Source organism: Kumtagia sp., from assembly GCF_059502445.1.
This window is the reverse complement of record NZ_JCACER010000076.1, coordinates 226703-335525: the sequence shown is the minus strand read 5'-3', so window position 1 is coordinate 335525 and position 108823 is coordinate 226703. Positions and strand designations below refer to the sequence as shown.

Genomic DNA, 108823 nt, shown 5'->3' with positions numbered 1-108823 from the left:
CGACGAGCTCGAACTGTCGGTGCGTTCGGCCAACTGCCTGAAGAACGACAACATCGTCTACATCGGCGACCTGATCCAGAAGACGGAAGCCGAGATGCTGCGCACGCCGAATTTCGGCCGCAAGTCACTCAACGAGATCAAGGAAGTTCTCGCCGCGATGGGTCTCCATCTCGGCATGGAGGTGGCCGACTGGCCGCCGGAGAACATCGAAGACCTCGCCAAGCGTTACGAAGACCAGTACTGAAACAGCGAATAGGGAAGTAGCGAATAGGAAAATAGCAGGCGTACTACTATTCGCTATTCGCTATTCGCTACTCCCTCGATAAGACACCGGGCTCCGGCCCATAGAACCCACGGAGAAGAGCCATGCGCCATGGATTTGCCGGCCGCCGCTTCGCCCGCAGCGCAAGCCACCGCAAGGCGATGTTCGCAAACCTCGCCGTCTCGCTCATCGAGCATGAGCAGATCGTCACCACCCTGCCGAAGGCGAAGGACCTGCGTCCGATCGTCGAGAAGCTGATCACGCTGGGCAAGCGCGGCGACCTGCACGCCCGCCGCCAGGTGATCGCCCAGATCGGCAACGAGAAGGTCGTCAAGCGCCTGTTCGACACGATCGCGCCGCGCTACGCCACCCGCAACGGCGGCTACCTGCGCATCATGAAGGCGGGCTTCCGCCACGGCGACAACGCCCCGCTGGCGGTGATCGAGTTCGTCGACCGCGATACCTCGGCCAAGGGCGCAGGCGACCGCGCCCGCGTCGAGGCGGAGACCGCCGAGACGGCCGAAGCCGCATAAGCGTCGCATTTTTCTGAAACGCTCAAGGGGCCTGCGGGCCCCTTTTGCATGTCCGGCGCGGCGGCGCGCCAGAATTCGGGAGATGCTGCGCATGCTGGTTCTGACACGGCTGTTGACGATGGTGCTGGTGGCGATGGTTTCGGCAGCATCGCTGGCGCCGGCCGAAAGCGGGGAAGAGGTCATGCTGCACGAGGCGGCCGCGGACGGCGATGTCGAGCGGACGCGGCAATTGCTGGCGTCGGGCGCTGCCGTCGACATGCGCGACGGGGCGCGGCGGACGCCGCTTCTCATCGCGGTTCAGGCCGATCAGGCGGAAGTGGCGCGACTGCTGATCGAGGCGGGTGCGGACGTCAACGCCAAGGATGCCATCGAGGACACGCCCTTCCTCTATGCCGGCGCGGAAGGGCGGAACGGAATTCTCCGTCACATCCTTGCGACCGGCAAGGCCGATCTGAAGGACACCAACCGTTATGGCGGCGTCGCGCTGATCCCGGCGGCGCATCACGGCCATCCCGAGACGGTGCGTATCCTGCTGGAGACGGCGATCGACATCGACCACGTCAACGATCTCGGCTGGACGGCGCTGCTGGAAGCCGTGATCCTGGGCGACGGCGGGCCGGTCTACCAGGAAATCGTGCGGCTGCTCACCGACGCCGGCGCGAAGCCGATCGCCGATCGCGGCGGGAGGACGCCGCTCGACCACGCACGGTCGCTCGGTTTCGGCGAGATCGCCGCCATCCTCGAAGGGCAGGGAAGGGGCTGAGCGCGGCGACCGGCTTGCGCTGCGACGTTTTGCGCAGCATTCTTGGCGGTCTCTTGAATGGGGGGAGCCATGCCGGAATATCGTCTGCTGGAGGTGGGAGACCCCGCGCCATGGTTCACGCAGCGCACTGCCTCGAACCCGAGTTTCCATTTCGACACGGTAGCGGGACGCTATCTGGTCCTGTGCTTCTTCGGCTCCGCAGCCGACCAGGCCGGGCGCGCCATGCTCGGCTTCGCGGATGAGCACCGGCGCTTCTTTGACGACCGGAAGCTCGCCTTCTTCGGCATCAGCCACGACCGCAGCGACGAGGAGCAGGGACGCCTGCCGGAGGCGCTTCCGGGCGTGCGGCATTTCTACGATTTCGACGGCAAGATCGGCCAGCTCTATGGAAGCCTGCCGCTCAATTCGACCGGACAGGTGTCGATCCGCCGCTTCTGGATGGTCGTCGACCCGACCATGCGGGTGCGCGCCATCTTCAACGCAAAACCCGACGGCAGCGAGCGCCGGGAGCTCGCCGCCTATCTGGAGGCGCTGCCGGCGGTCGATGCCTATGCCGGCTTTGCCGTGCAGGCGCCGATCATCGTCCTGCCCAACGTCTTCGATCAGGCCTTCTGCCGTCACCTTATCGATCTCTACGATGCCGATGGCGGTACCGATTCCGGTTTCATGCGGGAGGTCGACGGCAAGACGGTCGAGGTCGTCGATGCCCGGCACAAGCGCCGGTCCGACTTCACCATCGAGGACGAGAAGCTGCGGCTCACCATCCGCCAGAAGATCATCCGCCGGGTGGTTCCGGAGATCCAGAAGGTGCATCAGTATACGGTGACCCGCATGGAGCGCTATATCGTCGCCTGCTACGACAGCGCCAATGGCGGGCACTTCCGCGCGCATCGCGACAACACCACCAAGGGTACGGCGCACCGCCGCTTTGCCGTGTCGATCAACCTCAATGCCGAGTTCGACGGCGGCGAGGTGAGTTTTCCCGAATACGGTCCGCGCTCGTTCAAGCCGACGCCGGGCGGTGCCGTTGTCTTTTCCTGTTCGCTGCTGCATGCCGTCTCGCCGGTGACACGCGGCAAGCGCTACGCCTTTCTGCCGTTCCTCTACGACGATGCTGCCGCAGCGCTGCGGGAAGCCAACAACAAATATCTCGACGAGAACGTCGGCAACTACGTGAAGACAGGCTGAACCCAGACCTTCGGGGAAAGGTGGCGCGAAGAGCCGGTGAGGGTGTTTCATCGGTCAAAACTTGCGACCGGTGGCATGATTCCGCGCCGGCGGAGCACGGGATGTGGCTCGTCGGTCACGCACGCCTTCCAATTTGCACAATCATCGCATCTATAGGCGGATGTCCCGCTGGAGGATTCGCATGTTGCCGAACGGCTTGCTGGCCCTTCTGGTCTCCCTGTCGCTGACGCTCGCCGGCCCTGCCTTCGCGCAGGAGAAGCCGGCCGGCGCGCAGCCCGCGCCTACCGAAAAGCCGGCCGCCGAGCAGCCGGCGGAGCCCGGCCTGAAGGATGTGCTCAACGACCTGATGAAGAGCATGGAGGAGCCGCCGCCTCCGCCGGCGCCGCCCGGCCGGCGGCTGCCGTTCGGGCGTGCCGAAATCCAGCTCTCCTTCGCGCCGCTGGTCAAGGAGACGGCGCCGGCCGTGGTCAACGTCTACGCCTCGCAGCAGGTCCGGGTGCGCTCGCCCTTCGAGGGCGACCCGTTCTTCGAGCGCTTCTTCGGCGGCGGCGGCGGCGGACCGCTGCGCCGCTCCCAGTCGCTCGGCTCCGGCGTGCTCGTCGACAAGAGCGGCATTGTCGTCACCAACTTCCACGTCATCCGCGATGCCGACGAGGTGAAGGTCGCCACTTCCGACGGGCGCGAATTCGAGAGCAAGGTGCTGCTCAAGGACGAGACCATCGACCTCGCCGTGCTCAAGATCGAAGGCGATGCAGACTTCCCGGTGGTGCAGATCGGCGATTCCGACGCGCTGGAGATCGGCGACCTGGTGCTGGCGATCGGCAACCCGTTCGGCGTCGGCCAGACCACCACCAGCGGCATCGTCTCTGCGCTCGCCCGTTCGCATATCGGCGTCTCCGACTTCGGCTTCTTCATCCAGACGGATGCGGCGATCAACCCCGGCAATTCCGGCGGCGGGCTGATCAACATGACCGGCCAGCTGGTCGGCATCAACACCGCCATCTACAGCCGCAGCGGCGGCTCGATCGGCATCGGCTTCGCCATCCCGTCGAACATCGTGCGCGCCGTGGTGAACGCGGCCAAGAACGGCCAGGACTTCTTCGAGCGACCCTTCATCGGGGCAAGCTTCGAACCGGTCACGGCGCAGGTGGCGGAGGCGCTCGGCATGAAGACGCCGACCGGCGCGCTGGTCGCCAACGTGGCCGAAAACGGTCCGGCGGCGAAGGCCGGACTGAAACCCGGCGACGTGGTGCTGTCGATGAACGGCGTCGCCATCGAGCATGTGGATGCGCTCGGCTACCGCCTGTCGACGCAGCCGATCGGCGCCAAGGCCAGCCTGCAGCTGCTCAGCAACGGCGAGGAGAAGACTGTCGAGGTCGGCCTGGAGCGTGCTCCGGAAGGCACCACCACCGGGCCGGTCACCATCCGCGGACGCAGCCCGTTCGCCGGCGCCAAGGTGGCCGAACTGTCGCCCCGGCTGGCGCAGCGGCTGCGCATGCCGGCCGACGTCACCGGCGTGACGGTGGTCGACATCGACCGCAATTCGCCGGCCGCCGGCTTCGGGCTGCGGCCGCGCGACATCGTGCGCGAGGTCAATGGCGAGGCGATCAGCACGACCGCCCAGCTCGAGGAGGTGGCCGCCCAGGATACGCGCTGGTGGCGCTTCACCGTCGAGCGCGACGGGCAACTGATGCGGCAGATGCTGCGTTACTGAAGGCGATGGCCGATCTCTTCTCAAAGGACGAGCCGCAAAAGGTCGAAACCGGCCGGCCGCTAGCCGACCGGCTGAGGCCGAAAAGCCTCGGCGAGGTCGTCGGCCAGGAGCATCTGACCGGCGAGGATGGCGTGCTGTCGCGCATGATCCGCTCCGGATCGCTCGGTTCGATGATCTTCTGGGGACCGCCGGGCACCGGCAAGACGACGGTGGCGCGGCTGCTCGCCGGCGAGACCAATCTGGCTTTCGAGCAGATATCGGCGATCTTCTCCGGCGTCGCCGACCTGAAGAAGGTATTCGAAACGGCGCGGCTGCGCCGAACCAACGGCCGCCAGACGCTGCTGTTCGTCGACGAGATCCATCGCTTCAACCGCGCCCAGCAGGATTCTTTCCTGCCGGTGATGGAGGACGGCACCGTCATACTGGTCGGCGCCACGACCGAAAATCCCTCCTTCGAGCTCAACGCCGCGCTCTTGTCGCGCGCCCGTGTGCTCGTCTTCCAGACCCTTGCCGAGGACAGCCTGTCGCGGCTCCTGGAGCGCGCCGAGGCGGTCGAAGGCAAGCCGCTGCCGCTCGACGAGGATGCGAGGGCGGTGCTGCTGCGCATGGCCGACGGCGACGGCCGCGCCGCGCTGACACTTGCCGAGGAGATTTGGCGCGCCGCCAAGCCGGGCGAGGTGTTCGACGCGGAAGGAATTCAGCGCGTCGTGCAGCGCCGGGCGCCCGTCTATGACAAGGGCCAGGACGGCCACTACAATCTGATCTCGGCCCTGCACAAATCGGTGCGCGGCTCCGATCCAGATGCGGCGCTCTATTATCTCGCGCGCATGTTCGATGCCGGCGAGGATCCGCTCTATCTCGGCCGCCGCCTTGTGCGCATGGCGGTCGAGGACATCGGCATGGCCGACCCGCAGGCGCTGGTGATCGCCAACGCCGCCAAGGACGCCTACGACTATCTCGGCTCGCCCGAAGGGGAATTGGCGTTCGCCGAGGCGGCCGTCTATCTGGCAACCGCGCCGAAATCCAACGCCGTCTACACCGCGTTCAAGGCGGCGACGCGCGCGGCCAAGGAGTTCGGCTCGCTGCTGCCGCCAAAACACATTCTCAACGCACCGACCAAGCTGATGAAGGACGAGAGCTACGGCTCCGGCTATCGCTACGACCATGACGAGCCGGAAGCTTTTTCCGGGCAGGACTATTTTCCGGAGAAGATGGGCCGGCAAAGTTTTTACGATCCGCCGGAACGGGGTTTCGAGCGCGAGATCCGCAAGCGTCTCGACTACTGGGCGAAGCTCAGGGCGGAGCGATCGGGCGGCGACTGAGCCGATTGCCGGTGACCGGGCGAAAGATCGGCCGGCCAACTGCCTCCGCGCTCAATCGCGCTTGTACAGCATCCAGCTCTTCAGCGGGCGGTCGCGCACGGTCGAGAAGGCCGTTACCCGGTTGCGGCCGCTGATCTTGGAGCGGTAGAGCGCCCGGTCCGCCTTGGCGTAGAGGTCTTCCGGCCCGTCCGCTTCGGACGCCATGCAGACGCCCATCGACACGGTTACGGGTCCGCAGGCGGCGCTGGAAGGCGACAGGAAATGGGTCTGCTCGATCGCCGCGCGTAATCCGTCGGCGAGATCGAAGGTGGCGTGCTCGGAGACGCCTTCGATGATGATCGCGAATTCCTCGCCGCCGGTGCGGGCGACGAACATGCCGGTGCCGAGACTGCCGCGCAGTATGTCGGCGACCTGGCGGATGATCTTGTCGCCGGCGGGGTGGCCGAAACGATCGTTGATCGCCTTGAAGCGGTCGATGTCGGCAAGCACGAGCGCGCCGAACAGGATGCCCGTCCTGTCGTTGTAGATTTCGGCGATGCGGCGGTCGAAGGCGCGGCGGTTCCAGATGTGGGTCAAGGGGTCGGTCTCGGCGAGGATCTTGTATTCCTCGAGCGCCGACTTGACGCTTTCGAGCTCGGCCGACTTCTCGTCCAGCGTCTCGGCCACCTGCCGGCCGTGGTCGATGGTCGAGCTCGTGGCGCTCGACATGACCCCGACAATCTTCTGCAGCAGCTCGCGGCTCAGGGCGTGACGGTTCTTCAATCCGTCCGACGTCTCGTTGAGGATCGCCCCATATTTCTCGATATGGACGCGCTCGGCCCTGAGCAGGCGGGCGACGCTCTCCAACTCGCGCGCCAGCGTCTCGCGCGCCGTCTCGACGATCGTCTGCTCATGATTGTGCGCGAAGTATTTCCGGCCGATCCGGTCCAGTTCCTGCTGCGACGGCCGGTTGCCGAGCGCCACGACCTCCAGCGTCAGCTCGGGCCTGGAGCCGGTCAGCGCCTCGTAGAAAATCTCGTAGTTGCGGGGCAGGCCGACCACACCCATCTGCCGCATGGTGGTTACGACACTAAGGGCGATGTCGTTCGCGCGTTCCGCGGGAGCCACCGCTGGTTGCATCTGCAAAACACTCCCGCACTGGCGATAACGGTGCTCGCCGCCGTCACCCGACGTGGGTGCTCGATCGGGGAGGCCTTGTTTCGTCCGTTGACGGCTCGACAATGCAACACTTGACTCTAAAGTTTCCTTAAATCATCGGCGCCATCGCAAAAACTTTACTTGCAAACCTTGCTCGCGGCCTTGCGATGGGTTTTCCGGGAGCGCGTCGAGTTTCGCGAAGGCGGCATCCGATGCCGTATCCGGGGCGGCGCCATCCCGAGCAGCCTGTCACCCTCGTGGGCAGATGCGAAGGGAGATGGCGAGCCAATGAGCGAAGTCCACACCGGATCCTGCAACTGTGGCGCGATCAGGTTCCGAACCACCGGCAGGCTGCGCGATGTCATCTACTGCCACTGCTCGCAATGCCGGAAGCAGACCGGGCATTTCTATGCGGCGACCAATGTCACCGATGCCGATCTTCTGGTTGAGGGGACGGACAACATCACCTGGTTCCAGTCTTCTTCCGCCGCCAAACGCGGATTCTGCCGGACCTGTGGCTCGGCGCTGTTCTGGAAGCTGGACGGCGATCCGACAATCTCGGTGATGGCCGGGCTCTTCGACCACCCCACCGGCCTCTCCGGAACGTGTCACATCTTCGTCTCCGACAAGGGCGACTATTACGAGCTGACGGACGGGCTGCCGCGGTTCGAACAGTCGACGCCGTCGATCAAGGTCGCGGGCGATTGAGCCTGCCGGCGCGGCAGGCGCATTCCACAAGCCCGCATCGCACCGTCTCGTCGGCGGCGACTGCTGCCTGTTCCCGCAGGCGCGGCTTTTCGCTAGAGAATTTCCGGTTCTCCTCGATCATCGGAACTGCTCTAACTCCTTGTTTTTTCGCAATTCCGAACGCAAAACCGCTCACACTTTTGCTGGAATTGCTCTAAACGATCTGCCTGCACAAGCCAGCAAGCGGATTCTCGTCGTCCATGGACCGTATCGTCAGCGCCTTCTGGAATTCCATGCGGGCGCTTCGGCGCCTGACCCTGACCGAAAAGGCTTTCCAGCAGGAACTCGCCCTTCTGGTTCTGGCGATCCCCGCCGGCTGGTTCCTCGCCACCACATGGTCGGGCTATGCGCTCTTGATCGGCGCCATTCTGGTGCTGATCATGGTGGAGGTGCTGAACACCGGGATCGAGGCGGCTTGCGACGCCTTCTCGCGCGAGTTCAACGTCGAGATCCAGCTCGCCAAGGATTGCGGCTCGCTTGCCGTGCTGATCGCCATCATCCTGGTCCTCGGCGTCTGGGGTTTCGCCATCGTCGAGCGCCTTGGCGGCATGCCGGCCTGAGCGGTTGCTTATGCGCCGTCGGCAGGCTCGCCGTCCTTCCGGCGGCGGGACAGCCGGCGCGCCGCGAAATGGCCGAGCAGCAGCACGACGACGCCGATCCCCAAGGCGATCAGCAGCCTGTGGTGCTTGTGCAGGGTCTCCCCGAGCAGCTGTTCGGCGCCGAGCCCGAAGAAGTAGCCGAGGCCCGTGAACAAGGCGGCCCAGCTCAGCGACGAAAGCGCATTCAGCAGCAGAAAGCGCAGCGGCGGAATGTCGGACAGCCCGGCGACGACGCCTCCGAGCAGCCGCATGCCGTAGACGTAGCGGTTGGTGAGCACGAACAGGTTGGGATGCGCCCGCACCAGCTCATAGGCATGGCTGAAACCGGGCTTTTTGCGCAGGCGCCGCACCAGACGGTGTTCGGCGAAGCGGCGGCCGGCGAGGAAGAAGCTGGCGTCGCCAAGGAAGGCTCCGGCGGAGGCGGCGGCGAAGGCCTGCCACGGCACGAACACGCCCTGGTGGCCGAAGAAGCCGCCGAGGATGGCGGCCGTCTCGCCTTCGAACAGGCAGCCGGCGAAGACGGCGACGAGGCCGTATTGTTCGATCAGCGCGTGGATCGTTTCGCTCATGCCGGGCGGCCGGTCTCTGCAAGCCGGCTTTCGATGCGGGCCAGCATCGCCCGCAGTTCCGCCATCTCGTCGCGCAGCTTCAAAATGTCCATGTGGCGGATTTCGTCGAATTTCTCGTGCAGCGCCATGATCTCGATCTCCGCCTTGAGATTGACCGCGTAGTCATGCGCGGCGTCGACGCGATCGCGCTCGGTCTGGCGGTTCTGCGACATCATGATGATCGGTGCCTGGATGGCGGCGAGCATGGACAGCACCAGGTTGAGGAAGATGAAGGGATAGGGATCGAACGCCTCCCTGGTCAGCAGCAGCGTGTTGGCGACGGCCCACAGCACCAGGAAGACCAGGAAGGATATGATGAAGCTCCACGAGCCGCCGACCCGCGCCATGCCGTCGGCTATGCGGTCGCCGCGTGACTGGCGGCTCGCATGGACGTCATTGACGTCGCGCGATATCGTGCTGTGGTCGAGCGCGCTTTGCAGCACACGGCTCTCCGTTTCGGTCAGGTGCTCCGGCTTGCGCGTCAGCCACCGCTTGGCGAGGTCGGGGAGGGTCTTGTGCATGGGAAGCGCTCCGGCTTCTGGGTTGGGGGCACTGCGGCGCCGCTGAAAGGGCCGCGGCCAGGGAAGGAATAGCAGAATGGCCAATTTCGCCGCAATTCGCGCCCGCGCGGCCGAACGCAAGGGCGGCGAGCGGGTGCTGGTCTCGCTGCTCGGCCTGGCGCCCGACAATCGCGACGTGGCGAAGCTTTCCGACGACCGTCTGCTGTCGACCATCGCCGAGCGGGTTTTTGCCGCCGGTTTCGTCTGGCGGGTGATCGAGCAGAAATGGCCAGGCTTCGAGGCCGCCTTTCTCGGCTTCGAGCCGAAGCGCCTGCTGTTCCAGCCCGACGACTTCTGGCACGAGCTCGCCTCCGACAGCCGCATCGTGCGCAACCCGCAGAAGATACGCTCGATGCGCGACAATGCCGCCTTCGTCGAGCGCATGTCGCAGGAGCATGGCGGCTTCGGAAAGTTCCTCGCCGCCTGGCCGGCCGGCGATCAGGTCGGCCTCATGGCCTTTCTCGGCAAGCATGGCAGCCGGCTCGGCGGCAATACGGGGCAGTATTTCCTGCGCTGGATCGGCTGGGACACCTTCATCGTCTCCAGCGACATGACGGCGGCGCTGCGCGACGCCGGGCTCGACATTCCGGACAACCCGACCTCGAAGAAAGATCTGCAGAAAATCCAGGATCGCATCAACGGATGGGTCGAGGAGACCGGCCTGCCGCGCAAGCACATCTCACGCATCCTCGCGATGTCGACCGGGGTCAACAACACGCCGGCACAGATCAGGGAATATACCGGCGAGTAGGGCGATCACTCCGGCGGGATGAAGGGCTGCTGGATTTCCTGGAAGACCGGCAGCGCCTCGAGCTTCGCCGCATGCGCGGCAAGTGCCGGATAGGCGTCGAGCGCGATCATGCCGGGATGCGAGTCCATGACGTGGCGCAGCGCCGCCGCCACGGCGATGTCGGCATGGCCGATCGCCTCGCCGAACCAGTAAGGCGTCGGCCGGCCGGCCCGGTCCTTCTCCAACACGTCGAGGACGGTGCCGATCTGGGTGCCGCAGCGCTCCACCCACAGGTCGGAGACCTCGCCGTGCAGCCGCTTCTCGTAGAACAGGCTCACCCCCTTGTCGGCGAGCCCGGTGGCGAGCGCGGCGACCTTCATCGCCCGGTGCCGCTCCGGCTCGGTGGTAGGGTACATGCGTCGCTCGGGCGCAACGAGGCTGTCGACGTAGTCGAGGATGACGTGGCTCTCGACCAGCACGTCACCGTCATCGAGCACCAGCGTCGGCACGCGGGTGAGCGGGTTGTAGGGGCGGATCTTGTCCGCCTCACCGAAAGTTGACCACGGCCGGTGCTCGAAGGGCAGGCCGTAAAGCCTGAGCGCAATGCCGACGCGGCGGACGAAGGAGGAGTCGTACTGGCCGATGAGGATCATGAAGAAAGTCTCCGGAAGCGCGCCAGAATGCGCTTCGGCGGGATCGGCCTGCAAGTCCTGCCTGCTGGTCCACGGAGGGTCTGCTGACACCGGACGCCAGCACGATGCGACATGGGCGAATCGGTCGAATGCGAATCGGATTCAAACTTTGTTGGTAATTTCTCGTTAGGAACTTTCCCAGGCTCTGGCGGGTGGCGCTGGGTTGCCGACGGTCTGTGTTGTTTTGCGTACAGGTGCCAATGCGGTCGCCAAGCGTCGTCCTCGCTCTCATTGCGTGTCTTGCCCTGAGCGGCTGCACGTCGCGCTCCGGCATCGACGTTCTGCAAGTGCCGGGCCCTTCGGCCGAAACGACGAGTTCGGTCGCCGGCATGCCGCGACCGGTGCCGCCGGCCGATGTCGAAACGATCATCCGGCAGGAGGAGACGGTCGCGATGGTCGTTCCCGAGTCCGCCGAACCTCTGGGGGCGCCGGTCGAGCCCGCCGCCCTGGTCGCTCCGGCGAAACCGGCGGTGGCGATGATCCCGCAGGCGAGGCCGCGGGCGCGCTCCGCGCCGAGCTTCGACGGCGCCGTGACGCGCCACCGCTTCCGCGACGCGAAACCGATCAATTTCGGCTCGGCCTCACCGAGCAGGCTCGCCGTGCACGGCGTCGACGTGTCGCGCTGGCAGGGCGAGATCGACTGGCCGCGGCTGCGCAGCCAGGGCGCCAACTTCGCCTACATCAAGGCGACCGACGGCGGCGACCATCTCGACCCGATGTTCCGCAAGAACTGGCGCGGGGCGGGCGAGGCGGGGCTGCGGCGCGGCGCCTACCATTTCTTCTACTGGTGCCGCGTCGCCAGCGAGCAGGCCGACTGGTTCATCCGCAACGTGCCGAAGGTCCCCGGTGCGCTGCCGCCGGTGATCGACGTCGAATACAATGCCGAATCCCGCTGCAAGCGCCGGCTGTCGCCGGAGCGCTACCGCGAGAAGATGCAGGTGTTCATGGACAAGCTCGAGGCGCATTACGGCCAGCGCCCGGTCATCTACACGCCGCCGGATTTTTATCGCGACAACCTCAAGGGCCACTTCCGCGACTATCCCTTCTGGCTGCGCTCGGTGGCGGCGCATCCGTCAAAGGTCTATCCCGGCCGCGAATGGGTGTTCTGGCAATATTCCGGCTCCGGCCTGTCGCACGGAGTCAGGGGCCAGATCGACCTCAACGTCTTCCATGGCAGCGAGCGCGAATGGCGCCGCTGGCTGGGCGACAATGCCGGGTGATGCGGTCGCGCGTCGCAGGGACGAGCCAGCCGGAGCGGCAGGCCCCTGGAGCTGAAGGCCGCAAATGATCCGGGCCGTGCCGCCGAGGCGGCCGGCCATGGATCGCAGGGTCCTGAGCCTCGCCCTCAGCGGGCGAGGCCGAAGAACCGCATGACCGCCCCGGACCAGCGGGCCCGGCGCTCGCTCCAGCGTGCATGGTGGCGCAGCCGTTTGGCAAGTCCGGCGCCGGTCATCGTGCCGACATGGTGGCAGTCGCAGAGCAGCCAGTGGGCGTCGCGGTCGCTGAGCGCGAAGAAGTCCATCGCGTCGCCCAGGCTGTCGCCCTTGAGCCCATGCGCACGCAGCACCGGGTCGCTGAAGGCGACGGTGAGCGGCGTGTTGCCGCCGCGGTAGGCGCGAAGCTCGTCGGAGGACAGGTGCTCGAGGCGCCTGAGCGCGCTGAGCGGCCCGCCGTGGCGTTCGAGCGCCTTCGCCCACAGCTCGATACGCTCGCCGGCGGAGAGCTTCGCCGGGTTGCCGATCAGCGGGATGAGTTCGGCGGTCGAAATGATCTCGTCAGGGATCTGGTGCTTCATGGCAACCTCCAACTTTGATGAGATCAATGGAAAGGTAGCGCAGGCAGCGCGCGCGGACAGGAGGTCCGGGCAAGGTTTTTTTCAGATTTGCGGGACGGGGTCGGGAACGGCAGGACACTACGAAAGACCCGCCCGGCGACCGGCCGGACGGGGTCTTTTGCGATATCGTGCGCTCACGCGGCGCGGCGCTCGTGCCGGCCCTCGCGGATCTCCTCGACCAGCTTGCCGCAGAAGGCGTCGAGGTCGCCGGGATTGCGGCTGGTGACCAGCCCCTGGTCGGTGACCACCTTAGAATCCTCCCACTTGCCGCCGGCATTGACGACGTCGGTCCTGATCGACTTGTAGGAGGTGACGCGGCGGCCTTTGAGGATGCCGACCTCGACCAGCAGCCAGGGCGCGTGGCAGATGGCGCCGATCACCTTGCGCTCGGTCCAGAAGCCCTTGATGAAGTCCAGCGCCTGGTCTTCGATGCGCAAGAGGTCAGGATTGATCTGGCCGCCGGGCAGCACCAGGGCGTCGTAATCCTGCGGGCTAGCCGCGTCCAGCGTCCGGTCGACCGGCACCGGCCGGCCCCAGTCCTTCTTCTCCCAGCCCTTGATCTCGCCCGGCTCAAGCGACACGACATCGACCTTTGCGCCGGCCTCGCGCAGCTTCTTCAGCGGCACCTCCAGCTCGGACTGCTCGAAACCGTGGGTGGCGAGGATGGCGACGCGCTTTCCTGAAATCTCCGGCATTGTTCTCTCCTTGCTTTCGGGGGACATCGGCCCAACGGAGAGGGGCGGGAGGTGTTCCATGCGCGCCGCGGCTAGTCGCTGCCTGGCCGCACCGTCTCCACCGACAGGAAGCCAGCGGCAAGCGGCGTGAGCAGCTCGGCTTCCGGACGGGTGAGATGCAGCCAATGCGCCCAGTCCTGCGGTGCCAGCACCGCCACCTGGCGGTCGTGATAGGGTTTGATGTCGGGTCCGGGCGCGGTGGTGAGCATGGCGAAGGCCGGCGGCTGGTTGCCGGCACCTTCCCGCCAGAGAGCGGCGATCGCGGTGACGGCGCAGCCCGCCAGCCGGAAGCGATGTTTCGCTTTCGGCGATCTTTTTCCGGTGAACTCGAAGAAGCCGGAGGTCGGCACGAGGCAGCGCCGGCTTCCGGCAAAGCCGCGGCCTTCCGAGCGGAAGTTGAACACCGGCCCGCCCTTGCCTTTGGGCGGCAGGCCGAAGGCCATCGGCGCCAGCTCGACGGCCTCGCCGGCGGTGCGCATCACCGGCCCGACATCCCTGATGCGGATGTCGGCCGCCTGCGGCAGGTCCGACGGGCCCTGATGCTCCGGGATTTTGAGCGCCGCCTGCGCCATGGCTTTGCGATATTCGTCCCAGTCGACATATTGCTCGTAGTCGTTGCACATGGCGGCGGCCTCAGCGCAGGATGCGGAAGCCGCCCGGAGCCGGCTCGTCGGCCGGATCGTGCGCGATCCCGGTGACCTCCGCGCCGGGCGGGCCGACGCGCAGCCTTTTCAGCATCTTGTCCACCTCCTCCTCCGGCCCGGCGATCAGGGCGGAGACGGAGCCGTCCGGCTCGTTGCGCACCCAGCCGTCGAGGCCGAGCGCCTGCGCCTCCTCCTGCGTCCAGTAGCGGAAGCCGACGCCTTGCACGCGGCCGCGGATGCGGAGTTTTACCGCCCGCCTGCTCATGGCGTGCCGCCCCCCGCGCCGCGCTTGCCGCCCTGCGGATAGATCGTCTCGCCGCGCTTCAGCATGGCGACGAAGGTTTCGATCTTCTTCAGGCGTGCCGCCTCGGTTTTCAGATTGTGCAGGCGGAAGGCGAGCGCGAAGCGGTTCTGCGCGCTGAGTTTTTCCAGCATCGCCTTGGCCCGCGGCTCGGCGTCGATGGCCGCCTGCAGGTCGGCGGGGATGGTCATCTCGCTGGCCGGACCATAGGCGCGCTGCCAGCGCCCGTCGGCCTTGGCCATATCCACCTGCCTCAGCCCGTGCCCGGTCATGCGGCCCTCGCCGATCAGCCGGGCGACGTTGTCGACGTTGATCTTGCTCCAGCTGCTCCTTTTCCCGCGCGGCGTGTAGCGCTGCAAAAAGCTGCGCTCGTCGAACCCTTTGCGGATGGCGTCGATCCAGCCCCAGCACAGGCAGACGTCGATCGCCTCCTTGGGCGTGATCGAGGGCAGGCCCGAGCCGACCTTGTGGATCTTTATCCAGACCTCGTCGGCGCTGTCGTGGTGCCTGCCGAGCCAGGCGTGGAAGGCGTCGGCATCGGCGAATTCATGCACCTTGGCGGGATCGACGGGGACGGGGGCCATTTTCTCAACCGGGCAGTTTTCGGGACGTGGTGCTTGCGCGAGGCCCGATATCTACCGCGCCCGGGCGCGCCGGCGCAAATCTCCCCCTCTCCGTCTCGGGCCCCGCCCTCGACACCTCTCCCCCACATGCGTGGGGGCGAGGAACCCAGGCTGGAGGAGCGCCGGCATCGCGGCAGCGGTTCCTCGCCCCCGCAGGGGGAGAGGTGTTCGAGGGCGAAGGGCGAGACGGAGAGGGGGAAGCGCCGGGAGAGGAAGCGCCGGGGACAGTTTACTTTTTTCGGCCCGCGCGACCTCTGAACTGCTGCGGCCTTTCTGCCGAAAGAAAGTAAACTGTCCCCTGAGCATACGTCATCCTCGCCACGCCCTGCATCGCAGTCTGGCCATTGAAGAAGTCGGGAAGACGGGCGGCCGCAGGATCGCTCATCTAAATTTTATATGCGACCTTTCGGCCGCCCGTCCGGTGCTTCTTCGCCGCTTCATTTCCGGGTCATGGGATCGTACTCGCTACTCCGGCTTAAGTGACGCCGGCGATATCCCGCTCATGACGGCTCCTGAGGCCATACCGGAGCCCCGTCCCGCTCAAAGGCGGGATCGTTGGAAACTCTGAAGCAGCGCCGGCCCTCGCGGCCACGTTAGCCGCTACCTTCCGGACACCGGCCCCTCCCCGCAGACCACCGTCATGATCGGCGTTCCCGCAGGAGAGGCTGGGTGGAAGTATAAGGGAGGCCGAAGGGAGGGGATAAGAATCGGTGGGAGACGCCGCAATTTCTCCGCAACGCCTTCCGAAGAGGACGGGTAAGAACCGGAAAGATTGGCTTTTTCGTTCGCGTCAGCCTTGGAGTGCCGCCGCTTCTCCGCGGAAGGAAAATAAAACTGTCCCCTGAGGCCGCAGCCGTTGCGCTCCGTCCAACACCCCTCATCCGTCGCCTGATCTCGGCCTTGGCTGTAGCCAAGGCCGATGGCGACACCTTCTCCCACAAGGGGAGAAGGGGCGCGCTGCTTTTGCGGCTCCGCCAATCATCGACGTCGGCGATTGGCGACGAGGCCGACGCGAAACGCCCCTTCTTGTGGGAGAAGGGGCCAGATCCTGAGCCGCGAGCGCAGCGAGCGAGGCAAAAGAAAGGTCGAATGGGAGGTGTTGGACGAAACGGGACCTATAAGGGTGTTGGAAGGATCGCGACGCGGGCATAGTCTGACGTCATGCCGCACCAGCCCGTGCCACCGACCAAACGTCGTTTCGCCAAAACCCTGCGCCGCGACATGACCGAGGCCGAGGACAGGCTGTGGCGCGAATTGCGCGGCCGGCGGCTCGACCACATCAAGTTCCGCCGGCAGGTGCCGATCGGCCGATACGTGGCCGACTTCGCCTGCCTCGAGGCAAAACTGATCGTCGAGATCGACGGCAGCCAGCATGCCGAATCCGCTCACGACGATCTTCGCAAGGCCGACCTGCAGGCGAGGGGATTTCGGGTGCTGCGGTTCTGGAACGACGAGGTGCTTAGGGAATTGGACTCCGTCTGCGACACGATCATCGCCTATGTGCGGGATCAGAGTTTGCAGCCGTGGCGGTGAGCGCCACCTTCTCCCCTTGTGGGAGAAGGTGGATCGGCCGAAGGCCGAGACGGATGAGGGGTGCTGGACGGAGTGAGTCGTTGGCGATCCTTCCAACACCCCTCATCCGACCAAGCGATCCTACTCGCGTGCTGCTTGGTCTAAAAAAGATAAAGTTTGTATTTTACGCTTCGACAATATTCAGCATGAATGTCGATGCGCAGCCCAAATTTCACGGCTTCAACACGATGCTACATGACTTTTGTTTATTTTGGAACAAGAGCTTCAATAGTTTTTGCAAAACCATTAAATACCTCTCCAAAATTATCTCTGCTCTTTTGCATCGTTTCTAGGATAACTCCCACCCTATTAATCTGAGCGTCTGTAAGGGCAAATATAGGGGTGCTGTGGCTTTGTGATTGAGCAATAAGAGTGTTGAAGTCAGCAATGTTGACGAGATTGTATGCTGAATCCTGTGCGCCAGCACTGTCAAATTCTGATTTCTTTATAACCATGTCAATTTTTTCTAATTCGGGGACGAGTTTATCATCAACATTCTTCTTTATTCTGTCGATCCATTCCTGAAAGCTGGATGCCGGATTGCCGCTTCTGGGCCGATATCGTTGAGAGATCATGCCCAGCATTCTGGGTGGGTCTTTTGGAAGCGCATAGACCAAGCTAGATTGCCGAAACATTGCTAATTGCTGGTTCCAGCGCGGAAGTACACGTGATAACGATTCGATCGCCTGAAAGCAAAAATAATCTGGCGAAGTTGGAACAATAAAGTTGTCGCTGGCCATTAAGAGGCAGGCGTTAAGTGCGCCAACGCTAGGGCTCATATCAACTAAAACATAGTCTACTCCGTTCTCTTCTGCTGTCTTTCTTAGGAGAGAACCAGGTGCGCCGGGAAGGTTTTGTAGTGCCGGAAGGGCTGTCGCAGTAGTCATTGCCACAGAAAGTTGAGTTTCAGCTTCGGCTAGATCTATGTTCCCTGCCAAAATCTTCAGGCGGCCATTCTGAGTATTAGTAAGTTGGACTGATTTGATCGCAGCTCCGGTACCCTGCAGTGCCGGGGCGAGCCCTGCGCTAAAGTTTGCAGCGGGATTGTCAGTATAGAATTTATCGAGGTCGGCTTGTCCCGTGAACCCTAGAGTCATTCCTGTCAAATTGCATTGAGGATCTGCATCGACAATCATGACGCGATGGCCTCGATCAGCGAGTGCCCAACCCAAATTAAATGTCGTTGTCGTCTTACTTACACCGCCCTTGTGGTTGAAGAGCGATATTACTTTTGGCATCTAAGTCTCCCCTTGGTTCCCCATATGTTCCTAAGCAGAAATTGCGTGCAAGGGCAAGCCCTTGCACGCACGAGTTATTATCGTCTTCTTCTGCTGCTAAGCGAATCTCAACTACACCCGCTGGTCGCCCCGCAGGTATCGCACTTCTCGCACGTGCCATTGCGCACCATCGTGAAATTCTGGCACTCCGAGCACATGTTGCCGGTGTAGCCGCGCATGATGGCCTGGCTGCGCCGCTCGGCGGCGATCGCCTTGGCGTCGGACGCTTCGCGCGCCGCCGCGTCGGTGAAGAGGTCGGCCGTCGCCGAAGCGCCGGACGAGGCGGCGGCGCGGGAGGTCGGCGCGGCGGAGGCGGCGGGCGTGGGGGAGGCGTCGGCCTCGGGTGCCCATTCCTCGTCGAAGGCGATGTCTTCCGCCAGCTCCTTCGCCCGCTCCTCGTAGTCGCGCTTGAAGGCGGTGACCTCGTCGCGCAGTTCGGAGGCGAGCGGCTTCAGCGCGGTCACGGTGCTGCCGGTGAAGGCGCGCACGTTGGAACCGCCGGAAGCGGTCGGCGCGGCGCGGACGGGAGCGGCGGCGGGGGAGGGGCTGGAGCCACCTGCACCGGCGCCGGCAAACCCCTTGGCCTCGTTCGACTTGCCGACCAGCGTCGGCTTGTGGCCGCGCGTCCAGCCGGTCGAGACCAGATTGGTCTTGCCCTCCTGGATGCCTTTTCCCAGCGAGGTGTTGGAAAAATCCGACACGTCGACATGGGCGAGGTCGTGGCGGCCGAGATAGGAGACGGCGAGCTCGCGGAAGACGTAGTCGAGGATCGAGGTGGCGTTCTTGATGGCATCGTTGCCGATGACCACGCCCGCCGGCTCGAACTTGGTGAAGGTGAAGGCCTCCACATATTCCTCGAGCGGCACGCCGTATTGCAGGCCGAGCGAAATGGCGATGGCGAAATTGTTCATCATGGCGCGGAAGGCCGCGCCTTCTTTGTGCATGTCGATGAAAATCTCGCCGATCCGCCCGTCGCCGAACTCGCCGGTGCGCAGGTACACCTTGTGGCCGCCGACGACCGCCTTCTGCGTATAACCCTGGCGGCGGTTCGGCAGCTTTTCGCGGTCGCGGTAGAGGCGCTCGACCACGCGCTCGACGATCTTTTCCGTCACCTGCACGGCCTTGGCGGCTGCGGGGGCCGCGACCAGCGCCTCGACCGCGTCGTCCTCGTCCTCATCCTCGTCGGCGATGAGGGAGGCGTTCAGCGGCTGCGACAGCTTCGAGCCGTCGCGGTAGAGCGCGTTGGCCTTCAGCGCCAGCTTCCACGACAGCATGTAGGCGTTCTTGCAGTCCTCGACGGTCGCCTCGTTCGGCATGTTGATGGTTTTGGAGATGGCGCCGGAGATGAAGGGCTGCGCCGCCGCCATCATGCGGATGTGGCTCTCGACCGACAGGTAGCGCTTGCCGATCTTGCCGCAGGGATTGGCGCAGTCGAACACCGGCAGGTGTTCGGCTTTCAGGAAGGGCGCGCCCTCCAGCGTCATGGCGCCGCAGACATGGATGTTGGCGGCCTCGATCTCCTTCCTGGTGAAGCCGAGCGACGGCAGCATCTCGAAGGAGAAATCGTTGAGCTGCTCGTCGGTGAAGCCGAACGTCTGCTTCAGCCAGTCGGCGCCGAGCGTCCACTGGTTGAAGACGAACTTTATGTCGAAGGCCGACTTCAGCGCGGCGTTGAGCGCCTCGATCTTGTCGTCGGTGAATCCCTTCGTCCTGAGCGTGGTCAGGTTGACGCCGGGCGCCTGGTTCAAATTGCCGTGGCCGACCGCATAGGCCTCGATCTCGGCGATCTGGCTTTCCGAATAGCCGAGCGTGCGCAGCGCCTCGGGCACGGCGCGGTTGATGATCTTGAAGTAGCCGCCGCCGGCCAGCTTCTTGAACTTCACCAGGGCGAAGTCGGGCTCGATGCCGGTGGTGTCGCAGTCCATGACCAGGCCGATCGTGCCGGTCGGCGCGATCACCGTCGCCTGGGCGTTGCGAAAACCGTGCTCCTCGCCGAGCTCGATGGCGCGGTCCCATGCGGTTTTCGCATGCTCGCCGAGCTCGCTCTGGACGAGGTCGGCATGCACCAGCGGCACCGGGTTGACCGCCAGCTTCTCGTAGCCGTCCTTCTCGCCATAGGCGGCGCGGCGATGGTTGCGCATGACGCGCAGCATGTGGACGCTGTTGCGGTCGTAGTCGGGGAAGGCGCCGAGCTCGGCCGCCATCTCGGCCGAGGTGGCATAGGCGACGCCGGTCATGATGGCGGTGAGCGCGGCGCAGATGGCGCGGCCCTCGGCCGAATCATAGGGGATGCCGGAGGTCATCAACAGGCCGCCGATATTGGCGTAGCCGAGGCCGAGCGTGCGGTAGTCGTAGGAGAGCTTTGCGATCTCCCTGGACGGGAACTGCGCCATCATGACGGAGATTTCCAGCACGATGGTCCACAGGCGCACGGTGTGCTCGTAGGCGGCGATGTCGATGCTGCCGTCGGCGTTGCGGTAGGGCAGCAGGTTGATGGACGCCAGGTTGCAGGCCGTGTCGTCCAAAAACATGTATTCCGAGCACGGATTGGAGGCGCGGATGGCGCCGGCCGACACACAGGTGTGCCAGTCGTTCATGGTGGTGTTGAAATGCAGGCCCGGATCGGCCGAGGCCCAGGCGGCGTAGCCGATCTTCTCCCAAAGGTCGCGGGCGGGGAGGGTCTTGTGGACCTTTCCGTCCATGCGGCGGATCAGGTTCCACACTCCGTCGGTCTCGACGGCGCGCAGGAAATCGTCCCTGAGCGAGATCGAGTTGTTGGAGTTCTGGCCGGAGACGGTGAGATAGGCCTCGGAATCCCAGTCGGTGTCGTAGGTCCTGAAGTCGAGCGCGGTGTAGCCCTGGCGCGCGAACTGGATGACGCGCTTGACGTAGTTCTCCGGCACGGCGCTCTTCTTGGCGTCCTTGATGGCGCGCTTCAGCGCGGTGTTGACCGACGGGTCGAAACAGTCGTCGTCGCTGCCTTCGCAGTTGACGCAGGCCTTCATGATCGCGGCGAGGTGTTTTTTCACGATCTTGGAGCCGGTGACGAGCGAGGCGACCTTTTCCTCCTCCTTCACCTTCCAGTCGATGAAGGCCTCGATGTCGGGATGGTCGGCGTCGACGATCACCATCTTGGCGGCGCGGCGCGTCGTGCCGCCCGACTTGATGGCGCCGGCGGCGCGGTCGCCGATCTTCAGAAAGCTCATCAGGCCCGACGATTTTCCGCCGCCGGAAAGCTTTTCGCCCTCGCCGCGCAGCATGGAAAAATTGGAGCCGGTGCCGGAGCCGTATTTGAACAGGCGCGCCTCGCGCACCCACAGGTCCATGATGCCGCCCTCGTTGACGAGGTCGTCCTGCACGCCCTGGATGAAGCAGGCATGCGGCTGCGGATGCTCGTAGGCGGATTTCGACTTGGTGAGTTTGCCGGTGAACGGGTCGACGTAGAAATGGCCCTGGCCGGGGCCGTCGATCCCGTAGGCCCAGTGCAGGCCGGTGTTGAACCATTGCGGCGAGTTGGGGGCGACGCGCTGGGTGGCGAGCATGTAGGCGAGCTCGTCGCGGAACGTCCTCGCATCCTCTTCCGATGCGAAGTAGCCGCCCTTCCAGCCCCAATAGGCCCAGGTGCCGGCCAGCCGGTCGAAGACCTGGCGGGCGTCGGTCTCGGAGCCGTAGCGCTCGGCCTCGGGCAGCGCGGCGAGCGCCTCGGTGTCGGGCACCGAGCGCCACAGGAAGGACGGGACGGAGGTCTCCTCGACCTTCTTCAGCCGCGCCGGCACGCCGGCCTTGCGGAAGTACTTTTGCGCCAGAATGTCGGCGGCGACCTGCGAGAACTGCTGGGGCACGTCGATGTCGGCCAGCCGGAAGACGACGGAGCCGTCCGGGTTCTTGATCTCGCTCACCGCCTTGCGGAACTCGATCTCCGCATAGGGGCTCTGTCCGGACTTGGTGAAACGCCGCTCGATCCGCATGATGCTCAGTCCTTCATGTCTATATATAGCGCCTGCCCGCCGGCTGCCACCGGCTCTCATCGGCAGGGCTAGATCCACCGTCCGCCGCCGCCGTCATGGCCGCGGCACCTTTGCCCCGAAACCTTCCGCCTCGTCCGGGAAGGCCGCCCCGTGGAGCACTGCGTCGACGCCTCGGATCGAGCCCTCGAGGCGGCCCCTGCGTTCCGGCCGCCGCTTGATCCCGAAGTCGACTAACCACTTCATCTAGCGTCCATCGTCGTCGGTAAACACTAAATATAGGTTAACCACACCTTTCTCGCCACCCTTTCGACGCTTTCCGGCGCGAAAAAAGCCACGCGTGACGCAACAGGCCTCCGCCCGCCCGGAAGGGGCGGCGAAATGCCCGAAAACACTTGAAGGTTCACTTCACAGGGCCTGCGGGAAGGCCCGCCGGCCGCGCCCGCAACAGAGGCGCGTCATCCATAAAAGGCGACTCGTCCGGGGCCGTCAAGGATTCGTTTGCGGCAATCCCGCAGCCTCAACATCTTGTGGGTGGGCATGTGGATAGCGGGGATGGGGAACGCATCATGCCGGCATGGATGCGAGTGGGGGGGACGGGCAGAGGAGCCTCGCGCATCGTCGGTCGTTCGACTTCGATCCAGGTCGAAGTCGAGTGGATTTGACCTTCGTTCCGCAGCTTCCGAGCACAATGCGAGATCAGCTCCGGCTAACTACATGCCGATCGGTGATCATGTTTCGGTTGTCGATGTCTTTGCGGGCCTTGGAAGAAGCCAAAGAATACTCGCAAGTTGACAGTTGATTATTTCCTTAAGAAAATCTACAAATCAGGCGGGGCCGGGTGACCTGCGAAGGCGCTCAAGCATATCGACATCTTTGGCGGGGGGAATCCGGATGGCTACCATCTTCGGAACGAATGGCGCTGACACCAAGAACGGCACGGTGGACGGGGATTTCATCTATGGCTATCCCGACGGCGGCGACCCTCTTCTCGACACCGGCAACGACACGCTGAACGGTCTCGAAGGCAACGACGAAATCCGTGGCGGCGGCGGCAACGACACGCTCGACGGCGGCAATGACAACGACGTTCTCTATGGCGACACCGGCGACGACACGCTGAACGGCGGCGCCGGAGACGACATCTTCTACATCGGCGGCACCGATGCGGGCTCCGACACGTTCAACGGCGGAGCCAATTACGACGTTCTCGCGCTCTTCGCCGACACATCGCTGTCCAGCCTCCTGCTCAAGGCCGGCAGCGTCGAGGATTTCAACTCCCAAGGCTATTCGCTGTCGGGAACCGGCGGCAACGACACGTTCGACCTGAGCGGGCTGACCAATTTCTATGGCGGTGCCATCAATCTCGGCAACGGCGTCGACAGCTTTACCGGCCATGCCGGCACCGACATCGTCGACGGCGGCGACGGCAACGACACGCTGTCGGGCGGCGGTGGCTACGACCAGCTGACCGGCGGCAAGGGCGACGACGTGCTCAACGGCGGAAGCGGCGACGACGTTTTTTATATCGGCGGCAACGACGTCGGCAAGGACAGCTATGTCGGCGGAGCCGACTACGACTACGTCCAGCTCACGGCCGATACGTCGTTGTCGAGCCTGACGCTCAAGGCCGGCAGCGTCGAGCAGCTGAGCTTCAACGGCTGGGCGCTGTCGGGAACGAGCGGCAAGGACGTCTTCGACGTCAGCGGCCTGGCGGCGCTCGACGCGGTCACGATCAATCTCGGCGCCGAAGCCGACAGCTATGTCGGCCATGTCGGAACGGACATGGTCGACGGCGGCGACGGCAACGACACGCTGTCGGGCGGCGACGGCCACGACCAACTCACCGGCGGCAAGGGCGACGACAGCCTCAATGGCGGCGGCGGCGACGACTATTTCTTTATCGGCGGAACCGATAGCGGAAAGGACAGCTTCGTCGGGGGTGCCGGAAACGACTATCTGTTCCTGACCGCCGATACCGTTCTGTCGAGCCTGACGCTCAAGGCCGGCAGCGTCGACTATCTGAGCCTCAACGGCTGGACGCTGTCGGGAACGGGCGGCAACGACGCCTTCGACGTCAGCGGCGTCTTGTCCATCGACTATGTCACCATCAATCTCAACGCCGGCGCCGACGGCTATGTGGGCCATGTCGGCAGCGACCTCGTCGACGGCGGCGACGGCAACGACAAGCTTTCCGGCGGCAAGGGCAACGACCTGCTCACCGGCGGCAAGGGCGACGACACGCTGGAAGGTGGCGAGGGGGACGACACCTTCTATATCGGCGGCAGCGAAGTGGGCAAGGACAGTTATGTCGGTGGCGCGGGTTTCGACTACCTGTCGCTCACCGCCGATACCGCGCTGTCGAGCCTGACCCTCAAGGCCGGCAGCGTCGAACATCTGAGCCTCAACGGCTGGACGCTGTCGGGAACCAGCGGAGACGATGTCTTCGACGTCAGCGGCCTGTCTTCCATCGATTATGCGACGATCAATCTCAACGGCGGCGCCGACAGCTATGCCGGGCACATCGGCACGGACCTGGTCGACGGCGGCGACGGCAACGACACCCTGTCGGGCGGCGACGGCAATGACGAACTCACCGGCGGCAAGGGCGACGACAATCTTAACGGCGGCGCCGGCGACGACTATTTCTACATAGGCGGCAACGAGACCGGCAAGGACAGCTTCGTCGGCGGCGACGACTATGACCGCGTCTATCTCATCGCCGACGTCTCGGTATCCTATCTTTCGCTCAAGGCCGGCAGCGTCGAGGAACTGACCCTCAACGGCTGGACGCTTTCCGGGACGGATGGGGCCGACGTCTTCGACCTCAGCGGCCTGACGTCGCTCCCCTATTCCCTCATCCAGCTCGGCCTCGGCGTCGACAGTTATACCGGCCATGTCGGCACGGATCTGGTCGATGGCGGCGACGGCAACGACACGCTGTCGGGCGGCGACGGCAATGACGAGCTCACCGGCGGCAAGGGCGACGACACGCTCGATGGCGGAGCGGGCGACGACTACTTCTACATCGGCGGAAACGAGGCCGGCAAGGACAGCTTCATCGGCGGCACGGAGTACGACCGCGTCTTCCTGACCGACAATACAACACTGTCGAGCCTCATCCTGAATGCGGCGGCCGGGGTGGAGGAGCTCAACCTCAACGGCGCGGCGCTGTTCGGTACCACAGGCGCCGACGTCTTCGACCTCAGCGGCATCACAACCCTTTACGGCAGCCAGATACTCCTCAACGGCGGCGCCGACACCTATACCGGCCATGTCGGCTACGACAATGTCGACGGCGGCACGGGCAGCGATACGCTGAGCTATGCCGGATCGGACGCCGGGGTGACCGTCAGCCTCGCGACCGGCGTCGCCACCGGCGGGCATGCGGAGGGCGACACCTTCATCGGCTTCGAGAACCTGCGCGGCTCCAACTTCATCGACAAGCTGACCGGCAACGGCTCGGCCAACAAGCTCGAGGGCCTCGACGGCGACGACGTCCTGGATGGCGCCGGCGGCGCCGACACCCTGGCCGGCGGAAAGGGTGACGATACCTTCTACGTCGACAACGCCGGCGATGTCGTCACCGAGGCGGTGGGCGAGGGCGCCAACGACAAGGTCGTGGTGAAGGCGTCCTATGTCCTGACGGCCGGCAGCGAAGTCGAGGTGATGACCACCAGTTCCTCGGGTGGAACAAGCGCCATCAACATCACCGGCAACACGTTCGCCCAGAAGATCACCGGCAATGCCGGCGACAACATTCTGGCAGACGGCGGCGGCGCCGGCATCGACACGCTGCGGGGTCTCGGCGGCAACGATACCTACAAGGTCGGCAACTCCGCCGCGATCATCATCGAGGGCGCCGCCGAAGGCGCGGCCGACCGCGTGATGGCGTCCGTGGATTATGCGCTGGCCGCCGGCGTCCATGTCGAATTGCTCGAAACGGAGGATGCGGCCGGCACGTCGGCCATCGATCTGACCGGCAATGCGTTGGCGCAGCAGATCACCGGCAATGCCGGCGACAACATCCTGAGCTCCGGCGCGGCGGGTGCGGCCGACACGATGACCGGCCTCGGCGGCAACGACACCTACAAGGTGTTCAACGCCGGCGACGTGATCGTCGAAAGCGCCGGGCAGGGCACGGCCGACAAAGTGGCGGCGGCCTTGGACTATGTGCTGCAGGCCGGCGTCGAGGTCGAGATCATGGCGACCGACGACGCGGCCGGCACGGCGGCGATCGACCTCACCGGCAACGCGCTGGCGCAGGACATCACCGGCAATGCCGGCGACAACATCCTGAGCGCCGGTGCGGCGGGTGCTGCGGATACGCTGAGGGGCCTCGGCGGCAACGACACCTACCGGGTCTTCAACGCCGGCGACGTGATCGTCGAGGCGACCGGGCAGGGCACAGCCGACCGGGTGATCGCAGGCTTGGACTACGTGCTGAAATCGGGCGTCGAGGTCGAGATCATGGCGACCGACGACGCGGCCGGGACGGCGGCCATCGACCTTACCGGCAACGCGCTGGTGCAGGACATCACCGGCAATGCCGGCGCCAACATCCTCTCCGACGGCGGTGGCGCCGGCGTCGACACGATGACCGGGCTCGGCGGCAACGACACCTACATCGTCCGCAATAGCGGGACCGTCGTCGTCGAGGGGGCGGGCCAGGGCACGGCGGACAAGGTGGCAGCCGGCGTGAGCTATGTGCTGAAGGCGGGGGTCCAGATCGAGCTGCTCACCACCACCAGCGCTGCCGGCACGACGGCGATCAACCTCACCGGCAATGCGCTGGCGCAGCAGATCACCGGCAATGCCGGAGACAATATCCTGAGCTCCGGCGCGGCGGGCGCCGCCGATACGATGACCGGGCTCGGCGGCAACGACACCTACCGCGTCTACAATGCCGGCGACGTGATCGTCGAAGGCGCCGGGCAGGGCACCGCGGACCGCGTGCTGGCCGCCGTCGACTACGTGCTCAAGGCCGGGATCGAGGTCGAGATCATGCAGACCAACGGCGCTGCCGGGACATCGGCCATCGATCTGACCGGCAATGCGCTGGCGCAGCAGATCACCGGCAATGCCGGCGACAACATCCTGAGCTCCGGCGCGGCGGGCGCCGCCGATACGATGACCGGGCTCGGCGGCAACGACACCTACCGCGTCTACAACGCCGGCGACATCATCGTCGAGTCGTCGACGCAGGGGACGGCCGACAGGGTGGTGTCGGCGATCGACTACACGCTCGGCGCCGGTGTGCATGTGGAGATCATGCAGACCAATGGCGCCTCTGGAACCTCTGGCATCGATATCACCGGCAATGAGATCGCGCAGTCGATCACCGGCAATGCCGGCGCCAACATCCTCGACGGCAAGGCGGGCGACGACGTGCTGACGGGAGGAGCCGGCAAGGATTTCTTCCTGTTCTCCTCCACCCTCGGCGCGACCAATATCGACACGATCGCCGACTTCAGCGTCGTCGACGATACGATACGGCTGGAAAATGCGATCTTTGCCGCGCTGACCACGACCGGAACGCTGAGCCTGGCCAATTTCCGGGCCAACACCACCGGAGAGGCGCAGGACAGCAACGACCGCATCATCTACGAGACCGACACCGGCCGGCTCTACTACGACGCCGACGCCAACGGCGCCGGCGCGCGCATCCACTTTGCCACGCTCACGGGATTGCCGGCACTGACCAACGCCGACTTCGTGGTGGTGTGAATTTCATGCGCCGCGGGGCCTGATCCTCGCGGCGCCCGCTCCGGCGGCGCGCGGCAGGGAGCAGGCGCTCCGATGTCCGGCAGCCTTTGCAGTCTCGTTCAATCAATGGGCCACGGGTAACGGATCGGTATCGTTCGGCATCGCCAAGCGACATCGACCCGTTGCAGTGGCTCGCCAAGGTGCCGAAGGCCTTGTCTTGCCGGCCGGCGGCTGCCATCGGATATTCTCGCGGTCGCGTCGATAGTTTTCGCCTTCCCTCCGTGCGGAAGACACCGATCGGGAGCAGTCATGGCTACCTTCACGGGCACCGATGCCAACGAGACCATCACGCCGGATCTCGTCTCTGCGACTGTCGCGACATCGGGCGGATCAGTCCCCGGCGCGGCAGACGACATCCTGAGCGGCGGCGGCGGCAACGACACGCTTGAGGGCGGCGGCGGCGACGATCAGATATTCGGCGAGGCCGGCGACGACACCATGATCTGGAATTCCGGCGACGGCACCGACCTGATGGAAGGCGGTGACGGCGTCGACATGGCCGAAGCCAATGGCGGTGCCGCCGGCGAGGTCTTCACCATCACCGCCAACGGAACGCGGGTGCGGTTCGACCGCCTCGATCCGGCACCGTCGGCGCTCGACATCGGCACGACGGAAAACCTCGTGCTCAATGCCGGCGGCGGCGACGACAAGATCTCCGCCACCGGCAATCTCGCCGCCCTGATCAAGATCACCGTCGACGGCGGCTCGGGCAACGACACGATCCTCGGCAGCAACGGCGCGGATGTCCTGCTGGGCGGCATCGGCAACGATTTCATCGACGGCCAGCAGGGCAACGATGTCGCCTTCCTCGGTACCGGCGACGACGTCTTCCAGTGGGACCCGGGCGACGGCAGCGACGTGGTCGAAGGCCAGGCCGGCTTCGATCGCATGCTGTTCAACAGCAGCGGCGCCAACGAGAATATCGACATCGCGGCCAATGGCGGGCGGGTGAGATTCTTCCGCGACGTTGGCAACATCGTCATGGACCTGAACGACGTCGAGCGGCTCGAGCACAACGCCCTCGGCGGCGCCGATACGATCACCGTCAACGATCTCTCCGGGACAGACGTCACGCAGGTCGCGGTCAACCTGGCCGGCGTGATCGGCGGAACCGCCGGGGATGCGCAGATCGATACGGTCGCGGTCAACGGCACGGGGGCTGGCGATGCCATCGTTGTGTCCGGCGGCGCGACCGACGCCAAGATCGCGGGGCTGCAGGCCGTGGTGTCGATAGCGACGCTGGAGGCGACCGACGTCGTGGCGGTGAACGGGCTCGACGGCGACGACGGCATCGACGCATCCGCGGCGCTGCATGCGGTGACGCTGAATGGCGGCGTCGGGAACGACACGCTGAAGGGCGGCGGCGGCAACGACGTGCTGGTCGGCGGAGCGGACAAGGACACGCTTTCCGGCGGCATCGGCGACGACCAGATGCTGGGCGAGGCCGGCGACGACCGCATGATCTGGAATTCCGGAGACGGTACCGACCTGATGGAGGGCGGCGAGGGCACCGACACGGCCGAGGTCAATGGCGGCGCCGGCGCGGAGGAGTTCACGATCACCGCCAACGGCGCAAGGGTGCGCTTCGATCGGCTCGATCCGGCGCCTTCCTCGCTCGACATCGGCACGACCGAGAACCTGGTGCTGAACGCCGGCAGCGGCGACGATTTCATCTCGACGACCGGCAATCTGGCGGCGCTGATCAGGATCACCATCGACGGCGGCGCCGGCAACGACACGATTTTGGGCAGCAACGGCATCGATCTTCTGCTCGGCGGCGAGGGCGACGATTTCGTGGACGGCCAGCAGGGCAACGACGTGGCCTTCCTTGGGGCCGGCAACGACGTGTTCCAGTGGGACCCGGGCGACGGCAGCGACGTGGTCGAAGGCCAGGCCGGCTTCGATGCGCTGCTGTTCAACGGCAGCGGCGCCAACGAGACTTTCGACATCGCCGCGAATGGCGGGCGGGTCCGCTTCTTCCGCGACATCGCCAACATCGTCATGGACCTCGACGATATCGAGCAGATCGAACTCAACGCCCTGGCCGGGACCGATAATATCGTCGTCAACGACCTCTCCGGAACCGACGTCGACCTGGTGAAGATCAACCTGGCCGCGGCGGGCGGCAGCGTCGGCGACGCAGCCGCCGACAAGGTCACCGTCAACGGCACCAACGGCGCCAATGCCGTGGTGATCTCGGGCGGCAGTGCCAAGACGACCGTCTCCGGCCTTGCCGCGACGGTGGAGATAACCAGGGTGGAATCGGGTGACGCCATCGTCGTGCGGGCGCTCGGCGGCAACGACAGCATCGATGCCTCGAGCCATTTGCGGGCGGTGTCGATCGAAGGCGGCACCGGCAACGATACGCTCAAGGGCGGCGGCGGGCAGGACGTGCTGAAAGGCGGCGACGGCAACGACACGCTTGTCGGCGGGATCGGCGGCGACATCTTGCTGGGCGAGGCCGGTGACGACCGCATGATCTGGAACGATGGCGACGGCAGCGACGTGATGGAGGGTGGCGAGGGCACCGACACCGCCGAGATCAACGGCGGCGCCGGCGCCGAGATATTCACCATCGCCGAGAACATCGGCCGGGTGCTGCTGCAGCGGACCAATCCCGTGCCGTTTGCGCTCGATGTCGGTACGGTGGAGAACCTGGTGCTCGACGCCGGCGGCGGCGACGATGTCATCAGCATGAGCGGCGCTTTGGGCGCGCTGGCAAAGATCACCGTCAAGGGCGGCGCAGGCGACGACACGATCACGGCGGCGGACGGGGACGACATCCTCGACGGCGGCAGCGGCGTCGACCGGCTTGAAGGCAATGCCGGCAACGACACCTACTTCGTCGACACGCAGGCCGACGTCGTCATCGAGATCGCCGGCAACGGCACGGCGGACCGGGTGGCGGCGCGGGCGAGCTATGCGCTGGCGGCCGGCGCCGACATCGAACTGCTCACCACGACATCCTCGACCGGCACGACAGCCATCGACCTTACCGGCAATGCACTGAAGCAGGAAATCATCGGCAATGCCGGGCAGAACGTTCTGAAGGACGGTGTCGGCGCCGGAGACCTGCTGCGCGGTCTGAGCGGAAACGACACTTATCTCATCTACAGCGCCGACACCGTGGTCGTCGAGGGCGCGACCCAGGGCAGCGCCGACCGCGTGGCCGCCGGAATCGACTACAAGCTCGGCACCGGCGTGCACGTCGAGATCTTGACCACCAGCAGCAGCGGCGGCACGGCGGGTATCGACCTCACCGGCAACGCGCTGAAGCAGGACATCACCGGCAATGCCGGCGACAACGTGCTGCATGACGGCGGCCAGGGCGCGGCGGACATCCTGCGCGGGCTCGGCGGCAACGATACCTACCGCATCTTCAATTCCGGCGACGTCATCGTCGAGGCGGCGGCGCAGGGCAATGCCGACCGCGTCGTAGCCGCCGTGGATTACACGCTCGGCGCCGGCGTGCATGTCGAGATCATGACCACCAACGGCTCGGGCGGCACGTCCGCCATCGATCTTTCCGGCAACGAATTGGCGCAGGAGATCGTCGGCAACGCCGGCGACAACCGGCTGGAAGGCAAGGGCGGGCTCGACGTGCTCAGCGGCCTTGGCGGCAAGGACACCTTCGTCTTTGCCACCGCGCTCGGCGCCGGCAATGTCGACATCGTCACCGACTTCAACGTCGCCGACGACCGCTTCCTGCTGTCGGATGCGATCTTCACCGAACTGAACACCGGCACGCTTGCGGCCGCGGCGTTCCGGGCCAACACCACAGGGCTCGCCCAGGATGCGACCGACCGCATCGTCTACGAGAGCGACACGGGCAAGCTGTTCTATGACGAGGACGGCGTGGGCGGGGTGGCCGGTGTCCACTTCGCCACGATCACCGCCGGGCTGGCGCTCACCAATGCGGATTTTTCGGTGGCGTAGCCGGGATTCGCGACGCGTCCAAGGGGATTTCACACGCGTCTCACCCGGCCGGACATCGATCGCGAAGGAAGAAGATCGCCGGCCGCGGAGATACGCGTCAGATTCCCGTTGAACAATCCGCCGGCATGTGCCTAATTCACCGGCAGCGGACGGCCATTGCGGGCCGCCGGCGCCATGTGGGGTGCAAGGGGGCATGCCGCATCCAAGCGATCCGCTCTACGATGCGCAGTGGCATCTCGCGCTGATCGGCGACATGCCGACGGTCTGGGACGACTATACCGGCGCGGGCGTCTCGGTCGGCATCTACGACAGCGCCATCCAGTACGCCCATCCCGAGCTCGCGGCGAACTATGACGCGACCAAACATCTCGTCTTCGAGGGCACGGTCTACGACGCCGCCTATACCGGCCCGGCCAAGGACGGCAACCCGCACGGCACCGAGCACGGCACGCATGTCGCCGGCGTCATCGCCGCGGCGCTGGACGGCAAGGGCTCGGTGGGCGTGGCGCCGGGCGCCGGGCTGACCGGCTTCGACATCTTCAACCCCGCCACGCCGCTCTACGTCAACATGGGCACGCTGACCGGCCTGTATGCGGCGCTGGCCCAGGGCGCGCTGCTCGACGTGGTCAACAACAGTTGGAGTTTCAGGTCGTCCTTTTACTACAGCCACAACGTCATCCGCCCCGACACCGTCGATTTTCAGATCGCCGGCATCTGGGAAGATTTAGCCGAGAACGGCCGCGGTGGGCTCGGGACGATTGTCGTCAAGGGGGCTGGCAACGACTACTGGAACGCCCAGAGCATCGGGCTGAACGTCTCGCGGCACGCGGTCGTGGTGGGATCGGTGACGGAGGACGGTCTGGCGGCCGACTATTCCAACCACGGCGCCAATGTCCTGGTCTCGGCACCGGCCGGCTACAACATGGTCACTGTCGACATCCTCGGCGAAGAGGGATGGAACTGGAACGGCGGTGGGGACAACGACTACACCAACCAGTTCGGCGGCACCTCCGGGGCAGCGCCCGTCGTGTCCGGCGTCGCGGCGCTCATGCTGGAGGCGAACGAAAATCTCGGCTGGCGCGACGTGCGCGACATTCTTGCGCTGTCGGCCACCCATACGGGAAGCGCCATCGGCGCTGCAAGCACCGGGTTCGAGAACGGCACCTGGGTGGTGAACGGCGCCGACAGCTGGAACGGCGGCGGCCTGCATTACCACGTCAACTACGGCTACGGCGTGGTCAACGGCTACAACGCGGTGCGCATGGCCGAGGCCTGGGGGCTGTTCGGCGCGCCCCGCACCTCGACGAACGAGAGTTTCGTCGACCTGTCGGGCAAGGCGAACCTGGCGATCACCGAGCAGCCCGCCATCTATACGCTGTCGCTGGCCTCGGACCTGGTGGTCGAGCAGGTCGACGTCACGCTGCGCTTCGTCAATTCCACTTTCCCGGTGCTGAGCGCCGAGCTGATCGCGCCCGACGGCAGCGTCCATCCGCTGCTTTATTACGACACGCCGTCGATCACCTATGCCGACGTGATCTGGCGGTTCAGCGTCGAGGGACTGCGCAACGTCGCGGCGGAAGGCGAATGGTCGATCCGGGTCTCGCGAGCCGGCGGATCGTCGGGCCAACTCACTGACGTCCAGTTCCGCATCCACGGCCGCGCCGAAGGCGCCGACGACGTCTACCACTTCACCGACGAGTTTTCGGCGATGGCCGCGCTCGATCCGGCGCGCCGGCTCGTCGACGACGGCGATGCCGGTCTCGACTGGCTGAACATGGCGGCGGTACGCGGCGACATCCGCCTCGATCTGCGGGAAGGCGCGTTTTCGACGCTGGAGGGCGGGCAATTTATCGAGATCGCCGCCGGAACGGTGATCGAGAACGCGGTGACCGGCGACGGCGACGACGTCATCTTCGGCAATAGCGCCGACAACGCCCTGCACGGCGGACGCGGCAACGACATTTATTACGTGAACGGCGCGGGCGACGGCGTGTTCGAGAAGGCGGGGCAGGGCACCGACCTGGTCGCCGCCAACATCGACTACACGCTTGCCGCGGACTCCGCGGTGGAGACGCTGCGCACCACCGTGAATGGCGGCCTGACGGCCCTCGATCTCACCGGCAACAGGCTGGCCCAGGCGATCATCGGCAATGCCGGCGACAATGTCCTGCATGATGGCGGCAAGGGCGCGGCGGACGTCATGAAAGGGCTCGGCGGCAACGACGTCTACCGGGTCTTCAACGCCGCCGACCTCATTGCCGAGGGCGCGGCGCAGGGCGAGGCCGACCGGGTGATGGCGGCAGTCGACTACAGGCTCGGCGCCGGCGTGCATGTCGAGCGCCTGACTACCAACGGTTCAGTCGGCACCGCCGCCATCGACCTGACCGGCAACGGCTTCGCGCAGGAGATCGTCGGCAATGCCGGCGACAACGTGCTGACCGACGGCGCCGGCGCCGCCGATCACCTGCGCGGCCTGTCCGGCAACGACACCTATCGCATCTACACTTCGGGCACGACCATCGTCGAGGGCGCCGCCCAGGGCGCTTCCGACAAGGTCGCCGCGGCGGTCGACTATGCGCTGGCGGCCGGCGTCCATGTCGAGGCGATGAGCACCCTGTCGGCAGGCGGCACGGCGGCCGTCAAACTCACCGGTAACGAGCTTGCGCAGGCGATCACCGGCAATGCCGGCGACAATGTTCTGGGGGACGGCGGTGGGGCAGGCGATGTGCTCAGCGGGTTCCTGGGCGACGACACCTATATCGTCCGTTCCGCGGCGACCACGATCGTCGAGGTGGCCGGACGGGGCACCGACCGTGTGGCCGCGGCGGTGGATTATGTGCTCGGCGCTGGCGCCGATGTCGAGGTGATGACCACCATCTCGGCGGCCGGACACGCGGCAATCGACCTGACCGGCAACGAGCTCGGCCAGCGTATCTACGGCAATGCCGGCGACAACCGGCTGGAGGGGCAGGGCGGGACGGACAGGCTGAGCGGGCTCGGCGGTGCCGACAGCTTCGTCTTCGCCAGCGCGCTCGGGCCCGACAATGTCGACACGATCACCGATTTCGGCGTCGGCGAGGACGTTCTTCTTCTGTCGGCGTCGATCTTTGCCGCACTGGCGCAAGGCGCGCTCGCCGCGGCCGCCTTCCTTGCCAACGCCACCGGGCTTGCCGGGGACGCCGACGACCGCATCGTCTACCGGACCGACACGGGAAGCATCTTTTACGACGCGGACGGCACCGGCACCGCAGCCGGCATCCATTTCGCCACGATCACGGCCGGGCTAGCCCTCACCAGCGCCGATTTTTCCGTCGTCTGAGCCAGGCCTCGGCGGACGGCGACAAAAGCGCCATTCCACGTCATTGGGCCGCCCGTCCGCATCTCCGGTATGGACGAAATCGGTCAGCCGTCGCCGCGCACTTCCGTCGGCTTCTCGCCAAAGCGCTGGCGGAAGCGGCGGTTGAAGTAGGACACCTCGTTGAAGCCGACGGCGTAGGCGATGTCGATGACCTTCAGCCGGTCCTTGCCGCGGTCGGCCAGCATCTTTCGCGCCGCCTGCAGCCGCAGTTCGGTGACACGCTCGGAAAATCCGGTGCCGGTCTCCTGCAGGAGGTCGTTGACGTAGCGCGGCGTCAGACCGAGCCGGCGCGCCACATGCGCCGTCGAGAACTCGGGATCGGCATAGTGCTTGCGGATCAGGGCAAAAATCTCCTCCAGCCGGGCGGCACGCAGGCCGCGCATCCGCGCCAGCTCGGCCGAATCGCCGTTGGCCCCCAGGACAAGCGACACCAGGTCGATCAGGGTCGATTCGACATGGGTGGTCAGCGCCGATTCCGCCTTGTCCGCCGCCAGTTGCGGCAGGATGGCAAGGTAGCGCTTGAGGTGCGCCGAGGCCTGCGGAGCTGCGTCGAGCGGTCGCGATACCAGGTCGAAGGCATGCGCCACGCGCTCCAGCAGCAGCCTGGCGGGCAGGTCGATGAGAAAGAAATCGAAGCCGCCGGGCTGGCGGATGTCGCCGGTCTCGCTCTCCGTCACCAGGACCGGACTGTCCAGGCGGTGGATGGTCTCGCGCCCGAGCTGCGTCTGGACGATGGGGTTGCTGCCGCGGCTGAAGGCAAGGCAGAAATTGGAACGCACGGCGGTGGCGACCTGACGCCGATCGCGCACCAGCCGTTCGACCGCCGCCGTCGTCTCGGCCACGTTGACGCTGCCGATCTGCCGGGCCTCGGTCGTCGCGGCGAATGGTTTGTCGCCGACCCGGCTGAGGTCGAACTCGCAATAGGCCGCCACATACATGTCGTGCCAGGTCTGGAAGCGGGCCTGGTCGTCGAGCGCCGCCGGCATGTCGCGGGTCGAGAGCACGAGCTTGTCGCTCACGATCGAAATTCCTTCCGCCGCGGGGAGGGAGGTCTCCGGCAACACGGGATGCCGGCCGCGGCGGTGAAACCCGCTGCCATGCCGGTTGAAACACCATCTTTTTCGCGCCTGGCCGACACGAGTTCCTCCGTGGTCAAGCCTGGTGCCCGTGGGTGCAAGACGAGGCTGCGAGCGTCGTCTATCTGGCGTCGAAAATCGCGAAAGGACTTCCGGCGCCGCCACACCCGCTGAGGCTGCGCGGCAGACCGGCTGAAACCTTCGCACATCCATCAGGAAAATCCATCCCCGCGCCACACGGCCGCGGCGGGAACCCTATTGTCAGAAGGAATGCACCAATGGCCTTTAGCACCAACTACAGCCGCTCGGTCGTCGAAGCCGAGTTCCAGGCGAACAGCTTCGAAGCCGGCAACCAGTTCGCCCCGCACATCACGGGCCTGACGAACGGCAACTCCGTCGTCGCCTACAACAACAGCGCCGCCGCCGGCGGCCAGATCCTGGTCGATTTCTACGATGCCGACCACAATCTCATCGGCAACTACAGGATACCGCATGACGGCGCCACCGAGGCAGCCGGCCAGCCGCAGGTGATCCAGCTCACCAACGGCACCGTCCTGGTCGCCTGGAAGGACGAGGGCGACAACGATGCCGGGATCAAGGCGCGCCTCTACGACATCAATGGCCAACAATATCCTGACGAGCTGACGTTCTATACCGGCACCGACTTCACCGACCTGAAGCTGACCGCCCTCGACAATGGCGAGGTCGTCATGACCTTCACCCAAGGCGGCAACGTGATGCAAGGGCGTTTCGCCGGCACCGGCATTCTCGACGGCGGCTTCTTCCAGGTGAATTCCGCCCTGCCGGGAAACCAGGGCCTGGGAGCCGTCGCGGGCCTGAGCACCGGCGGCTACGTCGTGACCTATACCGACACCGCTCCGTCCGACCAGGTGCTGCGTGCCCGCATCTACAACGCCGACGGTACGACCAAGGTCAACGACTTCGTCATCGACAGCTTCGGCGACAACACCGCCTCCAAGGTGGTCGGACTGGAGGGCGGCAACTGGGCGGTCGTCTATACGGACAGCGGCTGGGGATCGGACGATGCCGGCAATCTGGCGATCACGCTGAAAGTGTTCGACGGCAACGGCGACGGCGTCACCGGCTTCATCCGCGTCAACGCGCCGTCCAGCCAGTACGAATCCGAGCCCGACGTCACGATGCTCGAAAACGGCTTCATCGCGGTGACCTGGCGCAAGAATTTCGACATCATCGACAACGACGTGCTGGCGCGGGTGTTCATGCCGGACGGCACGCCGGTGACCGACGAGTTCACGCTCAACGTTTCGGGCGGCTCCGATACGGATCCTTCCATCGCCGGCCTGCTCGCCGGCAAGTTCATGACGGTGTGGCAGGACAACACGGCCGACTCCAGCAGCGGCCGGATCAGCTCGACGGTCACGGAGATCGTGCGCACCACGACGGCGGGGCTGGCTTCCGACACGGTCTTCACCGGCGACGAGCTGGTCGACAACATCTTCGGCCATTTGGGCAACGATGTGTATGACGGCCAGGGAGGCGACGACCAGATCAACGGCAACGGCGGTGACGACACGCTCATCGGCGAGGGTGGTAACGACCGGCTGGACGGCGGCGAGGGCAACGACACGCTGGATGGCGGCAGCGGCGACGACCGGTACTTTGTCGATGGCACCGGCGACGTGATCATCGAAACAGCCGGGAACGGCACCGATCTGGTGGCGGCCAGGGACAGCTTCGCGCTCGCGGCCGACGATGACATCGAGACTCTGAGCACGGCCAACTACAAGGGCACCTTGGCGATCGACCTGGCCGGAAACGCGCTGTCGCAGGAAATTTATGGCAACAACGGCGTCAACCTGCTGAAGGACGGCGGCGGCGCGGCCGACACGCTGCAGGGGCTCGACGGCAACGACACCTACCTGGTCTATGCCGCCGGCACCGTGGTTCTCGAAGAGGCCGGCAAGGGCAGCGCCGACAAGGTCGCGGCGGCGGTGGATTTCGTGCTCGGGGCCGGCGTCGAGGTCGAGATCCTCTCGACCACCTCCAACGCAGGCAAGGCGGCGATCGACCTGACCGGCAATGCGCTGGCGCAGACGATCACCGGCAATGCCGGCGACAACATCCTGCATGACGGCGGCGCCGGCGCGGCGGATACCATGAAGGGGCTTGGCGGCAACGACACCTACCGCGTCTACAATTCCGGCGACCTCATCGCCGAGGCCGCCGGGCAAGGCACCGCCGACAAGGTCGCCGCCGCGGTCGACTACAAGCTCGGTGCCGGCGTGGAAGTCGAAATCATGACGACCAACGGCTCTGCCGGCAAGGCGGCGATCGACCTCACCGGCAACGCGTTGAAGCAGGAGATCACCGGCAATGCCGGCGACAACATCCTGCACGATGGCGGCGCTGGCTCGGCGGACACCATGAAGGGGCTTGGCGGCAACGACACCTACCGCATCTTCAACTCCGGCGACCTCATCGTCGAGGCTGCCTCGCAGGGCAGCGCCGACAAGGTCGTCACGGCGGTCGACTACAAGCTCGGCGCCGGCGTCCATGTCGAGATCGTGCAGACCAACGGTTCGGCCGGCAAGGCGAGCATCGATCTTACCGGGAACGAAATCGCGCAGACGATCACCGGCAATGCAGGGGTGAACCGCATCGACGGCAAGGGTGGCATCGACACCCTGCAAGGCGGCGGCGGGGCCGACACTTTCGTGTTTTCCTCGGCGCTGGGTGCCGGCAATGTCGACACCATCGTCGATTTCAACGTGGCGGCCGACACGATCGAGCTGGAGAACGCGGTCTTCACCGTCCTCAACGCCCCCGGCACGCTTGCCGCTGCCGCCTTCCGGGCGAACACGACGGGTCTTGCGGCGGACGCCAGCGACCGCATCATCTACGAGACTGACACCGGCGAGCTGTACTACGACGCCGACGGCAATGGCGCCGGCGCCAGCGTGCTGTTCGCAAAACTCGATACCGGCCTCAGCCTGACCAATGCGGACTTCAGCATCGCATAGGCAAAACCATCAGGTCCCGGCCGGACGTGTTCCGGCCGGGACCACACAGTCAACCGTGATTGTCGAGCAGGACCGCCATGCCGCGTGTCGCCGCCATCTGGACGAGCAGCTCCTCGATCGCCTTGTTGGAGAGCCGGGTGCTGACGAGCGCGCGGACCTCCGGGATGGCGATGCCGAGCGACACCGGCGCCGAGCGGCCGTGGTCGTCGAGATAGCGCCCGATCGTGATGACGGCATCGGCGTCGATGTCGGCCGGCAGATCTTTCATAGCCGACTAAGATAGGGCGGCGGCGCGCGGTGGAAAGACTACCGTGCGCCCGGCCGGAAGCCCGCAACCGACGATGAGGTGATCGGCCCGCTTCCTCCCGCCGTCCTCAATTCATGCCGTGAACAGGCGTGCCGCCACTGCGGTATGCGCCTTGCGGGAACAACCCGCCGCCCGGGACCGGCCCTTCGAAGCCGGCACCGGACGTCGGGACCAGGAGCTGCGGTGACGCGAGCCAAGGCAGGCAGTCGGCATATGCCGACTGGCGCCGTCATAGGGCCCGCGTCACAATCGCAGCGTCGGCGGCCCGGCCATGCGCCGCACTCGGTGCCCCAACAGGCGCTTGCCGGGCCGTCCGATAGTTTGCGTAAACGCCGCCGCCAAAATGTGAATTGCCGGGTCGGCGACAGCCGGCGAGCGGCCGCCCGACGCCGTGACGAGAATTGGGCGATATGGCGATAGTCACAGGGGTGACAGGACGGTAAAATACAGCGTGTTTGTTGTCGCGGCTGGCTTTGCGGGCCTTGTGCGAGTATAGTGCAAACATCTGGAAGCATGTTGCCTGCAAGATTGTCCTGAGCCCACATTAGGGGCCGGCTGCAGGCTTTGACAATTCTGGACGCGTCCCGCGCGTCCGACCTTCCGACGGGGCAGACATCTTCGCATTGAAATGACGTCTCATTTCAAGGAGGAATCATGCCCACGCTCAACGTAGATGTTTCCACCGACTTCTCGGCCGACGACCTCGTCGACATCGACGAGATCGTCTATGGCGACGACATCTCGATCTCCGCCACCTTCGACAGCAGCCAGTTCGGCGGCGGGCAGGTCTCCGAGACCGTCACGCTGACCGGCGGCGCCGGCAACAATTTCCTGCGGGTCGACATGTCCGCGGCCGGTTTCTTTTCGGCCAAGGACTGGACGCTGTCGAACTGGACGGGCTTCGACCAGGTCCAGATATTCGGGACGGTGGGCAACGACGAGATCCACGGCACCGACGGCAAGGACCAGATCGGCGCGCTCAACAATGGCGGCGGCATCGACAAGCTGTTCGCCTATGGCGGCAACGACATCCTGCGGCTTCCGTTCGGAGCGGTGGCGGGCTCGATCTTCGACGGCGGCGACGGCACCGACGGGCTGCTGCTCACCCAGGTTGCCGACTACGATTTCACCGGGACCACGATCGTCGACGTCGAGCAGGTGCAGTTCGCGCAGATCATCACCGCCACCTTCAATGACGACCAGTTAGGCGCCGATGCGATCAAGCAGGTCATCGGCACCAAGTCCGAGCAGAACGTGGTCGTCGTGGAGGGTGCCGATACCGACCTGAGCGGCGTCAGTTTTCTGACCTGGGGCAGGCCCGACCAGACGATCTCGATCGAGGGCGAAATCTTCGTCGCCAACGACCTCGTCGGATCAAGCGAGGACGACACGATCAATGGCGGCTCCGCCGGCGACACGCTGGAGGGCGGCGGCGGCACCGATCTCCTGTTTGGCAACGACGGCGCCGACAAGTTCGTCTACCGCGCCGGCAGCGACCTGGTGAAGGGCGAGGCGGAGGGGGTGATCGGCGCCGCCGGCACCGACACCGTGCAACTCGCCGACGCCGGCGCGATCGACTTCTTCGAGGTGGTGTTCAACGGCGTCGAGCAACTCACCTACCAGTCCGGCGTCAGCAGCGCGCGGTTCGGCTCCGAGGCGATCATCGATTTCGACAAGGTCACCGGCAGCGCCGCGGTGGACACGCTCACCGTCGACCGCACCGGCGCCGGCCTATTCGACCTCGCAGGCCTGGCCTTCTCGAACTGGACGAACGGCACGGACATCATCAAGGTCAACGGCACCAACGCCGGCGAGATCATCATCGGTACGGTCGAAAACGACACGATCGACGGCAAGGACGGCAACGACACCATGGCCGGGGGAAAGGGTGACGATGTCTTCCGCGTCGGCCAGGCCGGCGACGTCATCGATGAGATCATCGGCAATGGCGAGGACCGCGTCATCGCCACGACCAGCTATCAACTGACTGCAGGGGCCTCGATCGAGCGCCTCACCACCAACGGCTCGACCGGTATGGCGGCGATCGACCTGACCGGCAACACCTTCGCGCAGACGATCGAGGGCAATGCGGCCGGCAATACGCTGAAGGATGGCGGCGGCGCCGCCGACGCGATGAAGGGGTTTGCCGGCAACGACACCTATCTCGTCTACAATTCCGCCACGACGGTTTCCGAAGGCGTGTCGCAGGGCACGGCCGACAAGGTCGCGGCGGCGGTGGACTATGCGCTCGGCGCCGGCGTGCAGGTCGAAATCCTGGGCACGACCTCATCGGCAGGGCTGGCCGATATAAACCTCACCGGCAACGTGCTGGCCCAGGAGATCATCGGCAATGCCGGCGACAATGTCCTGCATGACGGCGGCAAGGGCGCGGCCGACACGCTGCGCGGGCTCGATGGCGACGACACCTACCGCGTGTTCAATTCCGCCGACGTGATCGAGGAGAGCGCGGTGCAAGGTGCCGCCGACCGGGTGGTCGCCGCCGTCAGCTACACGCTCGACGCGGACGTCCATGTCGAGATCATGACCACCAACGGCTCCGGCGGGACCTCGGACATATGGCTCACCGGCAATGAGATCGCGCAGGAAATCGTCGGCAATGCCGGCGACAACCGGCTGGAGGGCAAAGGCGGGGCCGACACGCTGCGCGGCTTCGGCGGCGACGACACCTTCGTCTTCGCCACGGCGCTGGGGGGCGGCAATGTCGACACCATCATCGACTTCATCGTGGCCGACGACCGCTTCCTCCTGTCCGACGCGATCTTCACGGCGCTGACGCCGGGCACGCTGGCCGCCGCCGCCTTCCGCGCCAATGACGATGGTCTCGCCGAGGACGCCAGCGACCGCATCATCTACGAGATGGACACGGGCGAGGTTTATTACGACTTCAACGGTGACGCGGCCGGCGGCGGTGTCCTGTTCGCCGTCGCCGACGCCGGCCTGGCTATGACGAACCTGGATTTTTCAGTGGCTTGAGGCCGCGGTCCCGCAGTGCGGCGCAGGGAAGAACGGCAAAGGCCCTGCGTCAGATGCCCAGCGCGGCGGCGATCCGCGGGCCGGCCTCGTGCCACTCGTCGACGATCTCCACGCGCTCGGGCAAGGGCGACAGCAGCGGACGCAAGGCCGGCATGCCCATCAGGTGGAACAGATGCACGTCGGCGAGCGTCTGGCGGGCCGAGACGAGATTGTGCGGCGTGTCGTCGACGAAGGCGATGGGACGCGGCGTGGCGCCGAGCAGCCGGCGCAGCGCCGGCCCCTTGGCCGCTTCGGTGGTCAGCAGCGGGTAGGGGAAGCCGAGGCTGTCGAGATGGATGCGGCGCACCGCCCGGTGCCGGTGCGGCATCGCCGTGAGCAGCACGATGTCGGCCTGGTCGGAAAGCTCCGCCACCGCCTCGACCGCCCCGGCGAGCGGCGACTGCCAGCGATCCTGCGCGGCGAAGAAATCATCGATGAGCGTCGAGACGGCCTCGTAGTCGAGCGCTTCCCCTGTCTCGCGCCGCGTGATGTTGCCGTGCAGCCGAAAAGTCTCCAGCGACAGATGCAGCCCCTGGGCGTCGAGGAAGCGCATGAACGGCGCGATGAACTCCATCAGCACGTCGTCGACGTCGAGCACCAGCAGCGGCCGCGTGCCGGGCGCCAGCTCGGCGATCTGGCGCACTGTTTCGGGATCGTCGCTCATGTCGATGCCTCATAAAGTTCGTCGCCGTCGGGCAGCGCCCTGAGCGCCGCGCCGACCGAGGCCGGGTCGATCCCGGCATGCTCGGCGAAGGAAAGCAGGGTCGGCTCGTGTGCCAGGATGAAGCGCAGCACGCCGGCCAGAAAGCCCGGCTCACGCGCCGCCAGGCGGATCGCCTGCGCCTCGATGCCGGTCAGCGCCAGGAAGCGCGGCAACAGCACCGGGTCGCCGGCGATGAACGCCAGCGCCGACACGGCCAGGGCCTCGGCATCCGCCGCTGTGGTCTTGTGCGCCGGCATGGCTTTCTGGCGACTCCCGCAACAAATTCCTATCTGCCAGTAGCCGGGTAGTGCCGGCCGGGCAAGCGAGCCGGGCGATCGTTGTGTTCACGATCGCCTCAGCGGGCGGAACAGTTTCCGTTTCGTCAATGTTCTGGAGATAAGGTCCGGCTGGACTCGGCGCTATGAGCGTGGCGCGGAGAGGCTGGGGGCATGACGTCCCGGTCCGGGGTTGAAGGCGAAATGGCCAAAAAGGTGATGATCGTCGAGGACAACGAGCTCAACATGAAGCTCTTCCGCGACCTGATCGAGGCGAGCGGCTACGAGACGGTGCGCACCCGCAACGGCCTCGAGGCGCTGGAACTGGCGCGCTCGCACCGGCCGGACCTCATCCTCATGGACATCCAGCTGCCGGAAGTCTCCGGCCTCGAAGTGACGAAATGGCTGAAGCAGGACGACGACCTGCACACGATCCCGGTCATCGCCGTCACCGCCTTCGCCATGAAGGGCGACGAGGAGCGTATCCGCCAGGGCGGCTGCGAGGCCTACATCTCCAAGCCGATCTCGGTGCCGCGCTTCATCGAGACCATCAAGTCATATCTGGGCGACGCATGAGGCCCGCCCGCCCGCCCCTCCGGAGCCCTTGCAGCCGATGACCGCGCGCATCCTCGTCGTCGACGACATTCCGGCCAATGTGAAGCTGCTCGAAGTGCGGCTGCTCGCCGAATATTTCGAGGTGCTCACTGCCGGCAATGGCGAGGACGCCATCGAGGCCTGCGAGAACGGCAAGGTCGACGTGGTGCTGCTCGACGTGATGATGCCGGGCATGGACGGCTTCGAGGTCTGCCGCCGGCTGAAGGCCGACCCCGCGACCCAGCATATCCCTGTGATCATGGTCACGGCGCTCGACCAGGTGGTCGACCGGGTGCGCGGCCTGGAGGCGGGCGCCGACGATTTTCTGACCAAGCCGGTCAACGACCTGCAGCTGATGACACGGGTGAAAAGCCTGGTGCGGCTGAAGACGCTCACCGACGAGCTGCGGTTGCGGGCCGCGACAACCCGCAACATAGGCATCGAGGAACTGCTCGCCCGTCGCGTGCCGGACGACGAGACGCTGCCCAGGGTGCTGCTGGTCGACGAGCGGCCGTCCTCGTCCGAACGCATCGGCCGCTTCCTCGCGGGACAGGCCGAGCTCGACGTGGTGAGCGATCCGCAGGCCGGCTTCTTCCAGGCGGCCGAGGCGCCGTATGAATGCATGCTGATCTCGACGGCCTTCGCCAATTACGACCCGCTCAGGCTGTGCTCGCAGATACGGTCGCTCGACCGCACGCGCTTCCTTCCGATCATCCTGCTTGCCGACACCGGCGAGGAGAACCGGATCGTGCGCGGGCTGGAACTCGGTATCAACGACTATCTGGTGCGGCCGATCGACCGGCAGGAGCTGACGGCGCGGCTGCGCACCCAGGTGAAGCGAAAGCGCTACAACGACGAGCTGCGCGCCAGCGTCGCCCAGACCATCGAGATGGCGGTGACCGACGCGCTGACCGGCCTGCACAACCGGCGCTATCTCGACAGCCACCTGAAGACGCTGTTCGACCGGGCCGTGTCGCGGCGCCGGCCGCTGTCGATGATGATCACCGACCTCGACCGCTTCAAGTCGATCAACGACACCCATGGCCATGACGGCGGCGACGACGTGCTGCGCGAATTCGCGCGCCGGCTGCGCAAGAACGTCCGCGGCATCGACCTCGCCTGCCGCTACGGCGGCGAGGAGTTCGTGATCGTCATGCCGGACACCGAGGCTTCGGTCGCCGAGAAGGTCGCCGAGCGCATCCGCGCCGAGATCGAGCGCCATCCGTTCCCGGTCGGCAAGACGGGGCAGACCATCGCGCTCACCATCAGCGTCGGCGTCTCCTCGGTGCTGCGCGGCCCCGATGCGGTCGAGGACCTGATCAAGCGCGCGGACCTTGCCCTCTACGAAGCCAAGTCCGGCGGACGCAACCGGGTGGTCGCCAAGGCGGCATGAACGCCAAATCTTGCAACGCTCAAGCAAACGTGAAGTTGAGCCGGCATGCTTTTGAAAGCGCGCGCGAAAACGGTGGAAACGCGTCCGTTTACGCGGTTTTCTGACCGTTTGCCGGCGAAAAAGATGGTTTCCAGTTTACCTTAACACCGCAATCCGTCGCGGTTTGGTTAAGAAACTGTTGATTTTCAAGTGTTCCTGAGCAACGATCAAAATCAAGAACAAGAAAACGTCATAATGCTTCGGCATGCCGATGTTTTCCGAAGATGCCCCATGATGCTCAGGTCCGCCGCATCTCCTGGGTCCGTGGGGTCGGCCGGCCGGCAACTGGCACACAGTGGCCTCCTCGTACCGCTGCCAGCATGTCGGCCGGCCCCCTTTTCTCCTCTTCCGCAAAATCCTCAATAAAAAAAGAGCCGCTGCGATGCAGCGTCCCGTCCTGCTCCTGTATCGCCAGAGGGTTGAGCCCCGACCTCCGGGCTCCTTTTCAGGCAGGTGGTCCTCGCGGGCAAATGCATGCCGTCGGCGCGCAAAAAGAAAGCCCGCCGGGGGAGGAGGTCCGGCGGGCTTGATTTGATCGCGGCGCGGGAGGATGTGCGCCGCTCTCTGTGCCGACGCTCAGGGAGGAGGAAGAGCGTCAACACCATTGACCTAATCGCTGCCTGCTCTTTCGGCAAGCCTCGGCGCATGCATATCTGTCATGCAAATTGTCGCAGGCTCCGGTTGTGGCCTCTTGCGGCTTCGTCCGGGTGTGCAGTCGCGGGCCGTCCGCGGTCGCGAGGGCATGCCGCCCAAACGCAAAAAGCCGCCTCGCGGCGGCTTTGGCGGCAACGCGGAAAGCGAAGATTACTTGATCTTCGTTTCCTTGAACTCGACGTGCTTCTTGGCGACCGGGTCGTATTTGCGGAAGGACAGCTTGTCGGTCTTGGTGCGGCTGTTCTTGCTGGTCACGTAGAAATAGCCGGTGTCGGCGGTGGAGAGCAGCTTGATCTTGATGTTGGCGGCTTTTGCCATGATGCGTTCCGTTCGACTGTCTGGGGCCTGACCGCTTCTCGAAGGGCGGTGGCCCCGGCGCGGAAATCAGGCGCGACACATAAAGATCGGTGCCGGAAAGTCAAGAGCGGCGGCGCGAGGCAGCGATGCGGCTGACGGCGAGAACGATGTAGAACAGGAAGAACAGGGCAAGCGCCCCGGGAAAACCTTCCTTGCCGAACAGGTCCATGCCGATGCCGATCGCCTGCGGGCCGATGACCATGCCGAGGCCGTAGCAGAGCACGAAGGCGGCATTGGCGTTGGCGAGCTCGTGACCGGAGAGTCTTGCGCCGAGATGGGCGAGGCCGATGGTGTAGAGCGCCGCCACCACGCCGCCCCAGACGAACAGCACGGCCGCCAGCATGTGCCAGCTGATCGAAACGCTGGGCAGGACGATCATGCCGGCCAGCCCGACCGTGGCGCAGCCGAGCAGCAGATAGCGGCGGTCCGGCACCCGGTCGCTCAGCATGCCGATCGGGATCTGCAAGAGCACGTTGCCGAGGCCGATCATGGTGAGCAGCAGTGCGGCGTCGGCCTCCGAATAGCCGCTGCGGGCGCCATAGATCGGGAAGAGGGCGAAGCCGCCGGTCTCGACGGCGCCGAACACCAGCACCGCCGCGGTCGCCGTCGGCACCAGCCAGATATAGCGCAGGAAGTGACCGCTCTCGTCCTCCCTGGCATGGATGCGCGGGCTCTCGCGCCAGGCGGCGATCACCGGCACCAGGGCGATCATCACCAGGACGAAGACGGCGCCGAAGGGCTCGAAGCCGCCGCTGCCGAGCTGCGAGAACAGCCAGGGGCCGAGCGCGAAGCCGAGCGACAGCACCGTGGCGTAGATGCCGAGCACGAAGCCGCGCCGGTGCGGCGGCGCCGAGGACGATATCCAGAATTCCGACAGGATGAACAGCACGGTGAGCGCGATGTGCAGCACCACGCGCAACGGAAACCACATCCAGAAGGCCGGCGCGAAATAGAAGCCCATGAAGGCGAAGGCGCCGAGCAGGATCATGGTGACCATCACCGGCACCGTGCCGAAGCGCACGGCGAGCGGCGTGGCGAGCGGCGCGCCGGCGATCGAGGCGAGCCCGGCCACGGCGGTGTTGAGGCCGATCATGCTGGCGGAGTAGCCGCGATTCTCCAAAATGATGCTGAGCAGCGGCATGCCCAGCCCGATGGCGATGCCGACCACGCTGATCGAGGCGATTGCCGCCGTGATCGCCAGCCAGCGCACGCGCGCGGGATCGTCTTCGGTGTCAACGCTGCCGGTCATGTCGAAACTGCTTGGCTTGTGGCTACAGGAGTTCGCGGACGAAGCGATTGCGGACCATGCGGTAGAACGGCACGGGCCCGCCGGGACGCAGCAGCGGGTCTTCGGTCAGACGCTGCTCGAGCTCGCCCAGGACGGTCCCGGTGATGGCGGGAATGTCGGCCTGCCGGGCCTCGGCGAGCGGCAGCCAGGCGAGCTCTTCCAGTTCCCCGGTCGGGCCGCCTTGCGGCAGCTCCACCGCCACGCTGTCGCGCCAGGCGGCGAGGAAGCGGGTGTCGAAGCGGCGCACGCGGCCGGGCGGGGTGATGGCGCGTGCGATATAGCGCAAGCCGTCGAGAGCGGGCGCCACATTGTGCTCGGCGAAACCGAGCCATCCGGCCTGGCGCGTCTGGAACGATGCGGCGCGGCCGATCAGAAGGCCCGCCTCCTCATAGGTCTCGCGCACGGCCGACAGCGCGATGGCGCGGGCACGCGCCGGCGCGATTCGCGCTGCGCTGGTCAGCTTGGCCTGCTCGTCGGGATGCAGGTCCTGCGCCACCGGAATGCGGCCATCCTCGGGGTCGGTGCGGCCGCCCGGAAACACGAACTTGCCAGGCATGAAGGCGTGGCGGGCATGGCGGCGGCCCATCAGGACGCGGACCTCGCCATCCCTGCGCTCGAGCAGGATGAGCGTGGCGGCGTCGCGCGGCCGCAGCGGACCCTTGCCGAGCGCGAAATCCTTGGCCTCGGCCTTGTCGACCTCTGTGCGAGTCATGCCGTCCATGGAGCCTCCCATAGCGGAGCGCGGCCTGTGAGAAAACCGCCGCGTCGCGGCGCAGTCTTGGGCCAGCGCCGTGGCGTCACGCCTCGGGATGCTGCTCGACCAGGTCCGATTCGCCGCCGAAGCCGTGCATATAGAAGGCCCATTGCAGTCCGACGACGGCGCCCTTGACCGGCCGGAGCAGGGCCAGCGCCGAGACGATCGTCAGCGGCACCCAGATCGCCAGATGCTGCCAGGTCGACAGCGTGCTGGTCGCCTCGACGCCCATGAAGGCGCCGACGATGATGTGCCCGACGATGACGACGACGAGATAGGCCGGCAGGTCGTCGGCGCGGTGGTGGTGCATCTCCTCGCCGCAGTGCTCGCAACGGTCGACGGTCTTCAGGAAGGAGCGGAACAGCTTTCCCTCGCCGCAATGCGGGCAGCGGCCGAGGAAGCCGCGCTTCATCGCCATCCACAGCGGCCGCGTGGGCCTGCCGGCATGGTGCTCGCCGCCGAAAACCTGTTCTTCCATGCTCATCTCCTGCCGCGGGCCCCGCGTCGCGGCTGCGACGCGCGGGCGCGCTTCTGCCGGGCCTTGGCCTTGTGGAACGAGCGCGTGGCGCTGCCCATCGGCTTCGGCTCGCTCAGCATCTCGAAGCGCAGCGCCCCTGCGAGCGGCGCGACCTCGACCAGCTTGACCGAAACGGCGTCGGCAAGCTGAAAACCCTTGCCGGTGCGTTCGCCGACCAGCGCCCGCGTCGTCTCGTCGAAGACATAGTAATCGCCGCCGAGCGTTGCCACAGGGACAAAGCCATCGGTGCCGAACTGCGGCAATTGGACAAAAAGTCCCGCCCTGGTGACGCCCGACACGCGGCCGTCGAACTCGCCGTCGATGCGCTCGGCAAGATGGGCGGCGATCAGCCGGTCGACGGTCTCGCGCTCGGCCGCCATGGCGCGCCGCTCGGTGGTAGAGATCAGCCCGGAAATGTCGTCCAGCCGCTCCTCCTGGCCCGCCGTCAGCCCGTCCTTGCCGAGGCCGAGCGCGGCGATCAGCGCGCGGTGCACGATCAGGTCGGCATAGCGGCGGATCGGCGAGGTGAAATGCGCATAACGCCTGAGGTTGAGGCCGAAATGGCCGAGATTGTCGGGCGAATAGATGGCCTGCATCTGCGTGCGCAGCACAACTTCGTTGACCAGCGCCTCATGCTCGCCGTCGCGGACGCGCTCGAGGATGTGGTTGAACTGCGCGGTGCGCAGATCGGCGCCGCGCGCCAGCGAGATGCCGATCGAGTGCAGGAACTCGCGCAGCGCTTCCTGCTTGGCCAGCGACGGTGCGTCGTGGACGCGATAGACCAGCTTCTGCCGCTTGCCCTCCAGGGTCTCGGCAGCCGCGACATTGGCCTGGATCATGAACTCCTCGATCAGCCGGTGGGCGTCGAGCCGTTCCGGCACGATGACCCGGTCGACGGTGCCGTCGGGCTTCAGCAGGATTTTTCGCTCCGGCAGGTCGAGGTCGAGCGGCTGACGCTTGTCGCGGCCGCGCTTCAGCACTGCGTAGCCATCCCACAGCGGCTTCAGCACCGTATCCAGGATCGGCGCCGTGCGCTCATCGGGCGTGCCGTCGATCGCGGCCTGGGCCTGCGGGTAGGCGAGGCGGGCGATGGAGCGCATCATGACGCGATGGAAGGAATGGCGCAGTTTTCGGCCGTCGGCCGCAAACGTCATGCGCACGGCGAGCGCCGGGCGGTCGACGCCTTCCTTCAGGGAGCAGAGGTCGTTGGAGATGCGCTCCGGCAGCATCGGCACCACCCGGTCCGGGAAGTAGACCGAGTTGCCGCGGTTGAGCGCCTCGCGGTCGAGTGCGCTGCCGGTCAGCACATAGGCGGCGACGTCGGCGATGGCGACGGTGGCGACCACCCCGCCGGGATTGGCCGGATCGGTGTCCGGCACGGCGAGCACGGCGTCGTCATGGTCCTTGGCGTCGGCCGGATCGATGGTGACCAGCGGCAGGTCGCGCCAGTCCTCGCGGCCATCCATGCCGACGGGCGCCGCAGCGTCCGCCTCGGCGAGCACTTCCCGCGGGAAAATATGCGGGATGCCGTGGGCGTGGATGGCGATCATCGAGACCGCCTTCTCGCTGGTCAGCGAGCCGACGACGGAAAGCACCTTCGCCTGCGGCAGGCCGTAGCGGACGGAACGGCCGGTCTCGATCTCGACCAGATCGCCGTCGCGGGCGCCGTTGCGGTTCTCCTCCGCCACCTCGAACTCGGACTTTCCACGCTCGACCGGGATGATGCGCAAACGGCCGTCGGCCAGCGTGCGGAACACGCCGAGCGCGGTGTCGGCGCGCTTCTCGAACACCTTCATCACGCGAGCGGTGTAGGCAGGGCCGGCCTTGTCGTCGTTGCGGAAGGTCTTTGCCAGCACCCGGTCGCCGACGCCGGGCGCGGATCCGCGGCCACCCTTGGTCGTCTTGATCGCCACGACGATCGGGCTGTCGGCGCCGTCGCGCTCGGCAGGCCTCGCCAGCAGCGTGCCGTCGGCGTCGCGCGAAAAAATGTCGAGCACGGCGACCGGGGGCAGGGTGCCGGGGCGCCGCAGCCGCTTGCGCTCCTTCTCGATCAGTCCCTCGTCATGCAGGCCGGCGAGCGTCTCCTTAAGCCAGACGCGGTCGGCGCCCTTGAGCGAGAAGGCCTTGGCCAGATCGCGCTTGCCGCTCCGGTCGGGATTCTCCTCGATATAGGTGAGGAGCTCCTCGCGGCTCGGTCGGAAATCGCCGGCCGTCCGCGGGTGCGCGCCGGGCCCGAAAGCGGGGCTGCCTCGTTCAATCCTCGGCGGAGACGGTTTTCTGGCCAAAAGGCCTCATTCCTTCTTTTTCTTGGCCGCGGTCTTCCTGGCGGGCTTCGCCGTTCGCCGGGCGCCATTGCCCTTGCCATTGCCGCCACCCTTGCCCGCGCGTTCGGCGACCAGCGCCAGAGCCTCCTCCAGCGTCACCGTCATCGGGTCCTTGCCCTTCGGCAGCGTCGCGTTGACCTTGCCGTGGTTCACATAGGGACCATAACGACCGTCGCGCACGGTGACGGCGCCGCCGTCCGGATGGTCGCCCAGCGTCTTCAGCGCCGCCGGCGCACCGCCGCGGGCGGCCTTGCCCTTCGAGTGCTTCTCGGCGATCACCGAGACCGCGCGATTGAGGCCGATCGAGAACACGTCCTCGATACTCTCCAGATTGGCATAGGTTCCGTCGTGCAGCACGAACGGCCCGTAGCGGCCGAGGCCGGCGGAGATCATCTTGCCGCTTTCCGGGTGCTTTCCGACGTCGCGCGGCAGCGCCAGCAGCGCCAGCGCCTTCTCGTGGTCGACCGTGTCGACCGTCCAGCCCTTGGGCAGGCTGGAGCGCTTGGCCTCCTTGCCTTCGCCGCGCTGCACATAGGGGCCGAAACGGCCGTTGCGCAGCGTGATCTCCTCGGCCGTATAGGGATCCTTGCCCAGCACCTTGTCGCCGGAATCGCCGTTGGCGGCCTCGCCATTGCCGTTCGCGGCGTCGCCGAGCTGGCGGGTGTAGCCGCATTCGGGATAGTTGGAGCAGCCGACGAAGGCGCCGAACTTGCCGAGCTTCAGCGACAGGTTGCCGCTGCCGCAGCGCGGGCAGATGCGCGGGTTGGAGCCGTCCTCGCGCGCCGGGAACACCAGCGGCGCCAGTTCCTCGTTGAGCGCATCCAGCACGTCGGTGACGCGCAGCTCCTTGATGCCGCCGACGGCGCCGGAAAAATCGCGCCAGAAATCGCGCAGCACGTCCTTCCAGGCGAGCTTTCCGTCGGAGATCTCGTCGAGCTTCTCCTCCAGCGAGGCGGTGAAGTCGTATTCGACATAGTGCTCGAAGAAGCTTTCCATGAAGGCCGTCACCAACCGGCCCTTGGGCTGCGGGATCAGCTTGCGGTTCTCGATCTTGACGTAGTCGCGGTCCTCCAGCGTCTTCAGCGTCGCGACATAGGTCGACGGGCGGCCGATGCCGAGCTCCTCCATCTTCTTGATGAAGGACGCTTCCGAATAGCGCGGCGGCGGCTCGGTAGTGTGGGCGGTCACGTTCACCGTCTTGCGGTCGAGCGTCTCGCCGGCACGGATCTCCGGCAGGCGCTTGCTTTCCTCGTCCTCGGCGTCCTCGTCCTTCTGCTCGGTATAGGCGGCGATGAAGCCGTCGAAGCGCACCACCGAGCCGACGGCGCGCAGGCCGGCGGTCTGCGCGCCGTTGCGAGCTTCGATCTCGACCGTGGTCCGCTCGATCTCGGCCGGCAGCATCTGGCTGGCGATCGCCCGCTTCCAGATCATCTCGTAGAGCCGCGCCTGGTCGGCATCGAGATATTTTTTCATCTCGGCCGGCGTGCGGGAGAAATCGGTGGGGCGGATGGCCTCGTGCGCCTCCTGGGCGTTCTTGGCCTTGGCCGAATAGTAGCGCGGCTTCTCCGGCACGTATTTCTGGCCGAACTCCCTGGCGATGGCTTCGCGAGCGGCGGTGATCGCCTCCGGCGCCATCTGCACGCCGTCGGTACGCATATAGGTGATCAGGCCCGCCGTCTCGCCGCCGATCTCGAGGCCTTCGTAGAGACGCTGCGCCACCTGCATGGTGCGCTGTGCCGAAAAGGAGAGCCGCGAAGAGGCGGCCTGCTGCAGCGTCGAGGTGGTGAAGGGCGCCGCCGGGTTGCGCTTGGTCGGCTTGGCCTCGACCGACAGGGCCCTGAAGACGGCGCCGTCGAGCATGGCCTTGATGCCGTCGGCCTGCTCCTGGGTCTTGATGTCGAGCTTTTCGAGCTTCTTGCCGTCGACCGTGGTCAGCCGCGCCTCGAAGCTTTCGTTGCGCGGCGTGCCGAGGATAGCGGCGATCAGCCAGTAGTCCTCGCGCACGAAGCGCTCGATCTCGGCCTCGCGGTCGCAGACGAAGCGCAGCGCCACCGACTGCACGCGGCCGGCGGAGCGGGCACCCGGCAGCTTGCGCCACAGCACCGGCGACAGCGTGAAGCCGACGAGGTAGTCGAGCGCGCGGCGGGCGAGATAGGCGTCGACCAGCGGCGGATCGATCTGGCGCGGATTGGCCATGGCGTCGAGCACGGCCTGCTTGGTGATCGAGTTGAAGACGACGCGCTGCACCCGCTTGTCCTTGAGCGCGCGCTTCTGCCGCAGCACCTCCAGCACATGCCAGGAGATCGCCTCGCCCTCGCGGTCGGGGTCGGTCGCCAGAATCAGCCCGTCGGCCTCCTTGACGGCCTTGGCGATGTCGGCCAGCCGCTTCGACGACGGGCCGTCGACTTCCCATGACATGGAGAAATCGTCGTCCGGCCGTACGGAGCCATCCTTGGCCGGCAAGTCGCGGACATGGCCGAAGGAAGCCAGAACCTTGTAGTTCTTGCCCAAATACTTGTTGATCGTTTTGACCTTGTTGGGCGACTCGACGACGACAACGTCCATTGGATTTCGCAATTCCGTATCTAAATGGGCCGGCGACAGTATCCGCGAACGCCGGTCGGTGTCGTCAAATGGCTGCGGAAAACCGTCCGGTCAAGGGCAGACGCTGATTGTCGGTCCGATACCACCTCCTGCAACTTGCAGGATAGGCAAATATTCCTTGCAATTTTAAGTTACTATGGTAAATAAAGGACGACCATCGGTTGCAGTGACGATCACAATCGCAGGCGAAGGCTTCGGGACGGCCTCTGCCCGGCAAAAGGTCTGATCATGAATGCTCATCATGGAAGGCGCCGCAGCGAGACGCTGGAGTATATGCAAAGCATGCTCGCGCAGTTGCGCACCATGGCCGAGGCCGAGCGCTGCGACATGCTCGCCTATCTCATCGAGATGGCCTATCTCGAAGTCGGCGACCTCGCCCGCGGCGAACGACCGTCAAGCGTCCGGGAGCACAAGCGAAACCGCACCGCCTGAATGGCGCTCCAGCCGGCCGGCGAGGTCGAGCTCCAGCAGGATGAGGAAGACCTGCGCCGGATGCAGGCCGGTGTGCCAGATCAGCTCGTCGATGCCGGTCGGCACCGGGCTCAGCGCCTCCAGCACCTTCTGGCGGTCGGTCGCCGCCGGCGGCGGCACGTCGGAATAGTCGGGCGGCTCCTCCGCCGAGATGTCCGGAGGCCCCTCCGTCAGTGTGAGCGGCGCCAGCGCGTCGAGGATGTCCTCCGGCCCGGTGACCAGGATGGCGCCGTCCTTGAGCAGGCGGTTGGCGCCTTCGGCCCGCGGGTCGAGCGGCGAGCCCGGCACCGAGAAGACGATGCGGCCCATCTCGCCGGCGAGCCTCGCGCTGATCAGCGAGCCCGAGCGCCGCGCCGCTTCGACCACGACCAGTCCTAGGCCGAGCCCGGCGACCACGCGGTTGCGGCGCGGAAAATCCTGCGCCCGCGGTTCCCAGCCGAACGGCATTTCGGAGACGACCGCACCGGCCTCGGTGATGCGCTCGCACAGCCCGACGTTTTCCGGCGGGTAGGGGCGATCGAGGCCGCCTGCCAGCACGCCGACCGTTCCGGTGGCGAGGCTGCCTTCGTGGGCCGCCGTGTCGATGCCGCGCGCCAGCCCTGAGATGACGGCATAACCCTCCCTGCCGACGGCGCCTGCCAGCATGCGCGCCATCTTCAGCCCGGCCAGCGAGGCGTTGCGGGCGCCGACGATGGAAACCGCCGGCAGCCTGAACACCGCGTCGTTGCCCTTCACGGCGATCAGCGGCGGCGGATAGTCCATGCGCCGGAGCTGCGGCGGGTAGTCGGGCTCGCCGATGCCGATGAAGCGGGCGCCGAAGCGCTCCGCCTTCTCCATCTCGGCTTCCGCCGCCGACACGCTCGGCACGCGCGGGACGGCGGTCGAGCCGGCATTGCGCATCAGCTCCGGCAGGTGCTCGATCGCAGTCTCGGCCGAGCCGAAGCGGTTGATCAGGTCGCGGAAGGTGGCCGGGCCGACATTGGGCGTGCGGATCAGCCTCAGCCAGGCGAGCCGCTGGCGCTCGGAGAGCCGCGGCCGCGCCTCGGTCATCCTTTGGAGCCGATGCGCGATTCGGTGCCGGCGAGCAGCCGCCCGATATTGGCGCGGTGCTTCAGCCAGACGATCGCGGACATGACGGCGAAGACCAGGGCGAGATCGGTCTGTCCCATGAAGAAGAGCGCCACCGGCACGGCGAGCGTGGCGATGAGCGCGGCGAGCGAGGAGTAGCGCAGCAGGAGGGCGATCGCCAGCCAGATCACGGCGAAGGCGAGCACGGCCTTCCAGGCGAGGCCGAGCAGTACGCCGAGATAGGTGGCAACACCCTTGCCGCCCTTGAAGCCGAGCCAGACCGGGAAGATGTGGCCGATGAAGGCGGCGAAGCCGGCGGCGATGCCGAGTTCCGGGGCGAAGCTGCCGGCGATCAGCGCCGCCGCGGTGCCCTTGAGGGCGTCGCAGACGAGCGTCAGCGCCGCCAGCCCCTTGTTGCCGGTCCTCAGCACGTTGGTTGCGCCGATATTGCCCGAGCCGATCTTGCGCACGTCGCCCAGGCCGGCGGCTCGGGTGATCAGCAGGCCGAAGGGAATCGAGCCGAGCAGATAGCCGAAAGCGAGCGCGGCGATGAGATGAAGTACCATGAGCCTCCCCCGCGACGGCCTGCGCCGTCCCGTTCGGACTATGCCTCGAAAACCGTCCTGCCGGCAACCAGCGTGCGCAAGACGCGGCCCTGCAGGCGCGCGCCTTCGAAGCAGGTGTTCTTGGAGCGGGAGCGGATGTCCGCCTCGCGGACGATCCACGGCTCGTCGAGGTCGAGCACCGCCAGATCGGCCGGCGCGCCGGGCTTCAGCGTGCCGCCCGGCAGGCCGAACAGTCTTGCCGGGGCGGTGGAGAGCACCTCGATCAGCCGTATCAGCGGCACGTCGCCATTGTGATGGAGCCTGAGCGCCGCGCCGAGCAGCGTCTCCAGGCCGATTGCGCCGTCGGCCGCGTCGGCGAAGGGCAGGCGCTTGGTATCGACGTCCTGCGGATCGTGCGAGGACACGACGATGTCGATAGTGCCGTCGCGCAGCGCCTCGATCATGGCGAGCCGGTCGTCCTCGGCGCGCAGCGGCGGCGACAGCTTGAAGAAGGTGCGGTATTCGCCGACGTCGTTCTCGTTGAGCGACAGGTGGTTGATCGATACGCCGGCCGTGACGTCGGCGCCGTCGGCCTTGGCGCGCGCCACCGCGGCGGCGGCGAGCCCGGTCGAGATTTTCGCGGCGTGGTAGGCGCCACCGGTCAGCCGCGCCAGCGCCAGGTCGCGCTCCAGCGGGATGGTCTCCGCCTCGCGCGGCATGCCGGGCAGGCCGAGCCAGCTCGCGAACAGGCCCTCGTTCATCACCCCGCCGGCGCCGAGGTCGCGGTCGAGCGTCTCGTGCGCCACCACGGCACCGAAGTCGCGGGCATAGGTGAGGGCGCGCCGCATGACCAGGGCGTTGGCGATCGAATGGCGGCCGTCGGTGAAGGCGACCGCGCCGGCCTCGCGCAAGAGGCCGAACTCGGTCATCTCGCGGCCTTCCAGCCCCTTGGTGATGGCGGCGGCCGGAAAGACGTTGACCAGCGCCGTGTCGCGCGCCGTGCGCAGCACGAACTCGACCAGCGCGATGTCGTCGATGACCGGATCGGTGTCGGGCATCATGACCAGCGAGGTGACGCCGCCGGCGGCGGCCGCACGGCTTGCGGAGGCGATGGTCTCGCGGTGCTCCGCCCCCGGCTCGCCGATGAAGACGCGGCCATCGACCAGGCCTGGCACGATCGTCTTGCCGCCGCAGTCGATGACCTTGGCGCCCTCCGGCGTGCCCTGATTGTGGGCGGCCGCGCCGGCGGCGGCGATTTTTTTGCCTTCGACGACGATCGCGCCGACTTCGTCGAGGCCGCGCGACGGGTCGACGATGCGGGCGTTCTGGAAGACGGTGACACTCATGCCGCGACCCCGTCGGCCGGGTTGCGGCGCGGATCGAGCAGCGCCTCCATGACCGCCATGCGCACGGCGACGCCCATCTCCACCTGTTCCTGGATGGCGCTTTGCGGGCCGTCGGCGATCTCGGAGGCGATCTCGACGCCGCGGTTCATCGGTCCGGGATGCATGACCAGCGCATCCTCCCTGGCAACCTTCAGTTTTTCCGCGTCGAGGCCGAAATAGCGGAAATATTCGCGCACCGACGGGACAAAAGCGCCGGCCATGCGCTCGCGCTGGAGGCGCAGCATCATCACCACGTCGGCACCGCGCAGCGCGTCGGCCATTGTCGGGAAGACCTCGACCGACATCTGCCGGATGCCGGCGGGCAGCAGCGTCGAGGGCGCGGCGACGCGCACGAAGGCGCCCATGGCGTTGAGCAGCAGGATGTTGGAGCGCGCCACCCGCGAATGCAGGATGTCGCCGCAGATGGCGACCGTGAGCCCGGCCAGCCGCCCCTTGGCGCGGCGGATGGTGAGGGCGTCGAGCAGCGCCTGGGTCGGGTGCTCGTGCGTGCCGTCGCCGGCGTTCACCACCGAGCAGCCGACCTTCTGGGCAAGCAGCGCGGCCGCTCCCGCCGAGGCGTGGCGGATGATCAGGATGTCGGGGCGCATGGCGTTGAGCGTCATCGCGGTGTCGATCAGCGTCTCGCCCTTCTTCACCGAGGACGAGGCGACGCTCATGTTCATGACGTCGGCGCCGAGCCGTTTGCCCGCCAGCTCGAAGGAGGACTGGGTGCGGGTCGAGGCCTCGTAGAACAGGTTGATCTGCGTGCGCCCGCGCAGCGCCGACGTCTTCTTCTCGTGGCGACGCGAGATCGCCACGGCCGCGTCGGCGCGGTCGAGCAGGGATTTGATGTCGGCGGGGGAAAGATCGCGGATGCCAAGCAGATGGCGGTGCGGAAACAGGGGCGGGGGCGCGGCGTCGATCATGTCGAGACGGTGCTATAGGGCCGGGCCAGCCGCGCCGCAAGGCGCGAGGCGGGTCATCAACACCTCTCGCTGCCTGGAGACCCTCGGAGGCACCCTGCGAGCGGAGGCGGGATTTTCGGCAGGTCGGAGCTGCTGCCGCAAGATCGACGCGAGGCGTCTGTTTGCCCGGAGCGGAAACCCTTCTGCAACCAAAAGTCGAACGCTGTCGCTTTTAGCGCGGCTGCGGCAATTGCGCACGGCCGGCGACCGTGCAACATTGGTCGCGCGGGACGGGGGACGCTCGAAAGAGAGGCTCGCTTGATGACTTTTGCGTGGCCGTGGTTGAGGGGGGCATTGGCCGCGGCGGCGGTCGTTGTGTCCCACGGATATGCCGGTGCCGCCGATCTCGTGATCGCCATGCCGAATTGGTCGTCCGGGCAGGCGACGGCCAACATCATCAAAGTCGGACTGAAAAAGGAGCTCGGTCTCGACGCGGACGTGGTCGAGATGGGCACGCTGATCGCCTTCACCGGACTGGATTCCGGGCAGGTGGACATCCATCCGGAAGTGTGGTTGCCCAATCTCGACAATCTCGTCAAACGCTACGTCACCGATGCCGGCACCGTCGCCATCAGCCCGACGGGCGTGCCGGCCTGGCAAGGCATCTGTGCGAATCGCGCCGCCGCCGACGAGGCGGGGATTCGCGACATCTCGGATTTGCAGGACCAGAAGAAGACCGCCGCGCTCGACACCGACGGCGACGGCCAGGGCGAAATGTGGATCGGGGCGTCGACCTGGTCGTCCACGACGATCGAGCGGATCAGAGCCAACAGCTACGGCTATGCGGCGACGCTGACGCTGCTGGAAATGCCCGAGGACGTCGGCATGGCCGCCGTGGATGCCGCCGAGGCGACGGCCCGTCCCGTGGTCTTCGCCTGTTACGCGCCGCACGCCGTGTTCAAGCTGCACGACATCGCGCGCCTCTCCGAGCCTCCCTACGATCCGGCGAAATGGAAGGTGGTGCTGCCGTCGGAAGATGCCGAGTGGCTGTCGAAATCGGAGGCCAGCGTCGGCTGGGACGCCGCCCACTACCATGTCGCCTATGCAACCTCGCTGCGCGAAAAGCATCCGGATGTCGTGCGTTTTCTCGAGCGCATGGATCTCAAGCCGGAGGAAGCGATCGACATGAGCTATGCGCTGCAGGTGGAAAGGCAGGATCCCTATAAATTCGCCGAGCAGTGGGTGGCCAAAAACGAGGCGCGGGTCGATGGGTGGGCCAAGCCATGACCAAGTTTTTCGCCCGCAACAGGACTGAACCAGGCCGCCGGCGGTTCGCGAGGTTCGCGATCCTGCTCGCCGCCGGGCTTGCCGTCGCCACGGCGACCGCGCTCGCGGCGGGAACCCAGGTCTACGATTCCAAGACGCGGAAATGGGTCAATTACGACCGCACCAAGGCCTACCGGCACTGGAAGCAGCACAAGCAGGTGCCCGAGGCCTTTCGTCCGCAGGTGGTCAAGTTCCGCACCGCCGAGAAGCCGGGCACCATCATCATCGACGGCAACCAGCATTTTCTCTACCTCGTCCAGCCCGGCCAGAAGGCGATCCGCTACGGCATCGGCGTCGGCCGCGAAGGGTTCGGCTGGGCCGGCATCGTGCGCATCGGCCGGACCGCCGAATGGCCGACCTGGACGCCGCCCGCCGAGATGGTCGCCCGCGACCCCAACGCCCGCAAATGGGCGGGCGGCCAGCCGGGCGGTCCCGACAATCCGCTCGGCGCCCGGGCGCTCTACCTCTACGAAGGCGATCAGGACACGATCTACCGCATTCACGGCACGCCCGAGCCATGGACGATCGGCCTCGATGTCTCGTCCGGCTGCATAAGAATGAACAACGACGACATCGTCGACCTTCATTCCCGCATCGAGGTCGGTGCGAAGGTGATCGTGCTGATGCAGGGGGCTGCACTGTACAAGGGCGTCTGAGCGCCGACGGAGGGGACATGACTTTACCGGCAAGGCAGGCGGGCGGCGGATGGGCTCGCCCTGGCGGATGGGCGCTCGTCGCCCTCGCCCTCGCGGCGATCGGCGCCTGCAGCACCAGCGGTCCGACCCCCGACCAGATGTCGCGGACGACGGTGGAGACGGCGCCGGCGGATCTGCAACTGCTTTGCGCCAACGAGGTGGCGAAGACCACCGGGGTGGAAAGCAGCAAGGTGCTGCCCGTGGGCTCGCGCAAGCTGGACGCCAGGAACTATCACGTGGACCTCAATGCCGGCGGCAAGCCGACGACCTGCGTCGTCGACGCCGACGGGAAGATCGTCTCCGTTCAGGCGGCCTGACGGCGCGCGCCCCGGCTAGGGGCATGCGCCTTGGCGTTCGCAGCGAGACGGCAGCCTGTCCACCTCGGGGCAGGGCAATGAGTTCACCCCACCCCTAACCCCTCTGCACAAGGGGGAGGGGAACCGACTGGCACCTCCCCAAGGCGCCAATCGTCAATGGTTTCGCGTGGCATGGCCGCCGCAAAGTCCCCCTCCCCCTTGTGGGGAGCGGTTAGGGGTGAGGGTGCGAACCGGCGAAAGTCCCCGTCGTTTGCCATATGCTATTGCCCTGTCCACCCCGGGCAGGCAGCCCGCTCGCCGTCCGGGTCACGCCGCGGCTCGTGATCCGGCCCGCCCATGCCGGCCGCGGACGCGGTGTGCGACGACGCCCGTCCGTTTCAGGCGCATGCCGACCAGGATCATGCGCGCCGCGTCCTCGGCGGCACGCACCAGCAGCTTGGACGTCGCCGCGATCGCTTCGTCGAGGCTGCACGGCCGCTTGAGGATCGAGGCGAAGGCGTCGATGCCATGCTCGAAATTGAGCGTCACGCCCTTGCCGATGGTGCCGGCGAGCGCGATCACCGGCAGGCCCGCCGCCCTGGCGCGGCGCCCCACCTCCGCCGGCACTTTTCCGAACGGGGTCTGGCCGTCGAGGCTGCCTTCGGCGGTGATGACGAGATCGGCCTTGGCGATCATCCGGTCGAGATCGAGATAGCGCATGACGATGTCGTAGCGCGGATGCAGCCGGCCGGAGAGCAACCCGAGCACGCCTGCGCCGAGTCCGCCCGAGGCGCCGGCGCCTTCGGCCGTGGCGACGTCGACCCCGGCGGCGGCCAGGATTTGCCCGGCATAGGTCTCCATGGCCCGATCGAGCAGTTCGACCTGCTCAGCCGTCGCTCCCTTCTGCGGCCCGAACACCCGGGCGACGCCGCGCGGGCCGGTGAGCATGTTGTGCCAGTTGACCGCGGCGTCGATCCGCACCGTATCGAGACGCGGGTCGCGGCCGGAGAGATCGATCCGGGCGAGTTGCGCCAGGGCACCGCCGCCTGCCGCGAGAGGTTCGCCGCTGCGATCGAGGAAGCGCACGCCCAGCGCCTCGGCCATGCCGGCGCCGCCGTCGTTGATACCGCTGTCGCCGCAGCCGAGCAGGATGTGCTCGGCGCCGGCGTCGAGCGCTGCCTTGATCAGTTCGCCGACGCCGCGGCTGGTCGTGCGGCAGGGATCGCGGCGGTCGCGCGGCACGAGCCGCAGGCCGGCGGCCGCGGCCATCTCGATGACCGCGGTGCGCACCGGCGCGCCGCCGAGAAAACCGAAGAAGGAGGGGACGGGATCACCGACCGGGCCGGTGACGGTCAAGCGGTGCATCTCGCCGTCGGTGGCGGCGACGAGCGCCTCGGTAAAACCCTCGCCGCCGTCGACCAGCGGCGCCTTCAATATCCTGGCGCGGGGCACGGCACGCAGAACGCCTTCGCCGATGCAGTCGGCCACCTCATTGGCCGACAGGCTTTCCTTGAAGCCGGACGGCGCGACGAGAACGGTGAAAGGCATGGTAAACTCCTTGTCTCGTGCATTGGAAGGACCAAGGAGAAACGGAGCGAACTCGAGTTTATTCCGTATTATTTCAGTATCTTATGAGAATAGCTTGGCCTAATTTTTTAGGAGCTCATCGAGCTGCCTGGTCTAGAGGTTCCGATATTCGGCCGGCGTGGGAAAAAGCCCAAAACTTGGCCAGACGAGCAGGGCGAACAGGCAGAGCAGCGCTACGAACAGCGGCAGAAGCATCGCCGACAGGCGCAGCAGATCGCCCGAGGTGAAGGCCGGCGGTTCCATGCCGCCGAACAGCGTGACCGGTTTCGCCGAGACCATCAGCGTCTGACAGAAGCCGCTGCCCAGCGTGACCAGCAGGATCAGCGAGGCCGGGTCGATGCCGAACCCGGCGAGCGGAAGGGCCAGGGCAGGGATCAGGACGGTCGCACGGGCGGTGCGCGAGTTGATCACGACATGCGCCAACGCCGACGCGGTCGCGGCAAGGGTGACGACAAGCCAGGCCGGCGTCGTGCCGGTGCCGGCAAACGAAAGCAGCAGCCGGTCGACGATCAGCCTGGCGGCTCCGGTGTCGAGCAGCGCTTCGCCGATGACGAGCGTGGCGGCCAGAAACAGCAGCAGGTTCCATTCGACGCCCTTGAGCGCGGCCTTGAACGAGACGCCCGACACGGATTTCGACGCGGCGACAAGCGCTCCGGCAAGCGCGACCAGCGCCAGGTCGATCCCATGCAGGCCGGCCGTGGCCCACAGCCCGACGACCGCAAGCACGATGCCGGCGACGACCCGGTCGCGGCTGGACAGCGGTTGCGTTGCAGCGTCGAGCGCGGCGACACGCGCCCTGCGGTCGTCGGCGCCAAGGAACGTGCCGAGGATCAGGCCGCAGGCGGCAAGGCTGCACAGCAGCGCGAACGGCGCGGCGAGCATTGCCCAAGCGGCGAAACCCAGCGTCTCACCGGAGATGCGCCGGATCGCATCGGCCGCCACCAGATGCGCGCCGGCGCCGGTCAGGGAAGCGGCGGCCGAGAGCAGGATCACCGACGGAAACAGCAGGGCAAGCGCCCTTGTCACCCGGGGCCTGGCGATCGTCCGGGAAAGCGCGAGAAAGACCGGCATCAGGATCGCTGCCCGCGCCGACGTCGACGGTATGAAGAATGCCGTCAGGAAGATGGCGCCGGTGATCCCCCAGAAGATGCCGGAGACGGTGCGGAACGGCGCCAGCATGCGCAAGGCAAGGCGGTTGGCGAGGCCGGTTTCCTTCAGCACCGCGCCGATGACGAAAGCGGCCAGCATTAGGGCGACGATGCCGCTGCCGAGCGCGTCGAAAAGGGCGCGTTGCTCCACCGCGCCGGCAAAGACCAGCGCCAGGGCGCCGGCCAGCGCCACCGGCGTCTCCGGCAGGTCCATGACCGTCCAGGCGATCAGCGTGGCGGCGAAAACCGACAGGGCCACGCGCATCGGATGCGTCAGGTCGCCGCCGCCGGCGAATATGGCGAGGACGGCCAGACCTGCGAGCAGGGTGCCGGTCACGAGCCTGCCGACAGGCCGCGAGATTTTTGCGGTACCGCCGGGCAGTTGAAGTGTTGACGCGGCAGCGCCTGGCAAGGTGCTGATGTCTGACATCTTTGGGCATCTCTCCGAACGCACGCCCAGGCTGGTTGCGCTTGTCTGTGCGATGCGGGAGCAAACGGCGACGGCTGCGGTCTATTCCAGCCGGCTAACATTTTCGTGAGGAAATGGTCCCGTCGCACCGGTGGGCAGACGGGCGGCCGCGCTCGTCCGCGGCGGCGAAGCACCGCGCTGTGCTACGTCCCTGCGGCAGTCCGGCCGGCCGGCGAAGCCGCCGGCACGATCGCGATGCGCATCGGCCCTTCGGATTTTTCGTCGCGCGGCTTCCGCGGCTTCGGCTATAAGCGCCGCAGGCGCTACGGATTCGATAGCGCAGGGCGCGAGCAAGAGATCCGGCGTGACGCACGAGGTTACCAACCAGCCGCCACCGCTGACGGGCACGAATGCATGGCGGGGCGACCCGCTGCTGGTGCAGCTCGCGGAAGACTTTTCCGAGCCGGTGCGCAAGGAACTCGACCAGCACGGCCGTTTCGTGATGAGCCAGGAGGCGCAGGAGCTAGCGCGGCTCGCCAACACCGAGACGCCGCGGCTAAAAACGCACGACCGCCAAGGCCGGCGGCTCGACGTCGTCGACTTCCATCCGGCCTATCATGCACTGCTGCGCCGCAGCATCGCCGGCGGGCTGCATTCCTCTGTATGGGAGAATGGGGAGCAGGAGACCGGCCGCCGCCACCAGGTGCGGGCGGCGCGCTTCTATCTCACCGCCGAGCTGGAGGCCGGGCATCTGTGCCCCGTCACCATGACCAGCGCCTCGCTCGCCGCGCTGATGGCCAACCCGAAACTGTTCCGCGAATGGGCGCCGCGCGTCACCAGCCGCAAATACGACCAGACGCAGAAGCCGCCGGTGCAGAAGGCCGGGCTGACGCTCGGCATGGGCATGACCGAGAAGCAGGGCGGCACCGACGTGCGCGCCAACACCACCCGCGCCGAGCGGGCCGGCAACGGCTTCTATCGCCTCACCGGTCACAAATGGTTCATGTCGGCACCAATGTCGGACGCCTTTCTCGTGCTTGCGCAGGCCGGGGAGGGGCTGTCCTGCTTCCTCGTGCCGCGCATCCTCGGTGACGGCAGCGGCAACGGCTTTCGCTTCCAGCGCCTCAAGGACAAGCTCGGCAACCGCTCCAACGCGTCCTCCGAGGTCGAGTTCGAGGGCGCCATCGGCGAGCCGGTGGGCGAGCTCGGCGCCGGCGTCAAGACGATCATGGACATGGTGACGCTGACCCGGCTCGACTGCGCCGTCGCATCGGCCGCGATCATGCGCGCCGGACTGGCAGAAGCCGTCCACCATGCACGGCATCGAAAAGTGTTCGGGGCGAACCTGATCGACAAGCCGCTGATGCAGCGCGTGCTTGCCGACATGGCGCTCGACGTCGCCGGCGCCACGGCGCTGTCGTTCCGGCTGGCGCGCTCCTTCGACGAGGCGGCCAGGGACCGCGGCGAGGCGGCCTTTGCCCGCGTGATGACGCCGGTGGTGAAGTACTGGGTGTGCAAGGTGGCGCCGCCGCTGCTGGCGGAGGCGATGGAGTGCCTCGGCGGCAACGGCTATGTCGAGGAAGGACCGCTCGCCCGCTACTATCGCGAGGCGCCGGTCAACGCCATCTGGGAAGGTTCCGGCAACGTCATGGCGCTGGACGTGCTGCGTGTGCTCGGCCGCGGCTCGGCGCTGTTCGACGAGGTGCTGGCGGGGATCGAGCGCGACCTCGGCGCGGGCGGCGCCGGAACGACCGGCGTGCTGCGCGCCGCCATGCAGATAGCCTCGTCGGACGAGGGCTCGGCGCGCGTCCTGACCGAGCAGCTCGCTTTGTCGGCGGCGGCGGCGGAACTGCGGCGCATCGGCGCCGGCCGCATTGCCGACGCCTTCGTCGAGACGCGGCTTGCCGGCCAGTGGCGCTCCACCTACGGCATGCTGGCGCCGCGCCACGACCCGCTCCTCATCCTCGACACGCTGTATCCGGCGGTCTGAAGCATCTTTCACGCCGCCGGCCGGTGCTTTCCTGCTTCCGCGGGAAGGGGGACGGCTGCGGCATTCCCAGGCAATTGGCTATGGACCGGCACAGCGCACCGGCACGGTTTCCGGCCGTCGTTAACCTTAACAATTGGTTTACGTTGCACGGCGACGGCCGCCGCTCCAATTTAGCCAGGGAGCAGGGGCGACATGGCGCGGATTCTGACATTCTTTCTGGTGGTGCATTGGGCGGTCGTGTTCTCGCTGTTGGCGACGCTCAGCGTCCTCGGGAGCGATGGCGGCGGGTTGCGCTTCTTCGGCATCGACCTGCCGGGCGCCGACTACCTCGTCGTTTCCGTTCCGGTGGTCGCCGCCAGCGTGGCCATGGGATTCGCGACCTGCGCGGTGCTGTTCTGGTGGGCGCTGGTGGCGCTGTTTGCCGGCAATGACGACGGAACGATCGGCGAGGAGGTCTTGCGCGTCGCCTTCGCCGCGGCGGCAGGCTTGATGACCCTGCTGCTGGTGGTCGGCACGTTCAGGTCCTCCGCCGGGCTGTTTCCGGCGATGGCGGCGCATTTCGCCGCGCTGATCGCATCCTATGTGGCGATCCGCAGCGAACAGCAGAGCGCCGTGCAACGGGCCGAGGCTCTGGTCGACGAGCGACTGCGCCTGGCGGCGCGCGCCAGGGCGATCGGCGCCTCGCAGACGGTAAAACTGTCGCGCTTCGCCGGCGCGCATGACGGGCAGAGGAGTTTTGAGCGCTGATGCGTTGGATCCTTATCCTCTGGGCCCTGCCGCTCGCCGTCTTCTGGGGCTGGTTCGGGCTGTCCTACTACGACATGAATTTCGGCTACGTGATGCTGTCGCGCGGGCTGCACGACCTCGTCTTCGAGCTCTACGGGGAACTGCTCGGGCTCGAACCGGCCGCGATCCCCTGGCTGCTGGCAAAGGCTTTCGTCATCGATACGCTGATCCTGTTCGGCATCCTGGCGTTCCGGCGCCGCCGCGCCATCGCCGCCTGGATACAGCGGCGGCGCGAGCGCTATTCCGGCGTGGAGCCGGCCCGCAGCACCTGAAGCCGGTCCAGCACTCCTTGCAGGATGAAGGCGGCCGCCGCCGAATCGATCTTCTCCTTGCGCCTGGCTCGCGAAAAATCCATCTCGATCAGCGTGCGCTCCGCCGCGACCGTCGACAGCCGCTCGTCCCAGAATGCGAAGGGAAGCGCGGTCAGCCGCGCCATGTTGCGCACGAAGGCGCGTGTCGCCTGGGCGCGGGGTCCCTCGCTGCCGTCCATGTTGACCGGCAGGCCGATGACGATCGCGCCGACGTCCTCGGCCTTCAGCCGCGTGAGCAGCGCCTCGGCATCGGCGGTGAATTTTTTCCGCAGGATCACCGGGCGGGGATGGGCGAAGGAGAAGCCGCGGTCGGAGACGGCGACGCCGATGGTCTTCTCGCCGAGATCCAGCCCGGCAAGCGTCCTGCCGCCGCTCAGATGATCGGCGAGCGATTCGATCGCAACCACGGTCATTGGCTGTCCTTTTCGGTCCGCTTCCGGGCGCTCCGCGCTTGCCCTCGCCGTCGCGCGTTCTATCCTCGCCCGCAACCGAAATCGAGGAGTGCGCCATGAAACTCACCTGGTACGGCCATTCGGCCTTTCGCGCCGAAGCCGGCGACGCGAAAATCCTGATCGATCCGTTCCTCTCCGGCAATCCGTCGTGGCCCGGCGGCTGGGAAGAGCCGGCCGAAGGCATCACCCATGTGCTGCTCACCCACGGGCACAACGATCATTTCGGCGACACCATAGCGATTCTGAAGAAGACGGGGGCGATGCTGGTCGCCAATGCGGAAATATCGGACTTCGTCGCCGGCAAGGGCATCGAAAACGTCAATCCCGGCAATCACGGCGGTACCGTCGATTGCGGCGGCTTCACCGTGACCTTCGTCAACGCCGTGCACTCCTCGGCCTTGACGCAGGAGAACGGCCAGGCGGTCTATCTCGGCAACCCCAACGGGCTGGTGCTGCACTTCCCCGACGACAGGACGCTCTACCACATGGGCGACACCGACATCTTTTCCGACATGGCGCTGATCAACGAGTTGCATCAGCCGCAGATCGGCCTGGTGCCGGTGGGCGATCGCTTCACCATGGGCGGCGCCGTTGCGGCTCTGGCCTGCCGGCGCTTCTTCCAGTTCGAGGCCGTGGTGCCCTGCCACTATGGCACGTTCGGAGTGCTCGACCAGAGCGCCGACAAATTCGTCTCCGGCATGGAAGGCAGCGGCACCGAGCTGGTGCTGCCGACGGTGGGGCAAGCGAGGGAAGTCTGAGGCGGCATCGTCTCGCGCTGTGCGCGGGAAAAGTGAACCGTCGCCGTCACTTGCCTGTTTCCCCGCGTCGAGCGGCAGGTTCGGGAAACGCGATTCTATCCCCTCCCTTTCCGCCTCACCTATATTTCGCCGTGAAAGCCGCTTCCTGCGGGAACTTGGTGCGCACCGGGTATCAGGAGGAAGTGTCGGCGCCGGGTCGGTCGTGCAAACGGTAGCGCGGCTGGCGTGAGCTGGAGACCCGGGCCCCAGCCGCGAAGGTCGCGCGAATGCGGGCTAGCGGACGGGCAAGAACGCCGGCGGGGCGCGGATCACCGCGCCACGTATTTTACTTAGAGAGGCTCGGCCCCGCGCCCCGCTTCCCGCACTTTCCTTCAATGGCCAGACTGCAAAAGCAGGGCGTGGCGAGGATGACGCTTGGATTCTATCCCCTGAGGAAATTGAATTTGCTCGTCAGTTGGCCGGTTCTTATCAGGCGATTGATGTCGCTCTGGTCGATGCGGCCCTCGGCAACGCCGTCGGCCAGCCGATCGCACATCGTCGTTGCCAGGCTCTCGCGTGATACGCCCATATAGGTCATGGCATGCGCCTTGAAGCGCGGACCAGACAGATCGACCTGTCTGACGCAGCGAGCGATGGCAGCCTCGCGGTCGTTCCTCACATCGTCCTGAACCGTCGAACAGCCGCCCAGCGCGGCCGACGCCACCAACAGAGTTATGGCGAATGGTCTCATCTTGTCCCCCCGAATTTGCAGCGTGACAAAGGACGACAGCGTTTTTCCTGTCAAGCCGACGCAGCAACCGATGCCAGGTATGGACGCAAAGAGGGCATGCGATCCACGTCGCTTCTACCCCCCGCCACCCCTGCTGCATTGCTGCGATGCACAATGGCACCTGACCGCGCTCAGACAGATATGAGATTCTTGCATTGAGTGAGGGGTTCTCCGTAACTCGGGTTGCGAAGCTCGAATCCCAGGAGAACCCCATGCAGGTTTTTGGCCTGCCCGGCCATGTTATACGCAATGCTGGCCGGGCGTCGCGTCTTCTCGGCGCGCAGACCTCAACTATCGAAGCGACGAGAAGACGCGACGCGGTGGCGCGATGGCGGCGCGCGATGAAGGATGGGCTGAGCGCCGATCAGGCGGCGCATGCGGTGGGCGTGCCGCGCTCGACGCTGTATCGCTGGGAGGCGCAACCGGCGCCGAAGAGCCGGCGGCCGCACCGGATGCGCGCCAACGGCTGGAGCTGGGAACTGCGCGCCGAGGTCGAGCGGCTGAGATGCGATTTTCCGTTCTGGGGCAAGGACAAGCTCGGTCCGCTGTTGCGCAAGGCAGGCCAGGTCGTCTCCAACGCCACGGTCGGCCGCATCCTCAAGAGCCTGGTCGAGCGCGGCCGGGTCACGCCGGTTCCGCAGCTGATCCGTAAGATCGGCCGCAAATGCGCTGCCAAAGCCCGGCCCCACGCCGTCCGCAAGCCGAAGGACGTGGTCTTCGAAAGACCCGGCGACATCGTCCAGATCGACACGCTGACGGTGTCGCTGGCCCCCAATCTCGCCGTCAAGCACTTCGACGCCTATGACGTCCATGCCAAGTGGACCATCGCCAAGCCCTATCGCAGCGCCACCGCCAAGAACGCCGCCGACTTCCTCGACAAGGTAACCGCCGAGATGCCCTGGCCCGTCAAGGCCATCCAGATCGACGGCGGCTCCGAGTTCATGGCCGAGTTCGAGACTGCCTGCGCCGCCAAAGCCATCCCCCTCTATGTCCTGCCGCCGAGATCGCCAAAACTCAACGGCGCCGTCGAACGATGCAACGGCGCATGGCGATACGAGTTCTACGCAACCGTCGACCTGCCGACCAACATCGACAGCATCGCCGAGCACGTCGATGCCTTCCAGCATCTCTACAACCATCACCGACCCCACGGCGCTCTCGACGGACTAACTCCAAACGAGTATCTCAAAATCTGCCGAGACCGGATCACCCACCCGTCTCATATGTCCTGAGCGCGGACAGCACCTTGCAATTGCCCGGCGAATGGGCCATATGCGCAGCCAACAGGCGCTTGGGCCGCGAATGATGCGGCTTTCCCGATCGGATGGGACTGGTTGCGTCTCGTGTTCTCCTTCCCCGCTTATCCCGGCATGGAGACGAAGCCCCGCGTATTCTGAAGCGCGGGCACGACAGCGCAGCCGCGCGGGCCAACCAGCCTGCCGCCTTGTCGTTTCACGTAATGATGCTCGACGGCAGGTTGCGCCCTGCCGCGGCAGATAGTTGGCGGCCGATGCCGCCTGAAAGAGACAATTTTGAACACTGAACTTTCCGCGAAGCCCGAAGGCTTCGCCGCCCTCGGCATCACAGGTGCGCTGCTCAAGGCGACCGAAACCGCGGGTTTCGACACGCCGAAGCCGATCCAGGCCCAGGCCATTCCCGCGCAGCTCGAAGGCCGCGACATCCTCGGCGTCGCCCAGACCGGGTCGGGCAAGACCGCAGCCTTCAGCCTGCCGATTCTGGCCAAGATCGCCACACTCGGCAGCAAGCGGCTGCCGCGCACCGCCCGCGCCCTGATCCTCGCCCCGACCCGCGAGCTCGCGGTGCAGATCGAGGACACGATCAAGGTGCTCGCCAAGGGCATGCACATCTCGACCGCCCTGGTGCTGGGCGGCGTGTCGCGCCACAGCCAGGTCAAGCGCATGGCTCCCGGCGTCGACATCCTGATCGCGACACCGGGCCGGCTCACCGACCTGGTCCGCGAAGGCGAGGTCAAGCTCGGCGAGACCCGCTGGCTGGTGCTCGACGAGGCCGACCGCATGCTCGACATGGGCTTCATCCACGACGTCCGGCGGCTGGCGAATGCCACCCATCGCGAGCGCCAGACGGCGCTGTTCTCGGCCACCATGCCGAGCGAGATCGAGCAGCTGGCGCGCGGCATCCTGAAGGATCCCGTGCATGTCGAGGTCACCCCGCAGGGCACCACTGCCGCCGAGATCAGGCAGAGCGTCGTGCTGGCCAGGCTGAAGCAGAAGCGCAAGGTGCTGTCGGCGATGCTCGCCGATCCCGCCATGTCCTCGGTGATGGTCTTCGCCCGCACCAAGCACGGCGCCGACCGGGTGGTGCGCGACCTCGAGCGCGACGGCTTCAATGCCGCCGTCATCCACGGCAACAAGTCGCAGAACGCCCGCCAGAAGGCGCTCAATGGCTTTCGCGACGGCTCCGTGCGTATCCTCGTCGCCACCGATATCGCGGCGCGCGGCATCGACGTGCCCGGCATCTCGCACGTCGTCAACTTCGACCTGCCGGACGAGGCCGAGAGCTACGTCCACCGCATCGGCCGCACCGGCCGCAACGGCGCCGACGGCGTCGCCATCACGCTGTGCGATCCCAACGAGAACGCAAAGCTGCGCTCGGTGGAACGCATCATCCGCATGAAGCTGCCGGTCGCTGCCGACCATCTCGGCGAGCCGGATCCGCAGGCCGAGGCGCGCGAGCCGCGTGCCGACCGTCCTGCGGACAGCAGGGATAGCGGACAGCCGCGCGAGCATCACCGCGCCGGCCGGCCCGGCGGCGACAAGCCGCGCCAGGGTTTTGGCAAGAAGCCGTTCTCCGGCAAGCCCGCTGGCGGCCAGCGCTTCGGCGGCCAGCCGTCGGGCGGCGAGCAGCGCTTTGGCGGCAAGCCCGCGGGCGAGGGACGCCCCGGCGGCCAGCCGGCCGGCGAGAAGCGCTTCGCCGGCAAGAAGCGGCCGTTCCGCGGCCGCCGCAACGCCCCGCGCGCGGCCTGACCTGCGGTTGGGCCGAACGAAGCCGCGTTTGGTCCAATTGCGCGGCACTCGATGATGAAACAAGGTGGCGGCCGCAGCGAGTGCTTCGGCCGCCACTTGCATTTTCGGGAAGACGGGAGAGGACATGGCCGGCATCGCGGCACTCGCAGTCGCCTACGTGCTTTCCCAGTTCTACCGCTCATTCCTGGCCGTGCTCACGCCGGTGCTCGGCAGCGAGCTCGGCATGACCAAGGCCGACTTCTCCATCGCCTCCGGCGTGTTCTTCCTGACCTTCGCGCTGTCGCAGTTCCCGGTCGGCGTTGCGCTCGACCGCATCGGGCCGCGCTATACCGCGGTGACATTGATGATATTCGGCGCGGGCGGCGGAACCTTCCTGTTTTCCGCCGCTACGGCACCCTGGATGGTCATTTTCGCCACCGGGCTGATGGGGATCGGCTGCGCCCCGGTCCTGATGGCGGCGCTGTTCATCTTTGCGCGCCGCTACACGCCGGCCAAATTCGCCATGCTGTCGTCGTGGATCGTCGCCTTCGGCACGGCCGGCAACGTCCTCGGCGCCTCGCCGCTGGCCTATGCCGCCGAGGCGTTCGGCTGGCGCCCGGTCATGGCCGGGCTCGGCGTGTTCACCCTGCTGATCGCGGCGCTGGTCTTTGCGCTCGTGCGCGATCCGGAAAATCCGCATGCCGGCAGCGGCCCCACGGGATTTGCCGGGTTCGCCGAGCTGCTGCGGCTGCGCGTGCTGTGGCCGATCATCCCGCTGACCATGGTCGCCTACGCGCCGTCCGCCTGCATTCGCGGCCTGTGGGCAGGTCCCTATCTCGCCGATGTCCATGCCGCCGACATGCTGGCGATCGGCAACGCCACGGTCCTGATGGCGCTGGCCATGGCGGCGGGCGCCTTCATCTATGGCCCGCTCGACCAGTTCTTCGGCACGCGCAAATGGGTGGCGGTCGTGGGGACAACGATCAGCCTCTCGGCGCTGCTCGCGCTCGGCCTTCATCCACAGAGTTCGCTCGGGTCGGCTACGGCGCTGCTGGTGCTGATCGGGGTCGCCGGCGGCAGCTACGGCCTGCTGATGGCGCATGCGCGGGCCTTTATGCCACCGCACCTGATCGGGCGCGGCGTCACCCTGATGAATTTTTTCGTCATCGGCGGTGCCGGGCTTCTGCAGTTCGCCACCGGCGCGGTGGTGACCGCCGGCACCGTCCCCGGCGAGCCGGCCGCCGCCTATTCGGCGCTGTTCCTGTTCATCGCGCTGGTGCTCGGACTGGCCCTTGTCGTCTATCTCGCCGCTCGCGACGCCAAGCCGGCCCATGCGGCATGACACGCCGTTGCAGGATCACGCCGCGCCGGTATTTCCCATGGACCAGCGTTCTTCTATCCCGACCGGCGTTGAATGTCGGGGCGGTCTCTGGCAGGAAGGCGGTCGAAATGGCGGCAGGCGCCGCCACGTCCTTCAACAGCGGCAGCGCTTCGCCGGTGCCGCCTGCGCAACGGGAACTGCCTCATGCTTGGTTCGGTCATCGACGCGATCGGCAACACGCCGCTCATCCGGCTGCGCCGCGCTTCGGAGGAAACCGGATGCGAGATCCTCGGCAAGGCCGAGTTCATGAACCCGGGCCAGTCGGTGAAGGACCGCGCCGGCCTGTTCATCATTCGCGACGCGGAGAAGCGCGGCCTGCTGCGGCCCGGCGGCGTGATCGTGGAAGGTACGGCGGGCAATACCGGCATCGGGCTGACCGTGGTCGCCAAGGCGCTCGGCTATCGCACGGTGATCGTCATTCCCGACACCCAGAGCCAGGAGAAGAAGGACGCGCTGCGACTGCTCGGCGCCGAGCTCATCGAAGTGCCGGCGGTGCCGTACAAGAATCCGAACAACTACGTGAAGGTATCCGGGCGGCTCGCCGAGCAGCTCGCCCGCAGCGACAACAGCGGCGCCATCTGGGCCAATCAGTTCGACAACGTCGCCAACCGCGACGGCCATATCGCCACCACCGCCGAGGAGATCTGGGCGCAGACTAACGGCAAGGTCGACGGCTTCGTGTCGGCGGTCGGCACCGGCGGCACGCTGGCCGGGGTCGCCATCGGGCTGAGGGCCAAGCGCAAGGACGTCAAGATAGCCATCGCCGATCCGTTGGGGGCGGCACTGCACAGCTATTACACGACCGGCGCGCTGAAGGCAGAAGGCAGCTCGATCACCGAAGGCATAGGGCAGGGGCGCATCACCGCCAATCTCGAACGTTTCGCGCCCGACTTTTCCTACCAGATCCCGGACGAGGAGGCCCTGCCGATCATTTTCGACCTCGTGCAGGAGGAGGGGCTCTGCCTTGGCGGCTCGACCGGCATCAACATCGCCGGCACCATCCACCTGGCGCGCGAGCTTGGCCCCGGCCACACCATCGTGACGGTGCTCGCCGACTACGGTACGCGCTACCAGTCGAAGCTGTTCAATCCGGATTTCCTGCGCACCAAGAACCTGCCGATCCCCGACTGGATGGACCGGACGGCCGACATTCCCATGCCGTACGAGCCGGTGCCGTGATGCCGACCGAGGCACTGTTCCGCGACGATGCCTATCTCGCCGAAGCGTATGCGACGGTCCTCGGCGTCAACGAGCGCGGCGGCGTCGTGCTCGACAAGACCATCTTCTACGCCACGTCGGGCGGCCAGCCGGGCGACACCGGCCATCTCCTGCGACCCGATGGCAGCCGCATCGCCATCGCCGCCACCATCACCGGCGAGAGCAAGGACGAGATCATCCATCTGCCGGCGCCGGATCAGCCGCTGCCGGTCGCCGGCGAAGTGGTCGGCCTGTTCATCGATTGGCCGCGCCGGCATCTGCTGATGCGCATGCATACGGCCTGCCACCTGCTCACCGTGGTCTGTCCGTTCCCGATCACCGGCGCGTCGGTCGGCGAGGAGGAGAGCCGCGTCGATTTCGACATTCCCGACGCGGGCTACACCAAGGAACTGGTCAGCGAAAAGCTGATGCAACTCGTCTCGGCGGAGCAGCCGGTGTTCACCCGCTGGATCACCGATGCAGATCTCGCCGCCAATCCCGGGCTGGTGAAGTCGAAGAACGTCCGCCCGCCCTCGGGCACCGGCCGTATCCGGCTGGTCTGCATCGGCGACGACGGGGCGATCGACAGCCAGCCCTGCGGCGGCACGCATGTGCGCTCGACCGGCGAAGTCGGCGCGATCCATATCGGCAAGATCGAGAAGAAGGGTCGGGAGAACCGCCGCTTCCGCATACGCTTCGGCGAATTGCCGAGCTAACCGCCGGATCAGCCATAAATCCGCGTCTGCCGCACCTCATGATGTGTCGAGCGCTCATCCCAGCGCTTCAAAATCCTTCGGGCTTCTTCCGGCACATAGGCTATCTCATAGTCGGCGCCCTGGAAGGCGACGACGTTGGCAAGCGAATCGAAGCACATCACCGTGGTGAACTGCACCTCGTCGCCCACTTCGCGCCGCAACAGTTCGATCGAGCGGTAGCCCGGGATCCTCTTCGCTTCGATGCCCGGAAAAACGAAGCTGTCGAGCAGCCGCTCATAGGCGTCGGCATTTTCGCGGGTCGTGAAACCGTTCCAGATGCGCTTGATCATGGCAGGCTCTCCTTCGTGATTCCTCGCATGGCGGGCGAGGGCGTGTCTCTGCTATTTGTGCCGGGAAGGATGGCCTTCCACCCATGACGTGGCCGAACGACCGCAAGAATGGCGAGAATGGCACGATCCGGGATCAAGACCGGCGGAGCCGTGGTGCCCGTGCAGGAAAGCAGCGCTGCCCCTTTTTGCCGGGGCCGCGATATGCGAGAAGCAGTGGCCGTTGCGATGGAGGCGCGCATGCCGGAGAAAAGCCCGTTCGTCGTCGACGCCGACTGGCTGCAGGGCCAACTCGGCCGCCCCGGCCTGTCGATCGTCGATGCCTCCTGGTACTTGCCGGCGCAGGGCCGCGATGCCAAGGCCGAATATGACGCGGCCCACATACCGGGCGCGATCTTTTTCGATCAGGACCTGGTCGTCGATCCCGATTCGGGTCTGCCGCACACGCTGCCGCGGCCGGCGGTCTTTGCCCAGCATGTCGGCTCGATGGGGATTTCGGCCGACGACACCATTGTCGTCTATGACGGCCCCGGCATGTTTTCGGCGCCGCGCGTCTGGTGGATGTTCCGCGTCATGGGGGCGCCGGAGGTTTTTGTCCTCGACGGCGGCTTCGACAACTGGAAGGCGGCCGGACGTCCGGTCACGGCCGAGGCGACACGCACGGCGCCCAACGTGTTCTTCACCGATTTCGACGCGAAGCGGGTGGCGAACCTCGCCGACATGCGCGAGGTGGTCGAGGCGGGCACGGCGCAGATCGCCGATGCGCGCCCGCCGGGCCGCTTTGCCGGAACCGACCCGGAGCCGCGCAAGGGCGTGCGTTCCGGCCACATGCCGGGCGCGAAGAACGTGCCCGCCGTCTCGCTGTCGGAAAACGGCCATTTGCTGCCGGTCGAGGCACTGCGTCGCAAACTGGCGGAGGCAGGGCTCGACCTGTCGAAGCCGGTCGTCACCTCCTGCGGCTCCGGTGTTACTGCGGCCGTCATCACGCTGGCGCTGCAGAGCGTCGGACACGGCGACAACCGGCTCTATGACGGGTCGTGGACCGAATGGGGCGGGAACTCCGATACGCCCGTCGTCACAGGCAAGGACTGACATGGCCGACACGAAGTTGCCCGAGACGATAGACGTGACCGTGACGTTCCTCGAAATGGCGCGGCCGCCGGCGCAGTACGCGCCCTTGCCGTACAACCGGCAGATCGCGCTGCTCAGGGTCCGCGACATTCCGGTCCACTACTATCGCTATCTGATCGACCGAGTCGGGCGGAAGTGGCATTGGGTCAATGCCTTGCGGCTCTCCGATGAAGAAATGGAGGAGGGGCTGCGCAAGCCCGAGCGCGATATCCGGGTGCTTTATGTCGACGGCGCGCCGGCGGGCTTCTTCGACCTCAAGACCGACCTGCCTGAGGAGGTCGAGCTCGCCTATTTCGGCCTGATGGAGCACGCGACAGGCCAGGGGCTCGGCCGCTGGTTCCTCGGCTCCGCCGTCGCGGCGGCGTGGTCCTACGAGCCGCAGAAGGTGTCGGTGCAGACCTGCACGCTCGACCATCCGGCCGCCCTGCCGCTCTACCAGAAGATCGGCTTCTCGCCGATCGGCCAGAAGCGCGAGGTCGTCCATCCGATGACGCTTGCGGAGCGCTCTGCCGTGGTGATGCGGTAAGAGGGCAGTAGGGCAGCAGGGCAGCAGGGCAGCAGGGCAGCAGGGCAGTAGCTAAAGGGCCTCTATCGCCGACTGCCCATTGCCTACTGCCTGAACACGCCGTTCAGCAACGATTCAGCTTCCACCGTCCAGAAGTGGTGCCGATCGGCGATCCGCCGCACGACGACCACCGAAGGAGATATCCATGCCCACCCGCCGCCAGTTCGCCGCCCTTGCGCTCGCGCTGCTCGCTTTCCCGACTGTCGCCGCGGCGCAGTCGATGCCGTCCGCCGCCCAGATCGAGCGGCGCCTGGAAGCGCCGGCGGAGCGCCGGATAAGGCCCGACCAGCGGGTGACCGCACGCGAGTTCAAGCGCCGGCCCGACCTGCGCCGCGCCGCGCCGTCGATCGACATCCAGGCGATCAACTTCGCCTTCGGCTCGGCCGAGATCCCCGTCTCGCAGTACCGAAAGGTCGAGGCCATCGCGACGGCGCTGGAGCGCCTGCTGCGCCGGCGGCCGGGCACCACCGTGCTGATCGAGGGCCACACCGACGCGGTCGGCTCGGCCGCCTCCAACCAGATCCTGTCCGAGCGCCGTGCCGAATCGCTGCGTCGCGTGCTGATGCGCGAGTTCGGCATTCCCGGCCGGGCGCTCGAGACCGTCGGCTATGGCGAAGAGTTCCTGCTGGTCCCAACCCAGAACGAGAACTGGCAGAACCGCCGCGTGACGCTGCGGCGCATCGACGATTTTCTGCGGTGAATGGGCTGGTTGGAGATAGCTGATGCCGTTTTGCTACAGCTATCTCCGGTTGTGTGTGCTAGATAGAAGCCTAGGGGTAGACAGGCTTGATATTCGTTAACGTGGAGGCCGCTGTGCGCCTTGGTTCCATCTTCGTCGCGACCGCTCTTTCCCTCATTGCCACGTCCGGCGCGATGGCGGCCGACGCGATCGTGCAGGAACCCGTGCCGATCGCCGAAGCGCCCGTGTTCACATGGACCGGCGGCTATGTCGGCATCCAGGGCGGCTATGCTTGGAACGAAGCCGAGTTCGACGCGGTATTCGGCAGCGGCTCCCGGGATTTCGACGGCGGCCTGCTCGGCGGCTTTATCGGCTACAACTGGCAGGTCGGATCGTTCGTGTTCGGCGTCGAAGGCGACATCAACGCGACCTGGAACGACGAGACCTTCGCGTTTCCGGGCGTGGAGGTCGAGGTCGGAACGGACTATCTGGCGTCGATCCGCGGACGTGTCGGCTATGCCTGGGATCGGACATTGATCTTCGGTACCGGCGGTGTCGCCTTCACAAGGGCTTCGGTGGATGCGAGTGCCGGCGGCGCGACCTTCAGTGAAGACCAGAGCTATACGGGCTGGACCGTTGGCGGCGGTGCCGAATACGCCTTCACCGACAACCTGATCGGCCGCCTGGAGTACCGCTACTACGACTTCGGCAAGGAGGACATCCTCGGCTTCAGCGACGTCGAGCTGAACACCCACACCGTGACGGCTGGCTTCTCCTACAAGTTCTGACCTGACGAAGGCGCCGGGCCGACTGGCCGAACCCAGGTTTCGGGTGGAGGGGCGCCGTCCGCGAGCGTAGCGTCCTCGTCGATCAATGACGAGGAGGCCTCCCATGCTGATCCGCTTCATCGCCCTGCCGACCGATGCCGTCCGCGCCTTGCAGCGCGGCGGCAAGGACGCCTACGGTTTTGCGCCCGAGCGCAAGGTCTCCGACGGCGACGGTGTTCCCTGCCGCCACTGCCTGCGGACCGTTCCGGCCGGCAAACCGTATCTCGTCCTGGCCTACCGGCCGTTCCCCGCGCTGCAGCCCTATGCCGAGACCGGGCCGATCTTCCTGTGCGCCGACGAGTGCGACCGCGCGCCGGAAAGCGACGTGCTGCCGGACATTTTTCGCCCGACCCCGGACTACATCGTCCGAGGCTATGGCGCCGACGACCGCATCGTCTACGGCACCGGCGCGGTCACGCCGACGCAAAGCATCTGCGGCCGGGCACACGAATTGTTCGAGCGCGACGACGTCGCCTATGTTCACGTGCGCTCGGCCAGGAACAACTGTTACCAGTGCCGTGTCGAGCGGGCGTAGGGTCGGTCGCCTGTCATTACCTTTCGTTAACCTTCCACGGCTTACGCTTGGCAATGCTGATCGGCTTCCGACCACGGATGGACTGGCGGAAAGCCGATTGCAAAAAAGCGGGTTTTGTCCCGCTTTTTTGTTGCCTGCTTGAAAAAAAGTCCCGCCTTCGCGGCGGGATTTTGCGTTCAGGGTAGGGAAACTGGTCAAGCGGCCAGCACCTGCTTCGGTTCCACCATCTCGTAGCCCAGCGCCTCGGCGACGGCGCGGTTGGCGACCCGGCCCTTGTGGACGTTGAGGCCGTTGCGCAGATGCGGGTCGTCGACCAGCGCCTTCAGACCCTTGTCGGCGAGTTGCAGGCCGTAGTGCAGCGTCGCGTTGTTCAGCGCATGCGCCGACGTCACCGGCACGGCGCCAGGCATGTTGGCGACGCAATAGTGGATGATGCCGTCGACCTCGTAGGTCGGCTCGGCATGGGTAGTGGCATGCGAGGTCTCGAAGCAGCCGCCCTGGTCGATGGCGACGTCGACCAGTACCGCGCCCTTCTTCATGCCGGACAGCATCTCGCGGCTAACCAGCTTGGGCGCCGCCGCGCCCGGGATGAGCACGGCGCCGATCACGATGTCGGCTGAGAAGCATTCCTCCTCCAGCGCCTCGACGGTCGAGTAGCGCGTGTGGACGCGGCCGTTGAAGATGTCGTCGAGCTGGCGCAGGCGCGGGATCGAGCGGTCGATGATGGTGACGTCGGCACCCAGCCCGGCGGCCATCTTGGCCGCGTGCAGGCCGACGACGCCGCCCCCGATCACCGCGACCTTGCCGGGAAGCACGCCCGGCACGCCGCCAAGCAGTACGCCGCGGCCGCCATTGGCCTTCTGCAGGGCCGTTGCGCCGGCCTGGATGGACAGCCTGCCGGCGACTTCCGACATCGGCGCCAGCAGCGGCAGGCCGCCGCGCTCGTCGGTGACGGTCTCGTAGGCGACGGCGGTGACGCCGGAGGCGAGCAGGCCCTTGGTCTGCTCCGGATCCGGCGCGAGATGCAGGTAGGTGTAGAGGATCTGGCCTTCGCGCAGCTGCGCCCATTCGCCGGGCTGCGGCTCCTTCACCTTGACGATCATGTCGGACCTGGCGAACACGTCCGCCGCCGTCCTGGCGATCGTCGCGCCGGCGGCGCGATACGCATCGTCGCCGGCGCCGATGCCGGCGCCCGCGCCGGTCTCGACCAGAACGTCGTGGCCATGCGCCACGTATTCGCGTACCGAGCCCGGGGTCAGGCCGACGCGGTATTCGTGATTCTTGATTTCCTTCGGGCAGCCGACGCGCATCTTCGTTCTCCTCACCGGCCTTTTGCGGCCTTGTCTCCTGCTGAGGATGGATTGAACCACGGAGCGGGCGGAACGTCCTTGCGAAGTCGGTTGTCTATCACTGCTGGTTTCGTTATTCCTTGCGCTAAGTGCCGAAAATATCGAAGGAACTGGCAGGAATGTCGCTGGACAGGATTGATATTGCGATTCTGGATACGCTGCAGAAGGACGGCCGCATCTCCAACGCGGCGCTGGCCGAGAAGGTCGGGCTGTCGCAGTCGGCCTGTTCGCGGCGGCTGGACAATCTGGAAAAGAGCGGCGTGGTGCGCGGTTATCACGCCCGGCTGTCGAATGCCGCGCTCGGCCACCAGATGACGGCGATCGTCCACATATCGCTGTCGGGACAGTTCGAGAAGACGCTTTCGGATTTCGAGGCGGCGATCAAGCGCTGCCCCAACGTGCTCTCCTGCCATCTGATGTCGGGCGAATACGATTACATCCTGCGCATCGCCGCCAAGGATCTCGCCGACTACGAGCGCATCCACAAGGAATGGCTGTCGGCGATGCCGCATGTGACCAAGATCAATTCGAGTTTCGCCCTGCGCGAGATCGTCGACCGCACCGCGCTGGGGCTGAAGCCGGAGATGGCATGAACTCTGTCTTGCCGCGGAACGAGGTCCAGTGGGGTCATCCCGACGGTCCAAGCGTCAGGCTTCCAGGCATTGAATGCGCCGGGCGTGCCTGGCGTGGCGCGTCAGCACGTCGCCGAGCTGCGGCATGACCGGCTCGCCGTCCTCGACCAGCACCTTGCCGTTGACGATGGTCGTCCCCGCCACCGCCGGGCCGCAGCGCAGCCAGGCTTCGACTGGATCGGTATGCGCGCCGGCAAGGGCCACGTCCGACATCTTCCAGATGACCAGGTCCGCGCAGGCGCCGGGCCGCAAATGGCCGATCTCGTCCTCCCAGCCGAGGCACGCGGCGCCGCCGCGCGTGGCCATGTCGAGCGCGTCGCGCGCCGTCATCGATCTCGGCCCGTTGCGATAGCGCCCGAGCAGCAGGGCGGTGCGGGCCTCCAGCCACAGCGAGGCATGGTCGGTCGACGCCGAGCCGTCGCAGCCCAGTCCGACAGGCATGCCGCGGGCGCGCAGCGCCATGGCGTCGGCAGAGCCGCCGCCGATGAGCATGTTGGAGCACGGGCATTGGGTTGCGCACACGCCCGCCTGGGCGAGGCGGCCGATCTCGTCATGCGACGGGTAGATGTAATGCGCCACCCAGGAGCGCTTGCTCGCCCAGCCGACCCGCTCGAAATATTCCGTGGGCGTGCAGCCGTAGACCCGGGCGCAATAGTCGTCCTCGTCGGGATCCTCGGCCAGATGCGTGTGCAGCCGCAGGTCGTAGCGGTCGGCCAGCCTGGCCGTCTCCGACATCAGCCGTTCGGTCACCGAGAACAGCGAGCAGGGGGCGAGCGCAACGCGTGTCATCGCCCCCGGGGAGGCGTCGTGATAGCGCTCGACCAGGCGGATGCTGTCGGCCAGAATCTCCTCCTCCGTCTGCACGACGGAGGTCGGCGGCAGGCCGCCGTCCTCGACGGAGCGGGTCATCGAGCCGCGCGTGGCGTAGAAGCGGAAGCCGATATCGGTGCCGGCCTTGATCTGCGCGTCGATCAGGTCCGGCTTCGGATGGACGTACATGTGGTCCATCGAGGTGGTGCAGCCGCCCATCAGCAGCTCGGTCATGGCGACGAAGGTCGAGAGATAGAGGGATTCCTCGTCGAGCTTCGCCCACAGCGGGTAAAGGCCGGTGAGCCACTCGAACAGCGAGCCGTTGGTCACCGGCGCGTAGGAGCGGGTGAGGTTCTGATACATGTGGTGGTGGGCATTGATCAGCCCCGGCGTCACCAGCCGGCCGGGGGCCGAGATCGTGCGCGCAGCCGGGGGACGTTCCTGACCGGCCTTGCCGATCGAGTGCACACGCCCGTTCTCGATGGCAATCCAGCCGCCATCCACTTCCCAGTCGCGATCGACATAGGCGTAGGCGTCACGGACGAGAAGGTCGACGATCATCGGCAGTCCTCCAAGGCAATCTCACCATGCAGCGCCGATACCTGGCGGTGCGTTGTGAGCCCTGTCCCTGGAGGTGTGCGCTCCGGATCGTCATCGCTTGCGCGAGCGGGCTGGTTTCCGATTTCGAAGGGCTGCAGCTCGCAGCCTTCGATCAGGCGATCTGAAACGATCCTTGCATGGATGTCAAACTAAATTCATCGGAGTGAAGTTTTCGCGCGCTCCAGCCTTGAAGGCGAAAACGTTCGCTCGCGAGCCCGTCTGGGCGGTGAAACCATAAACGCGAAACGCTGAGATGGAGTGGGAAGCGGTCCGTCTGCTTCCCAGAGGGCACGCGGGAAGCAGGGCCATCCACGCAGACCCGGAGATTCCGTCGGGGCAAAATCAGCCGCGGTCGAAAGAAGATTCGCGGCTGACTAACGTCGCTCACTTGCGAGCGGTCGCTTCCGCCATGGCGGGGGCCTTCTGGATGTTGGCGGCCCCGCCCATATCGCCATTCTTGGTACGGCCCGCTCCCGGGCCCGCACCGAGATCGGCACCGGTGGTGGGGTCGGACGACGGATCCGACATGGTGCGCTGGGCCATTTTGATCGCAACCTTCTTGTCCTTTGCGTCGAGCTTGACCGTCGCGAGACCGTCGCCGCCGTCGATCGGCATCACCTCCTCGAGATTGTCGATGCGGTCCCATTCATCGCCGGAATTCCACGGGCCAGTCGCGTCGCCCTCGCCCTGCGAGGCGTTGACGTATATGCTGGCATACTTCTCGATGCCCGGCAGCTTGCCCGTCGGGAAGTTGTTCTCGATCGCATAGAGCGCCTTTTCGAACGACTTCTGGTGAGCGACCTCGCGCGTCATCAGGAAGGCGAGCGCGTCCTTGATGCCGGGATCGTCGGTGATGTTGATCAGGCGCTCATAGACAATCTTGGCGCGTGCTTCGGCAGCGATGTTGGAGCGCATGTCCACCGTAGGCTCGCCGCGCGAATCGACATAGGCGGCGGTCCACGGAACACCGGCAGAATCGCACAAGGCCGGAGCGCCGCCGAAGAGGATCGACTCCTTTGCGCTGGTGCCGCTGGCGCCGACCATCCTGTAAAGCTCGGCCTCCTTCATCTGACCTTCGGCGAGCTGTGCCTTGAGGCTCTTGTTGAGCATGGTGACGATGGAACCGACCACCTCAAGGTGGCTCAGCTCCTCGGTCGCAATGTCAAGCAGCATATCCTTTCGGCCGGGATCGTCCTCACCAAGCCCTTGCGTGAAATAGCGCATCGCAGCGGCAAGCTCGCCGTCCGCACCGCCGAACTGCTCCATTATCATGCATGCGAGTTGCGGGTTCGGCTCAGAGACGCGCACTGTGTATTGAAGCCGCTTGTTGTGCATAAACATTGATGACGCTCCTGGCAGGGGTTTCGACGGCCTTCCCAACTTTCCAGGCATTCGCATGTTCCGCTAAGCTGGTCGGGAAGTTGTCCGCCTTTCTCTGCACTGGGGGTGCGTCGACGAGGCGTGATGGCCTCGTTCACGCCATCCGCTGCTGCGAGCCTCTGTGGCAACGGCTGCTTTGGTACGTGTGATGGCGTCGTCAACGTCTTCGAAGGGGTCGTTTGCCGGCGGACTGCTTTCACAGCCGGATTCAGGGCTCACCATGAGTCGATATGGCCTGACAGACTCTTAGTCCGCATTTGGCTCCACCGGCTTCAGGACGCAATCCTGTCCGGAGCACTCCTCGACAGGGCCGCCTGCCCGCTGGGCGCAGCCATCGCCCAGACATTCCATCGCGGGAGGGTCGGCCTGCTCGACGGGAGCGCTGCATTGCTCGCCGACGCAGTCCGTCTGCGGTGCAGCCTCTTGCGACAGGCAGTTCTCGCCCATGCATGCCTCGGCCGCCGTGGCTGGAAGGGTGCCGGACAGGCCGGCAAGGAGCAGCAGGGCGCCTGCAAGTAGGGCTTCAACACGGCGCATCTCGACCTCGCCTGTTCGACCGGCCAAGGTTAGTCGATGCAAGTTAAGGAAGATGATCCGGGACGGTGACAATTCGAGAGAGGCGGGCCGCCTGGCGGCAGCCGTGGCCTGATATGCCGTCAGAACCGACAGTTCGGGTAGCCTGGAACGACTATCCGGGTATCTCCGTCACGACGAGGTCCATGGGAATGTCGTGCGGTTGCGGGTAGATGGTCGCGATGCTCTGCATGGAATAGCCGACACCGATCACCAGCGGTTTACGCGGCAGGGCCGCCAGCGTGCGGTCGAAGAAGCCGCCGCCATAACCGAGCCGGAAGTTTTTGGCGTCGAAACCGACCAGCGGCGCGATGACGACGTCCGGCAGCACCTCGGCGCCGTCCGCCGGGACCGGGATGTTCCAGACGCCTTTTTCCAGCCTGTCGCCTGGCCGGTAGCTGCGGAACACCAGCGGCCGCGCCTTCTCGATCACCACCGGCAGCGCGATGCCGCCGCCGCGCTCGACCACGCCGGCGGCCCAGCCCCGCAGGTCCGGCTCGCCGCGAAACGGCCAGTAGAGGCTGATCGTCCTCCCGCGCACGCCGCCGATCGCGGTGTCGAGTGCGGCCGCGATTGCCGCCGACATATTTCCGCGCGCCTCGGCCGAGATCGCCAGACGCGCCTCGATCAGGCGCTCGCGTTCGGCCTTGCGCCAGCGCCGGACGTCAGCCCACTGCGCCGGATCCGCGGGTGTCTCCCGGTCGGCATGTCCTTCCAGTTCATGCATGAAGCAGGGCGGGGAGGAATGCTGCGCTCCGCGTCGGTCGTCGGCGTCATCGGCCATGCGTGTCCTCCATGCTCTCCTGCCAGGAAAAGCTAGTCCCCGCGCGGGAATGCGGCAGGCGCATTTGCGACATGGCACCGGCATTCATGGGCAATCGGCAGGCATTGTCTTGCTGCAATGCACAAATTTCCCTACATCTACCGGGGCGGCCTGCGAAAGGTGAACGAATGGCGAAGGCCAGACACCATGTCGTCGTCGTCGGTGCCGGCTTTGCCGGACTGGAGCTCGTCAAGGAACTCAAAGGTGCCGATGTCGAGGTCACGCTGATCGACCGGCGAAATCACCATCTCTTCCAGCCGCTGCTCTACCAGGTAGCAACGACGTCTCTGGCGACCTCCGAAATCGCCTGGCCGATCCGCCATCTCCTGCGCCGGCGCAAGGACGTGCGAACGCTGCTCGCGTCGGCGGCCGGCGTCGACAGGGCCGGCAAGCGCGTCCTGCTGGACGACGGCGGCGGCATTCCCTACGACACGCTCGTCGTCGCCACGGGGGCGCGCCACGCCTATTTCGGCCATGACGAGTGGGAGCCCTATGCGCCCGGCCTGAAGACGCTCGAGGACGCGACGACGATCAGGCGCCGCCTGCTGCTCGCCTTCGAGAAGGCCGAGACCGAGCCCGATCCGGAACGCCGCAGGGCATTGCTCACTTTCGTCATCATCGGCGGAGGCCCGACCGGCGTCGAGCTCGCCGGCACGATCGCCGAGCTGGCGCGCGACACGCTTGCCGGCGAGTTCCGCTCGATCGATCCGCGCGAGGCGCGTGTCGTGCTGGTCGAAGCCGGAGAGCGCATACTTCCTGCCTTCAAGCCCGAACTTTCGGCCTATGCGAAGGGGGCGCTGGAAAAGCTCGGCGCGACGGTGGAACTCGGCCGGCCGGTCACCGGCTGCGGCGTGGAAGGGGTGACGTTCGGCGGCGTGGTCCTGCCGGCGGCCACCATCATCTGGGCGGCCGGCGTGGCGGCTTCGCCGGCGGCGGAATGGCTCGGCGCCGAGGCCGATCGGGCGGGACGGGTCAAGGTCGCGCCGGACCTGACGCTGCCGGGCAATCCGGACATCTTCGTCGTCGGCGACACGGCGCATGTCGAAAACGCGGACGGCTCACTCGTGCCGGGCGTGGCGCCCGCGGCAAAGCAGCAGGGACGGCATGTCGCCGCGGCGATCAAGGCGAGGCTTGCGGGAGAGGGCGAGGCCCGGCCTTTCCGATACCGCCACGGCGGCGACCTCGCCACCATCGGCAAGCGGGCCGCCGTCACCGATTTCGGCTGGATCAGGCTGACCGGCCGGCCTGCCTGGTGGCTCTGGGGGGTCGCCCACATCTATTTCCTCATCGGCCTGCGCTACAGGCTGGCGGTGGCGCTGAGCTGGCTGTGGATCTATGCCACCGGCCAGCGCAGCGCGCGGCTCATCACGCAAGGCGACGCGGACGGAGGAAACGACGGCCGCGCATAGCTCCCGGCCGGCAGTTTGATCCTGGCGGTGATCCGGCTGCTGACCGCGCTCAGACAGATATGAGATTCTTGCATTGAGTGAGGGGTTCTCCGTAACTCGGGTTGCGAAGCTCGAATCCCAGGAGAACCCCATGCAGGTTTTTGGCCTGCCCGGCCATGTTATACGCAATGCTGGCCGGGCGTCGCGTCTTCTCGGCGCGCAGACCTCAACTATCGAAGCGACGAGAAGACGCGACGCGGTGGCGCGATGGCGGCGCGCGATGAAGGATGGGCTGAGCGCCGATCAGGCGGCGCATGCGGTGGGCGTGCCGCGCTCGACGCTGTATCGCTGGGAGGCGCAACCGGCGCCGAAGAGCCGGCGGCCGCACCGGATGCGCGCCAACGGCTGGAGCTGGGAACTGCGCGCCGAGGTCGAGCGGCTGAGATGCGATTTTCCGTTCTGGGGCAAGGACAAGCTCGGTCCGCTGTTGCGCAAGGCAGGCCAGGTCGTCTCCAACGCCACGGTCGGCCGCATCCTCAAGAGCCTGGTCGAGCGCGGCCGGGTCACGCCGGTTCCGCAGCTGATCCGTAAGATCGGCCGCAAATGCGCTGCCAAAGCCCGGCCCCACGCCGTCCGCAAGCCGAAGGACGTGGTCTTCGAAAGACCCGGCGACATCGTCCAGATCGACACGCTGACGGTGTCGCTGGCCCCCAATCTCGCCGTCAAGCACTTCGACGCCTATGACGTCCATGCCAAGTGGACCATCGCCAAGCCCTATCGCAGCGCCACCGCCAAGAACGCCGCCGACTTCCTCGACAAGGTAACCGCCGAGATGCCCTGGCCCGTCAAGGCCATCCAGATCGACGGCGGCTCCGAGTTCATGGCCGAGTTCGAGACTGCCTGCGCCGCCAAAGCCATCCCCCTCTATGTCCTGCCGCCGAGATCGCCAAAACTCAACGGCGCCGTCGAACGATGCAACGGCGCATGGCGATACGAGTTCTACGCAACCGTCGACCTGCCGACCAACATCGACAGCATCGCCGAGCACGTCGATGCCTTCCAGCATCTCTACAACCATCACCGACCCCACGGCGCTCTCGACGGACTAACTCCAAACGAGTATCTCAAAATCTGCCGAGACCGGATCACCCACCCGTCTCATATGTCCTGAGCGCGGACAGCTGCTGGACTTGCGCGGGATTCGGCGCGACAGTTGCCGCGGCACATCCTGGGGAGGAGAGCATGTCCCGTCTCGTTCGGCCTGTTTCGCGTCGTTCCTTTCTGGCCGGCAGCACCGCTGCCGCCTTCGTCATGCTGCATCCGTTCTCGGCGCGCGCCCAGGCCAACCAGGCACATCTGAGGATCATGGAGACGACCGACATCCATGTGAACGTGCTGCCCTACGACTACTATGCCGACAAGGCGAACGACACGATGGGCCTGTCGCGCACGGCGTCGCTGATCGAGGCGGTGCGCAAGGAAGCGACCAACGCCATGCTGGTCGACAATGGCGACTTCCTGCAGGGCAACCCGATGGGCGACTACATCGCCTATGAGAAGGGCATGAAGGACGGCGACGTCCACCCGGTGATGAAGGGCATGAACCTGCTCGGCTACGAGGCCTCGACGCTCGGCAACCACGAGTTCAACTATGGCCTGTCCTTCATGGACAAGGTGCTGGCCGGTGCGAATTTCCCCTTCGTCTGCGCCAACCTGGTGCGCGGCACCGAACTCGCCGCCAACCCGCGCGACGACAAGCTCTATCTCAAGCCGTATCTGATCCTCGACAAGACCATCAAGGACGGCGCCGGCACCGAGCACCCGGTCAAGGTGGGCGTCATCGGCTTCGTGCCGCCGCAGATCATGCTGTGGGACGCCAAGAACCTGTCCGGCAACGTCGCCACGCGCGACATCGTGCAGGCGGCGAAAGCCTGGGTACCGCAGATGAAGGAGGAGGGCGCCGACGTCGTTATTGCCCTCTCGCATTCCGGCATCGACGTCAAGCAGGGCGATATGATGGAGAACGCCTCCTTCTTCCTGGCCGGCGTGGACGGCATCGATGCGGTGTTCACCGGGCACCAGCACCTCGTCTTCCCCGGCAGGAAGGATTTCCAGGACCTGGAGGGCGTCGACGCCAAGGCCGGGACGCTGCTGGGCAAACCGGCTGTCATGGGCGGCTTCTGGGGCTCGCATATGGGGCTGATCGACCTCCTGCTCGAGCGCGACGGCTCGAAATGGGAGGTCGTCTCGGCGACATCGGAGGCGCGGCCGATCTACGAGCGCGTCGACAACAGGAACAAGGCGACGGTCGAGGACGACAAGCGCCTGGTCGAAGCGCTCGAGGCCGACCACGAGGCGACGCTTGCCTATGTCCGCCGGCCCGTCGGCAAGACGTCGGCGCCGCTCTACTCCTATTTCGCGCTGGTCGCCGACGACCCGTCCGTGCAGATCGTCAGCCAGGCGCAGACCTGGTACGTCAAGGATCTGCTGAAAGACACTGAATGGAAGGATCTTCCGGTCCTGTCGGCGGCCGCTCCGTTCAAGTCCGGAGGGCGCGGCGGACCGGACTACTACACCGACGTTCCGGCCGGCGACGTCGCCATCAAGAACGTCGCCGACCTCTATCTCTACCCGAACACGGTGCGGGCGGTGGCCGTCACCGGCGCGCAGGTCAAGGAATGGCTGGAGATGTCGGCCGGCATCTTCAACCGGATCGGACCGGGCAAGGCCGACCAGAAGCTCATCAACACGGACTTCCCGTCCTACAATTTCGACGTGATCGACGGCGTGACCTATCGCATCGACCTGTCGCAGCCGTCGAAATACGACCCGAAGGGCGCCGTGCTCGATGCCTCCGCGGATCGCATAAAGGACTTGATGTTCGACGGAAAACCGGTTGATCCCGCGCAGAAATTCGTGGTCGCCACCAACAACTACCGGGCCGGCGGCGGGGGCAATTTCCCGGAGATCAACGACAGCAAGGTGATCTTCGAGGCGCCCGACACCAACCGCGACGTGATCGTGCGCTACATCATGGAGCAGAAGACGATCAACCCGACCGCCGATGCCAACTGGTCGTTCGTACCGGTCGAAGGCGCCACCGTGATCTTCGAGACCGGGCCGAAGGCGAAGGATTTCATCGCCGACGTCAAGGCGGTGAAGATCGAGCCGGCGGGCGAGGGCGAGAACGGCTTCGCGAAGTACCGCATCACGCTGTGAGCGGCTTCACCGTCAGCGGATTTCCGGCGAGGGAATCCGGTTGCTGCCCAGGCCGTTGCCTGAACCGTCCAGCAAATTCCTGCTGCCGCCTGATTGGCCGAGCCCCTGTTCCTGCGGCGTGCTCGGCACCACCAGCGGCGCCATGCCTTGCGGTTGCGGAACCGAGGGGATCGCCGAGGTCGTGCCCTCGTCAAGTGTTCCTGACGAGTCCAGCGTCGAATCGAAACTCGGGGTGGCGATGCATGCGCCCGACCCGGCAATGCCTGCAAGATCCTCGACGCAAGGTTCATTCGATTGCGCCAAACCTGCTGGGGCGCCGCCGAGCAGAACCGCCGCTGCTAGAAACGAAATGCGCTTCATGACTGCATCCTTTCGTCATGCACCGCGTGGCGAGAATCCGCGCGGTTCGCATCCGCAACGCCGCCCGCCCGCATTTGTTTCATGCCTTTCCGAGATCACGTTCGAGACGGGCGGACCGCCGACAGAAGCCTGTTCGCCGCCGATGACGGATGATTTACCCCTGCGCTTTATGCTGCGGATGATGGATTTGAGGCGGGAACGGACATGCGCTACGTCATCGGCATCTGCATTCTGACCGGCCTCATCATATGGGACGGCGCCCGCTACGACGGCCGCTATCTGGCGCAGGTCATGAAGACGGTCGACGCGATGGTGAAGAGCGTCACCGGCTGACGGCCTGCCCGGGCGCCGGAGGGCGAAGTCGTCGCATTGACGATCGGCGCCCGGCGCAGCAAAAGCACCGCACGATCGTCGTGCGGAGGCGGTGTTGATCCGGCATATCGTATTCTTCAGCGCAAAGCGCCCCGGCCAGGTGGACGCTGTCGAGGCGGGGCTGTGGAAGCTCGCCGAAATCCCGCATTCCAGCCATTTCGAGGTTGCGCGCAACAGCAAGGTCGATCCGCTGTGCGGCGCCATCGACGTCGTCGTCTATGCGGAGTTCGCCGACGAGGCGGCGCTGGCCGCCTACAAGGCGCATCCGCTCTATGCCGAGACGACGCGCAAGGTCAGGCCGATGCGCGAGTTGCGGTTTTCGGCTGATTTCGCGGCTTTCGCCCATGCCAAAGCGGCGCCCGAAATCCAGTAGGGCGGCACTTCAGTTCTCCACGCCGCAAGGTTTCTCGCCCTTCAGATCGCGGCTCATGCAGCCATACTTGTCGAAGAGGTGCCCGGTCTCGCGTGCAGCCTTGGCCGCGCCGCAGGCCGACAGCAGGACGGCCAGCAAGACAATCACAACAGTTTTCAATCGGCTGCTCCGTTTCGCAGGGTGTGGCCGACAGGTAGGGCAGGGTGGCCACGGCGCAAGGCTGCTGTGTCAGGTGACCATCGGGCGGCGGAGGTCGGAAAAATCACCAGCAGGCGCCTTTCAGCGCATCGAGCGGAAATTTGAGGTAGCGGCGGCCATTGTCCTCCGGCTCGGGCAGGCGGCCGCCGCAGATGTTGACCTGCAGGGCGTGCAGGATCAGCTTCGGCATCGGCAAGGTGCGGTCGCGCGCCTCGCGCATGGCGACGAAGGCGGCTTCATCGGAGCCGGCGACGTGGATGTTGGAGCGCTTCTGCTCGGCCACCGTGCTTTCCCAAGAGGGCTCGCGTCCGCCGGGCTGGTAATCGTGGCCGGTGAACAGCCGGGTGTCGTCCGGCAAGGCGAGGATGTCCTGGATCGACGCCCACAGGCTGCACGCGCTGCCTCCAGGGAAATCGGTCCGGGCGGTGCCGCCGTCGGGCATGAACAGCGTGTCGTGGATGAAGGCGGCGTCGCCGACGACATAGGTGACCGAAGCCATCGTGTGGCCTGGTGAAAACATCACCCGGGCCTCGATCGAGCCGATGTTGAAGTGGTCGTCCTCGGCAAAGAGCCGGTCCCATTGCGAACCGTCGGTGGCGAGCGACGGCCAGTTGTAGATATCCTTCCACAGCCGCTGGACGTCGACGACATGGGCGCCGATCGCGGTGGGAGCGCCGGTCCTGCCCTTCAGGTAGTGCGCGGCGGAAAAGTGATCGGCATGCGGATGGGTGTCGAGGATCCAGTCCACCGCGAGCCCTTGTGCCGTCACATGGGCGAGCAGGGCGTCGGCGCTGGCGGTGCAGGTCGCGCCCGACTTCTCGTCGAAATCGAGCACGGGATCGACGATGGCGCAGCGCTTCGTCGCGGGATCGGTGACGATGTACTGGATGCTCGATGTTCGCGGATCGAAGAAGCCTTGTACGGCCGGCCGGCCGGTGACCGCGCACCCATCGGTGGTTTCGTTCTGCTGCATTGCATCTCCCGCCAGCCGGAAACCCGTCGATTCTGGTAGAGTGTACAACGCCATCGCGACGGCGGCACCTGTTGCCGGGGCGGCCGGCGCGGCTTCTGTCCAAGCCGTTCGTGGATGCCGCACTTAACGCAGCGGGGTCCTCAGTGCGTTGCCCGCCGGAGACGCTGTTCGGCGCGGCTGCATTTCGTTTGAAATTCCGTTCCCTGCCGGGCTAAAGCTGCGGCACAACGACACCGGACATCGCAAGGCGGCGCAATTGGAAGGCCACGAGGAAACGACCCCGGGCGACGCCGGTCACGAGGCGGCGCATGCCGACATCTATGGCGAGGACGGCGTCATCCGGCCGGCTTTCGTCGTGCATATCGGCGCGGCGATCGCCGACCGCGACACGCTCACGCTGCGCAAGGATGTCGGCGACCTGCACCAGTCGGAGGTCGGCGACCTGCTGGAAGCGCTGCTGCCGGAGCAGCGGCGCACGCTGGTCGACCTGCTCGGCGCCGATTTCGATTTTTCGGCGCTGACCGAGGTCGACGAGGCGATCCGCCTGGAAATCGTCGAGAACCTGCCCAACGCGCAGATCGCCAAGGCCGTCCAGGAACTCGACTCCGACGATGCGGTCTACATTCTCGAGGATCTCGACCAGGCCGACCAGGACGAGATCCTCGCCCAGCTTCCGTTCACCGAGCGCATCCGGCTGCGCCGCTCGCTCGACTATCCGGAAGAATCGGCCGGCCGGCGCATGCAGACCGAGTTCGTCGCGGTGCCGCCGTTCTGGACGGTCGGCCAGACCATCGACTACATGCGCGAGGACAACAACCTGCCCGACCGCTTCAGCCAGGTCTTCGTCATCGATCCGTCCTTCAAGCTGCTCGGCGCCATCGATCTCGACCAGATCCTGCGCGCCAAGCGCTCGGTCAAGATCGAAGACATCATGCACGAGACGCGCCACGCGATCCCGGCCACGATGGACCAGGAGGAGGCGGCGCGGGAGTTCGAGCAGTACAACCTGCTGTCGGCCGCCGTCGTCGACGAGAACGAGCGGCTGGTCGGCGTGCTCACCATCGATGACGTCGTCGACGTCATCCAGCAGGAGGCCGAGGAGGATCTCCTGCGCATGGGCGGCGTCGGCGACGAGGAGCTCTCCGACACTGTCATTGCGACCTCGCGCTCGCGCGTGCCCTGGCTGCTGGTCAATCTGGCGACCGCCTTTCTGTCGGCCTCCGTTATCAGCCTGTTCGGCGCCACGATCGAGGAGATGGTGGCGCTTGCCGCGCTGATGCCGATCGTCGCCTCGCTCGGCGGCAATGCCGGCACCCAGACGATGACGGTGACGGTGCGGGCGCTCGCCACCAAGGACCTCGATATCTACAATGCCGGCCGCGTCATCCGCCGCGAGGTGCTGGTCGGCCTCACCAACGGCGCCATCATCGCCATCATCATCGGCGTCGTCGCCGCCCTGTGGTTCCAGAACCACGACCTCGGCATCGTGATCGCCGCCGCCATGGTCATCAACATGCTGGCGGCAGCACTTGGCGGCATCCTCATCCCGCTGCTGCTCGACAAGCTCGGCGCCGACCCGGCGATCTCGTCATCGATCTTCACCACGATGATCACCGACGTCATCGGGTTTCTGGCCTTTCTCGGGCTGGCCACGTGGTGGATGCATCTCGGGTGAGGCCTGAATTGACTTTTACGTAAACGCCGTGCGATCCTGCCGAACTGGAATCGGCCGGCAGGACTGGGCATGCGCGAATACTATTCGATCACCGAACTCACCAGGGAGTTCGACATATCGACGCGCACCCTGCGCTTCTACGAGGACGAGGGACTGATCCAGCCGGTCCGGCGCGGCCGCACCCGGCTGTTCCGGCCCTCCGACCGCCATCTGGTGCGACAGATCCTGCGCGGAAAAAGGCTCGGCTTCTCCATCAACGAGATCCGCGAGATCATCCAGATGTACCGGGAGCCGCCCGGCGAGGTCGGACAGCTGAAGCTGCTCATCACGCGCATCAACGAGAAGAAGGAAGACCTTCGCCAGAAGCGCCGGGATCTGGAAGAGACGCTGGCGGAACTGGACCAGGCGGAGGAATCCTGCGTCGAGCGGCTGGTCGAGCTCGGCGTCAACACCTGACTTGCCTCGGCCCTGCCGGCACTGCGGTGTCAGCAGGTGCCCATGTCGCAAGTGACGGACCGCTTCGCCGGGTGTATGAATCGCCTTGAACGACGCTCCAGCAGCTGCGGAGGCGGATCATGAGTGAAACAAGCGCTCTCTTTGCGATGTTGCGGAATTCCGCGGACCCTGCGGTGGCGGGCGCCATCGAAACGCTTGTCGCCGACGGCACCGACCGCGCGCTGTGCAGAATCAACCCGCTGGCCTTCGCGGACCGCAACGGCCTCGACCCGGAGCGGACCGTCGCCGGCTTCCTGCATGGCGCGTCGCTCGGCGTGTTCGACATAGCGTGGAACGTGCTCTGCCCCGGCTGCGGTGGCGTGCTGGAGAGCGGTGCCACCCTGAAGACCGTCACCAAGGAAGAATATGTCTGCACCCTCTGCGCCGAAGGGTATTCACCGACGCTCGACGAGATGGTCGAGGTGACGTTCACCGTGAGCCCGAGGGTGCGCCGCATCGCCGCCCACAATCCCGAAACGCTGCCGATGCTCGAATATCTCAGGCAGCTTTACTGGGGCTCCGGCGTCGACCTGCCGGAGGATGGTTACGCCGAAGCGATCGACGAGATGGTCATCGAAGCCGTCGAGGTTCCGGCGGGCGAGAAGATGGTGCTGGCGCTGCAATTGCCGGCCGAGTTCATCATCGTCTTCGAACCGGTGACGCACAGCGTGCAGTTCATCGACGTGAAGGGCGAGCCGACGCGCGAGCGGCAGAATCTAGCGCTGATCTACGACCGCGAGCATTCGCAGAACCAGACCTTGCAGATGCAGCCCGGACCGCTTCGCATTGCGATCGACAACCGCACCGACATACGCGTCCTGCCGGCGGTCTTCATCGCCGGCCATGCCTTGCACGACATGCTCGGGCGGCGGCGGCCGTTCCTGACCGCCAAGCAGTTGCTGACCAACCAGACGTTTCGCGATCTCTACCGCACCGATACGGTGGCGGTCGACCAGCGGCTGAAGATCACCAGCCTGACATTCCTGTTCACCGACCTGCGCGGCTCGACCGAGCTTTACGAGCGGGTCGGCGACCTGAACGCCTTCGACATGGTGCAGGCGCATTTCCGCGTGCTGCAGGAGATCGTCGCCTCGGAAGCCGGCGCGGTGGTCAAGACGATCGGCGACGCGGTGATGGCGACCTTTCCGACGCCGGATCGGGCCGTCGCGGCGGCGATCAGGATGCGGGACGCGATGCGCTCGCTGAACGAGAACAGCGGCCGCGAGGATCTGCTCTTGAAGATCGGCGTCCATGAGGGCCCCTGCATCGCCGTCACCATGAACGACCGGCAGGACTATTTCGGCCAGACCGTCAACATCGCGTCCAGGGTGCAGGGGCTCGCCACCTCGCAGGCGATCTTCGTCACAAGCGCGGTGGTCGAGGACGAGCATTCGGCTGGCGTGCTCGCCGCCAACAGGCTGACGCCGGTCTCACAGGATCTGGCGCTGCGCGGCATCGAGCGCGAGGTGAGGATTTTCGCGATTCCCTGACGGCGGCGCAGCTCGCCGCCTCTACAGCCAGCGGCGGACGCGGGCGCGATAGTCGCGGTACTTCTTGCCGAAGCGCGCCTCCAGATGTCTTTCCTCCGGTTCGATCGTCAGCTTCTGCGTGGTCACCGCTGCGAGCACAGCGAAGAGCAGGAACCATAGACTGCCGACGATCAGCCCGATGCCGATGGTGAGCGCGGTGTTGCCGAGATAGATCGGGTTGCGGGTGAAGGCGAACGGTCCGGTGGTCACCAGATGTTCCGACACGCGTGTCGGCATGACCGTCGTCCTGGCGCGCGAGAAGGCGCGGAAGGCCGCGACCTCGACGGCGACCGCGGCGGCGACCACCAGCCAGCCGGCGGCGAACAGCAGGTCGGACAGCGGTCCGGTGATCCACGGCAGGGGATAGACGATGCCGAGCACGATGCTGACGGCGATCGCCGCGAGATAGATCACCGGCGGCCAGGGAAAGCGGTTGGGTGGCGTCACGGCGCGGTATCCTCCAGCTCGTTGTCCTCGGCGCGCGCCGTGCACAGTCCGGCCATGCCCGAGACGCGTTCGCGCAGATCCTCATCCTGTCGTCCGGCGAAGATGCTGGGCAGGTCGCCCGTAGTCTCCAGTTCGCCGAGCACGCACGCACAATAGCGCGTGCAGAACGCCGCGTCGCGTTCTTGCGCGCATGTCGCCTCGCAGGAGGCGCGGAAGCGTACCTCCGGAGGCTGTATCGCAGGCGGAAGCATCTGGGAGAACAGCCAGACGGCGCCGATCAGCACCGGCTGGTGGATCAGGTAGAAGGCGAGGCTGTGGCGGCCGATGAACTGCAGCGGGGTCGACCAGCGGCCGAACCGGATTGTTGCGAGCTGGTCGAACAGGCCGGCGGCGGCCGCCATTCCCGCCAGGGCGATGCCGGCGAGCACCGCGCCGAACCAGGGGAACAGCGGGACGTAGTCGTTGGAGCGCGGCCTGCTCTCGAACAGCCCCAGCCACAGCAAGGCCGGATGGTCGAAGATTGCGGAGCGGAACAAGAGCGGCAGGGCGATGACGAAGGCGGCTGCCGCAAGCGTCAGGAGCGGCGGCAGACGCAGGAAGGCGAGGCCGAGCAGGCTGGCCAGGGCGATCTGGTGCAGGATGCCGAAGAAGATGAAGGCGTCCGGCACGGCGACATAGGTGACGGCGGAGATCGCAGCCGCGGCGGCGACGATCATCGCCAGCCTGCGCAGGAAACCCGGCCAGCGTATCCCGCGGCCATGCGCCACCACCAGGCTGACGCCGACCAGGAACAGGAAGCTGGAGGCGATGCAGCGGGCGAACAGCTTCCAGCCGCCGACGGCCGTCATGCCTGGCGGCGCATAGCCGAAGAATTCGAGATCCCAGGCGAAATGGTAGATCGCCATGGCGAGGAGGGCGAGGCCGCGGGCGATGTCGAGCGCCTCGATTCGCCGCTTCGCGGCTGGCTCTCGCTGGGTTTTCGGGTCAGGATGCATTTGGGGGCGGGTTCCGGTGCCGGCTGCGGCGCCACGGCTATCACGTCCGGCAGCGCCAACGAAAGCACCTGGAGGCTATCATGCATGTCGTCAACGCCAATGGCGCCGCCATTCCCGCGCTCGGGCTCGGCACCTGGACCCTGCGCGGCGATGCCTGCGCGGATCTCGTGGCGTCGGCGCTGGCGCTCGGCTACCGGCACGTCGACACCGCCGCGCGATATGACAACGAGGCCGACGTCGGGCGCGGGCTTGCTGCGAGCGATATTGGCCGCGACGCGGTTTTCGTTACGACCAAGGTCTGGTACACCGACATTGCCGCCGGCAAGCTGGAGCGCGCGGCCGAAGCGAGCCTGCGGAGGCTCGGCCTCCACCATGTCGACCTCCTGCTTATCCATTGGCCGAACCCCACCATCCCGCTGAAGGAAACGATCGGCGCCCTCAACGCGGCGCGCCGTGGCGGCCTGACCCGGCACATCGGAGTCTCGAACTTTCCGCCGAGACTGCTCGCCGAGGCGGTGGCGCTGTCGGAAGCGCCGCTGGTCTGCGACCAGGTCGAGTACCATCCCTATCTCGACCAGTCGAAGCTCGTCGCCGCATGCCGCGCGGCTGACATGGCGCTGGTCTCCTACTGTCCGCTGTTCCGTGACGGCGGGCTGTTTTCGGAGCCGGCGGTGCGCGCCGCCGCCGAGCGCCACGGCAAGACGCCGGGTCAGGTGATCCTGCGCTGGCACGTGCAGCAGGCCGGCGTGGTGGCCATCCCGCGCACGACCAGGAAGGAGCGGCTGGCCGAGAACATCGCCGTCTTCGATTTCGCCTTGAGCGAGCCGGAGATGGAGGCGATCACGGCGCTCACGCAGGCCGGCCGGCGGCTCTGCGACCACGATGAATTTCCGATCGACTGGGCCGCGGGCTGAATCGGTTTTCCCGGTCGGAGGCGGGGAGCTTCAGGGCGAGGCGGCGGCGCGCCGGTGTGCCTCGCGCACCCATTCGTGGAAGCGGTGGAGGTCGTATTCCTCCGGCATCAGCACGCCGGCCAGGTGCGGCCGGGCGCGCAGCCCGCGCTGGTTGATCTCGCAGACGGCCGCGTCCTCCTCGAGCACGGTGGTACCGAAGGCGACGATGTTGTCGAGGTCGGCACCGGGCTCTTCGAGCGCTTCCGGCAGGAACAGCCATTCGGCGGTGAGCTCGGTCAGTTCCGGGCCGAGCGGCACCAGCCGCACCGTGCGCACATAGTCGACATGGCCGACGACGAACATGGACGGCAGGTTCATGGCATAGCTCTGGCCGGCGGTGCGCTCGCGCTCCGACAGCCCTGCGAAGGTGTGGCGCAGCGCCCGCCCGTCATGCGACCAGGTCTCGGCGCCGGCGCGCAGGCCCCCGGCATATTGCGGCTCGTCATTGTCGGCATGCAGCGCCCATTGCGGATCGTCATGGCGCGCCATCAGCCCGCGGCCGTAGATCGGCACCAGCGCCGACAGGTGCTTGTGCACGCCGGGGCAGTGCAGGCATTCGTTGAAGTTCTCCCAGAATATCTTCCAGTTGCAGGCCATCACCTTGGTGAAGACATGGCCGGTCACCAGACCTTCCAGCGGCCAGTTGGTCAAATCGCCCGAATCGCGGTCGAATGCGGAAGCGGCCGTGCCGGCGGGCTCGGGCGAGAGATTGACGAAGACGAAGCCGCGCCACAGCGACAGCGCCACCGGGTAGAGCGGATAGTCGGCCTTGTCGAAGCCTTCGGGCAGCGACTTCGACGGCACGCGCACCAGATCGCCGCGCAGCGAATAGGACCAGGCGTGGTAGGGACAGGTGAGCAGCCGCGCCTTGAGCCGACCTTCGCTTCCGCGGCAGAGCTGCGAGCCGCGGTGGCGGCAGGTGTTGTGGAAGGCCTGCAACTCGCCGTGCTCGTCGCGCAGCACCAGCACCTGCTGCGAGCCGATGGTGAAGACCCGGTAGGCAAGCGGCTGCGACAGGTCAGCTTCGCGGCAGACCATTATCCAGTCGCGGTACCAGATCGCTTCGAGGTCGCGCTGGTATTCCGCGGGGTCCCAGTAGGCGGAGGACGGCAGGGTCGGCTCGGCCGACGGCAGGCCGTTGTAAGGATCGCTCTTCACCGATTCAGGGGTCATCGCGCACTCCATTTGCATGAGCGGACACTTCGCATCGGGCTTTGTCAACCGTGCCGGGGCGACTTGCTTTTCCAGGCAGCGCCGGGCGATTGTGCCGCGAAGGGCGCCAGGGTGTCCTATCGCGGAGTACGGTCGCATGAAGCCCCGCTTGATGGCGTTGACCGAGGAAATGGTGGCGCGCTGCCACCGAGATATCGCCGATTCCGGTCAGGAGCCGGGCCTCGGCTATCTCGACGAGGACGACTATGCGCAACTCCTCGGTGCCACGATGGCGGAGCGGCCGGCCGGACCGCTGTGGCTGTTCGCCTATGGCTCGCTGATCTGGAAGCCGGAGATCGAGCATGTGGAGGAGTGCGTCGCCACCGCGCGCGGTTATCACCGCGCCTTCTGCATTCACCAGACCCGCTGGCGCGGCACGCTGGAGCAGCCGGGATTGATGATGGGTCTCATGCCCGGCGGCCAATGCGGAGGCGTCGCCTTCAGGCTGCCGGATGGCGATCCGGCGGAGATGGTCTCCAGGCTGATCCGCCGCGAGATGACCGCAAAGCCTTCCACCTACCTGCCGACCTGGCTGAAGCTCCATACCGCCGGCGGGCCGCTTGCCGCGCTTGGCTTCGCCGTCAACCCGAAGGGCCGGACGTTTGCCGGCAAGCGAAGCGACGCGGAAGTGGCGCGCATCCTGGCCCGGGCCTGCGGCCATCTCGGCTCCGGCGCCGACTATCTGTTCCACACCGTGCGCAACCTCGAAACGCGCGGCATCCATGACCGCCGCCTGTGGCGGCTGCAGGAGTTGGTGGCAGCCGAACTCGCGGCCGTCCGATAGCGATTCCGCGACCGGGCCGGCTGTGCGATGTCGGATTCGGATTTGCAGCGGCGCTGGTTTGCGCCTATTGTCGCGGCCGTCGTCGGTTCCGCGAGGAACCAAAAGGGAATGCGGTGCGGGCGTCTCGCCCAAGGCCGCGGCTGCCCCCGCAACTGTAAGCGGCGAGCCTACCCCGAATGCCACTGAGGCTTTTGTCTCGGGAAGGCGGGGCAAGGCGAGAACCCGCGAGCCAGGAGACCTGCCGGCGACATTCGTGCATCAAGGGCCCTCGGGTGGAGGGCGGAAGGGACTTGCAAATGAATACGGTTTCGACTTCGCTGGGCGTTCCGGTCTCGGCTTCCTCGCGCGCCATTCAGCTCGCGCTTGCCGGGTTTCTCGGCATCTTCATCGTCGGCTTCGTCGGCTTCTCGCATATGGAGGCGGCGCACAACGCGGCGCATGACTACCGTCACTCGATGGCCTTTCCCTGCCACTGACGGGAGCGTGACATGACCTTTCTTCGCAACGTCGTGCTGGTCGCGGCGGCGGCAGGGCTTTTGGCAAGCCTCGTCATGACCGCGCTCCAGGCCTATTCCACCGTGCCGCTGATCCTGAAGGCGGAAACCTTCGAGAGCGCCGGCGAGGTCACAGGCCACGATCACGGCGCGCCCGCTGCTGCGGAAGCTACCGGCACCGAAGCCGTGCCGGCCGCCGCCGAGGCGCATTCCCATGGCGAGGAGGCGTGGGCTCCGGCCGACGGTTTCGAGCGCTTCTTCTTCAACTTCCTTGCAAACGTGCTGAGCGGCATCGGCTTCGCGCTGATCCTGGTGGCCGCGTCGGAGTTCGCCGGCGGCATTTCGGGCTGGCGCTCGGGAATTCTCTGGGGCTTTGCCGGCTTCGCCGTGTTCACATTGGCGCCCGGCCTTGGCCTGCCGCCGGAACTGCCGGCCATGCCGGCGGCCGATCTCGCCGCGCGCCAGGTCTGGTGGATCGGCACGGTGTTGGCGACGGCGGCCGGCCTCGCCCTGATCGCCTTTCGCGGCACGGTCGCGCTGTCGATCCTCGGCGTGGCGCTGATCGTCGCCCCGCATGTCATCGGCGCGCCGCAGCCGGAAAGCCACGATTCACCCATTCCCGCCGACCTGCACCACCAGTTCGTGGTCGCCACCACGGTGACCAACCTGATCTTCTGGGCGCTGCTCGGCGGCCTGGTCGGCGCCGTGCGCTCGCGCTTTTTCGGCTCGGCCAGTGAGGCGCGCGGCCAGCTTGCCTGAACGCGGCCGGCTGACCTTCGTCCTCGGCGGGGCGCGCTCCGGCAAGAGCAGCCACGCCGAGGCGCGGGTCACGGCGCTTCCGGCGCCGTGGACCTATATCGCCACGGCGCAGGCCTTCGACGACGAGATGGCGGAGCGCATCGCGCGGCACCGCGCCCGCCGCGAGGCCGGATGGGAAACGGTCGACGCGCCGCTCGATCTGGCCGGAGCCCTCGAGGCGGTTACGGATGGGCGGCCCGTGCTGGTCGACTGCCTGACGCTGTGGCTGTCGAACCATATGCTCGCCGATCATGACGTCGAGGGCGAAAGCCGCCGCCTGGCGGACCTGCTGGCGCGGCCCCGCGGCCCCTGGTTCGTCGTCTCCAACGAGGTCGGCCTCGGCATCGTGCCGGACAACGCGCTCGCCCGGCGCTTTCGCGATGCGGCCGGGCGGCTCAATCAGAAGGTGGCAGCCGTGGCCGACGAGGTGCTGTTCATGGCGGCCGGGCTGCCGATGCGGGTGAAGTGAGATGAAGGCGATCGACGACGCGCAGGCCGAGCGCCACAAGGCCAAGATGACCAAGCGCAAGGCCGTTCAGGACGCGGAGGTCGCGACCAAGACGGTCGAGAAGGGGCTGCTCATCGTCAACACCGGGCCGGGCAAGGGCAAGACCACGGCCGCCTTCGGTCTGGCGTTGCGCATGCTGGGCCACGGCCGCCGCGTCGGCATCGTGCAATTCGTCAAGGGCGCCTGGCACACCGGCGAGCGGGCCGCTTTCGCGGCCTTCGGCGACAAGGTGGTGTGGCATTCGATGGGCGAAGGCTTCACCTGGGAAACGCAGGATCTTCGGCGCGATGTGACAGCGGCCGAAGCCGCCTGGGCGAAGGCACGGGAACTCATGGCCGATCCGACGATCGGCCTCGTCGTGCTCGACGAACTCAACATCGCACTGCGCTACGATTATCTCGATCTCGACTCGGTCGTCGCGGCGCTTAAGGCGCGGCGCGGCGGGCTGCATGTGGTGGTGACCGGCCGCAACGCCAAGCCGGCGCTGGTCGAGGCCGCGGACCTGGTCACCGAGATGGGCGCGACCAAGCACCACTTCGCGGCCGGCGTGAAGGCGCAGCAGGGAATCGAGTTTTAGACGGCTGGCGGGAACGCGCTCAGTCCGCGCCCTCCACGGCCGGCGGAACATTCTCGTCGGCGATCACCTCGACCTCCTCGTTGCGGCCGGCCTCGACCGTGAAGTCGCGCTGGTAGATGTGGTCGCGGTTCTTGGCGACGATGGTGTAGTCGCCTTCGGCCAGCACCATGGAGGCGTAGGCGCCGACGCTTTCGCGCACCGGATCGCCCGAATTGGTGAGAACCGACCAGGACGTGTCGGCGATGGCCTCGCCGCCGGCCTCGCGCACCAGCTTCATCGTCAGCTCGGCCGCCCTGTGCTCCACGGTAGCCTCGGTCAGCTTGCCCGCCTCGACCTTGATGTCGGAGCGCACGACGGCGTTGACGTTCCCGTAGGTCGATACGACGTGATAGGTGCCGGCGTTGAGCCGGATCACCGTGTCCGGGCTGATGTCGGGCAGGATCAGCGCGCGCTCGGCCCCCGGCTTGTCGTCGCCCTGGTAGACCGAGAAGCTCAATTTGTTGCCGGGAATGCGCAAGCCGCCGGAATTCTCCGCATTGAGCTTCAGCCCGCCGGCATCCAGCACGAAGGCCTCGCGCTTGGCGTCGCTGCCGACCGACACGCGCTTGGTCGCGCCGGCGCGCCCGTAGGAGGCGTGCACGAGATATTGCCCCGGCATCAGGTCGAAGGACTGCGTGCCGCCCTTGGCCGAGGCGACGAGCTTCAGCTTACCGTCCGGGCCTGCCTCGGTATCGAACACCCGCCAGACCAGGCCGCGCGTGATCTCGGCGCCATCGCCCACCAGTTGCGCCGCCAGCGTGATGCGGCCGAGCCCGGCGGTCGCCAAGGGCGAGGTGGCTTGGGCCGGGGCGTAGGTGGACAGACCGGGCATGTCGATGTGCAGGCGATCGCCGCGGTCCTGCGCGGATGCGGCAGCCGGGAGTGCGACAAGGCCGACGGCCACCAGCAGGAATTTTCGCGCGATCATGACTTGCCTTGAAGCGCAAGGCGGTGGCAATTTCAAGACCGCGCGCGCCAGGGCGCGGCCCAAGCCGCCGCGCAGCGTGCTTCAGCCGAAAACTCGAGGAACCAGAATAAAATGGCGTCGCCCATCATCGACTTCATGCTTGCCCGCGGCTCCGCGCCGATCCAGGATCTCAAGGGGCCCGGTCCGACGGACGACGAGATCGCCCTGATGCTGAAGATCGCGACCCGCGTGCCGGATCACGGGCGGCTGGAGCCCTGGCGCTTCATCCTCTACCGCGGCAAGGCACGCGAGGAGATCGGCGAGAAGCTGGCGGACCTGGTCGACGCGGTCGAGGGGCCACAGCCGGAAGGCCGCAAGCAGAAGGAGCGCGAGCGGTTTTCCCGCGCGCCGCTGGTGATCGGTGTGATTTCGAGCCCGAAACCGAACCTGAAGATCCCGGGATGGGAGATGTTCCTGTCAGGCGGAGCCGCCGCCATGAGCCTTTTGATTGCTGCGAACGGGCTCGGCTATGGGGCGAACTGGATCACCAACTGGTACTCTGACGTGGAGGAGGGGCGCCGGCTGCTCGGTCTGGCGCCGCACGAGCGCGTCGTCGGCTTCGTCCACATCGGCAATTATGAAGGCCAGCCGCCGGAGCGGCCGCGCCCGGATGTCCCGGCGCTCTATTCCGACTACTCCGGGCCGTGGAAGGAATAGACGATGTTCTTCGAGCCGGCGAAAGGCCACGGATTGCGGCATGATCCGTTCAAGGCGATCGTGGCGCCGCGGCCGATCGGCTGGATCTCGACGATGAGCAGGGCAGGGCAGGTCAATCTCGCGCCTTATTCGTTCTTCAACGCGCTTTCGTCGAAGCCGCCCCTCGTCTGGTTCTCCTCCGACAACGGCAAGGACAGCGTGACCTTCGCCGAGGAGACCGGCGAATTCGTCGTCAACCTGGTCGGCCGCGAGCTTGCCGAGCGGATGGTCAGGACCTCCGTGGAGGCGCCACGCGGCGTCAACGAATTCGACTATGCGGGGCTGGCGGCCGCACCCTCGCAGCTGGTGGCGCCGCCGCGCGTCGCCGAGGCTCCGGCAGCACTTGAATGCAAGGTGACCGAAATCATCCACCCGAAGGCGCTCGACGGGTCGTCGCCCGCCACGATCGCGATCGGCGAGGTCGTCGGCGTCCATATCGACGAGGCCTATCTCAAGGACGGGCTGTTCGACACGGCCAAGGCCGGCAACGTCGCCCGTCTCGGCTATTTCGACTATGCGCGGGTCGACGCCACCTTTGCCATGCGCCCGCCGAAATGGGATCGGGATTGAGACTGGCCAGGCTGCATCGCGGTTACGGACGCAGCCTGGCCAGCAGGCGCTCTGCCCGCTTGAGATGCGGGCGGTCGTACATCTTGCCGCCGATGCCGACCACGCCCGGATTGCCGGCGGCGGCAAAGGCTTCGATCACGGCACGCGCCTCCGCTACCGCCTCGGGTGAGGGGCTGAACGCCTCGTTGATGATCGCCACTTGGTCGGGATGGATCGCCATCTTGCCGGCAAAACCGTCGCGCTCGGCATCGAGGCATTCGGCCTTCAGGCCGGCCGTATCGCGAAAGTCGATGAAGACGGTGTCGATCGCCGCGGTCTCGGCCGCCGAGGCTGCAAGGAGCGTGACCGAGCGGGCGAGGCGAAAGACGTCGGTATAGCGGCCACGCTCGTCGCGGGTCGCGTGCGCGCCGATGGCGGCCGAAAGGTCCTCCGCGCCCCAGGTGACGCCGGCAAGACGCTGGTGGCCTTGGCCGTAGCTCGCCGCGCCGAACACGCCGGCGGCGGTCTCGGTGATGATCGGCAGAATGCGGGTGGCGCCGTCGGCAAGGCCGTTCTCCGCCTCCTGGACGCGGAGCCTCGCGGCCAACCGCTCGACATCAGGCAGGCCGGATGCCTTGGGCAGCATGATGCCGTCCGGCCGCGCCGGTACCAGCGCCGCCAAATCGTCATCCGTGAGGCCGGAAGAGAAATCGTTGACCCGGATGTAGATCGCGGCCCTCGCGGTCCGCCGGGCGCGGATGAAATCGGCCGCGATCGTGCGGGCGGCCGCCTTGTTGCCCGCTGCGACCGAATCCTCAAGATCGACGATGATGACGTCGGCAGCGGACGCGAATCCCTTCTCGAGCTTGCGCTCCGAATCGCCGGGGACGAACAGCAGCGAGCGCATCAGGCGGGCCTCTTCAGCATCATCGCCTGGCGCAGGCAGCGCGCCACAAGCACGCCGTCCTGGTTGAAGGCGCGGTGCTCCATCTCGACGATGCCGCGATCCGGCTTCGACTTCGATTCGCGCGCCGAGACGATCTCCGTCTCCACCCGGATCGTGTCGCCATGGAAGACCGGATGCGGAAACACCGTCTCGCGCATGCCGAGATTGCCGACCAGCGTGCCGAGCGTCGTGTCGTGCACGGAGATGCCGATCATCAGGCCGAGCGTGAACAGCGAGTTTACCAGCGGCCGGCCCCATTCGCTCTTGGCAGCGAAGTCGAAGTCGATATGCAGCGGCTGCGGGTTGAGCGTCATGGTGGAGAACATCATGTTGTCGTTCTCCGTCACCGTCTTGGTGAGCTGGTGCCGGACGACCAGCCCCGGCCGGCACTCCTCCAGGTACAATCCCGCCACGCGATCTCCTCCTGTTTCCCGACCTTGCTAGCCCCCGCCGCCCCGGCCGGCAAGCCGGTTAAGGAACATGGTGAACGCTTCGTAAACCTTTTGTTCCTAGGGTCGCCGACGGGACCGGGCGTCGTTCCGGGGGTAGTGGGCAGTCCGCATGGTGGTGTCGCAATTCCTGAGGTGGGTCAACACGGCGCGCGTCGCCGAGCGGGCCGCGGCGGCGAGTGCGTTGGCGCGCGCCTTCATCGAGAACCGCTTCGCCTTCGAGGAACGCTGCGCGGCGGAAGCGGCGCTCACCTTCCTGCTCGACGACCCCTCGTGGAAAGTGCGGCTGGCGCTTGCTGAAGCCCTGTCGATGAGCCGGCACGCCCCCTTGCAGGTGATCAGCGCGCTGGCCTCCGACCAGCCGGAGGTGGCCAGCCTGATCATCGGGCGCTCGCCGCTGATCACCGATGCCGATCTGATCGACCGGGTCGCCACGGGAAGCGTGGCCACGCAGGAGCTGATCGCCCGCAGGTCGGCCGTCTCGATGTCGGTTTCGGCCGCGCTGGCCGAGGTGGGCGAAGCCGAAGCCTGCTCGGCCCTTCTCGCCAATCCCGGCGCCGACATCGCCTCGATCAGCTTCCGCCGCATCGCCGAGCGGCACGGCCATGTCGGGCGACTGCGCGAAGCCATGGTCGCCGATCCGCGGCTGCCCTCGGACTGCCGTCACATGCTGCTGGTCAAGCTCGGCGACGCGCTGAGCCGGGCGCCGCTGGTCCGCGCGCTGATCGGCCATGCACGCGCCGAGAAGGTGGCGCGCGACGCCTGCGTCAGGGCATCGCTCATGCTCATCGAAGGCACGCATGCCGACGAACACGGCGCGCTGATCGAGCACCTGCGTCTGCGCGGCGACCTCACCGCCGCCTTCCTCATCCGTGTGGTCGCGCACGGCAAGATGGATTTTTTCGGTTCCGCCCTTATTGCCCTGAGCGGAGAGGCCGGGCACCGCGTGAAGTCGCTGCTCGCCGCCGGCGGCGACGGTGCCGTCTCGGCGCTGCTGAACCGGGCGGGGCTGGGCGCCGTCACCCATGCCGTGATCGTCCGCGCGCTGAAGGTCTGGCGCGAGGTCGCGAGGGGCAAGCGCGTCGCCGGCCCGCAGGAGGTGTCATGGCTGATGTTGAGGGAACTCGGCCCGAATCCGGCGGGAGAACTCGCAAGCCTGCTGAAGTCGATCCATGTCGACGTGCTGCGCGAGAACGCCCGCGCCCATGCGATGGCGATCGCGGCCGCGTAGCTTTCCGCGCGCCGGCGAGGCCAGCCTGGTTATTCGATTTCGCCGGCCGGCGCCGAATCGCCATTGGCCGCAATCGTCTCGGTTAGCCTTGCCGATCAGATGTCGTTGTGGGCGCCGACGGGTACGCCGCGGCAGGCATCGGCCTCGCGAGCCGCGCGCATCGCCGCCAGCCTGACCCTCATCGCACCTCGTAGCCGACCTCGTCGCAGCCGTGGCAGAGCATCTTCCAGAAGCTGCGGGCGAAGGAGCGGAAGACGTAGAGATCGAAACGGTCGGGGCCGGTGCGCTGGATCTGCGCGAAGATGTCGTGATGATTGGTCGAGATGCCTGACCCGACGGGCAGCGCCGGCAGCGAGAAGTCGACGGCGAAGAATTTCTGCAGCACCCACTCCGCCTTCGCCCCGGCGATACGGATCGCCGTGCGGCCATGCGAAAGATCGGTGACGGTTCCATCGCTTATCGGGATTGCGTGAACCAGCGTGTCAGCCAACCCCTCGTCGTCGGCCACGATCAGGAAGCGGCCGGGCGCGAAGCCGAAAGCCGCCTTAGCCTCCATGGCGACACCGCCGCCGGCGCCGTCGGGCAGCGACAGGGCGGTTGCCGTCTTGATCGCTGCGATGACGGCCCGTTCCGAGCCGGGCCAGGCCGCGGCCTGCACGATGGAGCCGGGCTGCGTCTCCGACAGCACCACGCCGACGCCGTCGGCGAAGTTGCCATGCGAGCCGGGGCGCCACACCGGCTGCAGAGGCGACAGCATCTCAACCATGCAGGCGGGTCCCTTCCGGATCGAAGAAGTGATGGCTGACGATCTCGACCTCGCCGAAGCGTTTTCGCAGCGGATCGGAGATGTAGGCGCGGGTGCCATGGCGCGCCTTGCCGCCGCGGATCAGCGCCAGGGCGATGTGCCTGCCGAGCGCCGGCGAGTAGCATGCGGCGGTGAGATGGCCGAGCGAATGGCGCGGACGCTCCTCGTCGGGGTAGTCGACGACATGCGCGCCGCCATTGAGCGGCCGGTTGTCGCGGGCGATCAGGCCGACAAGGCTCAGGCGTTCGTCCGAGACAAGACCCTCGCGCCCCAGCATGGCGGAGCCGATGAACGGCTTCTTCTTCGACAGCATCCAGTCCAGATGCAGGTCGTGCGCGGTGGTGCGGCCGTCGATCTCGGCGCCGGTGACATGGCCCTTCTCGATGCGCAGTGTGCCCAGCGCCTCCAGCCCGTAGGGGACGAGGCCGTATGGCTTGCCAGCCTCGATCAATTCCTCCCAGACATGCGTGCCGTGGCCGGCGCCGCAATAGACTTCGAAGGCCATTTCGCCGGAGAAGGAGAGGCGGCAGATCGTCACCGGCGCGCCGGCGATCTCGCCTTTGACGATGCCCATGAAGGGCATGGCGGCATTGTCGA

At 66.4% G+C, this 108823-nt stretch carries 98 protein-coding genes, 1 pseudogene and 1 riboswitch (1 of these 100 only partly in view); of the genes and pseudogenes, 54 read left to right on the top strand and 45 right to left on the bottom strand.

What is annotated here, in order from left to right:
• From AC5JDC_RS21375 to AC5JDC_RS21350, 6 genes are all read left to right on the top strand, one after another.
• On the top strand, positions 1-244 hold a 244-nt coding region (locus AC5JDC_RS21375), incomplete at its 5' end, for a DNA-directed RNA polymerase subunit alpha C-terminal domain-containing protein (protein ID WP_495844388.1).
• A 122-nt stretch (positions 245-366) separates the two neighbouring features.
• Positions 367-795, top strand: a complete 429-nt coding sequence (rplQ, locus tag AC5JDC_RS21370) for a 50S ribosomal protein L17 (protein WP_106771981.1) — start codon at positions 367-369, stop codon at positions 793-795.
• 91 nt (positions 796-886) lie between these two features.
• Positions 887-1558, top strand: coding sequence for an ankyrin repeat domain-containing protein (locus tag AC5JDC_RS21365; protein WP_495844386.1), 672 nt, complete (start codon positions 887-889; stop codon positions 1556-1558).
• Positions 1559-1627: 69 nt separating this feature from the next.
• The gene (locus AC5JDC_RS21360; protein WP_495844384.1) at positions 1628-2746 is read left to right on the top strand and encodes a 2OG-Fe(II) oxygenase; all 1119 of its coding nucleotides are present in this window, start codon (positions 1628-1630) and stop codon (positions 2744-2746) included.
• 181 nt (positions 2747-2927) lie between these two features.
• Entirely contained in the window at positions 2928-4460 is a 1533-nt protein-coding gene (locus tag AC5JDC_RS21355; RefSeq protein ID WP_495844382.1) for a DegQ family serine endoprotease, read from the top strand.
• 5 nt (positions 4461-4465) lie between these two features.
• Entirely contained in the window at positions 4466-5782 is a 1317-nt protein-coding gene (locus AC5JDC_RS21350; RefSeq protein WP_495844379.1) for a replication-associated recombination protein A, read from the top strand.
• Positions 5783-5833: 51 nt separating this feature from the next.
• Here the strand turns inward: AC5JDC_RS21350 and AC5JDC_RS21345 are convergent, their stop codons facing one another.
• Positions 5834-6901, bottom strand: coding sequence for a GGDEF domain-containing protein (locus tag AC5JDC_RS21345; protein ID WP_106771977.1), 1068 nt, complete (start codon positions 6899-6901; stop codon positions 5834-5836).
• A gap of 306 nt (positions 6902-7207) precedes the next feature.
• Here AC5JDC_RS21345 and AC5JDC_RS21340 point away from each other — a divergent pair, with 306 nt between their 5' ends.
• Both AC5JDC_RS21340 and AC5JDC_RS21335 read left to right on the top strand, forming a co-directional pair.
• A complete protein-coding gene (locus tag AC5JDC_RS21340) occupies positions 7208-7627 on the top strand; it encodes a GFA family protein (RefSeq protein ID WP_106771976.1) in 420 nt (139 codons plus the stop codon).
• A gap of 239 nt (positions 7628-7866) precedes the next feature.
• Positions 7867-8226 carry a diacylglycerol kinase gene (locus AC5JDC_RS21335; protein ID WP_106771975.1) on the top strand — a complete coding sequence of 120 codons (360 nt, stop codon included), beginning with the start codon at positions 7867-7869 and terminating at the stop codon, positions 8224-8226.
• Positions 8227-8234: 8 nt separating this feature from the next.
• Here AC5JDC_RS21335 and AC5JDC_RS21330 read toward each other — a convergent pair whose 3' ends face one another.
• Together AC5JDC_RS21330 and AC5JDC_RS21325 are read right to left on the bottom strand one after the other, a co-directional pair.
• A complete protein-coding gene (locus AC5JDC_RS21330; protein ID WP_495844376.1) occupies positions 8235-8834 on the bottom strand; it encodes a DedA family protein in 600 nt (199 codons plus the stop codon).
• Positions 8831-9394: a DUF1003 domain-containing protein gene (locus AC5JDC_RS21325; protein WP_495844374.1), complete on the bottom strand. Its 564-nt coding sequence runs from the start codon at positions 9392-9394 to the stop codon at positions 8831-8833. Before AC5JDC_RS21325 ends, AC5JDC_RS21330 begins: the two co-directional genes overlap by 4 nt.
• A gap of 76 nt (positions 9395-9470) precedes the next feature.
• Here AC5JDC_RS21325 and AC5JDC_RS21320 point away from each other — a divergent pair, with 76 nt between their 5' ends.
• A complete protein-coding gene (locus AC5JDC_RS21320) occupies positions 9471-10184 on the top strand; it encodes a DNA-3-methyladenine glycosylase I (RefSeq protein ID WP_495844372.1) in 714 nt (237 codons plus the stop codon).
• Between the two features lie 5 nt (positions 10185-10189).
• Here AC5JDC_RS21320 and AC5JDC_RS21315 read toward each other — a convergent pair whose 3' ends face one another.
• The gene (locus AC5JDC_RS21315; RefSeq protein ID WP_495844370.1) at positions 10190-10816 is read right to left on the bottom strand and encodes a glutathione S-transferase family protein; all 627 of its coding nucleotides are present in this window, start codon (positions 10814-10816) and stop codon (positions 10190-10192) included.
• A 239-nt stretch (positions 10817-11055) separates the two neighbouring features.
• Between AC5JDC_RS21315 and AC5JDC_RS21310 the strand changes: the two genes are divergently transcribed.
• Complete coding sequence (locus AC5JDC_RS21310) at positions 11056-12075, top strand: glycoside hydrolase family 25 protein (protein ID WP_495844368.1); 1020 nt, start codon at positions 11056-11058, stop codon at positions 12073-12075.
• A 125-nt stretch (positions 12076-12200) separates the two neighbouring features.
• On the opposite strand, the gene AC5JDC_RS21305 is transcribed toward AC5JDC_RS21310, so the two are convergent.
• The 5 genes from AC5JDC_RS21305 to AC5JDC_RS21285 form a co-directional block, all read right to left on the bottom strand.
• The gene (locus AC5JDC_RS21305) at positions 12201-12650 is read right to left on the bottom strand and encodes a hypothetical protein (RefSeq protein ID WP_106771970.1); all 450 of its coding nucleotides are present in this window, start codon (positions 12648-12650) and stop codon (positions 12201-12203) included.
• A gap of 173 nt (positions 12651-12823) precedes the next feature.
• Positions 12824-13384, bottom strand: coding sequence for a type 1 glutamine amidotransferase domain-containing protein (locus AC5JDC_RS21300; RefSeq protein WP_495844366.1), 561 nt, complete (start codon positions 13382-13384; stop codon positions 12824-12826).
• A gap of 71 nt (positions 13385-13455) precedes the next feature.
• Complete coding sequence (locus tag AC5JDC_RS21295; protein ID WP_495844364.1) at positions 13456-14046, bottom strand: SOS response-associated peptidase family protein; 591 nt, start codon at positions 14044-14046, stop codon at positions 13456-13458.
• A 10-nt stretch (positions 14047-14056) separates the two neighbouring features.
• Positions 14057-14332, bottom strand: coding sequence for an acylphosphatase (locus tag AC5JDC_RS21290; protein ID WP_495844361.1), 276 nt, complete (start codon positions 14330-14332; stop codon positions 14057-14059).
• Positions 14329-14952, bottom strand: coding sequence for a YdeI/OmpD-associated family protein (locus AC5JDC_RS21285; RefSeq protein ID WP_495844359.1), 624 nt, complete (start codon positions 14950-14952; stop codon positions 14329-14331). Before AC5JDC_RS21285 ends, AC5JDC_RS21290 begins: the two co-directional genes overlap by 4 nt.
• A 1200-nt stretch (positions 14953-16152) precedes the next feature.
• Between AC5JDC_RS21285 and AC5JDC_RS21280 the strand changes: the two genes are divergently transcribed.
• Positions 16153-16524 carry an endonuclease domain-containing protein gene (locus AC5JDC_RS21280; RefSeq protein ID WP_495844357.1) on the top strand — a complete coding sequence of 124 codons (372 nt, stop codon included), beginning with the start codon at positions 16153-16155 and terminating at the stop codon, positions 16522-16524.
• Between the two features lie 245 nt (positions 16525-16769).
• Here AC5JDC_RS21280 and AC5JDC_RS21275 read toward each other — a convergent pair whose 3' ends face one another.
• Entirely contained in the window at positions 16770-17801 is a 1032-nt protein-coding gene (locus AC5JDC_RS21275) for a ParA family protein (RefSeq protein ID WP_495844355.1), read from the bottom strand.
• Positions 17802-17908: 107 nt separating this feature from the next.
• Positions 17909-21808 carry a vitamin B12-dependent ribonucleotide reductase gene (locus AC5JDC_RS21270; protein WP_495844353.1) on the bottom strand — a complete coding sequence of 1300 codons (3900 nt, stop codon included), beginning with the start codon at positions 21806-21808 and terminating at the stop codon, positions 17909-17911.
• An 891-nt stretch (positions 21809-22699) separates the two neighbouring features.
• On the opposite strand from AC5JDC_RS21270, the gene AC5JDC_RS21265 reads away from it, so the two are divergent.
• The 3 genes from AC5JDC_RS21265 (at position 22700) to AC5JDC_RS21255 (ending at position 34826) form a co-directional block, all read left to right on the top strand.
• Positions 22700-27532, top strand: coding sequence for a beta strand repeat-containing protein (locus tag AC5JDC_RS21265; RefSeq protein WP_495844352.1), 4833 nt, complete (start codon positions 22700-22702; stop codon positions 27530-27532).
• Positions 27533-27820: 288 nt separating this feature from the next.
• Positions 27821-31507: a hypothetical protein gene (locus AC5JDC_RS21260; protein WP_495844350.1), complete on the top strand. Its 3687-nt coding sequence runs from the start codon at positions 27821-27823 to the stop codon at positions 31505-31507.
• A 193-nt stretch (positions 31508-31700) separates the two neighbouring features.
• Positions 31701-34826 carry a S8 family serine peptidase gene (locus AC5JDC_RS21255; protein ID WP_495844349.1) on the top strand — a complete coding sequence of 1042 codons (3126 nt, stop codon included), beginning with the start codon at positions 31701-31703 and terminating at the stop codon, positions 34824-34826.
• An 83-nt stretch (positions 34827-34909) separates the two neighbouring features.
• Here AC5JDC_RS21255 and AC5JDC_RS21250 read toward each other — a convergent pair whose 3' ends face one another.
• The gene (locus AC5JDC_RS21250; RefSeq protein WP_495844347.1) at positions 34910-35884 is read right to left on the bottom strand and encodes a helix-turn-helix transcriptional regulator; all 975 of its coding nucleotides are present in this window, start codon (positions 35882-35884) and stop codon (positions 34910-34912) included.
• A gap of 335 nt (positions 35885-36219) precedes the next feature.
• On the opposite strand from AC5JDC_RS21250, the gene AC5JDC_RS21245 reads away from it, so the two are divergent.
• The gene (locus AC5JDC_RS21245) at positions 36220-38943 is read left to right on the top strand and encodes a calcium-binding protein (RefSeq protein ID WP_495844345.1); all 2724 of its coding nucleotides are present in this window, start codon (positions 36220-36222) and stop codon (positions 38941-38943) included.
• Positions 38944-38992: 49 nt separating this feature from the next.
• On the opposite strand, the gene AC5JDC_RS21240 is transcribed toward AC5JDC_RS21245, so the two are convergent.
• Positions 38993-39211 (bottom strand): hypothetical protein, encoded by a 219-nt coding sequence (locus AC5JDC_RS21240; protein ID WP_106771959.1) that lies wholly within the window; start codon positions 39209-39211, stop codon positions 38993-38995.
• 693 nt (positions 39212-39904) lie between these two features.
• On the opposite strand from AC5JDC_RS21240, the gene AC5JDC_RS21235 reads away from it, so the two are divergent.
• On the top strand, positions 39905-42244 hold the full coding sequence (locus AC5JDC_RS21235) for a hypothetical protein (protein ID WP_495844343.1): 2340 nt from the start codon (positions 39905-39907) through the stop codon (positions 42242-42244).
• Between the two features lie 49 nt (positions 42245-42293).
• Here the strand turns inward: AC5JDC_RS21235 and AC5JDC_RS21230 are convergent, their stop codons facing one another.
• Positions 42294-42947 (bottom strand): HAD family hydrolase, encoded by a 654-nt coding sequence (locus AC5JDC_RS21230; protein WP_495844340.1) that lies wholly within the window; start codon positions 42945-42947, stop codon positions 42294-42296.
• The gene (locus AC5JDC_RS21225; protein WP_106771956.1) at positions 42944-43243 is read right to left on the bottom strand and encodes a DUF3572 domain-containing protein; all 300 of its coding nucleotides are present in this window, start codon (positions 43241-43243) and stop codon (positions 42944-42946) included. Before AC5JDC_RS21225 ends, AC5JDC_RS21230 begins: the two co-directional genes overlap by 4 nt.
• 222 nt (positions 43244-43465) lie before the next feature.
• Here AC5JDC_RS21225 and AC5JDC_RS21220 point away from each other — a divergent pair, with 222 nt between their 5' ends.
• A complete protein-coding gene (locus tag AC5JDC_RS21220) occupies positions 43466-43837 on the top strand; it encodes a response regulator (RefSeq protein ID WP_106771955.1) in 372 nt (123 codons plus the stop codon).
• 37 nt (positions 43838-43874) lie between these two features.
• The gene (locus AC5JDC_RS21215; protein ID WP_495844337.1) at positions 43875-45248 is read left to right on the top strand and encodes a PleD family two-component system response regulator; all 1374 of its coding nucleotides are present in this window, start codon (positions 43875-43877) and stop codon (positions 45246-45248) included.
• An 843-nt stretch (positions 45249-46091) separates the two neighbouring features.
• Here AC5JDC_RS21215 and rpmG read toward each other — a convergent pair.
• From rpmG to topA, 6 genes are all read right to left on the bottom strand, one after another.
• Positions 46092-46259 (bottom strand): 50S ribosomal protein L33, encoded by a 168-nt coding sequence (gene rpmG, locus AC5JDC_RS21210; RefSeq protein WP_106771953.1) that lies wholly within the window; start codon positions 46257-46259, stop codon positions 46092-46094.
• Positions 46260-46359: 100 nt separating this feature from the next.
• Entirely contained in the window at positions 46360-47547 is a 1188-nt protein-coding gene (locus AC5JDC_RS21205; RefSeq protein ID WP_495844336.1) for an MFS transporter, read from the bottom strand.
• 22 nt (positions 47548-47569) lie between these two features.
• Entirely contained in the window at positions 47570-48307 is a 738-nt protein-coding gene (locus tag AC5JDC_RS21200) for an NUDIX hydrolase (protein ID WP_106771951.1), read from the bottom strand.
• Between the two features lie 76 nt (positions 48308-48383).
• A complete protein-coding gene (locus tag AC5JDC_RS21195) occupies positions 48384-48818 on the bottom strand; it encodes a DUF983 domain-containing protein (protein WP_165816037.1) in 435 nt (144 codons plus the stop codon).
• A 2-nt stretch (positions 48819-48820) separates the two neighbouring features.
• Positions 48821-51115 (bottom strand): ribonuclease R, encoded by a 2295-nt coding sequence (rnr, locus tag AC5JDC_RS21190; protein WP_495844397.1) that lies wholly within the window; start codon positions 51113-51115, stop codon positions 48821-48823.
• 33 nt (positions 51116-51148) lie between these two features.
• Positions 51149-53746, bottom strand: a complete 2598-nt coding sequence (gene topA / locus AC5JDC_RS21185) for a type I DNA topoisomerase (RefSeq protein ID WP_495844333.1) — start codon at positions 53744-53746, stop codon at positions 51149-51151.
• A gap of 321 nt (positions 53747-54067) precedes the next feature.
• On the opposite strand from topA, the gene AC5JDC_RS21180 reads away from it, so the two are divergent.
• On the top strand, positions 54068-54217 hold the full coding sequence (locus AC5JDC_RS21180) for a hypothetical protein (RefSeq protein ID WP_342587159.1): 150 nt from the start codon (positions 54068-54070) through the stop codon (positions 54215-54217).
• Here the strand turns inward: AC5JDC_RS21180 and dprA are convergent.
• Genes dprA through AC5JDC_RS21160 form a run of 4 tightly spaced genes read right to left on the bottom strand, consistent with a single transcriptional unit; the run spans position 54179 to position 58180 of the window.
• The gene (gene dprA / locus AC5JDC_RS21175; protein ID WP_495844330.1) at positions 54179-55306 is read right to left on the bottom strand and encodes a DNA-processing protein DprA; all 1128 of its coding nucleotides are present in this window, start codon (positions 55304-55306) and stop codon (positions 54179-54181) included. The genes AC5JDC_RS21180 and dprA overlap by 39 nt on opposite strands.
• On the bottom strand, positions 55303-55890 hold the full coding sequence (plsY, locus tag AC5JDC_RS21170) for a glycerol-3-phosphate 1-O-acyltransferase PlsY (protein WP_495844328.1): 588 nt from the start codon (positions 55888-55890) through the stop codon (positions 55303-55305). Before plsY ends, dprA begins: the two co-directional genes overlap by 4 nt.
• Positions 55891-55928: 38 nt before the next feature.
• On the bottom strand, positions 55929-57215 hold the full coding sequence (locus AC5JDC_RS21165) for a dihydroorotase (protein WP_495844326.1): 1287 nt from the start codon (positions 57213-57215) through the stop codon (positions 55929-55931).
• Entirely contained in the window at positions 57212-58180 is a 969-nt protein-coding gene (locus tag AC5JDC_RS21160) for an aspartate carbamoyltransferase catalytic subunit (protein WP_106771945.1), read from the bottom strand. Before AC5JDC_RS21160 ends, AC5JDC_RS21165 begins: the two co-directional genes overlap by 4 nt.
• Before the next feature lie 300 nt (positions 58181-58480).
• Here AC5JDC_RS21160 and AC5JDC_RS21155 point away from each other — a divergent pair, with 300 nt between their 5' ends.
• From AC5JDC_RS21155 to AC5JDC_RS21145, 3 genes are read left to right on the top strand one after another with little or no spacing between them, the layout of a single operon-like run.
• On the top strand, positions 58481-59446 hold the full coding sequence (locus AC5JDC_RS21155) for an ABC transporter substrate-binding protein (RefSeq protein ID WP_106771944.1): 966 nt from the start codon (positions 58481-58483) through the stop codon (positions 59444-59446).
• Entirely contained in the window at positions 59443-60141 is a 699-nt protein-coding gene (locus AC5JDC_RS21150) for a L,D-transpeptidase (RefSeq protein WP_495844324.1), read from the top strand. Before AC5JDC_RS21155 ends, AC5JDC_RS21150 begins: the two co-directional genes overlap by 4 nt.
• A gap of 17 nt (positions 60142-60158) precedes the next feature.
• Entirely contained in the window at positions 60159-60497 is a 339-nt protein-coding gene (locus AC5JDC_RS21145) for a hypothetical protein (RefSeq protein ID WP_495844322.1), read from the top strand.
• 306 nt (positions 60498-60803) lie between these two features.
• Here the strand turns inward: AC5JDC_RS21145 and AC5JDC_RS21140 are convergent, their stop codons facing one another.
• Both AC5JDC_RS21140 and AC5JDC_RS21135 read right to left on the bottom strand, forming a co-directional pair.
• Positions 60804-62024, bottom strand: a complete 1221-nt coding sequence (locus AC5JDC_RS21140; protein ID WP_495844320.1) for a glycerate kinase family protein — start codon at positions 62022-62024, stop codon at positions 60804-60806.
• A gap of 132 nt (positions 62025-62156) precedes the next feature.
• The gene (locus AC5JDC_RS21135) at positions 62157-63641 is read right to left on the bottom strand and encodes an SLC13 family permease (RefSeq protein WP_495844318.1); all 1485 of its coding nucleotides are present in this window, start codon (positions 63639-63641) and stop codon (positions 62157-62159) included.
• Between the two features lie 343 nt (positions 63642-63984).
• On the opposite strand from AC5JDC_RS21135, the gene AC5JDC_RS21130 reads away from it, so the two are divergent.
• The 3 genes from AC5JDC_RS21130 (at position 63985) to AC5JDC_RS21120 (ending at position 66668) form a co-directional block, all read left to right on the top strand.
• A complete protein-coding gene (locus AC5JDC_RS21130; RefSeq protein ID WP_106771939.1) occupies positions 63985-65610 on the top strand; it encodes an acyl-CoA dehydrogenase family protein in 1626 nt (541 codons plus the stop codon).
• Between the two features lie 192 nt (positions 65611-65802).
• Positions 65803-66357, top strand: coding sequence for a hypothetical protein (locus AC5JDC_RS21125; protein WP_106771938.1), 555 nt, complete (start codon positions 65803-65805; stop codon positions 66355-66357).
• A complete protein-coding gene (locus tag AC5JDC_RS21120) occupies positions 66357-66668 on the top strand; it encodes a DUF6105 family protein (protein ID WP_495844315.1) in 312 nt (103 codons plus the stop codon). The genes AC5JDC_RS21125 and AC5JDC_RS21120 overlap by 1 nt, the downstream gene beginning before the upstream one ends.
• Here AC5JDC_RS21120 and ruvX read toward each other — a convergent pair.
• Positions 66635-67120, bottom strand: coding sequence for a Holliday junction resolvase RuvX (gene ruvX, locus AC5JDC_RS21115; RefSeq protein WP_495844313.1), 486 nt, complete (start codon positions 67118-67120; stop codon positions 66635-66637). The genes AC5JDC_RS21120 and ruvX overlap by 34 nt on opposite strands.
• Positions 67121-67215: 95 nt before the next feature.
• Between ruvX and AC5JDC_RS21110 the strand changes: the two genes are divergently transcribed.
• Positions 67216-67917, top strand: a complete 702-nt coding sequence (locus AC5JDC_RS21110) for a metal-dependent hydrolase (protein WP_495844311.1) — start codon at positions 67216-67218, stop codon at positions 67915-67917.
• 421 nt (positions 67918-68338) lie between these two features.
• Here AC5JDC_RS21110 and AC5JDC_RS21105 read toward each other — a convergent pair whose 3' ends face one another.
• Positions 68339-68647: a hypothetical protein gene (locus tag AC5JDC_RS21105; RefSeq protein WP_495844309.1), complete on the bottom strand. Its 309-nt coding sequence runs from the start codon at positions 68645-68647 to the stop codon at positions 68339-68341.
• A gap of 251 nt (positions 68648-68898) precedes the next feature.
• Between AC5JDC_RS21105 and AC5JDC_RS21100 the strand changes: the two genes are divergently transcribed.
• The 5 genes from AC5JDC_RS21100 to AC5JDC_RS21080 all read left to right on the top strand — a co-directional run bounded on the left by AC5JDC_RS21100 (position 68899) and on the right by AC5JDC_RS21080 (position 74964).
• Complete coding sequence (locus tag AC5JDC_RS21100) at positions 68899-69918, top strand: integrase core domain-containing protein (RefSeq protein WP_495844278.1); 1020 nt, start codon at positions 68899-68901, stop codon at positions 69916-69918.
• A gap of 300 nt (positions 69919-70218) precedes the next feature.
• Entirely contained in the window at positions 70219-71691 is a 1473-nt protein-coding gene (locus tag AC5JDC_RS21095) for a DEAD/DEAH box helicase (protein ID WP_495844307.1), read from the top strand.
• 124 nt (positions 71692-71815) lie between these two features.
• On the top strand, positions 71816-73012 hold the full coding sequence (locus AC5JDC_RS21090) for an MFS transporter (protein WP_495844305.1): 1197 nt from the start codon (positions 71816-71818) through the stop codon (positions 73010-73012).
• A 183-nt stretch (positions 73013-73195) separates the two neighbouring features.
• Positions 73196-74230: a cysteine synthase A gene (locus AC5JDC_RS21085; RefSeq protein ID WP_495844303.1), complete on the top strand. Its 1035-nt coding sequence runs from the start codon at positions 73196-73198 to the stop codon at positions 74228-74230.
• The gene (locus tag AC5JDC_RS21080; protein ID WP_495844301.1) at positions 74230-74964 is read left to right on the top strand and encodes an alanyl-tRNA editing protein; all 735 of its coding nucleotides are present in this window, start codon (positions 74230-74232) and stop codon (positions 74962-74964) included. The genes AC5JDC_RS21085 and AC5JDC_RS21080 overlap by 1 nt, the downstream gene beginning before the upstream one ends.
• Before the next feature lie 8 nt (positions 74965-74972).
• Here AC5JDC_RS21080 and AC5JDC_RS21075 read toward each other — a convergent pair whose 3' ends face one another.
• The gene (locus AC5JDC_RS21075; protein WP_495844299.1) at positions 74973-75293 is read right to left on the bottom strand and encodes an antibiotic biosynthesis monooxygenase; all 321 of its coding nucleotides are present in this window, start codon (positions 75291-75293) and stop codon (positions 74973-74975) included.
• Positions 75294-75530: 237 nt separating this feature from the next.
• Between AC5JDC_RS21075 and sseA the strand changes: the two genes are divergently transcribed.
• The 5 genes from sseA (at position 75531) to AC5JDC_RS21050 (ending at position 79027) form a co-directional block, all read left to right on the top strand.
• Positions 75531-76382 carry a 3-mercaptopyruvate sulfurtransferase gene (gene sseA, locus AC5JDC_RS21070; protein ID WP_495844297.1) on the top strand — a complete coding sequence of 284 codons (852 nt, stop codon included), beginning with the start codon at positions 75531-75533 and terminating at the stop codon, positions 76380-76382.
• A gap of 1 nt (position 76383) precedes the next feature.
• Positions 76384-76947 carry a GNAT family N-acetyltransferase gene (locus tag AC5JDC_RS21065; protein WP_495844295.1) on the top strand — a complete coding sequence of 188 codons (564 nt, stop codon included), beginning with the start codon at positions 76384-76386 and terminating at the stop codon, positions 76945-76947.
• Between the two features lie 184 nt (positions 76948-77131).
• Positions 77132-77686 carry an OmpA family protein gene (locus tag AC5JDC_RS21060; protein ID WP_495844293.1) on the top strand — a complete coding sequence of 185 codons (555 nt, stop codon included), beginning with the start codon at positions 77132-77134 and terminating at the stop codon, positions 77684-77686.
• Between the two features lie 113 nt (positions 77687-77799).
• The gene (locus AC5JDC_RS21055; RefSeq protein ID WP_495844291.1) at positions 77800-78453 is read left to right on the top strand and encodes an outer membrane protein; all 654 of its coding nucleotides are present in this window, start codon (positions 77800-77802) and stop codon (positions 78451-78453) included.
• A gap of 103 nt (positions 78454-78556) precedes the next feature.
• Entirely contained in the window at positions 78557-79027 is a 471-nt protein-coding gene (locus tag AC5JDC_RS21050) for a DUF1203 domain-containing protein (protein ID WP_495844289.1), read from the top strand.
• A 194-nt stretch (positions 79028-79221) separates the two neighbouring features.
• Here the strand turns inward: AC5JDC_RS21050 and ald are convergent, their stop codons facing one another.
• Positions 79222-80337 carry an alanine dehydrogenase gene (ald, locus tag AC5JDC_RS21045; protein ID WP_106771925.1) on the bottom strand — a complete coding sequence of 372 codons (1116 nt, stop codon included), beginning with the start codon at positions 80335-80337 and terminating at the stop codon, positions 79222-79224.
• A 158-nt stretch (positions 80338-80495) separates the two neighbouring features.
• Between ald and AC5JDC_RS21040 the strand changes: the two genes are divergently transcribed.
• Complete coding sequence (locus tag AC5JDC_RS21040) at positions 80496-80969, top strand: Lrp/AsnC family transcriptional regulator (protein ID WP_106771924.1); 474 nt, start codon at positions 80496-80498, stop codon at positions 80967-80969.
• A gap of 54 nt (positions 80970-81023) precedes the next feature.
• On the opposite strand, the gene AC5JDC_RS21035 is transcribed toward AC5JDC_RS21040, so the two are convergent.
• The 3 genes from AC5JDC_RS21035 to AC5JDC_RS21025 form a co-directional block, all read right to left on the bottom strand.
• Positions 81024-82379, bottom strand: coding sequence for an 8-oxoguanine deaminase (locus AC5JDC_RS21035; protein ID WP_495844286.1), 1356 nt, complete (start codon positions 82377-82379; stop codon positions 81024-81026).
• A 423-nt stretch (positions 82380-82802) separates the two neighbouring features.
• A complete protein-coding gene (locus AC5JDC_RS21030; protein ID WP_495844284.1) occupies positions 82803-83798 on the bottom strand; it encodes a manganese catalase family protein in 996 nt (331 codons plus the stop codon).
• Positions 83799-84486: 688 nt separating this feature from the next.
• A complete protein-coding gene (locus AC5JDC_RS21025) occupies positions 84487-85155 on the bottom strand; it encodes a 5-formyltetrahydrofolate cyclo-ligase (RefSeq protein WP_495844282.1) in 669 nt (222 codons plus the stop codon).
• 167 nt (positions 85156-85322) lie between these two features.
• Here AC5JDC_RS21025 and AC5JDC_RS21020 point away from each other — a divergent pair, with 167 nt between their 5' ends.
• From AC5JDC_RS21020 to AC5JDC_RS21010, 3 genes are all read left to right on the top strand, one after another.
• Positions 85323-86603 carry an NAD(P)/FAD-dependent oxidoreductase gene (locus tag AC5JDC_RS21020; protein ID WP_495844280.1) on the top strand — a complete coding sequence of 427 codons (1281 nt, stop codon included), beginning with the start codon at positions 85323-85325 and terminating at the stop codon, positions 86601-86603.
• Positions 86604-86733: 130 nt separating this feature from the next.
• Positions 86734-87753 (top strand): integrase core domain-containing protein, encoded by a 1020-nt coding sequence (locus AC5JDC_RS21015; RefSeq protein ID WP_495844278.1) that lies wholly within the window; start codon positions 86734-86736, stop codon positions 87751-87753.
• A 71-nt stretch (positions 87754-87824) separates the two neighbouring features.
• Complete coding sequence (locus tag AC5JDC_RS21010; RefSeq protein ID WP_495844276.1) at positions 87825-89801, top strand: bifunctional 2',3'-cyclic-nucleotide 2'-phosphodiesterase/3'-nucleotidase; 1977 nt, start codon at positions 87825-87827, stop codon at positions 89799-89801.
• A gap of 12 nt (positions 89802-89813) precedes the next feature.
• Here AC5JDC_RS21010 and AC5JDC_RS21005 read toward each other — a convergent pair whose 3' ends face one another.
• Positions 89814-90161 carry a hypothetical protein gene (locus AC5JDC_RS21005; RefSeq protein ID WP_495844274.1) on the bottom strand — a complete coding sequence of 116 codons (348 nt, stop codon included), beginning with the start codon at positions 90159-90161 and terminating at the stop codon, positions 89814-89816.
• A 204-nt stretch (positions 90162-90365) separates the two neighbouring features.
• Between AC5JDC_RS21005 and AC5JDC_RS21000 the strand changes: the two genes are divergently transcribed.
• Together AC5JDC_RS21000 and AC5JDC_RS20995 are read left to right on the top strand one after the other, a co-directional pair.
• Positions 90366-90494 (top strand): hypothetical protein, encoded by a 129-nt coding sequence (locus tag AC5JDC_RS21000; RefSeq protein ID WP_280954219.1) that lies wholly within the window; start codon positions 90366-90368, stop codon positions 90492-90494.
• 94 nt (positions 90495-90588) lie between these two features.
• On the top strand, positions 90589-90906 hold the full coding sequence (locus AC5JDC_RS20995; protein WP_495844272.1) for a Dabb family protein: 318 nt from the start codon (positions 90589-90591) through the stop codon (positions 90904-90906).
• Between the two features lie 9 nt (positions 90907-90915).
• On the opposite strand, the gene AC5JDC_RS20990 is transcribed toward AC5JDC_RS20995, so the two are convergent.
• Together AC5JDC_RS20990 and AC5JDC_RS20985 are read right to left on the bottom strand one after the other, a co-directional pair.
• Positions 90916-91065 (bottom strand): hypothetical protein, encoded by a 150-nt coding sequence (locus AC5JDC_RS20990; protein ID WP_495844270.1) that lies wholly within the window; start codon positions 91063-91065, stop codon positions 90916-90918.
• A 103-nt stretch (positions 91066-91168) separates the two neighbouring features.
• A pseudogene (locus AC5JDC_RS20985) lies at positions 91169-92026 on the bottom strand (MBL fold metallo-hydrolase); the annotation flags it as partial.
• A 307-nt stretch (positions 92027-92333) separates the two neighbouring features.
• On the opposite strand from AC5JDC_RS20985, the gene mgtE reads away from it, so the two are divergent.
• The 3 genes from mgtE to AC5JDC_RS20970 all read left to right on the top strand — a co-directional run bounded on the left by mgtE (position 92334) and on the right by AC5JDC_RS20970 (position 95737).
• Entirely contained in the window at positions 92334-93752 is a 1419-nt protein-coding gene (gene mgtE, locus AC5JDC_RS20980; protein WP_495844268.1) for a magnesium transporter, read from the top strand.
• Positions 93753-93821: 69 nt separating this feature from the next.
• Positions 93822-94208: a MerR family transcriptional regulator gene (locus tag AC5JDC_RS20975; RefSeq protein ID WP_106771913.1), complete on the top strand. Its 387-nt coding sequence runs from the start codon at positions 93822-93824 to the stop codon at positions 94206-94208.
• Positions 94209-94327: 119 nt separating this feature from the next.
• Positions 94328-95737 (top strand): adenylate/guanylate cyclase domain-containing protein, encoded by a 1410-nt coding sequence (locus AC5JDC_RS20970; RefSeq protein WP_106771912.1) that lies wholly within the window; start codon positions 94328-94330, stop codon positions 95735-95737.
• 21 nt (positions 95738-95758) lie between these two features.
• On the opposite strand, the gene AC5JDC_RS20965 is transcribed toward AC5JDC_RS20970, so the two are convergent.
• Both AC5JDC_RS20965 and AC5JDC_RS20960 read right to left on the bottom strand, forming a co-directional pair.
• Positions 95759-96223 (bottom strand): methyltransferase family protein, encoded by a 465-nt coding sequence (locus AC5JDC_RS20965; protein WP_106771911.1) that lies wholly within the window; start codon positions 96221-96223, stop codon positions 95759-95761.
• Entirely contained in the window at positions 96220-97218 is a 999-nt protein-coding gene (locus tag AC5JDC_RS20960) for a heparan-alpha-glucosaminide N-acetyltransferase (protein WP_495844265.1), read from the bottom strand. The genes AC5JDC_RS20965 and AC5JDC_RS20960 overlap by 4 nt, the downstream gene beginning before the upstream one ends.
• 80 nt (positions 97219-97298) lie before the next feature.
• Between AC5JDC_RS20960 and AC5JDC_RS20955 the strand changes: the two genes are divergently transcribed.
• Positions 97299-98132: an aldo/keto reductase gene (locus AC5JDC_RS20955; protein WP_495844263.1), complete on the top strand. Its 834-nt coding sequence runs from the start codon at positions 97299-97301 to the stop codon at positions 98130-98132.
• 30 nt (positions 98133-98162) lie between these two features.
• On the opposite strand, the gene AC5JDC_RS20950 is transcribed toward AC5JDC_RS20955, so the two are convergent.
• Positions 98163-99344: an aromatic ring-hydroxylating oxygenase subunit alpha gene (locus AC5JDC_RS20950; RefSeq protein WP_495844262.1), complete on the bottom strand. Its 1182-nt coding sequence runs from the start codon at positions 99342-99344 to the stop codon at positions 98163-98165.
• Between the two features lie 136 nt (positions 99345-99480).
• On the opposite strand from AC5JDC_RS20950, the gene AC5JDC_RS20945 reads away from it, so the two are divergent.
• The 5 genes from AC5JDC_RS20945 (at position 99481) to cobO (ending at position 102544) form a co-directional block, all read left to right on the top strand.
• Positions 99481-100167, top strand: coding sequence for a gamma-glutamylcyclotransferase (locus tag AC5JDC_RS20945; RefSeq protein ID WP_495844260.1), 687 nt, complete (start codon positions 99481-99483; stop codon positions 100165-100167).
• Positions 100168-100233: 66 nt separating this feature from the next.
• Positions 100234-100427: riboswitch (cobalamin riboswitch) on the top strand.
• 36 nt (positions 100428-100463) lie between these two features.
• The gene (locus AC5JDC_RS20940; protein WP_106771906.1) at positions 100464-100643 is read left to right on the top strand and encodes a CbtB domain-containing protein; all 180 of its coding nucleotides are present in this window, start codon (positions 100464-100466) and stop codon (positions 100641-100643) included.
• A 12-nt stretch (positions 100644-100655) separates the two neighbouring features.
• A complete protein-coding gene (locus AC5JDC_RS20935; protein ID WP_495844258.1) occupies positions 100656-101420 on the top strand; it encodes a CbtA family protein in 765 nt (254 codons plus the stop codon).
• Entirely contained in the window at positions 101413-101928 is a 516-nt protein-coding gene (gene cobU, locus AC5JDC_RS20930) for a bifunctional adenosylcobinamide kinase/adenosylcobinamide-phosphate guanylyltransferase (RefSeq protein ID WP_495844256.1), read from the top strand. The genes AC5JDC_RS20935 and cobU overlap by 8 nt, the downstream gene beginning before the upstream one ends.
• 1 nt (position 101929) lies before the next feature.
• Complete coding sequence (gene cobO / locus AC5JDC_RS20925; protein ID WP_495844254.1) at positions 101930-102544, top strand: cob(I)yrinic acid a,c-diamide adenosyltransferase; 615 nt, start codon at positions 101930-101932, stop codon at positions 102542-102544.
• Positions 102545-102563: 19 nt separating this feature from the next.
• On the opposite strand, the gene AC5JDC_RS20920 is transcribed toward cobO, so the two are convergent.
• The gene (locus tag AC5JDC_RS20920; protein ID WP_106771902.1) at positions 102564-103511 is read right to left on the bottom strand and encodes an RgsD C-terminal domain-containing protein; all 948 of its coding nucleotides are present in this window, start codon (positions 103509-103511) and stop codon (positions 102564-102566) included.
• Positions 103512-103622: 111 nt separating this feature from the next.
• On the opposite strand from AC5JDC_RS20920, the gene AC5JDC_RS20915 reads away from it, so the two are divergent.
• Positions 103623-104207, top strand: coding sequence for a nitroreductase family protein (locus tag AC5JDC_RS20915; protein WP_495844251.1), 585 nt, complete (start codon positions 103623-103625; stop codon positions 104205-104207).
• Between the two features lie 3 nt (positions 104208-104210).
• Positions 104211-104816: a flavin reductase family protein gene (locus AC5JDC_RS20910; protein ID WP_495844250.1), complete on the top strand. Its 606-nt coding sequence runs from the start codon at positions 104211-104213 to the stop codon at positions 104814-104816.
• Between the two features lie 22 nt (positions 104817-104838).
• Here AC5JDC_RS20910 and AC5JDC_RS20905 read toward each other — a convergent pair whose 3' ends face one another.
• A complete protein-coding gene (locus AC5JDC_RS20905) occupies positions 104839-105702 on the bottom strand; it encodes an HpcH/HpaI aldolase/citrate lyase family protein (protein WP_495844248.1) in 864 nt (287 codons plus the stop codon).
• Positions 105702-106154 (bottom strand): MaoC family dehydratase, encoded by a 453-nt coding sequence (locus AC5JDC_RS20900; protein WP_106771898.1) that lies wholly within the window; start codon positions 106152-106154, stop codon positions 105702-105704. Before AC5JDC_RS20900 ends, AC5JDC_RS20905 begins: the two co-directional genes overlap by 1 nt.
• Before the next feature lie 148 nt (positions 106155-106302).
• Here AC5JDC_RS20900 and AC5JDC_RS20895 point away from each other — a divergent pair, with 148 nt between their 5' ends.
• Entirely contained in the window at positions 106303-107421 is a 1119-nt protein-coding gene (locus AC5JDC_RS20895) for a DUF2336 domain-containing protein (protein ID WP_495844246.1), read from the top strand.
• 178 nt (positions 107422-107599) lie between these two features.
• On the opposite strand, the gene soxG is transcribed toward AC5JDC_RS20895, so the two are convergent.
• Together soxG and AC5JDC_RS20885 are read right to left on the bottom strand one after the other, a co-directional pair.
• A complete protein-coding gene (gene soxG / locus AC5JDC_RS20890) occupies positions 107600-108187 on the bottom strand; it encodes a sarcosine oxidase subunit gamma family protein (protein ID WP_495844244.1) in 588 nt (195 codons plus the stop codon).
• On the bottom strand, positions 108180-108823 hold the final stretch of the coding sequence (locus AC5JDC_RS20885; protein WP_495844242.1) for a sarcosine oxidase subunit alpha family protein. Its footprint extends 2347 nt past the window's final position; the window shows 644 of its 2991 coding nt (coding positions 2348-2991); its start codon lies beyond the right edge, outside the window; its stop codon occupies positions 108180-108182. Before AC5JDC_RS20885 ends, soxG begins: the two co-directional genes overlap by 8 nt.

Bases quoted from the DNA above. Each gene is read 5' to 3' on its own strand.
- rplQ (WP_106771981.1), top strand. From the start codon at position 367: ATGCGCCATGGATTTGCCGGCCGCCGCTTCGCCCGCAGCGCAAGCCAC.
- AC5JDC_RS21365 (WP_495844386.1), top strand. From the start codon at position 887: ATGCTGGTTCTGACACGGCTGTTGACGATGGTGCTGGTGGCGATGGTT.
- AC5JDC_RS21360 (WP_495844384.1), top strand. From the start codon at position 1,628: ATGCCGGAATATCGTCTGCTGGAGGTGGGAGACCCCGCGCCATGGTTC.
- AC5JDC_RS21355 (WP_495844382.1), top strand. From the start codon at position 2,928: ATGTTGCCGAACGGCTTGCTGGCCCTTCTGGTCTCCCTGTCGCTGACG.
- AC5JDC_RS21350 (WP_495844379.1), top strand. From the start codon at position 4,466: ATGGCCGATCTCTTCTCAAAGGACGAGCCGCAAAAGGTCGAAACCGGC.
- AC5JDC_RS21345 (WP_106771977.1), bottom strand. From the start codon at position 6,901: ATGCAACCAGCGGTGGCTCCCGCGGAACGCGCGAACGACATCGCCCTT.
- AC5JDC_RS21340 (WP_106771976.1), top strand. From the start codon at position 7,208: ATGAGCGAAGTCCACACCGGATCCTGCAACTGTGGCGCGATCAGGTTC.
- AC5JDC_RS21335 (WP_106771975.1), top strand. From the start codon at position 7,867: ATGGACCGTATCGTCAGCGCCTTCTGGAATTCCATGCGGGCGCTTCGG.
- AC5JDC_RS21330 (WP_495844376.1), bottom strand. From the start codon at position 8,834: ATGAGCGAAACGATCCACGCGCTGATCGAACAATACGGCCTCGTCGCC.
- AC5JDC_RS21325 (WP_495844374.1), bottom strand. From the start codon at position 9,394: ATGCACAAGACCCTCCCCGACCTCGCCAAGCGGTGGCTGACGCGCAAG.
- AC5JDC_RS21320 (WP_495844372.1), top strand. From the start codon at position 9,471: ATGGCCAATTTCGCCGCAATTCGCGCCCGCGCGGCCGAACGCAAGGGC.
- AC5JDC_RS21315 (WP_495844370.1), bottom strand. From the start codon at position 10,816: ATGATCCTCATCGGCCAGTACGACTCCTCCTTCGTCCGCCGCGTCGGC.
- AC5JDC_RS21310 (WP_495844368.1), top strand. From the start codon at position 11,056: ATGCGGTCGCCAAGCGTCGTCCTCGCTCTCATTGCGTGTCTTGCCCTG.
- AC5JDC_RS21305 (WP_106771970.1), bottom strand. From the start codon at position 12,650: ATGAAGCACCAGATCCCTGACGAGATCATTTCGACCGCCGAACTCATC.
- AC5JDC_RS21300 (WP_495844366.1), bottom strand. From the start codon at position 13,384: ATGCCGGAGATTTCAGGAAAGCGCGTCGCCATCCTCGCCACCCACGGT.
- AC5JDC_RS21295 (WP_495844364.1), bottom strand. From the start codon at position 14,046: ATGTGCAACGACTACGAGCAATATGTCGACTGGGACGAATATCGCAAA.
- AC5JDC_RS21290 (WP_495844361.1), bottom strand. From the start codon at position 14,332: ATGAGCAGGCGGGCGGTAAAACTCCGCATCCGCGGCCGCGTGCAAGGC.
- AC5JDC_RS21285 (WP_495844359.1), bottom strand. From the start codon at position 14,952: ATGGCCCCCGTCCCCGTCGATCCCGCCAAGGTGCATGAATTCGCCGAT.
- AC5JDC_RS21280 (WP_495844357.1), top strand. From the start codon at position 16,153: ATGCCGCACCAGCCCGTGCCACCGACCAAACGTCGTTTCGCCAAAACC.
- AC5JDC_RS21275 (WP_495844355.1), bottom strand. From the start codon at position 17,801: ATGCCAAAAGTAATATCGCTCTTCAACCACAAGGGCGGTGTAAGTAAG.
- AC5JDC_RS21270 (WP_495844353.1), bottom strand. From the start codon at position 21,808: ATGCGGATCGAGCGGCGTTTCACCAAGTCCGGACAGAGCCCCTATGCG.
- AC5JDC_RS21265 (WP_495844352.1), top strand. From the start codon at position 22,700: ATGGCTACCATCTTCGGAACGAATGGCGCTGACACCAAGAACGGCACG.
- AC5JDC_RS21260 (WP_495844350.1), top strand. From the start codon at position 27,821: ATGGCTACCTTCACGGGCACCGATGCCAACGAGACCATCACGCCGGAT.
- AC5JDC_RS21255 (WP_495844349.1), top strand. From the start codon at position 31,701: ATGCCGCATCCAAGCGATCCGCTCTACGATGCGCAGTGGCATCTCGCG.
- AC5JDC_RS21245 (WP_495844345.1), top strand. From the start codon at position 36,220: ATGGCCTTTAGCACCAACTACAGCCGCTCGGTCGTCGAAGCCGAGTTC.
- AC5JDC_RS21240 (WP_106771959.1), bottom strand. From the start codon at position 39,211: ATGAAAGATCTGCCGGCCGACATCGACGCCGATGCCGTCATCACGATC.
- AC5JDC_RS21235 (WP_495844343.1), top strand. From the start codon at position 39,905: ATGCCCACGCTCAACGTAGATGTTTCCACCGACTTCTCGGCCGACGAC.
- AC5JDC_RS21230 (WP_495844340.1), bottom strand. From the start codon at position 42,947: ATGAGCGACGATCCCGAAACAGTGCGCCAGATCGCCGAGCTGGCGCCC.
- AC5JDC_RS21225 (WP_106771956.1), bottom strand. From the start codon at position 43,243: ATGCCGGCGCACAAGACCACAGCGGCGGATGCCGAGGCCCTGGCCGTG.
- AC5JDC_RS21220 (WP_106771955.1), top strand. From the start codon at position 43,466: ATGGCCAAAAAGGTGATGATCGTCGAGGACAACGAGCTCAACATGAAG.
- AC5JDC_RS21215 (WP_495844337.1), top strand. From the start codon at position 43,875: ATGACCGCGCGCATCCTCGTCGTCGACGACATTCCGGCCAATGTGAAG.
- rpmG (WP_106771953.1), bottom strand. From the start codon at position 46,259: ATGGCAAAAGCCGCCAACATCAAGATCAAGCTGCTCTCCACCGCCGAC.
- AC5JDC_RS21205 (WP_495844336.1), bottom strand. From the start codon at position 47,547: ATGACCGGCAGCGTTGACACCGAAGACGATCCCGCGCGCGTGCGCTGG.
- AC5JDC_RS21200 (WP_106771951.1), bottom strand. From the start codon at position 48,307: ATGGACGGCATGACTCGCACAGAGGTCGACAAGGCCGAGGCCAAGGAT.
- AC5JDC_RS21195 (WP_165816037.1), bottom strand. From the start codon at position 48,818: ATGGAAGAACAGGTTTTCGGCGGCGAGCACCATGCCGGCAGGCCCACG.
- topA (WP_495844333.1), bottom strand. From the start codon at position 53,746: ATGGACGTTGTCGTCGTCGAGTCGCCCAACAAGGTCAAAACGATCAAC.
- AC5JDC_RS21180 (WP_342587159.1), top strand. From the start codon at position 54,068: ATGCTCGCGCAGTTGCGCACCATGGCCGAGGCCGAGCGCTGCGACATG.
- dprA (WP_495844330.1), bottom strand. From the start codon at position 55,306: ATGACCGAGGCGCGGCCGCGGCTCTCCGAGCGCCAGCGGCTCGCCTGG.
- plsY (WP_495844328.1), bottom strand. From the start codon at position 55,890: ATGGTACTTCATCTCATCGCCGCGCTCGCTTTCGGCTATCTGCTCGGC.
- AC5JDC_RS21165 (WP_495844326.1), bottom strand. From the start codon at position 57,215: ATGAGTGTCACCGTCTTCCAGAACGCCCGCATCGTCGACCCGTCGCGC.
- AC5JDC_RS21160 (WP_106771945.1), bottom strand. From the start codon at position 58,180: ATGATCGACGCCGCGCCCCCGCCCCTGTTTCCGCACCGCCATCTGCTT.
- AC5JDC_RS21155 (WP_106771944.1), top strand. From the start codon at position 58,481: ATGACTTTTGCGTGGCCGTGGTTGAGGGGGGCATTGGCCGCGGCGGCG.
- AC5JDC_RS21150 (WP_495844324.1), top strand. From the start codon at position 59,443: ATGACCAAGTTTTTCGCCCGCAACAGGACTGAACCAGGCCGCCGGCGG.
- AC5JDC_RS21145 (WP_495844322.1), top strand. From the start codon at position 60,159: ATGACTTTACCGGCAAGGCAGGCGGGCGGCGGATGGGCTCGCCCTGGC.
- AC5JDC_RS21140 (WP_495844320.1), bottom strand. From the start codon at position 62,024: ATGCCTTTCACCGTTCTCGTCGCGCCGTCCGGCTTCAAGGAAAGCCTG.
- AC5JDC_RS21135 (WP_495844318.1), bottom strand. From the start codon at position 63,641: ATGTCAGACATCAGCACCTTGCCAGGCGCTGCCGCGTCAACACTTCAA.
- AC5JDC_RS21125 (WP_106771938.1), top strand. From the start codon at position 65,803: ATGGCGCGGATTCTGACATTCTTTCTGGTGGTGCATTGGGCGGTCGTG.
- AC5JDC_RS21120 (WP_495844315.1), top strand. From the start codon at position 66,357: ATGCGTTGGATCCTTATCCTCTGGGCCCTGCCGCTCGCCGTCTTCTGG.
- ruvX (WP_495844313.1), bottom strand. From the start codon at position 67,120: ATGACCGTGGTTGCGATCGAATCGCTCGCCGATCATCTGAGCGGCGGC.
- AC5JDC_RS21110 (WP_495844311.1), top strand. From the start codon at position 67,216: ATGAAACTCACCTGGTACGGCCATTCGGCCTTTCGCGCCGAAGCCGGC.
- AC5JDC_RS21105 (WP_495844309.1), bottom strand. From the start codon at position 68,647: ATGAGACCATTCGCCATAACTCTGTTGGTGGCGTCGGCCGCGCTGGGC.
- AC5JDC_RS21100 (WP_495844278.1), top strand. From the start codon at position 68,899: ATGCAGGTTTTTGGCCTGCCCGGCCATGTTATACGCAATGCTGGCCGG.
- AC5JDC_RS21090 (WP_495844305.1), top strand. From the start codon at position 71,816: ATGGCCGGCATCGCGGCACTCGCAGTCGCCTACGTGCTTTCCCAGTTC.
- AC5JDC_RS21085 (WP_495844303.1), top strand. From the start codon at position 73,196: ATGCTTGGTTCGGTCATCGACGCGATCGGCAACACGCCGCTCATCCGG.
- AC5JDC_RS21080 (WP_495844301.1), top strand. From the start codon at position 74,230: ATGCCGACCGAGGCACTGTTCCGCGACGATGCCTATCTCGCCGAAGCG.
- AC5JDC_RS21075 (WP_495844299.1), bottom strand. From the start codon at position 75,293: ATGATCAAGCGCATCTGGAACGGTTTCACGACCCGCGAAAATGCCGAC.
- sseA (WP_495844297.1), top strand. From the start codon at position 75,531: ATGCCGGAGAAAAGCCCGTTCGTCGTCGACGCCGACTGGCTGCAGGGC.
- AC5JDC_RS21065 (WP_495844295.1), top strand. From the start codon at position 76,384: ATGGCCGACACGAAGTTGCCCGAGACGATAGACGTGACCGTGACGTTC.
- AC5JDC_RS21060 (WP_495844293.1), top strand. From the start codon at position 77,132: ATGCCCACCCGCCGCCAGTTCGCCGCCCTTGCGCTCGCGCTGCTCGCT.
- AC5JDC_RS21050 (WP_495844289.1), top strand. From the start codon at position 78,557: ATGCTGATCCGCTTCATCGCCCTGCCGACCGATGCCGTCCGCGCCTTG.
- ald (WP_106771925.1), bottom strand. From the start codon at position 80,337: ATGCGCGTCGGCTGCCCGAAGGAAATCAAGAATCACGAATACCGCGTC.
- AC5JDC_RS21040 (WP_106771924.1), top strand. From the start codon at position 80,496: ATGTCGCTGGACAGGATTGATATTGCGATTCTGGATACGCTGCAGAAG.
- AC5JDC_RS21035 (WP_495844286.1), bottom strand. From the start codon at position 82,379: ATGATCGTCGACCTTCTCGTCCGTGACGCCTACGCCTATGTCGATCGC.
- AC5JDC_RS21025 (WP_495844282.1), bottom strand. From the start codon at position 85,155: ATGGCCGATGACGCCGACGACCGACGCGGAGCGCAGCATTCCTCCCCG.
- AC5JDC_RS21020 (WP_495844280.1), top strand. From the start codon at position 85,323: ATGGCGAAGGCCAGACACCATGTCGTCGTCGTCGGTGCCGGCTTTGCC.
- AC5JDC_RS21015 (WP_495844278.1), top strand. From the start codon at position 86,734: ATGCAGGTTTTTGGCCTGCCCGGCCATGTTATACGCAATGCTGGCCGG.
- AC5JDC_RS21010 (WP_495844276.1), top strand. From the start codon at position 87,825: ATGTCCCGTCTCGTTCGGCCTGTTTCGCGTCGTTCCTTTCTGGCCGGC.
- AC5JDC_RS21005 (WP_495844274.1), bottom strand. From the start codon at position 90,161: ATGAAGCGCATTTCGTTTCTAGCAGCGGCGGTTCTGCTCGGCGGCGCC.
- AC5JDC_RS21000 (WP_280954219.1), top strand. From the start codon at position 90,366: ATGCGCTACGTCATCGGCATCTGCATTCTGACCGGCCTCATCATATGG.
- AC5JDC_RS20975 (WP_106771913.1), top strand. From the start codon at position 93,822: ATGCGCGAATACTATTCGATCACCGAACTCACCAGGGAGTTCGACATA.
- AC5JDC_RS20970 (WP_106771912.1), top strand. From the start codon at position 94,328: ATGAGTGAAACAAGCGCTCTCTTTGCGATGTTGCGGAATTCCGCGGAC.
- AC5JDC_RS20960 (WP_495844265.1), bottom strand. From the start codon at position 97,218: ATGCATCCTGACCCGAAAACCCAGCGAGAGCCAGCCGCGAAGCGGCGA.
- AC5JDC_RS20955 (WP_495844263.1), top strand. From the start codon at position 97,299: ATGCATGTCGTCAACGCCAATGGCGCCGCCATTCCCGCGCTCGGGCTC.
- AC5JDC_RS20950 (WP_495844262.1), bottom strand. From the start codon at position 99,344: ATGACCCCTGAATCGGTGAAGAGCGATCCTTACAACGGCCTGCCGTCG.
- AC5JDC_RS20945 (WP_495844260.1), top strand. From the start codon at position 99,481: ATGAAGCCCCGCTTGATGGCGTTGACCGAGGAAATGGTGGCGCGCTGC.
- AC5JDC_RS20940 (WP_106771906.1), top strand. From the start codon at position 100,464: ATGAATACGGTTTCGACTTCGCTGGGCGTTCCGGTCTCGGCTTCCTCG.
- AC5JDC_RS20935 (WP_495844258.1), top strand. From the start codon at position 100,656: ATGACCTTTCTTCGCAACGTCGTGCTGGTCGCGGCGGCGGCAGGGCTT.
- cobO (WP_495844254.1), top strand. From the start codon at position 101,930: ATGAAGGCGATCGACGACGCGCAGGCCGAGCGCCACAAGGCCAAGATG.
- AC5JDC_RS20920 (WP_106771902.1), bottom strand. From the start codon at position 103,511: ATGATCGCGCGAAAATTCCTGCTGGTGGCCGTCGGCCTTGTCGCACTC.
- AC5JDC_RS20915 (WP_495844251.1), top strand. From the start codon at position 103,623: ATGGCGTCGCCCATCATCGACTTCATGCTTGCCCGCGGCTCCGCGCCG.
- AC5JDC_RS20910 (WP_495844250.1), top strand. From the start codon at position 104,211: ATGTTCTTCGAGCCGGCGAAAGGCCACGGATTGCGGCATGATCCGTTC.
- AC5JDC_RS20905 (WP_495844248.1), bottom strand. From the start codon at position 105,702: ATGCGCTCGCTGCTGTTCGTCCCCGGCGATTCGGAGCGCAAGCTCGAG.
- AC5JDC_RS20895 (WP_495844246.1), top strand. From the start codon at position 106,303: ATGGTGGTGTCGCAATTCCTGAGGTGGGTCAACACGGCGCGCGTCGCC.
- soxG (WP_495844244.1), bottom strand. From the start codon at position 108,187: ATGGTTGAGATGCTGTCGCCTCTGCAGCCGGTGTGGCGCCCCGGCTCG.